General features: G+C 58.8%; 93 protein-coding genes and 3 pseudogenes (2 of these 96 running past the window's edge). 36 read left to right on the top strand and 60 right to left on the bottom strand.

The features are described 5' to 3' along the window. The 4 genes from ACZZ0G_RS00760 to ACZZ0G_RS00745 form a co-directional block, all read right to left on the bottom strand. On the bottom strand, nucleotides 1–2538 hold the 5' portion of the coding sequence (locus tag ACZZ0G_RS00760) for an RHS repeat domain-containing protein (RefSeq protein ID WP_463554950.1). The gene continues 75 nt to the left of window position 1, outside the view; 2538 of the gene's 2613 nt are visible here — the first part of the coding sequence; its start codon is at nucleotides 2536–2538; its stop codon lies off the left edge, out of view. A 167-nt stretch (nucleotides 2539–2705) separates the two neighbouring features. Then, on the bottom strand, nucleotides 2706–7328 hold the full coding sequence (locus ACZZ0G_RS00755; protein WP_463554949.1) for a SpvB/TcaC N-terminal domain-containing protein: 4623 nt from the start codon (nucleotides 7326–7328) through the stop codon (nucleotides 2706–2708). After that, nucleotides 7325–12166, bottom strand: coding sequence for a Tc toxin subunit A-related protein (locus ACZZ0G_RS00750; RefSeq protein ID WP_463554948.1), 4842 nt, complete (start codon nucleotides 12164–12166; stop codon nucleotides 7325–7327). The genes ACZZ0G_RS00755 and ACZZ0G_RS00750 overlap by 4 nt, the downstream gene beginning before the upstream one ends. Before the next feature lie 9 nt (nucleotides 12167–12175). Then, nucleotides 12176–15778, bottom strand: a complete 3603-nt coding sequence (locus ACZZ0G_RS00745) for a Tc toxin subunit A (RefSeq protein WP_463554947.1) — start codon at nucleotides 15776–15778, stop codon at nucleotides 12176–12178. Nucleotides 15779–16218: 440 nt separating this feature from the next. On the opposite strand from ACZZ0G_RS00745, the gene ACZZ0G_RS00740 reads away from it, so the two are divergent. Continuing rightward, on the top strand, nucleotides 16219–21447 hold the full coding sequence (locus ACZZ0G_RS00740) for a hypothetical protein (protein ID WP_463554946.1): 5229 nt from the start codon (nucleotides 16219–16221) through the stop codon (nucleotides 21445–21447). Nucleotides 21448–21533: 86 nt separating this feature from the next. On the opposite strand, the gene ACZZ0G_RS00735 is transcribed toward ACZZ0G_RS00740, so the two are convergent. The 24 genes from ACZZ0G_RS00735 to ACZZ0G_RS00620 all read right to left on the bottom strand — a co-directional run bounded on the left by ACZZ0G_RS00735 (nucleotide 21534) and on the right by ACZZ0G_RS00620 (nucleotide 48863). Further along, a complete protein-coding gene (locus tag ACZZ0G_RS00735; RefSeq protein ID WP_126364511.1) occupies nucleotides 21534–21848 on the bottom strand; it encodes a helix-turn-helix domain-containing protein in 315 nt (104 codons plus the stop codon). Continuing rightward, a complete protein-coding gene (locus tag ACZZ0G_RS00730; RefSeq protein ID WP_463554945.1) occupies nucleotides 21838–22188 on the bottom strand; it encodes a toxin in 351 nt (116 codons plus the stop codon). The genes ACZZ0G_RS00735 and ACZZ0G_RS00730 overlap by 11 nt, the downstream gene beginning before the upstream one ends. A gap of 447 nt (nucleotides 22189–22635) precedes the next feature. Then, the gene (gene nuoN, locus ACZZ0G_RS00725) at nucleotides 22636–24099 is read right to left on the bottom strand and encodes an NADH-quinone oxidoreductase subunit NuoN (RefSeq protein WP_007920173.1); all 1464 of its coding nucleotides are present in this window, start codon (nucleotides 24097–24099) and stop codon (nucleotides 22636–22638) included. 7 nt (nucleotides 24100–24106) lie between these two features. Next, nucleotides 24107–25639, bottom strand: coding sequence for an NADH-quinone oxidoreductase subunit M (gene nuoM, locus ACZZ0G_RS00720; RefSeq protein WP_064117787.1), 1533 nt, complete (start codon nucleotides 25637–25639; stop codon nucleotides 24107–24109). Between the two features lie 39 nt (nucleotides 25640–25678). Then, a complete protein-coding gene (gene nuoL, locus ACZZ0G_RS00715) occupies nucleotides 25679–27532 on the bottom strand; it encodes an NADH-quinone oxidoreductase subunit L (protein ID WP_007920175.1) in 1854 nt (617 codons plus the stop codon). After that, nucleotides 27529–27837: an NADH-quinone oxidoreductase subunit NuoK gene (nuoK, locus tag ACZZ0G_RS00710; protein ID WP_003223790.1), complete on the bottom strand. Its 309-nt coding sequence runs from the start codon at nucleotides 27835–27837 to the stop codon at nucleotides 27529–27531. The genes nuoL and nuoK overlap by 4 nt, the downstream gene beginning before the upstream one ends. Before the next feature lie 3 nt (nucleotides 27838–27840). Then, nucleotides 27841–28341: an NADH-quinone oxidoreductase subunit J gene (nuoJ, locus tag ACZZ0G_RS00705; protein ID WP_007920176.1), complete on the bottom strand. Its 501-nt coding sequence runs from the start codon at nucleotides 28339–28341 to the stop codon at nucleotides 27841–27843. A gap of 9 nt (nucleotides 28342–28350) precedes the next feature. Further along, complete coding sequence (gene nuoI, locus ACZZ0G_RS00700) at nucleotides 28351–28899, bottom strand: NADH-quinone oxidoreductase subunit NuoI (protein WP_016987418.1); 549 nt, start codon at nucleotides 28897–28899, stop codon at nucleotides 28351–28353. Nucleotides 28900–28910: 11 nt separating this feature from the next. After that, the gene (gene nuoH / locus ACZZ0G_RS00695; RefSeq protein WP_007920179.1) at nucleotides 28911–29918 is read right to left on the bottom strand and encodes an NADH-quinone oxidoreductase subunit NuoH; all 1008 of its coding nucleotides are present in this window, start codon (nucleotides 29916–29918) and stop codon (nucleotides 28911–28913) included. Then, the gene (nuoG, locus tag ACZZ0G_RS00690) at nucleotides 29915–32629 is read right to left on the bottom strand and encodes an NADH-quinone oxidoreductase subunit NuoG (protein WP_463554944.1); all 2715 of its coding nucleotides are present in this window, start codon (nucleotides 32627–32629) and stop codon (nucleotides 29915–29917) included. Before nuoG ends, nuoH begins: the two co-directional genes overlap by 4 nt. A 136-nt stretch (nucleotides 32630–32765) precedes the next feature. After that, the gene (gene nuoF / locus ACZZ0G_RS00685) at nucleotides 32766–34121 is read right to left on the bottom strand and encodes an NADH-quinone oxidoreductase subunit NuoF (RefSeq protein WP_463554943.1); all 1356 of its coding nucleotides are present in this window, start codon (nucleotides 34119–34121) and stop codon (nucleotides 32766–32768) included. After that, a complete protein-coding gene (gene nuoE / locus ACZZ0G_RS00680) occupies nucleotides 34118–34615 on the bottom strand; it encodes an NADH-quinone oxidoreductase subunit NuoE (protein ID WP_007920186.1) in 498 nt (165 codons plus the stop codon). Before nuoE ends, nuoF begins: the two co-directional genes overlap by 4 nt. A gap of 2 nt (nucleotides 34616–34617) precedes the next feature. Continuing rightward, the gene (gene nuoC / locus ACZZ0G_RS00675) at nucleotides 34618–36402 is read right to left on the bottom strand and encodes an NADH-quinone oxidoreductase subunit C/D (protein ID WP_007920189.1); all 1785 of its coding nucleotides are present in this window, start codon (nucleotides 36400–36402) and stop codon (nucleotides 34618–34620) included. Nucleotides 36403–36476: 74 nt separating this feature from the next. After that, nucleotides 36477–37151 carry a NuoB/complex I 20 kDa subunit family protein gene (locus tag ACZZ0G_RS00670; protein ID WP_003223809.1) on the bottom strand — a complete coding sequence of 225 codons (675 nt, stop codon included), beginning with the start codon at nucleotides 37149–37151 and terminating at the stop codon, nucleotides 36477–36479. A 10-nt stretch (nucleotides 37152–37161) separates the two neighbouring features. Continuing rightward, the gene (locus ACZZ0G_RS00665) at nucleotides 37162–37575 is read right to left on the bottom strand and encodes an NADH-quinone oxidoreductase subunit A (protein WP_003223812.1); all 414 of its coding nucleotides are present in this window, start codon (nucleotides 37573–37575) and stop codon (nucleotides 37162–37164) included. 643 nt (nucleotides 37576–38218) lie between these two features. Further along, nucleotides 38219–39544 carry an isocitrate lyase gene (gene aceA / locus ACZZ0G_RS00660; RefSeq protein ID WP_007920195.1) on the bottom strand — a complete coding sequence of 442 codons (1326 nt, stop codon included), beginning with the start codon at nucleotides 39542–39544 and terminating at the stop codon, nucleotides 38219–38221. 474 nt (nucleotides 39545–40018) lie between these two features. Then, nucleotides 40019–40780, bottom strand: a complete 762-nt coding sequence (locus ACZZ0G_RS00655; protein ID WP_463554942.1) for a secretin N-terminal domain-containing protein — start codon at nucleotides 40778–40780, stop codon at nucleotides 40019–40021. Between the two features lie 233 nt (nucleotides 40781–41013). Beyond that, a complete protein-coding gene (locus ACZZ0G_RS00650; protein WP_463395649.1) occupies nucleotides 41014–41439 on the bottom strand; it encodes a GNAT family N-acetyltransferase in 426 nt (141 codons plus the stop codon). Beyond that, nucleotides 41432–42601: a ribosomal protein uL16 3-hydroxylase gene (locus tag ACZZ0G_RS00645; RefSeq protein ID WP_463554941.1), complete on the bottom strand. Its 1170-nt coding sequence runs from the start codon at nucleotides 42599–42601 to the stop codon at nucleotides 41432–41434. The genes ACZZ0G_RS00650 and ACZZ0G_RS00645 overlap by 8 nt, the downstream gene beginning before the upstream one ends. An 86-nt stretch (nucleotides 42602–42687) precedes the next feature. Further along, entirely contained in the window at nucleotides 42688–44058 is a 1371-nt protein-coding gene (gene purB / locus ACZZ0G_RS00640; protein ID WP_003223822.1) for an adenylosuccinate lyase, read from the bottom strand. A gap of 127 nt (nucleotides 44059–44185) precedes the next feature. Then, nucleotides 44186–44809, bottom strand: coding sequence for a high frequency lysogenization protein HflD (gene hflD, locus ACZZ0G_RS00635; protein ID WP_122606186.1), 624 nt, complete (start codon nucleotides 44807–44809; stop codon nucleotides 44186–44188). After that, complete coding sequence (mnmA, locus tag ACZZ0G_RS00630; protein WP_122606188.1) at nucleotides 44806–45930, bottom strand: tRNA 2-thiouridine(34) synthase MnmA; 1125 nt, start codon at nucleotides 45928–45930, stop codon at nucleotides 44806–44808. The genes hflD and mnmA overlap by 4 nt, the downstream gene beginning before the upstream one ends. 59 nt (nucleotides 45931–45989) lie before the next feature. Beyond that, a complete protein-coding gene (locus ACZZ0G_RS00625; protein ID WP_463554940.1) occupies nucleotides 45990–46436 on the bottom strand; it encodes an NUDIX hydrolase in 447 nt (148 codons plus the stop codon). Nucleotides 46437–46637: 201 nt separating this feature from the next. Beyond that, nucleotides 46638–48863 (bottom strand): NADP-dependent isocitrate dehydrogenase, encoded by a 2226-nt coding sequence (locus tag ACZZ0G_RS00620; RefSeq protein WP_463554939.1) that lies wholly within the window; start codon nucleotides 48861–48863, stop codon nucleotides 46638–46640. A gap of 480 nt (nucleotides 48864–49343) precedes the next feature. Between ACZZ0G_RS00620 and icd the strand changes: the two genes are divergently transcribed. Then, nucleotides 49344–50600: an NADP-dependent isocitrate dehydrogenase gene (gene icd / locus ACZZ0G_RS00615; RefSeq protein WP_150597244.1), complete on the top strand. Its 1257-nt coding sequence runs from the start codon at nucleotides 49344–49346 to the stop codon at nucleotides 50598–50600. Between the two features lie 82 nt (nucleotides 50601–50682). On the opposite strand, the gene cspD is transcribed toward icd, so the two are convergent. Beyond that, nucleotides 50683–50964 (bottom strand): cold shock domain-containing protein CspD, encoded by a 282-nt coding sequence (cspD, locus tag ACZZ0G_RS00610; protein ID WP_463554938.1) that lies wholly within the window; start codon nucleotides 50962–50964, stop codon nucleotides 50683–50685. A 224-nt stretch (nucleotides 50965–51188) separates the two neighbouring features. Between cspD and clpS the strand changes: the two genes are divergently transcribed. Together clpS and clpA are read left to right on the top strand one after the other, a co-directional pair. Continuing rightward, nucleotides 51189–51572, top strand: coding sequence for an ATP-dependent Clp protease adapter ClpS (clpS, locus tag ACZZ0G_RS00605; protein ID WP_016987405.1), 384 nt, complete (start codon nucleotides 51189–51191; stop codon nucleotides 51570–51572). Nucleotides 51573–51602: 30 nt separating this feature from the next. Beyond that, entirely contained in the window at nucleotides 51603–53873 is a 2271-nt protein-coding gene (gene clpA / locus ACZZ0G_RS00600; protein WP_016987404.1) for an ATP-dependent Clp protease ATP-binding subunit ClpA, read from the top strand. 956 nt (nucleotides 53874–54829) lie between these two features. Here the strand turns inward: clpA and infA are convergent. The 4 genes from infA to trxB form a co-directional block, all read right to left on the bottom strand. Then, nucleotides 54830–55048 carry a translation initiation factor IF-1 gene (gene infA / locus ACZZ0G_RS00595; RefSeq protein ID WP_002553999.1) on the bottom strand — a complete coding sequence of 73 codons (219 nt, stop codon included), beginning with the start codon at nucleotides 55046–55048 and terminating at the stop codon, nucleotides 54830–54832. Between the two features lie 112 nt (nucleotides 55049–55160). Then, nucleotides 55161–55868 (bottom strand): arginyltransferase, encoded by a 708-nt coding sequence (locus ACZZ0G_RS00590; protein WP_463554937.1) that lies wholly within the window; start codon nucleotides 55866–55868, stop codon nucleotides 55161–55163. A 57-nt stretch (nucleotides 55869–55925) separates the two neighbouring features. Then, nucleotides 55926–56606, bottom strand: a complete 681-nt coding sequence (aat, locus tag ACZZ0G_RS00585; protein WP_463395656.1) for a leucyl/phenylalanyl-tRNA--protein transferase — start codon at nucleotides 56604–56606, stop codon at nucleotides 55926–55928. 63 nt (nucleotides 56607–56669) lie between these two features. Beyond that, nucleotides 56670–57629, bottom strand: a complete 960-nt coding sequence (trxB, locus tag ACZZ0G_RS00580) for a thioredoxin-disulfide reductase (protein ID WP_463554936.1) — start codon at nucleotides 57627–57629, stop codon at nucleotides 56670–56672. A 309-nt stretch (nucleotides 57630–57938) separates the two neighbouring features. On the opposite strand from trxB, the gene ACZZ0G_RS00575 reads away from it, so the two are divergent. The 6 genes from ACZZ0G_RS00575 (at nucleotide 57939) to cysG (ending at nucleotide 65569) form a co-directional block, all read left to right on the top strand. Then, complete coding sequence (locus tag ACZZ0G_RS00575; protein WP_034155142.1) at nucleotides 57939–60347, top strand: DNA translocase FtsK; 2409 nt, start codon at nucleotides 57939–57941, stop codon at nucleotides 60345–60347. A gap of 66 nt (nucleotides 60348–60413) precedes the next feature. After that, nucleotides 60414–61034: an outer membrane lipoprotein periplasmic chaperone LolA gene (gene lolA, locus ACZZ0G_RS00570; RefSeq protein ID WP_463554935.1), complete on the top strand. Its 621-nt coding sequence runs from the start codon at nucleotides 60414–60416 to the stop codon at nucleotides 61032–61034. A gap of 147 nt (nucleotides 61035–61181) precedes the next feature. Next, complete coding sequence (locus ACZZ0G_RS00565) at nucleotides 61182–62504, top strand: replication-associated recombination protein A (protein ID WP_064587012.1); 1323 nt, start codon at nucleotides 61182–61184, stop codon at nucleotides 62502–62504. Then, nucleotides 62504–62878: a fluoride efflux transporter CrcB gene (crcB, locus tag ACZZ0G_RS00560; RefSeq protein WP_463554934.1), complete on the top strand. Its 375-nt coding sequence runs from the start codon at nucleotides 62504–62506 to the stop codon at nucleotides 62876–62878. The genes ACZZ0G_RS00565 and crcB overlap by 1 nt, the downstream gene beginning before the upstream one ends. A gap of 15 nt (nucleotides 62879–62893) precedes the next feature. Beyond that, nucleotides 62894–64174: a serine--tRNA ligase gene (gene serS / locus ACZZ0G_RS00555; protein ID WP_463554933.1), complete on the top strand. Its 1281-nt coding sequence runs from the start codon at nucleotides 62894–62896 to the stop codon at nucleotides 64172–64174. Then, nucleotides 64175–65569 carry a siroheme synthase CysG gene (cysG, locus tag ACZZ0G_RS00550; RefSeq protein ID WP_463554932.1) on the top strand — a complete coding sequence of 465 codons (1395 nt, stop codon included), beginning with the start codon at nucleotides 64175–64177 and terminating at the stop codon, nucleotides 65567–65569. Nucleotides 65570–65686: 117 nt separating this feature from the next. On the opposite strand, the gene ACZZ0G_RS00545 is transcribed toward cysG, so the two are convergent. The 8 genes from ACZZ0G_RS00545 to ACZZ0G_RS00510 form a co-directional block, all read right to left on the bottom strand. After that, a complete protein-coding gene (locus ACZZ0G_RS00545) occupies nucleotides 65687–66688 on the bottom strand; it encodes a glutathione S-transferase family protein (RefSeq protein WP_463554931.1) in 1002 nt (333 codons plus the stop codon). Between the two features lie 91 nt (nucleotides 66689–66779). Continuing rightward, nucleotides 66780–67781, bottom strand: coding sequence for a glycosyl transferase family protein (locus ACZZ0G_RS00540; protein WP_463554930.1), 1002 nt, complete (start codon nucleotides 67779–67781; stop codon nucleotides 66780–66782). After that, nucleotides 67778–68113, bottom strand: coding sequence for a TusE/DsrC/DsvC family sulfur relay protein (locus ACZZ0G_RS00535; protein ID WP_463554929.1), 336 nt, complete (start codon nucleotides 68111–68113; stop codon nucleotides 67778–67780). The genes ACZZ0G_RS00540 and ACZZ0G_RS00535 overlap by 4 nt, the downstream gene beginning before the upstream one ends. Next, nucleotides 68110–68403, bottom strand: a complete 294-nt coding sequence (tusB, locus tag ACZZ0G_RS00530; RefSeq protein ID WP_463554928.1) for a sulfurtransferase complex subunit TusB — start codon at nucleotides 68401–68403, stop codon at nucleotides 68110–68112. Before tusB ends, ACZZ0G_RS00535 begins: the two co-directional genes overlap by 4 nt. Then, nucleotides 68403–68759, bottom strand: a complete 357-nt coding sequence (gene tusC / locus ACZZ0G_RS00525; protein ID WP_463554927.1) for a sulfurtransferase complex subunit TusC — start codon at nucleotides 68757–68759, stop codon at nucleotides 68403–68405. The genes tusB and tusC overlap by 1 nt, the downstream gene beginning before the upstream one ends. Nucleotide 68760: 1 nt before the next feature. Beyond that, the gene (gene tusD / locus ACZZ0G_RS00520) at nucleotides 68761–69153 is read right to left on the bottom strand and encodes a sulfurtransferase complex subunit TusD (RefSeq protein ID WP_463554926.1); all 393 of its coding nucleotides are present in this window, start codon (nucleotides 69151–69153) and stop codon (nucleotides 68761–68763) included. Between the two features lie 191 nt (nucleotides 69154–69344). After that, a complete protein-coding gene (locus tag ACZZ0G_RS00515; RefSeq protein ID WP_463554925.1) occupies nucleotides 69345–70049 on the bottom strand; it encodes a YoaK family protein in 705 nt (234 codons plus the stop codon). A 24-nt stretch (nucleotides 70050–70073) separates the two neighbouring features. Continuing rightward, on the bottom strand, nucleotides 70074–70403 hold the full coding sequence (locus ACZZ0G_RS00510) for a DUF6388 family protein (protein WP_463554924.1): 330 nt from the start codon (nucleotides 70401–70403) through the stop codon (nucleotides 70074–70076). Nucleotides 70404–70537: 134 nt separating this feature from the next. On the opposite strand from ACZZ0G_RS00510, the gene ACZZ0G_RS00505 reads away from it, so the two are divergent. Further along, the gene (locus ACZZ0G_RS00505) at nucleotides 70538–70888 is read left to right on the top strand and encodes a hypothetical protein (protein ID WP_463554923.1); all 351 of its coding nucleotides are present in this window, start codon (nucleotides 70538–70540) and stop codon (nucleotides 70886–70888) included. A 116-nt stretch (nucleotides 70889–71004) separates the two neighbouring features. Here the strand turns inward: ACZZ0G_RS00505 and ACZZ0G_RS00500 are convergent, their stop codons facing one another. Further along, nucleotides 71005–71430, bottom strand: coding sequence for a GNAT family N-acetyltransferase (locus ACZZ0G_RS00500; protein ID WP_463554922.1), 426 nt, complete (start codon nucleotides 71428–71430; stop codon nucleotides 71005–71007). Between the two features lie 148 nt (nucleotides 71431–71578). Here ACZZ0G_RS00500 and ACZZ0G_RS00495 point away from each other — a divergent pair, with 148 nt between their 5' ends. From ACZZ0G_RS00495 to ACZZ0G_RS00485, 3 genes and pseudogenes are all read left to right on the top strand, one after another. Continuing rightward, nucleotides 71579–72016 carry a hemerythrin domain-containing protein gene (locus tag ACZZ0G_RS00495; protein ID WP_463554921.1) on the top strand — a complete coding sequence of 146 codons (438 nt, stop codon included), beginning with the start codon at nucleotides 71579–71581 and terminating at the stop codon, nucleotides 72014–72016. A 221-nt stretch (nucleotides 72017–72237) separates the two neighbouring features. Then, nucleotides 72238–72879, top strand: coding sequence for a lytic polysaccharide monooxygenase auxiliary activity family 9 protein (locus ACZZ0G_RS00490; RefSeq protein WP_463554920.1), 642 nt, complete (start codon nucleotides 72238–72240; stop codon nucleotides 72877–72879). Nucleotides 72880–72922: 43 nt separating this feature from the next. Continuing rightward, nucleotides 72923–73924 (top strand): annotated as a pseudogene (locus ACZZ0G_RS00485) (chitinase); the annotation flags it as partial. A gap of 277 nt (nucleotides 73925–74201) precedes the next feature. Here ACZZ0G_RS00485 and ACZZ0G_RS00480 read toward each other — a convergent pair. Continuing rightward, nucleotides 74202–74630 (bottom strand): DUF6896 domain-containing protein, encoded by a 429-nt coding sequence (locus ACZZ0G_RS00480; protein ID WP_463554919.1) that lies wholly within the window; start codon nucleotides 74628–74630, stop codon nucleotides 74202–74204. Further along, on the bottom strand, nucleotides 74627–79435 hold the full coding sequence (locus ACZZ0G_RS00475; RefSeq protein ID WP_463554918.1) for an RHS repeat-associated core domain-containing protein: 4809 nt from the start codon (nucleotides 79433–79435) through the stop codon (nucleotides 74627–74629). Before ACZZ0G_RS00475 ends, ACZZ0G_RS00480 begins: the two co-directional genes overlap by 4 nt. A gap of 192 nt (nucleotides 79436–79627) precedes the next feature. Here ACZZ0G_RS00475 and ACZZ0G_RS00470 point away from each other — a divergent pair, with 192 nt between their 5' ends. Next, nucleotides 79628–80218 (top strand): NUDIX domain-containing protein, encoded by a 591-nt coding sequence (locus ACZZ0G_RS00470; RefSeq protein ID WP_038365153.1) that lies wholly within the window; start codon nucleotides 79628–79630, stop codon nucleotides 80216–80218. A gap of 1 nt (nucleotide 80219) precedes the next feature. Here the strand turns inward: ACZZ0G_RS00470 and ACZZ0G_RS00465 are convergent, their stop codons facing one another. Beyond that, nucleotides 80220–80735 carry a methylated-DNA--[protein]-cysteine S-methyltransferase gene (locus ACZZ0G_RS00465; protein WP_463558807.1) on the bottom strand — a complete coding sequence of 172 codons (516 nt, stop codon included), beginning with the start codon at nucleotides 80733–80735 and terminating at the stop codon, nucleotides 80220–80222. Between the two features lie 153 nt (nucleotides 80736–80888). Between ACZZ0G_RS00465 and ggt the strand changes: the two genes are divergently transcribed. From ggt to ACZZ0G_RS00450, 3 genes are all read left to right on the top strand, one after another. Continuing rightward, nucleotides 80889–82616, top strand: coding sequence for a gamma-glutamyltransferase (gene ggt / locus ACZZ0G_RS00460; protein WP_463554917.1), 1728 nt, complete (start codon nucleotides 80889–80891; stop codon nucleotides 82614–82616). Nucleotides 82617–82681: 65 nt separating this feature from the next. After that, nucleotides 82682–83215: a cysteine hydrolase family protein gene (locus ACZZ0G_RS00455; RefSeq protein ID WP_463554916.1), complete on the top strand. Its 534-nt coding sequence runs from the start codon at nucleotides 82682–82684 to the stop codon at nucleotides 83213–83215. A gap of 198 nt (nucleotides 83216–83413) precedes the next feature. Then, the gene (locus ACZZ0G_RS00450; protein ID WP_463554915.1) at nucleotides 83414–84427 is read left to right on the top strand and encodes a lysozyme inhibitor LprI family protein; all 1014 of its coding nucleotides are present in this window, start codon (nucleotides 83414–83416) and stop codon (nucleotides 84425–84427) included. Nucleotides 84428–84438: 11 nt separating this feature from the next. Here ACZZ0G_RS00450 and ACZZ0G_RS00445 read toward each other — a convergent pair whose 3' ends face one another. Continuing rightward, nucleotides 84439–85053: a TetR family transcriptional regulator C-terminal domain-containing protein gene (locus tag ACZZ0G_RS00445; protein WP_463554914.1), complete on the bottom strand. Its 615-nt coding sequence runs from the start codon at nucleotides 85051–85053 to the stop codon at nucleotides 84439–84441. A gap of 173 nt (nucleotides 85054–85226) precedes the next feature. Here ACZZ0G_RS00445 and ACZZ0G_RS00440 point away from each other — a divergent pair, with 173 nt between their 5' ends. Further along, entirely contained in the window at nucleotides 85227–85685 is a 459-nt protein-coding gene (locus tag ACZZ0G_RS00440) for a GNAT family N-acetyltransferase (RefSeq protein ID WP_463554913.1), read from the top strand. On the opposite strand, the gene ACZZ0G_RS00435 is transcribed toward ACZZ0G_RS00440, so the two are convergent. Next, nucleotides 85676–85984: a DUF7693 family protein gene (locus ACZZ0G_RS00435; RefSeq protein WP_463554912.1), complete on the bottom strand. Its 309-nt coding sequence runs from the start codon at nucleotides 85982–85984 to the stop codon at nucleotides 85676–85678. The genes ACZZ0G_RS00440 and ACZZ0G_RS00435 overlap by 10 nt on opposite strands. Before the next feature lie 157 nt (nucleotides 85985–86141). On the opposite strand from ACZZ0G_RS00435, the gene ACZZ0G_RS00430 reads away from it, so the two are divergent. After that, nucleotides 86142–87587: a SulP family inorganic anion transporter gene (locus ACZZ0G_RS00430; protein ID WP_463395679.1), complete on the top strand. Its 1446-nt coding sequence runs from the start codon at nucleotides 86142–86144 to the stop codon at nucleotides 87585–87587. 2 nt (nucleotides 87588–87589) lie between these two features. On the opposite strand, the gene ACZZ0G_RS00425 is transcribed toward ACZZ0G_RS00430, so the two are convergent. Together ACZZ0G_RS00425 and ACZZ0G_RS00420 are read right to left on the bottom strand one after the other, a co-directional pair. Continuing rightward, entirely contained in the window at nucleotides 87590–89782 is a 2193-nt protein-coding gene (locus ACZZ0G_RS00425) for a GAF domain-containing hybrid sensor histidine kinase/response regulator (protein WP_463554911.1), read from the bottom strand. Nucleotides 89783–90035: 253 nt separating this feature from the next. Next, nucleotides 90036–90554 carry a carboxymuconolactone decarboxylase family protein gene (locus ACZZ0G_RS00420; protein WP_463554910.1) on the bottom strand — a complete coding sequence of 173 codons (519 nt, stop codon included), beginning with the start codon at nucleotides 90552–90554 and terminating at the stop codon, nucleotides 90036–90038. Nucleotides 90555–90835: 281 nt separating this feature from the next. Between ACZZ0G_RS00420 and ACZZ0G_RS00415 the strand changes: the two genes are divergently transcribed. Then, nucleotides 90836–91651, top strand: coding sequence for a cupin domain-containing protein (locus tag ACZZ0G_RS00415; RefSeq protein WP_463554909.1), 816 nt, complete (start codon nucleotides 90836–90838; stop codon nucleotides 91649–91651). A gap of 3 nt (nucleotides 91652–91654) precedes the next feature. On the opposite strand, the gene ACZZ0G_RS00410 is transcribed toward ACZZ0G_RS00415, so the two are convergent. After that, a complete protein-coding gene (locus tag ACZZ0G_RS00410) occupies nucleotides 91655–92548 on the bottom strand; it encodes a DMT family transporter (protein WP_463554908.1) in 894 nt (297 codons plus the stop codon). An 89-nt stretch (nucleotides 92549–92637) separates the two neighbouring features. Between ACZZ0G_RS00410 and ACZZ0G_RS00405 the strand changes: the two genes are divergently transcribed. From ACZZ0G_RS00405 to ACZZ0G_RS00385, 5 genes and pseudogenes are all read left to right on the top strand, one after another. After that, a complete protein-coding gene (locus ACZZ0G_RS00405) occupies nucleotides 92638–93969 on the top strand; it encodes an aminotransferase-like domain-containing protein (RefSeq protein ID WP_463558806.1) in 1332 nt (443 codons plus the stop codon). A gap of 52 nt (nucleotides 93970–94021) precedes the next feature. Continuing rightward, nucleotides 94022–94411 (top strand): c-type cytochrome, encoded by a 390-nt coding sequence (locus ACZZ0G_RS00400; protein WP_463554907.1) that lies wholly within the window; start codon nucleotides 94022–94024, stop codon nucleotides 94409–94411. Nucleotides 94412–94609: 198 nt separating this feature from the next. Then, complete coding sequence (locus tag ACZZ0G_RS00395) at nucleotides 94610–96127, top strand: ATP-dependent nuclease (protein WP_463554906.1); 1518 nt, start codon at nucleotides 94610–94612, stop codon at nucleotides 96125–96127. A gap of 64 nt (nucleotides 96128–96191) precedes the next feature. Next, nucleotides 96192–96371: pseudogene (locus ACZZ0G_RS00390) on the top strand (spermidine/putrescine ABC transporter substrate-binding protein PotF); the annotation flags it as partial. A 112-nt stretch (nucleotides 96372–96483) separates the two neighbouring features. Continuing rightward, nucleotides 96484–97179 (top strand): hypothetical protein, encoded by a 696-nt coding sequence (locus ACZZ0G_RS00385; protein WP_463395685.1) that lies wholly within the window; start codon nucleotides 96484–96486, stop codon nucleotides 97177–97179. 8 nt (nucleotides 97180–97187) lie between these two features. Here ACZZ0G_RS00385 and ACZZ0G_RS00380 read toward each other — a convergent pair whose 3' ends face one another. The 3 genes from ACZZ0G_RS00380 to ACZZ0G_RS00370 all read right to left on the bottom strand — a co-directional run bounded on the left by ACZZ0G_RS00380 (nucleotide 97188) and on the right by ACZZ0G_RS00370 (nucleotide 100064). Continuing rightward, on the bottom strand, nucleotides 97188–98831 hold the full coding sequence (locus tag ACZZ0G_RS00380; RefSeq protein ID WP_463554905.1) for a sensor domain-containing diguanylate cyclase: 1644 nt from the start codon (nucleotides 98829–98831) through the stop codon (nucleotides 97188–97190). Between the two features lie 147 nt (nucleotides 98832–98978). Beyond that, entirely contained in the window at nucleotides 98979–99380 is a 402-nt protein-coding gene (locus tag ACZZ0G_RS00375) for a hypothetical protein (protein ID WP_463554904.1), read from the bottom strand. Between the two features lie 123 nt (nucleotides 99381–99503). Beyond that, the gene (locus ACZZ0G_RS00370; protein WP_463554903.1) at nucleotides 99504–100064 is read right to left on the bottom strand and encodes a chorismate mutase; all 561 of its coding nucleotides are present in this window, start codon (nucleotides 100062–100064) and stop codon (nucleotides 99504–99506) included. A 199-nt stretch (nucleotides 100065–100263) separates the two neighbouring features. Here ACZZ0G_RS00370 and ACZZ0G_RS00365 point away from each other — a divergent pair, with 199 nt between their 5' ends. The 3 genes from ACZZ0G_RS00365 (at nucleotide 100264) to ACZZ0G_RS00355 (ending at nucleotide 103102) form a co-directional block, all read left to right on the top strand. Beyond that, nucleotides 100264–101619: an MATE family efflux transporter gene (locus ACZZ0G_RS00365; RefSeq protein ID WP_463554902.1), complete on the top strand. Its 1356-nt coding sequence runs from the start codon at nucleotides 100264–100266 to the stop codon at nucleotides 101617–101619. A gap of 74 nt (nucleotides 101620–101693) precedes the next feature. Continuing rightward, nucleotides 101694–102251 carry a YceI family protein gene (locus ACZZ0G_RS00360; RefSeq protein WP_463554901.1) on the top strand — a complete coding sequence of 186 codons (558 nt, stop codon included), beginning with the start codon at nucleotides 101694–101696 and terminating at the stop codon, nucleotides 102249–102251. 164 nt (nucleotides 102252–102415) lie between these two features. Then, nucleotides 102416–103102: a GNAT family N-acetyltransferase gene (locus ACZZ0G_RS00355; protein ID WP_463554900.1), complete on the top strand. Its 687-nt coding sequence runs from the start codon at nucleotides 102416–102418 to the stop codon at nucleotides 103100–103102. A 64-nt stretch (nucleotides 103103–103166) separates the two neighbouring features. On the opposite strand, the gene ACZZ0G_RS00350 is transcribed toward ACZZ0G_RS00355, so the two are convergent. Next, nucleotides 103167–103607, bottom strand: a complete 441-nt coding sequence (locus ACZZ0G_RS00350; protein ID WP_463554899.1) for a hotdog fold domain-containing protein — start codon at nucleotides 103605–103607, stop codon at nucleotides 103167–103169. A gap of 163 nt (nucleotides 103608–103770) precedes the next feature. On the opposite strand from ACZZ0G_RS00350, the gene ACZZ0G_RS00345 reads away from it, so the two are divergent. Next, the gene (locus ACZZ0G_RS00345) at nucleotides 103771–104403 is read left to right on the top strand and encodes a TetR/AcrR family transcriptional regulator (RefSeq protein ID WP_463554898.1); all 633 of its coding nucleotides are present in this window, start codon (nucleotides 103771–103773) and stop codon (nucleotides 104401–104403) included. Nucleotides 104404–104754: 351 nt separating this feature from the next. On the opposite strand, the gene ACZZ0G_RS00340 is transcribed toward ACZZ0G_RS00345, so the two are convergent. Further along, nucleotides 104755–105873, bottom strand: a complete 1119-nt coding sequence (locus tag ACZZ0G_RS00340) for a DmpA family aminopeptidase (RefSeq protein ID WP_463554897.1) — start codon at nucleotides 105871–105873, stop codon at nucleotides 104755–104757. Nucleotides 105874–106033: 160 nt separating this feature from the next. Next, a complete protein-coding gene (locus ACZZ0G_RS00335; RefSeq protein WP_463554896.1) occupies nucleotides 106034–107149 on the bottom strand; it encodes an extracellular solute-binding protein in 1116 nt (371 codons plus the stop codon). 110 nt (nucleotides 107150–107259) lie between these two features. Here ACZZ0G_RS00335 and ACZZ0G_RS00330 point away from each other — a divergent pair, with 110 nt between their 5' ends. After that, on the top strand, nucleotides 107260–108033 hold the full coding sequence (locus ACZZ0G_RS00330) for a helix-turn-helix transcriptional regulator (RefSeq protein WP_463554895.1): 774 nt from the start codon (nucleotides 107260–107262) through the stop codon (nucleotides 108031–108033). A gap of 150 nt (nucleotides 108034–108183) precedes the next feature. Here ACZZ0G_RS00330 and ACZZ0G_RS00325 read toward each other — a convergent pair whose 3' ends face one another. Next, nucleotides 108184–109125 carry a class I SAM-dependent methyltransferase gene (locus ACZZ0G_RS00325; RefSeq protein WP_463554894.1) on the bottom strand — a complete coding sequence of 314 codons (942 nt, stop codon included), beginning with the start codon at nucleotides 109123–109125 and terminating at the stop codon, nucleotides 108184–108186. Nucleotides 109126–109324: 199 nt separating this feature from the next. On the opposite strand from ACZZ0G_RS00325, the gene ACZZ0G_RS00320 reads away from it, so the two are divergent. Next, a complete protein-coding gene (locus ACZZ0G_RS00320; protein WP_463554893.1) occupies nucleotides 109325–109738 on the top strand; it encodes a response regulator in 414 nt (137 codons plus the stop codon). A 56-nt stretch (nucleotides 109739–109794) separates the two neighbouring features. Beyond that, nucleotides 109795–110460 (top strand): HAD family hydrolase, encoded by a 666-nt coding sequence (locus ACZZ0G_RS00315; protein ID WP_463554892.1) that lies wholly within the window; start codon nucleotides 109795–109797, stop codon nucleotides 110458–110460. A 126-nt stretch (nucleotides 110461–110586) separates the two neighbouring features. On the opposite strand, the pseudogene ACZZ0G_RS00310 reads toward ACZZ0G_RS00315, so the two are convergent. Continuing rightward, nucleotides 110587–110751 (bottom strand): annotated as a pseudogene (locus ACZZ0G_RS00310) (methyltransferase family protein); the annotation flags it as partial. Between the two features lie 181 nt (nucleotides 110752–110932). Between ACZZ0G_RS00310 and ACZZ0G_RS00305 the strand changes: the two are divergent. Beyond that, nucleotides 110933–111532 (top strand): DinB family protein, encoded by a 600-nt coding sequence (locus tag ACZZ0G_RS00305; protein WP_463554891.1) that lies wholly within the window; start codon nucleotides 110933–110935, stop codon nucleotides 111530–111532. Here the strand turns inward: ACZZ0G_RS00305 and ACZZ0G_RS00300 are convergent. Next, a complete protein-coding gene (locus ACZZ0G_RS00300; RefSeq protein WP_463554890.1) occupies nucleotides 111447–112373 on the bottom strand; it encodes a LysR substrate-binding domain-containing protein in 927 nt (308 codons plus the stop codon). The two genes, ACZZ0G_RS00305 and ACZZ0G_RS00300, sit on opposite strands and share 86 nt — an antisense overlap. Nucleotides 112374–113291: 918 nt before the next feature. Then, nucleotides 113292–114188, bottom strand: coding sequence for a LysR substrate-binding domain-containing protein (locus ACZZ0G_RS00295; protein ID WP_463554889.1), 897 nt, complete (start codon nucleotides 114186–114188; stop codon nucleotides 113292–113294). Between the two features lie 113 nt (nucleotides 114189–114301). Here ACZZ0G_RS00295 and ACZZ0G_RS00290 point away from each other — a divergent pair, with 113 nt between their 5' ends. After that, nucleotides 114302–115324, top strand: a complete 1023-nt coding sequence (locus tag ACZZ0G_RS00290) for an aldo/keto reductase (protein WP_463554888.1) — start codon at nucleotides 114302–114304, stop codon at nucleotides 115322–115324. Further along, on the top strand, nucleotides 115321–115343 hold the beginning of the coding sequence (locus ACZZ0G_RS00285) for an SDR family NAD(P)-dependent oxidoreductase (protein WP_150650361.1). It continues 775 nt past the right edge of the window; the window shows 23 of its 798 coding nt (coding positions 1–23); its start codon is at nucleotides 115321–115323; the stop codon falls past the right edge of the window. Before ACZZ0G_RS00290 ends, ACZZ0G_RS00285 begins: the two co-directional genes overlap by 4 nt.

Genomic DNA, 115343 nt, shown 5'->3' with positions numbered 1-115343 from the left:
TGCCATATGGGCCTGTAGATGCCGACGCTCAGAATGCGTAATCGGGTTATAGGATTTTCCATAGACTGCTCCAGCCTCCTTGTAAGGTTTGGCCGTAAAGGTTTCTTGTGCAAACTCCTTGAACACGAAATCGGGGGATCGGGCAATGACATCCAAAAACACCACGCCCGAGTCTTCCCCTGTTTCGGAGGTGCCTGCCATCCAGTCCAATGCCAGTTTTGAAAATTGACGGAACTGCCAATTGATCACGGCATCTCCCGCTTTTATCGAACTTGCAGTTCGCAGGGAAAACAACGCCTCACTACTGTCTTGTAATGCCAACGTAGCATTCCGGACCTCATGCGCGGGCAGCGGCTCGCGCAGGTTTTTTTTCCAGAACTGTTCGACTTCTTTGGTCGATGTTTTTTCATAACTCTGGATTTTTCGGGTGATATCAAATGCCGCGGAGTGACTCTTTAAATAATCTGACCACCCTTGCAGCAAGTTGCGGGCCTCAGCAGGCGTCCCTTGGTAACTGGGGGTGGCCTGCATAAAGTAATCGACATTGTCTTCCTCTACTTCAATGCCTTCGCGGATCATTTCATTGAACCCTTCAAAGTCTGAAGAAGCGTTTTCCATATTGATTTGGAGAGCGTCATTGATTTCATCGATACGAACGAAGCTTTGCTGTGGCGACGCTGTGGCAAGGCCATTCAGGACACGTGACCTGACATGTTCAAACCCATATAAAAGCGTCACCGGCGCCAAGCCTTCGGCATCTACCCACAGGATCGGGTTATTGCGGACAAACCTATAATGGTTCAGGCCATCAATGTCCTCCGCTGGATCCGGATTCAACCACCGCTGCAACCACCCCACGTAATACCTGAACCCATAGTAATAAAGCCCCGTCGCATCCCGCTCCTTACCCGAATAGCGCAGCGTTTTATAACTCGCCTCGATTTCCCCACGCCCGGCAAACCATGCGGTAGTTCCAAACGGGTGATAACGCTCATGACTGATTACCTGGCCCGCGCTGTCGAGCTCCAGCGTGCAGGAACCCAAATGGTCGCTGAGGTTGTAACGCAGTTGATCGTTGTTGATGCCGTTGGGCGGTTCGGATTCCCAGTGCAACACTTGCACGCTGCTGCGTCCGGCCTGAACACTGATGACCTGCAACGTTTCGTCTGTGCCGCTGTGGGTGCGGATTTGCAGGTTCGGCAGGTAACGCACTTCAGCGATCAGCATCCGGGCGTTGGCCTGCGTCCGGCGAAGTTTGCGCAGGCGCATGCCGTCGGCGCCGTAAACATAGCGCTCGTTATCGTCAGCCGCGTCGTCACGTTCAACCGGCCGGACTTCGCGCAACTGGTTGCGCAGATCCCAATGCAAAGATTGCCCCGGTTGCAGGGCAAGCAGATTGCCATTGGCATCGAAGCCGTTGCGAAAATCTTCTTCGTCCGGTTCCTCGCCATTCAACACGGGCAGACAGCGGTTGCTTTGGGCGGCGGCGAGCAGGCGATGGCCGTGTCGTTGCGCACCTTCGTGGGTCAGTTCCAAGAGGTTGCCAGCGCGATCATAGCGGTAGGTCTGGGTGTATTGGGTGACTGCGGACGGATCGTCGAAAGAAGTCCATAGCGGGCCTTGATTGGCGCTGCCGGCCTCCCATCCCGTCGCGTTGACCAACTGATAGAGGCTGTCATACCCATAGCGATTGATCGGCTCGATGCGCTGGTTGGCGAAGTAACGGATCGGCAGCGCGGCGTCTTCGATGCTGAGCACATTGCCGACCGGGTCATAGGCATAGCGCAAGTCTTGCAGGCGTTCGTCGTTGCGCTTGGCGTGCAGTCGGGTCAGGCGACCATCCTCGGGCGCATAGTGCAGCGCGGTGATCACGTCGTTGCCGGCGGTTTCCTGCTCGGTCTGGCCTTGGGCGTTGTACTGGATGGCGCTGACCAGAGTTTTCGGCTTGGCTTGTTTATCCAGTTGCAGGCGTACTTCGCGCAACTGTCCAGCGAGGTTCTGCACGAAGAACTGGCGGTGTCCTTTGGCGTCGGTGTGTTCAATGGTTTCGCCCAGGGCATTGAACATCGAACGGCTCGTGGCCCCGGCGCCGGTTTCGATCAATACGTCGCGGTCGGGCAGCGGTTCGGGCCAATCGGGAAAGTCGAGGGCGCGCAAAAAATGTCGAGTCTGCTGCACGACGCCACCCGTCAATCCGAACTGTTCGAACAACTGTGTGCCGGCCGGATCATCGTGCCGTATCAGTTGCCCGCACTGGTTACGTGCGTCGAACGTCGGATCGCTGCCGCCATAAGCATAACGCTCCGCGCACAAAGGCTCGCCGTCGCGGGCGTGTTCGAACACTGCCAATGGCCGTATCTGTTCGTCATATTCGATTCTGCTTTGGCTACCTCGTCCGTCCCAACTGTGCAACGGTTGGCGCGCCTCGCCCCACAGATTGATGCGCCACCCGGCATCGACACTGAGCGTAGACAGTACCTGACTGCTCAGTGAGTACACAGTGGCGAGGCTGGCGGGCGCGGAGGCGTCGGCGAACAAGCGTGGATCTCGCTGCGCCACCAACCGCCCGGCAGCGTCATGGTGATGGGCGGTGATGCGCGCCTCAGGTGTGCCGTCGTCTTCGCGCCAATACGCGATCTGCCGCACCGGTATGCCACGGTTATCGATGACGCTCAGGTTCGGCGTCTGTGCATGGATGCCAGGATTCATGTCCACCAGTTCCGTCGCCGTTGTTCCGGTGGAGGCTCGAACAGGTCGTTCTCATCGAATGCCACGTTGCACCAGATCCAGTACCAGATTTCCCGGCGCAGGGGTTTCAGTTCTGCCGGGTTGCCTTGCAGCATTTTCTTGGCCAGCACCGTTTCGGTCGGGCGGCCCGCCGCGTCATAGAACTGCTGGTCGTGAAAGGCGTGTTGGCGCATCGAGTGGTCGTTGATGTAACGCGGTTGATCGGCGAAGTAGGGCCGGTAGATCCGCACTTTTTCGCCTTTGTTGTTATATTCCACCGGTTCACTGACGCGCCAGCGTCGCGGCACATCGGCTTCCAGCGGATGACCTTCGGCGTCGAGGCGCAGTTCGCCGTTTTCATCGACCTGCCAGGATTTTCCCGGTTCGACTTCCTGTTTGGTCTGCAAGGGGCGGCCGAAGCCATCCAGACACGCGATGCTGACCCGTACTTGCATTTCCGGGTCACCGGGATAGCGATCGGCAGTCAGCGCTACGGAGTACACCGGCTCACGTAGTGAAGCGTCGATCAGCTTCTTCAACTCGCTTTCGTTTGCGTCGGGATTTTCCAGATCCGCCACACGTTGCCGAGCCCGGTCGCACAGGTGCCCGCTGGGCAAGATGAAGCCTTCAGCCTCGGCCCACGCCAACCAGACAGGAGAGGGTGGTGACGTGCGGCTGATACGACCCATCCAGCTGAAAGTGTCCCAAAAACTGACGTTGGCGAAATTTCCGATGGCTTTTTTTGGATCGGCGATGGCGATGGCCGGGTCGCGGTCTGGAGGTGGCACATAAGTCTCCAGCGGGTCGAAGCCTACCGGTTCTCCCAGTTCGGTGCCGTGGAAGCTGATCACCAACGGTTCGCCGAACGCGTTGCAACGGGACTGCTGGATGTTGCGGTTGGCGTCTTCGATGGTCGCTGGCAGGAAAGTACGGTAATCGACGTCGAGGCTGCGGGTGGTGCAACCATCGGGCAAGGTCACCGCGGTGGTCAGGCACCAGTAGGCGTCGTAGGTGATCAGGGTTTCGCCGTGGCTTTGCGTCTCGCGGTATTTCTGCACGTTATGGAAACCGTCCAGCTTGTGGTATGTGGGGAAGCCCCGATGCACTGACCACAGGTAGTTTTTCGCGTCTTCGGGATCTGCCAGCGGCGCCTTTTCAGCGTCGGGCAAAAACAGATCCATGATGTGGTAACCGACTTCCGGCGATTGCAGTTTTTCCTTGAGGTTGAAGGGCATGTCGCCCTGCTCGTTTCTGAGTTTGTCGTAGGCACTGAGGGCGATGGCATCCAGTTCTGCCGTTTCCACATAAGCGGGCAAGCCTTCGAAGGTGGCCTTGCCCGGTGCGAGGGTCTGGCCGGTCTCGGGGTCGATATAGCACTGCATGGACAGGCCGGACAGCACTGCTTGTTTCGCCCATTGCCCGTCGTCCTTGCTCATTTGCACAACGTAATCGTGATCGATCCGGGCGGCGCTGAGGTCGTCCTTTTCCAGCACCAGGGCATTGCTGCGCTGCTGATACGGCAGCCCAAGGCGCCAGGCCTCTTCCTTCGCCAGGTGAATGGGCTTTGATCGGGTTTGCGTCAGGTACCACTTTTGTTGCGCTGGGTCATGGGCATCCTTCCACCATTTCTGATGGTGCTCATCAGTGAACGGCGGCGGATCATCAACGGTTCTGCGGCGCGCGTAGTGAACGGTAAACCCATGCAGACTTGTACCGTATTCGTCCCACTCAAGGTTGAGGTGGTGCTGGCACAACGGATCGTCCGCGACAGCAGTCTCGTACTGGTAGCTGATGGATTCCAGATCCAGAACTTGCAACACCGCGTAGGGCTGGTGCTGGCTTTTGGGGCGCAGCCTGCGCACCGCGTAACGGTGTTCCTGAACGGTGTAGGGCACGGCCGTAGCAGGGGTGTCATCCGCTGCGTAGATCTCCGAGCGCCGCGTGGTTCCGCTCAGGGCGCGGGCTATTTCTCGTGCGGTGTCTTCATCGAATGTGTTGAGCGGCTGCGTCACGCGATCGTTGAAGTGATAGTCCTGCACCAGGGTGGTTTTCAGGTCTACAGCATCTTTGTCGCGGTTGTAATAACCGTCTCTTGGCGGGTCGATGAACTCGCCGGTGTGGAACCAGGTTTTGCTCAGGATCGGCGCAGTGAAACCGGCACGTGCGCGCTCGGCCGCTGAGGCTTCGGTATCGCTTTGCAGGAGCAGGCGAAAACCGCGGAATTCGCGCTCGAAGCGGTCGTAATAACCGCCCCGGTAACTGAAAGTTTGCGTCAGTGTGTTGCCAGTGATTTCATCGCACTGGGTTTGCCGGCTCACCAAGTGCATGGCCATTGGCAGTGCGCACACCGGGTTCTCGATACCTGCGGTGTGCTGCTCGTGTTTCTCGTCCAGCCATTCCTGTGCGGAACTGCGGTAGGTCACACTGCTGACGGCGCCCATGTTGTTGCAGGTGCGGCTCATCAGATAGGGCTTGGCCTTGACGAAGTCATAGCGCCAGTGACGTGGCGTCATGTGCGGCACGGTGAGGATCAGGCTGGAGCACCCCAGCCCTTGCAGGTCGGCGGTGCTGACCTGGCAAAGTGGATCGTAATGCACACCTTCCGGCCACGGGAGGGGGATTGGAGTCTGTTCATAACCCTTGCCGCAGCGGTTCATGAACACCTGCAGGTTATCGGGCTGCAGATAGATCAGATCCACGGCCCCCGAGCCGTCAAGGTCGGCCAGCAGGACCTGTGCAGCGTTGAATTGCCTGTAGGCAAAGGGCAAGGCGCACAGCACAAAGCCTTTGCCGAAGCGACCACGCCCCAGATTCGGCCAGCATTTGACTTCGTTATGACGGATACGCACCAGATGCTGCTGACCGGTGCCGAGCACGTCGGCAAATGCCACCAGTTCCGCTGAGGTATTGCTCAGCACGGGCAATTGATCGTCATCGCCCTCAGCGGTTTTATACGCGTGGGGGACGTCGATGCCGTCGGCAAATCCCGCCATGCGCTGGTTAGCGTACAGGCGCACGCTGCGAGTGCCGATCAGCGCCAGATCGCTCAATCCATTACCCACCAGATCGGTCATCTTCGCCATCGGGTGAAAAAATTCGCCGGGAAACGCGTCGAAGGGCACGAACCCGGACCAGTTGCGATCCGGGTCGAGGGTGAAGCAGCCGGACATGCCCGGTGTCGCAACCACCCAGTCGAGCTTGCCGTCGCCGGTCAGGTCGGTGAGGGACTGATGAACCGGCTTGCTGCTGTCGGCCGTGGGCTGGTGGTCAAGGCGTTTCCAGTCGCTGTAGCTGACTTCGTCACCGCCGGCCGTAGCGCGTAACGGCTCGCGGTAATACCAGGCCTGGTCATACCGACACAGCACGCCTGCCATGCCTTCCCCGTACAGGTCCACGAGTTGATAGCGCTGCCCGTCGTTGAGGCCGGACATGTCGGGGAAGCGGACCCAGCCCGCAGGTTTGGCGTTCAGCTCGAAGGCGTTGTAACTGAACTCCATCGGCGGCCGGTTTTCCGTCTGGCCCAGGCCGTCGTAGGCCTGGAAATGTGCGGCCGTCAGATGGTTGTAGCCTAAAGGGCTGGTTCGGTGTTCCAGCAGCAGGCGCTGGACCAGTACGGGGTCATCTCCCAGTTCCTTGGGGAAATGATGAAACATCAACACCTGCCGACACAGGCGCCGGGTACCCAGTTCGAAACCGTAGGCGTAGATCCAGAACGGGTCGCTGCGTTCGGGCCATGGCTGTTGTTCCGTGAAGGTCGGTACTTGGGTCAGATCAGTGCTGCGTTCGCCATAATCGAACACCAGTTGAAAGTGCCACAGCTGGTTTTTCCAACTGCCGGGAACCCAAGAGTACAGATGTGGATGGGCCTTTTCGTTGCCGTAGCAGATGCGTTCAAGATAACGCTGAGCACTGTAGTCGCGAAATTGCGGCGCGATGGGCGAGCCTGTATCGGGCTTGTAGCGGTAGACAATGTGCTCACCCCGGGTGTTGAGGCTTTCGTCGATCATCCACACCCCGACGCGCTGCGGGTCGCTCGGGTCTGCGCGGCGCGAATCAGTGCTAATACCGTACACGTGCAGACTGCCGTCGGCACCGTGGATCAACCAGAAACCCGGCTTGTCCGCGCTGTTTGACCAGTGTTCGATCAGGGCAAAATCGCCCTCGACCCGTGGCCAGTGACGCACCACCTGGTACTCACTTTCCAAGGGCCATTTGTTGTAGAAGGACGCGTTGCGAGAGATCAGCTCACCGTTGTCATTGCGTTCGGGCATCCATACATCGCCACTTGGCCCGACCACCTGGTCGCTGCCATCGTAGGTCGGCACCCCTTTGGCGGTGCGCAGGGTGATGGCGTTGACGGTGAACTGCCAGCCGATCCCGCAAGGGCTGTTGCCGGTGTCGTTGCTGTAATTCAACGCTACGGCCGGGGCAAAACCGCGTCCGGGGGAAATCGGCAGGGGCACTGCCAGCGACGCCGTTCCTTTGGTGCCGATGCCGCCCCAGCCCTTGCCGATGCTTTGGATGGCGCCGCCCATTTTCGGCAGGGCGGGCGTGTTGATCTGCATCGTCGACTGTTGCTGCGGTGGCTGTTGTTCGTTCATAGCGAACCGCCTTCGCGTCTGGCCGTGTAGCTCACGTGCACGATGAGGTCGGTGAGGGATTTGAGCATGGCCTCCTGAGCTTTGTGATTGGGGAAGATCAGGTTCCAGCGTGATACGGCGCCGGTGTACTCGAATGGCAGGTAACGTTCGTCCTGAAAGTTGAGCTGGAACATGCCGTTATCTTCCAGCGAGGTGGAGAGCGCAATCTGCTGGCTGGCCCGCAGGTTTTCCTTGGCGTTACCCGCCGTGGCGGCCATTTCCACCTTGCTGTAGGTCTGTCTCAGTACGGCACGAATATCCTGATAGGGACCAAGGCAGGCCGGCAGGGTCACGCTGATAGTCTTGATTCGGCGCAGGTAGTGATTTTCACCGGCGTAATCATCGTCGAACATGGCCTGGGTCAGTTCGAATTCACAGGTGCCGTTGTCGACCAGTGATTTTTTGATCTCATCCCACGGTTTATTGATGGTTGAGCCTGCATCCTTGTCGTTCAGATCCTTCAGGGATACGGTTTTCCTGATCTCCAGATCTCGCCGGTTGTTCTGCAGATACTGGCTGTGCATCTGTTGCAGGCTCATTTTCAGTTCTTCGCCGGCACCGAGGCCGCGGTAGCTGGCGTTCCACGCGCCGGGGCGGATGAACGTCCGGTTGAAGTCCCCCATCTCGTATTGCCAGCAGGCTTCGGCGGCCTGACACAGAGATTGCGCGGTGGTATAGGCGGTGTGGTAGAAACTGGCGAATTTGCTGTTAAGCCAGTCATAGGTCTGCGAGCGACTGAAGCGGTTGCTGCTCAGCAGGAAATCATGGGTGGCTTTGGCCTGGTTGAGGGCGGTTTGCGCTTGGTGCAGTTGGAGTTGGGTGGCTTGGTGTTGCGCTTCCTGGACGGCGAGTTGGGCTTTGATTTGTTCTGCTTCGAGTTTTGATTGGTCGAGGGCTTGAGTCCATTCTTGGGCGCGGCGGCGGTATTGTTCGATGCGGTCCATGAGTTGGCCGCTACTGGTTAACAGTGCTGCAGCCGATTTTGCAAATGCCACGACGTTCATAGCTGGCGCCTCTAGACGGGCGCCCCCTACTGAAAAGCCGATAATGTTAGGTGGGAATTTTACTAATTCGCCCGCGGCCTCAGCTACATATCCTCCGGTTGCCGCCAAGCTGCTTAAAAAGTGAGCAGCCTGCGCACCCTTTTCGAGTGGGCTGACGCCTTCGTCAATCATTCTTTGATAAAAGTTGACTCTCCCCGCTATAGCGGCTTGACTGGCCAGCAACGCCTCCCTGTTCTTCTCATCGATCTTCCCGGTCTGAGCCTGAATATCCACCGCCATTTTCGCCAGGTTCCACGCCTGTTGCTGCTGCAACTCAAGGTACTGCGCTTGTTCCTTGCGCTCGATCAGCGACAACAGCGTCGAGCCGAACTGGATCACGCTGTCCACTGCGTTCTGCGCCAGAGCGAACATGAAGCTGAAACGGTAATGGGGAATCTGCGGACTCAACAGCCGGCTCAGCGCTGCCCCTGACAGACCCTGGCCCCAGGCAGCGAGCAGGGCGCGCGGATCCAGCGGTGCCGCGAACAACGGCAGATTCAAGGGATTGCCTGCCATGTCGAGGTTGTGGCGCAGGTTGTACAAGCGGCTTTCGGCCCGGTCCCAGCGCTTGATCAATTCCGGGTTGAACGGCCGGCGCAAATATGGATTGTCCACGGTGGGCAATGATGAATCGTCGCCGTAAGGCCGCAGACACAGCAATGGCGCGTCCTGCGATGCCGGGGCTTTGCCGATGCGCAGTGGCGGCTGTTCCTGAAGCTGGTGTTGAGTGTCGATCAGTAGCTGCTCGAAGGCACGCAGGTCGTCATTTTTCGCAGCGGCCAACTCATCCAGTTTGCGCGCTACATGGTCGTCGAACTGCCTGACATCCGGACGCGGCCCAAGCAAACCGAGAATATGGACATAGCGCAACTTGGCTTCCGCCAGACCGTCCGGTGTCAGTTCTCGGTAGTCCTGATCGGCCTGATTGCTTTCGATATCGATATAGAGTCCGTAAAGGGCCTTGCGAAAGTGCACTGGAAAACTCAGCGCAATCTGATGCGGATCGTCTGGATACAGAATGGCCTGGCTGGGGTCTGGTGCACCGGGCCAGACGGGCGACTCCAGAGGCACAGACTGCCAATAGCCGGGATGTCCCGGATCGGCGCTTTGCCGTGAAGGATCGAAGAGATACGCCAGCCAGTGTTTGGCTTCCTCGTACTGCTGTTCCTCGTTCAAGCGATAGGCCACCAGCCACGGCACGTACAGGAACAGTTCGAGGAAATACAGATAGTACCCACCGGAGAAGTCCATGGATTGCGCGCCTAGATCGTTGGGAATGGGCGGTTCCGTTTGTTGTGTCTGGGTTTCCCAACTCAGTAGCGGATCCATACCGCTCTCGGCGAGCTGGATCAGCTGTCGGGCGAAAGTGGTGTTCATACGGATAGGCGCCCGCGGAGGTGTTTCAGATTCATCTCCGTCACTTAAGCTGATGCTTGATCCGGTAAAGTCGATGTACTGGGCATTGCCCAGAGAGGGGCTGTCATGGTCGTTGATGCGCGGCGCTATTTGTTGTTCTGTTGCCAGAGCCTCCCCCCAAGTGATGGATATCGCTTTCAGCGCGCCGCCCACTAATGAATAGCCGAAGCGATCCTTGTTGTGGATAAGGACGCCATACACCAACGGGATTTTCAGCTCAGCGGGATTGTCAGGCCACTCAACCGGCCAGCCGACGGGTTGGTACGTAATCTTGTCGACGGGGACTGTGATTCCTCCTCCGCCTGAGAACTCGTGAAGTTTTTCGACGATCCCGGAGCTATACAGGGAACGCATATCTTCAAGTTTTGCAGGAAACCCGGGGGCCGTTACGTCCAGAGGATGCCCTATGAAAAGCTGGTAACCGTAAGCCTCGACGACATGATTTTTGACACGAGGAGCGACGGGCATCGTAGAACTCTCTACACCTTTGGGAGAGCGCCAGACATCAAGTAACTCAATCTGATCGGGATGATCCCGCAATAGGTCGAGGATGTCCGAACCCGCCAACTTCCCTGCGAGAGATGTGATTCCGCCCGGCGGTATGCGAGGAACAGAGAATTCGGTTCGGTTGTTACTGTCAGGGTCGGAAACAAGGCTTCTGATGCTGTCCGGGTTGCCTCTGAAGCAATACACCGTATCCTGGCTATTCATGAATTCGCCGAAGGACTTGATCTCTGAGCCTTCGAGCAGCGTGAGCCATTGACCTTTGTCGGTATGACTGAACACGAGTGTCAAGTGGAAGAGTTCCACGCTGGAAGAGCTAAAAACAGAGAATTTGATCGTGGTGATGTCCGCAAAACCGTCATCCAGTCTCAAGGTCAATCCGATACTTGAGCGGCCAGGATAGTAGACGAGATCGGCACCTTTTTCCCAGGTCTTGATGCGCGACTGCCAATTGTTGAAGTCCCACGTATCCTTTTCTGTTTCCGGAGTTTCGTGCTCGATAGCACCAAACACCGGGATGGTTGAGGGAAGCCAGTACTGAAAACGCCCGGCGTTTCTATTGGCGAAGATGTGACCGATCAGCAGCACATGCCCTGAGCCATCCTGGACAGCTGTGGCGGACGGAAGCGCAGCCGGTTTCTCATTGGGCACGACCCCATTTGACGGAAACAGCGGCGTGACATTGAAGTTCTTGTCGATCCGCACCGTTCTCAGAAAATTGTATTTTTCGGCATCGCCAGGATCGGAGGTTTTGGCCTGATAGTTCGAATACAACATGATCACCATCGACTCCGGCGACGTCGAATGGTCATACACCGCAATGGTCTGGGTTTCCTCTGCGATCTGTTCCAGGGGTTTGACGATAAGCTCTGCCGTCTTGCAATAGCTCTCGATATAAATCCGGGGTGTGCTCCAGCTGTCGTCGTATTTCTTGTAGCTGGCATACAAGCGAAACCGCGGATTGACCTTGACGCCGGCATCGGCTCTCCCTTCTACAGGGAGCTGCGTGGCGTCGGCATCCTGAAGTTCCAGTTCGGCCCAGACCACAAACAAGCGGTTGTTGAACCAGCATGGACGAATCGTGTGTTCAAGGGCCTTTTCCGAAATCGGCACATTGGCTCTCCGCCAGTCCGACCAGGCATTGGGCAGGGGCTTGTCGAATTTGTCTGGAACAATGCCGGGGCCGGCGGCGGGTTTTTTGACCGGGCGTTGGCTCATGTCCAAAGAGCGCCAGTAGTAGGCGTTTTCAGCGGGGGATTTACCGATAAAGTAGTAAGTACTGTTGGCGAAGTCTTCGCCATCGATGTAACCGTTGCAGATATTCAGGTTGGCGATTTCTTCGAATTTCGCCAGATAAGACAGCACCGCAGACTGTACCGTTTCGGGCTGAATCTGTGCCTGGTTGAGGTCGTTTTCCAGTTGCTCGAAGCTGTCGGTCTTGGTCAAGCGCATCGTGGGGTCGAGATAGATGTCCGGGGAGTAATGCAACTGCTGGATGGCGGACCAGATCGGGTAGCGATTGAGACCGTCGCGCCATGTCTTGATCTGCTGGGGCGTAAAGCTGACGTCGCTGTAACCCGGTTCCATGTTCAGCATCATGCTGTTGATCTGTTGTTGGTAACTGGCAATGGCGCAGGCCACCGGGCTGGTTGGCACATCCTGGCTGACCAGCACGTCCAGCAACCAGAATTCGTAGAGGTCGTTGGCAGTCTTGATTTGTTGGACCAGCCCCTGCTCGATCAGGTACGGATCTTTGGGCACGGCCTCATGCAGATACAGGGCGAGCATCGCATCACGAAATGCTTCATTGAGGGGGGCGTCGAAGGCAGTCGTCATGATCGTTCCTTAACCATTGGCCAGCGTTGAGTCAGAAGCAGGGGTGGCGGCCATCACCGCATCTCCAACTGCTTTCCAGTCGTCCAGCGCACTTGCATCTGTCAGCCCTGTGGCTTGCAGCAGTGCCTGGGCCGACAGCCCGCTGGCCTGGCAGGTGGCCTGACAACGACGCACCCAGTCGACATGGGCCATTGAACTGGCGCGCGTCTCGGGGAGGGTGCTGGTCAGCGCGGTAACTTCCGTTTCGGACCACTCCAGCAGACGAGCCAGTGCGGCGTTGGCCGTTTCGCTCGCGAGCTTGCGCAGGGCTTTGTTTTTCAATTGTGTCTTGGCCGGATTGGCGCAACTGAAGTAGCTCAGCACGCTGTCCTCTGATTGGCTCTGGCTGTGGAACCAGTGACTGAAACGTTCAAGCAAATAAAGGTCGGATAACAAAGGCTCGCTGTCGCTGCCCCCGTATTGCGAGCCTCCCAGCCATGTTGGATTGACCACAAACAAGCGCAAGGCGCTGTTGCTCAATCGCAGTTGCACAACGATTTCGGCGTGGCGTGAGACCCGCTGGTAATGCTCGATCAAGGCCGGTGTCAGTGTGTCCTTGAGCGCTTGCACCAGAATGCTGTAGACCGATGAATGCGCCCAGTGAATGACCGCATGACAGCGGTCCGGCGGCAGCTTGGCAGTTTCCTGGAACAGTCCTTCGAGCAACTGAACCTGGCGGTCATGTGCACCGAGCAACAGCTCAGTGAGTTTCTCGGCGCACATGTCTTTGACGGCCTGTTCCAGGCCCAGGTCCCTGAGTACTTTCGCGACGCCCGTCTGCAGCCAGGTGAGGGGTTCGTCCACGAGCGTGAGGTCAAGATCAAGGCCCAACAACAGGCCGTCTGCAGTGATCAGCCCATGGTCGACCAGCAGCCTGAACCATTGGATCTCTTGCCGTCGGTTTTTTACATTATTACGAAGTGGAAGACCCAATGCGGCGACTTGCGCTTCGGTCACCATGCTGCGGCGCGTATCTTCCTGCAGTTTGCTCAGGCGCTCACGCAGATCGTCGGGCAGGGGGGGCGGCTCCGCCATTTGGGTTTGTTGATTACTGTCCAGTATTTCGGCACGCAAAGGGACATAAGAACCCAGGCGCTGTTGCAATTGGAGAACGGTTTGTTGGCTGTCCTTGATCCACTCAAAGGCCCAGTCCAACTGCATCAGCACATCGAGAATGTCCGCTTTTGCTGTCGTCCTCCGCGCTCCCAAACTGCCGCCCGCCAATACGGTTTTATAAGCAGAACCTCCGAGCAGGCCAGCCAGCGTCAACAAGTCGGCGACCGAGTGGCCAAACAGTCGGGCAATCCGTGCCTGACGGTAGAGCGAGGAGACGGTGGGCAAATCGCGCTTGAGTGTGGTCAGGTGCTTCCTGGCTTGCTCGGCAATCAACAGAAAAGAATCTTCAGTCGGTTGCACACCGAGGCCAGCACACAGTTGCAACACGGTTTTCTGCGTGACGGGGTCGAGGACATTCAGGTCAATCGTCCCTTGATCGAGAATCAGAGGGCTGTCGAACAGTTGCACGCGATTGAACACTTGATCGAACAACGGCACTTGATCCTTGCCGCTGGCATAAGGCGTGAGGTCGTGCATCAGTGCGGCAAACTCCTCCGGATCAATGCCGTAGCGCCGGTCCAGATAGCGAAAGACGCCCAATGTGCGCAGGGTGTTTTCGTTGAGTTCCATCGCCAGGTTGTCTTCGCCCTCGGCACGGATCGCAGACATGATCAGCGTGTCCAGCTTGGCAAAGGGAATCTGCAGCCAGCGCTGCAGGCGAATCATGCGTTGCAGGCGGTCGAGACGATCAAGCGAAGTCTTGCTCAGATACCATTGCTTGCTATTACCGACAGTGCTTTGTTCCAGCCCCATGGCGTTGTCGAACTGATCGCGAATGACAGATTCGGCGTCGGGTTCCTGATCGCTGCCACTCAGGTTTGCGCCGGTGCCTGTGCCATTGACGTAGCAGGCGCCGTACTGATTCGGGTGTGGGAAGGGCAGGACTTTTACGGCAGTCTGCGGGAGCATCACGCCCTCGTGTTGCGGATTTTCGCTGGGGCAGTTGGGCGACAAACGCACCGCATGGGTTTGTCGGCACAGGAGCATCTCAACCTGTTCGGCGTTCAGGCCGGTGTGCGCCATGAAGTCTGTCAGACGCGTCAATTGCCATGGCGGCGAACTTTCCGAAACCTCGACACCGTAGGACTTCCTGAAAAATTCCATCTGCGCAGGTGTCAGGGTGTAGTGCTCATCGAGCGTGAGGGTGAAGCGCTGTCGGGCCAGCTTGACAGGCTCGGCGTCGACAGTGGTGGCGGTGGCCGTGACCAGATCGAAACTGGCGGTGTAGCCCTGTTCGCTGGGCGTGGGAAGGGAAGCGGCGCTCTTCAGGTATGAAATGACGGTGTTCGCTGACGCATTGTGCAGGCGATTGATCAGCCAGCCTGCTGAAAGGAGCGGAACGTTCGAGCTCAGATCGACATTGCCAGGCTGGGTCTGAGTGCCTTTGCAAAAGATCAGCGATACGTGTGTTTTGCTCCCTGCATTTTCTGTTGGCGTTTCTGCCTCCGGATCAATGGTCGCGACATCAGGCTGATCCGGCGGTAGCAAGTAGCAGCTCTTGTGGGCGGTATGTGGCAGCACATAGGTGGTGCCGGGGCCTCCCCAGCCGTTGATCAGATCATTTCGGGTCAGATAAAAGTTGCTGAACACCGGGGGTTCGATCAGCAGTTTCTGTTGTTCATAACTCAATCCGGACAATAACCGTTGTGCGTGCAGTGCCGGTTCTTGCACTTGACCATAGTCGTTGTCTGATTGCTGTTTGATCGGCAATGACAGACTGGCTCGATAATTCAGCTCCCCCAAGTGTGGCTTTTTATCGGCCAGCCCCAATTGGCATTGATGGTGATAGAAGTTATACGGCAATTCGAAGGGATAGCGTCGTACGGTCAATGCCTCATGAACGGATTTTTTATTGTCGGCCGGGTTTGTACTTAGAAATTCGTGCAAACGGTTTTCCAGTAGTTCAGTGACCAGGTTCAGCATCGGCCTGGGTGTAAAAGTACTTTCATGAGTGATCACAAGCTCTTTCAGGTCAGGACGGCGCATGTCCATCAAAATGCGCTTGGGGTCTTTACTGCTTTTTTCCAGTTGCTGGGCAAAAACCCTGAGGTTGATCAGGTAGGCCATCGACCTGTCAACGGCGTTAAGGGCATCGACCTTGCAGAATTCGTCCCAGCTTTCATTGAACAGGTTTTGGAACGTGGGCCCCAACGGAACCAATGCGCGAACGCCGCTCCGCTGAGAAACATGCTGAAACTTGCCGGAAGAGGTCTGGTGTTCCCGGTACAAACGCGAAATAAGCGCGGCATAACCCATGGCATTGTCATAGGCAAGTTCAGCGTTGGCATCGGTGAATTCAGCGAGCTGACGAGCGAATGCGGCTTTGGGTAAACGCACGATATCGAAGACGGAAGTGAAGCCCATTTTTTGCATGGCCGTTGTGAAGTCGGTACGGCCCTTGCGCAGCGAAGCGTCGGGCTTTACCAACGTCTGTAGCAACGAATTGTTGTCAGCCATGGTTTTGATTCTCCTACCTGCCAAGGGCGGCATTGATGCAATGCGCGATAGGAGCAAATTAACGATAAATGAGATGGGCGTAACCTGTCAGACCTGACAGGTTGAGGGTCATTTTTAAGAGCTAATCGAAATATAAAATTAGCTTTTAAGGTGATTTGTCTTTTTTTGGATCGATTATTTTTTGGTTTTAACGTCGTGCATATTGTATTTCTCGGTTTATTCGACCAGTTTTTATATTGAAAATTTAATTTTTTTAGTTGTTTTATTACCATTGGTTATTAAAACCTGTCAGAACTGACAGTTGCAAGTGATCTGCCTGACAAACTAATGTGAACTTTCAGTGCGATCCTGATAGGTATGCAAAATTTTTTATTTGTATTTTACATTATCGATGTTGGGCCTTTGTCTGATTTCAATCTGCAATAGTCAGGGAAACTGTCATGGAAACTGACGATAGTGAAAAAGAAGACAGATCTGTTGAAGTATCGGGAAATTCGTACGCTATTGGCAGCGGAAGAATTATTGACTACTCGGTAGGCAGCGTTCAGGGGGGCGGCGTTGAAGTAAATGATGTCAAACCGTTTTCAACAGTAATACTGCATGTTGAGTATCCGGATGTATTCATACCATGGGCGGCAGAACTTTTAGTCGAATATTCCTGGAATCCTTCTGGTACTTTGTTTTCTTGTCAGGCAAAGCGTTATGCCGCAACCGATAATGGCAGGAGCAAGGGTAATGTCTATTTGGGTTTTAGTTCGGCAGGGGATTGGTCGGAAAGGGAACTAACCAACGATAATGCGATCCAGGATGGTCAGTGGCATAACATCAGTGGTGGAGGTTCTATAACAGGTAACAAGCGCTCGGCAAATGTGAAATTCAAGTTTACGTATGATCATGGGTTTAGTAAGGATAAGTCGAAATCTCTCTCGGTAATTATTAGATTCGAAGTTGACTTCAGACCACCCATGATTACAAACCCTCAGGTTGTACATACGCCGCTACCGCAAATCAGTGGGATAGGTTATCCAGGCGCCCAGGTCAACCTGTATGAGTATGATCAGCGTGAGCGGGTAATCGGAACTGCAACAGTGGGGAGCGATGCCGAGTGGACGGCGCCCCTGACGAAGCCTCTGTCGATGACCGAGGGCTTTTCAATGACGGCGTCGCAGATCTATGAGGATGTTCCCTCTCGCTGGGCGGTCTATACCCGTTTTGCGGTCCTGTTCGCGCCGCAAATTATCGACGCAAGCGTTTACTCGAACCGTAAAATCAGCGTGAGCGGCGGGGGAGGACTCAAGGACGCCAGACTTGAGATCTGGCTTGAAGACAAGGGCAAGGGTATTCAGTTAACCACGACTGTTCGGCCGGATGGCAAGTGGGTGGTTATCAGCGGTGAAGCGTGGCCTCCTGGTAAACACTTGATCACTGCGAAGCAGGTCGGACCGGTCAGCGAACAGAGCTCTGCCTGGTCAGATGTCAAAATCGTCAGCGTAAAACCGCCTACACCGGAGATCGAATTGCCTCCCGAGTACGCCACAGTGAAACAGGTTCTCAAGATCAAGGGTGTCTGGCCTGAGAATGCCACTCTGCAAATGTTCACTGAAACAGACGTACCGGTTGCTGGCAGCTTCAATGGGTCCACCCGCACTTTCACACCGTCGGGAGAATGGGTCGTGGGCTCCACGAAGGTCAAGGCCGTGCAGACCGTGGGTGGTGTCGCGTCTGATTCAAGCAGAGGGGCATTTGTCAATGTTCGCCCCTCCAGTCCTATCATCGAGCCTCCCTCCGTTCCGATCGCAGCCAGGCAGACGTTGAGCATCAAATCCGTTTCCCCCGATGCTACCTTGCTGGAAATGTTCAACGAAGTTGACGCAAGGGTGTCTGGCGAATTTACGGGCAGCGGGACGTCCCGTACCTTTACTCCCGCGCAAGAGTGGTCTGTGTCCACTCAAGTCAAGATCGTACAGACCGTAGACCGTGTAGCCTCCAGGCCAAGCGAGCTGGTGTCCATTGTGGTGAAACTGTTCATTGCTCCGCCACTTGACCCGGCAGCAGAGAAAGAGGTACTGGCCATCAGTTACGCCTCATCCACCAATAACGACTTGCGAATGTTTACGCAGGGAGGCGAACGGGTTGAAGGCTCCTTCACGGACAGCAGCCCCGTCCGCTACTTCACCCCAGCGGCGGCCTGGAAGGTGGGAAGGACCACGGTCAAGGTCGTGCAGACCGTGGGAACCGTCGGCAATACGAGCAATCTGGTTACCGTTGCGGTGCCCCCCCCCAAACTATCGATTGCTGAGCCATCCAGCCCTGTGAGCGATAGATACGAGCTGATCCTAGTGAACGCTTCAACCGCCACTGGCCCATGCCAAATATTGACGGAGGCAGGCGCAACGGTGACTGGCGAATTCAGCACCGGAACCCCCCGCAAGTTCAGACCGTCGCCGCCGTGGCCAGCGGGCAAGAGTGCGGTCATGGCCGTGCAGACCGTGGATGGCGTGCCATCCGATCCAAGCAGGGTGGTTACCTTTTGGGTGCAGCCCCCCCAGCCGGAAATCGACCAGCCACCGAAACCGGCGGTGCCGAGACAGCGTCTGAACATTACCGGCGTCGTCCCCGGTGCGGTCACCTTGCAAATGTTTACCGAGGACGGCGCGGCGGTTGAAGGTGATTTTACTGGTGTCGATGCGTCTCGTACCTTCACACCGGCTAAGGAATGGATAGGCACCCAGAATGTCAAAGTGGTGCAGACCCTCGATGGTGCAACCTCGTTCCCAAGCATGCTGGTTACCGTGTACGCGCCCCCCCAAAAACCGGTGATAGAACAACCACCCATCCCGGTAGCATCGAAACAGGTGCTGACCATCAGGGATGTTGCACGCGACATTGTCACCTTGAGAATGTTCACGGAAGCAGGCACCCGCGTGAGTGGCGAATTCAGCTCAATCGGTAATATCGCCACCTTCACGCCATTGCCTGGGTGGGCACCCGGCAGGAGTTCGGTCAAGGTCGTGCAAACTGTGAGCAATGTGAATTCGGAGCCAAGTGATCTGGTTTGCGTTGTGATGCGCCCCTACAAACCGGTCATCCGACCGCCAGTGAACCCGGCCTCTTCGAAACAGCAACTGACCATTACCCGTGTAGTGGCCGGTGACGTCACCCTGCAAATGTTCACCGAGGACGGCGAAACGGTGCCGGGCTATTTCGACGGTACTGACGAATTTCGCACCTTCATACCAGCCATGGACTGGTCAGGAACCACCAAGGTCAAGGCAGTACAGGCCGTGGATGATGTGTTATCCGATCCAAGCGATCTGGTTACCGTTGTGGTGGTAGCGAAACTACCCAAGCCGGCGATCACCCACCCTTTACCGCAAACCAGTCATCTGGCCGATGTCAAGGTGGAAGGAACATGCATGGCCGGGGCGACAGTCTCCGTGCAAGACGAGACTGGCGAACCTGTACAGGGCACCGTGACCTACGACGCAACCACATGGTTTTTCGAATTCCCCTGGCAGCCCGGGCAACAACTCATCAAAGCGCAACAAAGCCTGAACGGGGAAACGTCCGACGTCACCGATGTACTTGAGTTCTACATCAAGCCTCCCAAACCGGCCATTGTTCCGCCGCCCGTCCCGGTCGAGCTGAAACAGCCGCTGAACATTACCGGCGTGGCATCCGGTGCGGTCACCCTGAAAATGCTCACCGACAACGATGGTCCGATAGCTGGAGATTTCACCGGCAGTGGAGCGGAACGTACCTTCACCCCGGCAGCAGAATGGTTGCCTGGAGAAAACACGGTCAAGGTCGTGCAGACGGTAAACGGCGTGGACTCCGACCCCAGCGACATGTGTACCTTCACCGTCGAGGTACCAGACAGGCCCGATCCCCCCCGGTTTCAACAACCGCAGAGGGGCGCCGGAACCTCGAGATACCCCACCATTGAGGTCGTCGGTCTGCCCGGTGCTCTGCACACCGTCCGCCTTGTCGGTGGTGATACGTTGTGCGAGGACGCAGCAGATGCCGATGGCATTCTGGAGTTCACAGTGGTGAATCCTTTAGTGCCTGGCCGCATCGAACTTCAAGCCAAGCAGGCAAGCAATGGCCTGGATTCCGCTTGGAGCACACCTCATGCGTTCACGGTACACGCACCACCAGCAACACCGGTTATTCGAGTGCCGGGAGCGAATGGCAATGCATCACGCCGTCCCAGAATTCAGGGCGGCGGTGAAACCGGTGGGCAGATCGTGCTGCGCCATGTGGCAGAACCCGAGCTCCCGTTTGCCTTTATCGACGGCTCTACCAATTGGCGCTGGAGCGCCGAGGATGAGTGGGATGTTGATACTTACGACATTCAGGCGCAGCAGGTTGCCGACGGAGACTGTTCCGAGTGGACTCAACCTCACCGTTTCCACGTGGTCGAGTCACTGTACGGAATCGGTGACGCCATTCCGGTACTTGGCACCCCGGTAGTCGGTACGGGGCAGAGCGTAGTGTTGCGTGTTCAGGTCATCTCATCTGATACCGGGGTGGCGGTCGAAGGTGTCAAAGTGCAGTGGCGCCTCAAAGGTGAGTTGGAGCCCGTGACGGAAACCACGACCGACTTCAAGGGCTGGACGCAATATGCCTATACCCCGGAAACAGTCGGCAAGCGTGAGATCCTGGCGGATATCACCCAAGCCAACGAGGGTGTCGTCATGACTGAAACTTACGAGGTGAACGCTGTTCAGCAGGATGAATGGGCGAAGGAAGCCGAGCTCTATCTGGATGGCCAGCGAGTTGATCTGGCCGTGAGCGATCTTTTGCTGTTGAGAAAAAGCTTTCCTTACAAGCTGGAACTCAAGGTCAACGACGGCAGTGTTCTGATCGACTCCACAATCACCTTGCAAAATTTCTGGGGCGCGGAGGAACGTGGCTTGACCTTCATTCCAGATCTGGGAACGCCACAGGTCATAAAAGAAGGAGTATCGGTGCATTGGTCTGTTTTTGCTGGGGAGAGCACTAGCGGAGTTTTCGGTTTGAGCCTGAGCAGTCCGGTGATGTCCGACTGGCAATTGCCAGCGCACGTGGAAGCGGGGGATTTGGCTGAGGCTGTTAAGGTTGATCTCGATACATTCCCACAGCTGTTTGGCGGCGGCCCGGCGTTCCCTTGTCTTGGGGCGAAACATACCGTAACCGTGCGACCTCAGGATCACAGCTTCTTGCTTGGCCACGACGTGGTGCTGGAGTTGAGTGCGCAAGCGGCTGAACTTGGCGTTACCGTGAGTCCGACCACCCCGCAGACACTTGGCGATGACGGTGTGAGCTGGTCATTGAACTGCGTCGACAGCGCCCAGGCTGGTAACTTTGCGGTGTGGTTGAAGGTGCCGGCCCGGGATTTCAATTCATTGGAGCTGCCGATGTCTCTAGGGCATAACAAGGTCAACATATCTGAAAAGTTCGGCCCTCAGGAAATGGGAGGCTCGGCGTCTTACTGGAGGTATGGCATTCGCGCGACTTCCACCTTTACGGGACAACCTGCGGGGAGGGTACCGGTGACTGTCGCGGTGACTGGCAAGCCAACGGTGGAAAGCCTGACTGATTCCAATGGCTGGAGATATATCAATTACTACGATGGCGAATCGGCAAGCTTGACCATTCGCAACCGCTACGACGGTAGTAATGGCTGACAAACGTTGGTGCGCCAGATGAAGTCAGCGCCTTTTCTCGCCAGAGGAAAGGCGTTTTCATTTTTGCAGGTGAAACATCCTGAATATCAGCTCAGAGCCGCCAATTGTTCGATCGTCTGTGGAAAACGTTCAACCAGACGAATCAGCGTTGTTGCCTGAGCATTGGGTGTGGCACGACCCTGTTCCCAGTTTTCGAGGGTGCGGGTGTTGGTGCGCAGATACATCGCAAACACCGAGCGAGAGAGATTGAGCTGTTGACGGATGGCGACCACTTCTTCAGCGGTGATCGGCACCAGTTTGGGTAACTGAACCTTATGGGTGCGCAGCGTGATCTTGCCCTGGCGCTCATCGGCCAAGGCGTCCAGGCCATCCATCAGTTCGGAGAAAATGTCACGTTTCATAATGGGTTCTCGCGTTGAGTTCTCTATCCAGTGTTTTTCTGAAAAGTTTTTTCTGGGCAAGTGTCAAATCGTCCTGCTCGTTTTTGTTGTAGACGCTAAAGAGCCAGAACTGATCGAAGCCTGACCACCAGTAGTAAATCACTCGTAATCCGCTGCGCTTGCCTTTCCCTCTGCGTTGGTCGCCAACGCGAATTTTACGAAGCCCGCCTGTGTCCTCGATGAGATCGCCCGCTTGCGGATTTTTCAGCAACTCCAGTTGAAAGCTGCGAAACAGATCGTCATCCAGATAGTCGTCCCGGTGCTTCTGAAACACAGGCAATTCGATAAATCGAGCATCCATGTTCTGTACGTTATCTACGTATAGTGTTGTCTCGAGCATCGAATCGGTCAAGGCCTCCTGGCCTTGCTTTTCGTCCCTTTTCAGCGGTAGACGCCGCTCGTAAAAACACCTGTAGGACGAATCGCCGCGTGTGGTGAGAACGTTCGATTGATCTATGAAGAGGCTTCGCCGCTGTCGTGTCGGAACAATCCCGCAGCAGTGTCCAGCGCCGAATGGCGACAGCAGCGGGGTGTCAGGCTAAGAAGAGGTTGAATGTCACAACGCCTTCGCGAGCAGGCTCGCTCCCACAGTGGTCCAGGGTGGGTACAGACTTTGTGAACACCATCGAAACCTGTGGGAGCCGGGCTTGCCCGCGATGAGGCCAGCGCAAGCGCTCGAGATTTTGAATCCCACAAAAACAAAAACGGCACCCGAAGGTGCCGTTTTCATTTCTAGCCAGCCGAGTAATCAGCCCGCCAGACCCGCCTGCTGAACCAGGGTCAGCAATGGCTGCGGGTACACACCCAGGAAGAATGCGACCAGGGCGATGGCCAGCAGCATCACGCCGCCTGCCTTCTGTTCCCAGTGCAGCTGGGCGTCGTGGCGACGCAGGTTTGGCTCGATCAGGTACAGGGTGACCATCACGCGCAGGTAGTAGAACACGCCGATGGCGCTGCCCAGTACCAAGGAGCCGACCAGCCACCATTGGTGCGATTCCACACCGGTAGCGATGATGTAGAACTTGCCGATGAAGCCAGCGGTCAGCGGGATACCCGCCAGCGACAGCATCATCACGGTCAGCACGGCGGTCAGGTACGGACGGCGCCAGAACAGGCCGCGGTATTCGTACAGGGCATCCGCGTCACGGCCGTTGTACGGCGAGGACATCAGGGTGATCACGCCGAAGGCGCCGAGGCTGGTGATTACATAAGTCACCAGGTACACGCCGATGGCTTCCACCGCCAGACCCTTGCTCGCCACCAGTGCGATCAGCAGGTAGCCGAAGTGCGCAATGGACGAGTAACCGAGCAGACGCTTGAGGTTGCTCTGGGTCAGGGCCAGCAAGTTACCGAACAGGATCGAGGCGATGGCGATAACGGTCAGCACGTCGCTCAGGACGCCACTGCTCGCAGCAGGGGAGATCTGGAACAGACGCACCATCACCGCAAACACTGCAACCTTGGAAGCGGTTGCGAGGAACGCAGCCACTGGCGCCGGAGCACCTTCGTAAACGTCCGGCGTCCACAGGTGGAACGGTACCAGCGACAGCTTGAACGCCAGACCGATCAGCATCATGCCCAGGCCCAGTTGTGCCAGCGAGCTAGGCAGGCCAGTCGCAGCCAGTGCCTGACCGATACCGACGAAGCTCAGCGAACCCGAGTCGGCGTACAGCAGCGCCATACCGAACAACAGGAACGCGGAACCGGCAGCCGACAACACCATGTACTTGATGCCGGCTTCCAGCGAACGCTTGTTGAAGAAGGCGTAAGCCACCAGACCGTAAACCGGTACCGAGAGCAGTTCCAGACCGATGAACAAACCGGCCAGGTGCTGCGCGCTGACCAGAACCAGACCACCGGCGGCGGCCATCAGGATCAGCAGGTACAGTTCTTCACGGTTGCCCGGGTAACCCGAACCGCCATCACCCAGATAGGCATGAGCGAGGGTTACACAGGCGAGGGTGGCGACCAGGATCAGCGCCATGTACAGGCAAGCGAAGGTGTCGATCTGCAGCAACGGGGTCACGGCCAGAGGCGCGACTTTCAGGGCTGGGAGGATCGACAGCAGGGCCAGGTTCAGACCGGCGACCGAGATCAGAAAGGTCTGCGAGTGGTTGCGGCGCCAGGCGATTGCCAGCATCACCACGATAATGGTGAGGCTGGTGATCAACAGTGGCGCAAGCGCAATAAAGTGTTGAATCGTGAATTCCATAGCGCTCTTACCGGGCCGAAGCGAGTTGAGTGAAGGCGGTGCCGAGCCACTGCTGTACGCCATGCATCGTGGCGGCAGACGTGTCGAGGAACGGTTGCGGGTAGACGCCGAGGTAAATCAGCAGCACCGCAAGGCCCAGCACCATGATCAGTTCGCGAGCGTCCATACCGTGCAGGATCGAATCCGATTTCGACGGACCGAAGTAGGCACGGTGGATCATGATCAGCGAGTAGACCGAACCGAACACCAGACCGGAGGTAGCAATCGCGGTAATCCATGGAGCGCTGGCGAAAGTACCGATCAGGATCAGGAACTCACCCACGAAGTTACCGGTACCCGGCAAGCCCAAGGATGCGGCAGCGAAGAACAGGCTGATCGCCGGCAGGTAAGCGATACGCGACCACAGACCGCCCATCTCACGCATGTCCCGAGTGTGCAGACGCTCGTACAACTGACCGCTGAGGATAAACAGTGCCGCCGCCGACACACCGTGCGCCAGCATCTGGATCACTGCACCTTGCAGCGCCAGTTGGCTGCCGGAGTAGATGCCGATCAACACGAAACCCATGTGGGAAACGGAAGAGAAGGCGATCAGACGCTTGATGTCGGTTTGTGCGAACGCGAGGAACGCACCGTAGAAGATCCCGATCAGACCGAGGGTCATGGCGATCGGCGCAAACTCGGCCGAAGCGTTCGGGAACAGCGGCAGAGCGAAACGCAGCAGACCGTAGGCAGCGGTTTTCAGCAAGATACCGGCGAGGTCGACGGAACCAGCAGTCGGTGCCTGGGCGTGAGCATCAGGCAACCAGGAGTGGAACGGAACGACTGGCAGCTTGACCGCGAAGGCGATGAAGAAGCCGAGCATCAGGATGTACTCGGTGGTCATCGACATCTTGGTTTTCAACAGATCGGCGTAGTTGAAAGTAATCACGCCAGTGTTGTTGAAGTTGACCAGCACCAGACCGAGGATCGCCACCAGCATGATCAGGCCGGACGCCTGAGTGAAGATGAAGAACTTGGTCGCTGCGTAGATCCGGGTTTTCTTGCCGTCCGAAGAACTGTGACCCCAGAGCGCGATGAGGAAGTACATCGGCACCAGCATCATTTCCCAGAAGAAGAAGAACATGAACAGGTCGAGGGCGAGGAACACGCCGACAACGCCACCCAGGATCCACATCAGGTTCAGGTGGAAGAAGCCAACGTGACGTTGAATCTCTTTCCACGAGCAGAGTACCGAGAGGATACCCAGCAGACCGGTCAGCAGGATCATCAACAGCGACAGGCCGTCGAGGGCCAGGTGCACGTTGATGCCGAAGCGCTGGATCCAGACATGCTTGAACTCAAGCGCCCAGGTCGGATCGGCGCCAGGCGCCGGTGCAAATGAATAGTCACCGTGGGCCCACAGCCAGAGGCCGAGGGCGAGTTCCAGGGTCATGGTCAACAGCGCAATCCAGCGGGGCAGGGTAGCGCCGAAGCGCTCACCCATCCAGCACAGCAGGCCGCCGATGAAGGGGATCAGGATTAGCCAAGGCAGAATCATGACGGGCTCGTTTCCTTTCGCAAATTCGCAAGGTTCATATCAGACCGCTACCAGCACGATGGCGCCAATGACCAGCACGGCACCAGCAGCCATCGAAGCAGCGTACCAACGCAGTTGACCGGTCTCGGTGCGGCTCAGGGCGGTGTGACCACCCTTGGCCATACGCGGGATCAGACCGATGGTCTGGTCGAGCGGGTCTTTGCGCAGTACGTGGCTGATCGCCAGGTAAGGCTTGACGAACAGTTTGTCGTAGATCCAGTCGAAGCCCCAGGCAGCGAACCACCAGGCCGAAAGGAAACGGCCGATGCCGCTGTTGGCGATGGCCGTGACGAAGCGACGCTTGCCGAGGAACAGCAGCGCTGCCAGCAGGATACCGGCCAGGGCGATGGCGCCCGAAGCGATTTCCAGACTGTGCTTGGCTTCGCCACCGGCATGGCCAACGCTTTCTGGCAGCACGCCGTGCAGCGGTGGCACGATCATGGCGCCGACAAAAGTCGACAGTACGATCAGCACCGAGAGTGGCAGCCAGTGCGAGATGCCGTGACCGGCGTGGGCTTCGGTCTTGGCTTCACCGTGGAACGTGATGAAGATCAGGCGGAAGGTGTACAGCGACGTCATGAACGCGCCGACCAGACCTGCGTAAAGCAGACCGTGGTTGCCGCTGGCGAACGCTTCCCAAAGGATTTCGTCCTTGGAGTAGAAGCCTGCGGTAACCAGTGGCAGAGCGGCCAGGGCAGCACCACCAACGATGAAGCTGGCGTAGGCCAGTGGCAGTTTTTTCCACAGACCGCCCATCTTGAAGATGTTCTGCTCGTGATGGCAGGCAACGATCACCGCACCGGAAGCAAGGAACAGCAGGGCCTTGAAGAAGGCGTGGGTCATCAGGTGGAAAATCGCGCCATCCCATGCGCCAACGCCCAGCGCCAGGAACATGTAGCCGATCTGGCTCATGGTCGAGTAGGCGAGGATACGTTTGATGTCGGTTTGTACCAGTGCAGCGAAGCCTGCGAGAACCAGAGTTACACCACCGACGATGCCCACCAGATGCAGAATTTCCGGCGCCAGGGTGAACAGACCGTGGGTACGGGCGATCAGGTAAACACCGGCAGTCACCATGGTGGCGGCGTGGATCAGTGCCGAAACCGGAGTCGGGCCGGCCATCGCGTCCGCGAGCCAGGTTTGCAGCGGCAGTTGTGCCGATTTACCGACCGCGCCACCCAGCAGCATCAGGGTTGCCAGGGTGATCCAGAAGTCGCCGACCTGGAATTTCTGCGGTGCCAGCACCAGCAGTTCCTGGATGTTCAGCGTGCCCACTTGCTGGAACAGGATGAACAGGCCGATGGCCATGAACACGTCGCCGATCCGGGTCACGATGAAGGCCTTGAGTGCGGCGTTACCGTTGTTGCGGTTGCTGTAGTAGAAACCGATCAACAGGTACGAACACAGGCCCACGCCTTCCCAGCCGAAGTACAGGAACAACAGGTTATCGCCGAGCACGAGGAACAGCATGCTGGCGATAAACAGGTTGGTGTACGAGAAGAAGCGCGAGTAACCCGCTTCGCCGCGCATGTACCAGGACGCGAACAGGTGGATCAGGAAACCCACGCCAACGACCACGCCGAGCATGGTGATCGACAGGCCATCGACGTAGAGGGCGAAGTCAGGCTTGAAGCCTTCGACCGCCATCCACTTCCACAGCACCAGGGTGTAATGACCACCCTCGGGAGGTGCGACGTTGAATTGCCAGATGACGTAAGCGGCGACAATCGCCGACAAGCCAATGGAACCCACGCCGATCAGCGCCGAGAGATTTTCCGACCAGCGTCCACGGGAGAACGACAGCAGCAGGAAACCGATCAGAGGGAATACGAAAGTCAGAAAGATCAGGTTCATCCGCGCATCTCACTGGCAGCGTCGATATCGAGCGTGTGGAAGCGGCGATACAGTTGCAGCAGGATCGCCAGACCAATACTGGCCTCGGCGGCTGCAAGGCTGATCACCAGGATGAACATGATCTGTCCATCCGGCTGGCCCCAACGGGCGCCTGCAACGATGAACGCCAGTGCAGAGGCGTTCATCATCACTTCCAGACTCATCAACACGAACAAAATGTTGCGGCGGACCATCAGGCCGACCAGACCAAGGCAGAACAGGATGCCGGCAACCGCCAGTCCATGTTCGAGAGGGATAGCAGGCATGTCTTACTCCTTCGCCTCGTTACGGCCCAAATGGAACGCCGTGACGGCTGCAGCAAGCAGCAGCATCGAGGCGAGTTCGACCACCAGCAGGTACGGGCCGAACAGGCTGATGCCCACGGCTTTCGCGTCTACGGTGGTGTGGCCGATGGCCTGACCGCTCTGGTGAGCGAACAGCACATACAGCAGTTCGGCCAGCAGCAGCGCGGCGAGAATCACCGGGCCGGCCCAGATGCCGGGCTTGAGCCAGACGCGTTCTTGCTGAACCGAGGCCGGGCCGAGGTTGAGCATCATCACCACGAACACGAACAGCACCATGATGGCGCCGGCGTAGGCGATCACTTCCAGCACGCCGGCGAACGGTGCGCCGAGTGCGAAGAAGGTCATGGCCACGGCGATCAACGAGATGATCAGGTAGAGCAGGGCGTGCACAGGGTTGGTGTTGGTGACTACGCGAAGCGTGGACACAACAGCGATACCCGATGCGAAATAGAAAGCGAATTCCATCGTTCTTCCTTAAGGCAGCAAGCTCTTCACGTTGATCGGTTCGGCTTCGTTCTGTGCGGCGCCTTTCGGCTTGCCAGCGATTGCCATACCTGCAACACGATAGAAGTTGTAATCAGGGTTTTTGCCGGGGCCGGAGATCAATAGATCTTCTTTCTCGTACACCAGGTCCTGACGTTTGAACTCGGCCATCTCGAAATCCGGTGTCAGCTGGATTGCGGTGGTCGGACAGGCTTCCTCGCAGAGACCGCAGAAAATGCAGCGCGAGAAGTTGATACGGAAGAAGTCCGGGTACCAGCGACCGTCTTCGGTTTCAGCTTTCTGCAGCGAGATGCAACCCACCGGGCAAGCCACGGCGCACAGGTTGCAGGCAACGCAACGCTCTTCGCCATCGGGGTCGCGGGTCAGGACGATGCGACCACGGTAGCGGGGTGGCAGGTAGACCGCTTCTTCCGGGTATTGCAGGGTGTCGCGCTTGCGGAAGCCATGGCCGAAGACCATGACCAGGCTGCGCAACTGGGTACCGGTACCCTTAACGATGTCGCCAATATATTTGAACATGGGTCAAATCCTCACTGAACCGCGACTGCAGGCGTGTTCCACAACACGACCGCAGCGGTCACCAGCAAATTGATCAGGGTCAGTGGCAGGCAGAATTTCCAGCTGAAATCCATCACCTGGTCATAACGCGGACGCGGAATGGAAGCGCGCAGCAGGATGAACAGCATGATGAAGAACGCGGTCTTCAGTGCGAACCAGACGAACGCCAGTTGCGGCAAGATGCCGAACGGACCGTGCCAGCCACCGAAGAACAGGGTGACCAACAGCGCCGAGATCAGGATGATGCCGATGTATTCACCGACGAAGAACATGCCCCATTTCATACCGGCGTATTCAATGTGGTAACCGTCGGCCAGTTCCTGTTCCGCTTCCGGCTGGTCGAACGGGTGACGGTGAGTCACGGCGACGCCAGCGATGAAGAAGGTACAGAAGCCGAAGAACTGCGGAATGATGAACCACAGGTTCTGCGCTTGGTACTCGACGATGTCGCGCATGTTGAACGAGCCGACCTGGACCACGATGCCCATCAGGGCCAGGCCCATGAACACTTCGTAGGACACGGTCTGCGCCGACGCACGCAAGCTGCCGAGCAGGGCGAACTTGTTGTTACTCGACCAACCGGCGAACAACACCGCGTAGACCGACAGACCGGCCATGGCGAAGAAGAACAGCAGGCCGATGTTCAGATCCGCGACGCCCCAGGTCGGGGTGATCGGGATGATCGCAAACGCGATCAGCAAGGCCGACATCGCCACCACCGGAGCCAAAGTGAAAATCACTTTATCGGCAAACGGCGGGGTCCAGTCTTCCTTGAAGAACATCTTCAGCATGTCGGCGGCGATCTGGAACATACCGAACGGGCCAACGCGGTTCGGACCGTAACGGTCCTGCCACCAGCCCAGCAGGCGACGTTCGACAAAGCTGAGCAACGCGCCCGCGACCACCACGGCCAGCAGAATCACGATGGCTTTGACGACCGAGAGGATCACATCGATCACTTCAGGGGTGAACCAGGTCATTGCGCTGCCTCCTGCAGACCGTCGACGGATACGCCGGCGAAGGCCGGTGGAATGCCGGCGATGCCCGCAGGCAATGCCACCAGACCGGCGCCCAGTTCTTCATTGATGCGCAGCGGCAGACGCAGGGTCTGACCGGCCACGTTCAGGCTCAGCAGAGCACCGTCGTTGACGCCCAGACGATCCGCTTCCGACTTGGCCAGAGCCACGTAAGCCGCCGGAATGCGTTCTTGAACCGGTGCGGCTTTCGAAGAGTTTTCTTCGCTGCCGAACAGGTGGAAGAACGGCACGGCTTGCCAGGTGCCCGGCGCCGGGTTGAATGCGCGCGGTGCAGCCGCGAACCAGTTCAGCGAATCACCAGTACTTTCGATCAGGCGGGTGCCCGGGTCGCCAGCGCGGATGTGACCACCGACTTCGTCCTGGAACTTGTTCCACGCTTGCGGCGAGTTCCAGCCCGGCGACCATGCAAATGGTACTTGCTGACGCGGTTCGGCAGAGCCCGAGTAACCTTCCATGGAGAAGGCAAACGCGGTGTCTTTGTCTTGCGGGGTGCGCGGTTCGTGAACGCTGATGTCGGCGCGCATCGCGGTGCGACCGGAATAACGCAGCGGCTCACGCGCCAGTTTCAGACCCTTGATGCGGAACGCGGCGGACGGTGCAGCGTCGACGATACGGGCCAACTGATCGGTGCTCGAAGCAACGGCAGCGGTGACGTGGTCGAGTTGCGTCCAGTCGATCGGCTGGTTCAGCAGGGTCGCGCGCAGGGCGTGCAGCCAGCGCCAGCCTTCGTGAACCAGGATGCTTGCGTCCATGTATTGCGGGTCGAAAACCTGGAAGAAGCGCTGGGCGCGACCTTCCTGGCTGACCAGCGTACCGTCGCCTTCAGCAAAGCTTGCGGCTGGCAGCACCAGGTGCGCGCGGTCGCTGGTAGCGGTTTTCTGATGGTCGGCAACGATCACTACTTGCGCAGCGCTCAGTGCAGCATCGACTTTCTCTTTGGCGGTGCGGGTGTACAGATCGTTTTCCAGCACAACGATCGCGTCAGCCTTACCGTCGATGACGGCTTGCAGCGCAGCATCAACAGACTCGCCACCGAGCATGGCCAGGCCGAGGCTGTTGGCTTCCGGCACGATCAGGCTGATCGAACCGTTCTTCTCGCGCAGCTTCAGGGCTTTGGCGATGTTCGCGGCGGCTTCGATCAAGGCTTTGGAACCCAGCGAAGTACCGGCGATGATCAGCGGACGTTTGGCCGCGAGCAGGGCATCAGCAATGCGCTGAGCCAGTTCCAGTGCTTCAGCGTCCAGACCTTCAACGGCCGGAGCGCTGGCATCCAATGCGTGGGCAACGGCGAAACCGATGCGCGCCAGATCGTCTGGAGCGGCGTGTACGCATTCTTCAGCGATGTCGTCGAGCTTGGTTTCAGCGAGGCTGGCGATGAACAGCGGGTTCAGCGCGTGCTGACCGATGTTCTTCACCGCAGCGTCGAGCCAAGGCTGAACGCGCATGGCTTCGGCCATGTCTTCAGCTTTGCCTTTGACCGATTGACGCAGCGACAGCGCCACACGGGCGGCGGTCTGGGTCAGGTCTTCACCGAGGACGAAAATGGCGTCGTGGTCTTCGATGTCGCGCATGTTCGGCACTGGCAGCGGGCTGTCTTTCAGCACTTGCAGGACCAGACGGATGCGCTCCAGTTCGGAGGCTTCGATACCCGAGTAGAAGTGCTCGGCGCCGACCAGTTCGCGCAACGCGTAGTTGCTTTCAAGGCTGGCGCGCGGCGAACCGATACCAACAATGTTGCGACCGCGCAGCAGGTCAGCGGCTTTATCCAGTGCCGCGTCGAGGCCCAGCTTGGTGCCGTCGGCCAGCAGTGGCTGGCGTGGACGGTCGGTGCGGTTGACGTAGCCATAACCGAAACGGCCACGGTCGCACAGGAAGTACTGGTTCACCGAACCGTTGAAACGGTTTTCGATGCGACGCAGTTCGCCGTAGCGCTCGCCGGGGGAGATGTTGCAACCGCTCGAGCAGCCATGGCAGATGCTCGGCGCGAACTGCATGTCCCATTTACGGTTGTAACGCTCGGAGTGCGTCTTGTCGGTGAACACACCGGTCGGGCAGACCTCGGTGAGGTTGCCGGAGAACTCGCTTTCGAGGGTGCCGTCTTCAACGCGACCGAAGTACACGTTGTCGTGGGCGCCGAATACACCGAGGTCGGTGCCGCCGGCGTAATCCTTGTAGAAACGCACGCAGCGGTAGCAAGCGATGCAGCGGTTCATTTCGTGGGAAATGAACGGGCCCAGTTGCTGGTTCTGGTGGGTGCGTTTGGTGAAGCGATAACGGCGCTCGTTGTGGCCGGTCATCACTGTCATGTCTTGCAGGTGGCAATGACCGCCTTCTTCGCACACAGGGCAGTCGTGCGGGTGGTTGGTCATCAGCCATTCAACAACACTGGCGCGGAACGCCTTGGATTCTTCATCTTCGATAGAGATCCAGGTGTTGTCGGTGGCAGGGGTCATGCAGGACATGACGATGCGACCACGGGTGTCGTTCTCGTCGGTGTACTGCTTGACCGCGCACTGGCGGCAAGCCCCGACGCTACCGAGCGCGGGGTGCCAGCAGAAATATGGAATGTCGAGGCCCAGCGACAGACATGCCTGTAACAGGTTGTCTGCCCCGTCGACTTCGAGCGCTTTGCCGTCTACGTGGATAGTGGCCATGGTTCAAAGGTCTTCGTTGGCCCGGTGTCAGCGGGCGTGGCTAATGGAATCTTGTTATCCGTCCGAATCCAGTCAGCCCCGAAAGGCGTCATCGGACGAAAGGCGAAGGGCACGGACCCTTCGCCTTTTTAAGCGTTTACGCGCCGATCACGATCGGCCTTGCCAGAGGCGGGACGGCGGCGCTGACTGGCGCGATACCGGCTTCGAACTCTGGACGGAAGTATTTGATGGCACTGCCCAACGGTTCCACGGCACCCGGTGCGTGAGCACAGAAGGTCTTGCCCGGGCCGAGGAAGTTGACCAGACCCAGCAGGGTCTCGATGTCGCCTGGCTGACCGCGGCCTTGTTCGATGGCCATCAAGAGCTTGACGCTCCATGGCAAACCATCGCGGCACGGGGTGCAGAAACCGCACGACTCGCGAGCGAAGAACTGCTCCATGTTGCGCAGCAATGAGACCATGTTGACGCTGTCATCCACCGCCATGGCCAGGCCGGTACCCATACGGGTGCCCACTTTGGCGATGCCGCCGGCGTACATTTGTGCGTCGAGGTGCTTAGGCAGAAGGAAACCGGTACCGGCGCCACCTGGCTGCCAGGCCTTGAGCTTGAAGCCGTCGCGCATGCCGCCGGCGTAGTCTTCGAACAACTCGCGACCGGTGACGCCGAATGGCAATTCCCACAGGCCAGGGTTTTTGACTTTGCCGGAGAAGCCCATGAGCTTGGTGCCCATGTCTTCGCTGCCTTCACGCGCCAACGATTTGTACCAGTCAACGCCGTCGGCAATGATCGCCGGCACGTTGCACAGAGTTTCAACGTTGTTCACGCAGGTCGGCTTGCCCCACACGCCGACGGCGGCAGGGAAGGGCGGCTTGGAGCGCGGGTTGGCGCGGCGGCCTTCGAGGGAGTTGATCAGTGCGGTTTCTTCACCGCAGATGTAACGCCCGGCGCCGGTGTGGACGAACAGCTCGAAATCGAAGCCGCTGCCCAGAATGTTCTTGCCCAGCAGGCCAGCAGCCTTGGCTTCTTCCACGGCACGGTTGAGGTGCTTGGCGGCGGTGGTGTACTCGCCACGCAGGAAGATGTAGCCACGGTAGGTTTTCAGCGCGCGAGCACTGATCAGCATGCCTTCGATCAGCAGATGGGGCAGTTGCTCCATCAGCATGCGGTCTTTCCAGGTGTTCGGCTCCATTTCATCCGCGTTGCACAGCAGGTAGCGGATGTTGATGGATTCGTCTTTGGGCATCAGGCCCCACTTCACGCCAGTGGGGAAGCCTGCACCGCCGCGACCTTTCAGGCCTGCGTCTTTCACGGTCTGGACGATGGCGTCCTGATCCATGTCGGCGAAGGCTTTGCGCGCAGCAGCGTAACCGTTCTTGGCCTGGTACTCGTCGAGCCACACGGCTTCGCCGTCATCGCGCAGACGCCAGGTCAGCGGGTGAGTCTCGGCCGAACGCTGAATGCGGTTGGCGGGACCGAAAGATGTCAGGGTCATACGTAGCCCTCGAGCAGTTTGGCGACGCCAGCAGGCTGCACATCACCAAAGGTGTCGTCGTCGATCATCAGCGCCGGTGCCTTGTCGCAGTTGCCGAGGCAGCAGACCGGCAGCAGGGTGAACCGACCGTCGGTGGTGGTCTGACCCAGGCCGATGCCCAGATTGTTCTGGATTTCGCTGACCACCGACTCGTGGCCACCGATGTAGCAGACCATGCTGTCGCAGACGCGAATGATGTGACGGCCGACCGGCTGACGGAAAATCTGGCTATAGAACGTCGCCACACCTTCAACGTCGCTGGCCGGGATGCCGAGGATCTCGCCGATCGCGTACAAGGCGCCATCCGGCACCCAGCCGCGTTCTTTCTGAACGATCTTCAAGGCTTCGATCGACGCCGCGCGCGGGTCTTCGTAGTGATGCAGCTCGTGCTCGATGGCCGAGCGCTCGGTTTCACTGAGGGTGAAACGGTCTGTCTGGATAAGCGTGCTGTTCATGCTTAGCGGTCCACGTCGGCCATAACGAAATCGATACTACCCAGGTACGCAATCATGTCCGCGACCATGCTGCCTTTGATCACCGAAGGGATCTGTTGCAGATGCGGGAAGCTTGGAGTGCGGATCCGGGTACGGTAGCTCATGGTGCCGCCGTCGCTCGTCAGGTAATAACTGTTGATGCCCTTGGTCGCTTCGATCATCTGGAAGGATTCGTTGGCCGGCATCACCGGGCCCCACGAAACTTGCAGGAAGTGCGTGATCAAGGTTTCGATGTGCTGCAGCGTGCGCTCTTTCGGCGGCGGCGTGGTCAGCGGGTGATCCGCCTTGTACGGGCCTTCCGGCATGTTGCGCATGCACTGGTCGATGATCTTGATGCTCTGGCGCATCTCTTCAACGCGAACCATGCAGCGGTCGTAGGCATCGCCATTGGCGGCCAGCGGTACTTCGAACTCGAAGTTCTCGTAGCCGGAGTACGGACGCGCTTTACGCAGGTCGAAATCGCAACCGGTCGAACGCAGGCCAGCACCGGTGACACCCCATTCCAGGGCTTCTTTGGTGTTGTACTGGGCAACGCCGATGGTACGACCCTTGAGGATGCTGTTCTGCAGGGCAGCCTTGGTGTATTCGTCGAGGCGTTTTGGCAGCCATTCAACGAAGTCTTTCACCAGTTTTTCCCAGCCGCGCGGCAGGTCGTGGGCAACACCACCGATGCGGTACCAGGCCGGGTGCAGACGGAAACCGGTGATGGCTTCGATCACCGTGTACGCCTTCTGGCGGTCGGTGAAGGTGAAGAACACCGGAGTCATGGCGCCGACGTCCTGGATGTAAGTACCCAGGAACAGCAGGTGGCTGGTGATCCGGAAGAACTCGGCCATCATGATGCGGATGACGTCGACCTTCTCAGGCACCTTGATGCCGGCCAGCTTCTCGACCGAGAGCACGTACGGCAGGTTGTTCATCACGCCGCCGAGGTAGTCGATACGGTCGGTGTACGGGATGAAACTGTGCCACGACTGACGCTCGGCCATCTTCTCGGCACCACGGTGGTGGTAACCGATGTCCGGCACGCAGTCGACGATCTCTTCACCGTCCAGTTGCAGAATGATGCGGAACGCACCGTGCGCCGAAGGGTGGTTCGGGCCGAGGTTGAGGAACATGTAGTCCTCGTTCGGGCCGGAGCGCTTCATGCCCCAGTCTTCAGGACGGAAGCGCGCGGCTTCTTCCTCAAGCTGTTGCTTGGCGAGGTTGAGGCTGTACGGATCGAATTCGGTGGCACGCGCCGGGAAGTCCTTGCGCAGCGGGTGACCTTCCCAGGTCGGCGGCATCATGATGCGCGACAGGTGCGGGTGACCTTTGAAGTCGATACCGAACATGTCCCAGACTTCACGCTCGTACCAGTTGGCGTTCGGCCAGATGCTGGTGACGGTCGGCAAGCTGAGGTCGCTCTCGGACAAGGCGACCTTGATCATCACGTCACTATTACGCTCCAGCGACATGAGGTGATAGAACACGGTGAACTCAGCGTCACTCGGCAGCCCTTGACGCTTGGTGCGCAGACGCTCGTCCACGCCGTGCAGGTCATAGAGCATGACGTACGGCTTGGGCAGGTTGCGCAGGAAAGTCAGGACTTCAACGAGCCTGGCGCGCGCGACCCACAGTACCGGCATGCCGGTACGGGTCGACTGAGCGGTGAACGCTTCGGCGCCAAAACGGTTGTTCAATTCAACGACCACATCCTGGTCGTCTGCCTTATAAGGCGGGATGTACAGAGCGCTGCCTGTAGTCATGGTTATTTTTTCGCTTTCGGTCAACGTAAAGAATGAAGCCAGCTTCTCGTTTCTTTTTCAGAACAGATTCTGGATCAGACTTCGTCAGGGCTGCGCAGGTTGGTGACTGCGATTCGCTGTTCGCGGCGCTGTTCCTTCTGCGAAGGCATGTCGGCGCGATAAACGCCTTGATCACCAACGACCCAGGAAAGCGGACGACGCTCCTGTCCAATCGATTCCTGCAACAGCATCAAGCCTTGCAAGAACGCTTCTGGACGGGGCGGGCAGCCAGGTACGTAGACGTCCACGGGCAGGAACTTGTCCACCCCTTGAACCACGGAGTAGATGTCGTACATGCCGCCAGAGTTGGCGCACGAACCCATGGAGATAACCCATTTCGGTTCGAGCATTTGCTCGTAGAGACGCTGAATGATCGGCGCCATCTTGATGAAGCAGGTTCCGGCGATAACCATGAAGTCGGCCTGACGCGGTGATGCCCGGATAACTTCGGCGCCAAAGCGCGCGATGTCGTGGGGCGCCGTGAAGGCGGTGGTCATTTCCACGTAGCAGCACGACAGGCCGAAGTTGTACGGCCACAGGGAGTTTTTACGTCCCCAGTTGACCGCGCCACTCAGCACGTCTTCCAGCTTGCCCATGAAAATGTTTTTGTGGACTTGATCTTCTAACGGATCGGAAACGGTTTCCCGTTCGCCAATCGGATATTGCTCGTTAGGAGCATCGGGGTCGATCCTGGTGAGATTGTATTGCATTGCCAAAGCCTCATTGTTTCAGCTTCGCCTGCCGCTTGCGACGAGCTTCCGGAGCCCAGTCAAGGGCGCCCACTCGGAACAGGTAGACAAGACCTGCCAACAGAATTGCTATGAAAACGAGAGCTTCGACGAATCCGGTCCAGCCGCTTTCGCGGACGGACACAGACCATGCAAAGAGAAAGAGGGCTTCGATATCGAAGATCACGAAGAGCATCGCGACCAGATAGAATTTGGCTGAGAGCCGCAAGCGGGCGCCACCGGTAGGTAGCATGCCGGACTCGAACGGTTCGTTTTTGCTGCGACCCCAGGCTTTTGACCCAAGGAGGCTGGAGACGCCAAGCATGAAGGCACACAGGCCGACGACACCCAGAAGGAAAATGGCAAAGCCCCAGTTGTGGGCCATGAGTCCTGTCGCTTCGGGCATGCTGGTAATCCTTAACAGAGAGCAAAGGTCTCTGAGCTTGATAAAGAAATAGGCAGTGACGATATGTCGCAGCAATCAATCGCGCTGATTTTATGGCTAAACACCCTGCAAGTAAAATTCCTATAGCGAAATTATTTATTGGAATAAGGACATAGCGCATCTCCAATGCCCTGCAGCCCATGCGTTGCGGGCATTAGGCGGGTTTATGCAAATAATGTTTTGTAGGGAATGTAACGAACATAGTTGCAGCTAAATGATAATTGATATCGTTTGGAGTGGTTTTGTAACTGTTTAACGGGATGGTAGTTGGGAAGTTGTCTTACTTGCACGTTACTGCAAGTAGCGACGGCGCCCGTTTTAGCGGATTTTTCTGACGGATGTAGCGCTCTGGATCAATGTTTTGTCTCGCGGTTGACGCTTTCCTGTGGGAGCGAGCTTGCTCGCGAATGCGGTTCATCATTCGACATGGATAGTGACTGGCAGGACGCCTTCGCGAGCAAGGTCGCTCCCACAGTGGTTTTGTGGTGTCTGGTAGATTATCTCGGGCAAAAAAACGCCCCGAACCAGTCGGGGCGCCAGTTTTGCGGCTCTGCGGTTAGCTTTCTATCCGATCCGCAAAGGCCGTTTGCTCAGCGAAGCCGAATCAGTGGAACTGTTCTTCTTCGGTCGAACCGGTCAGCGCGGTGACCGACGACGAGCCACCCTGAATCACGGTGGTCATGTCGTCGAAGTAGCCGGTGCCCACTTCCTGCTGGTGCGCCACGAAGGTGTAACCCTTGGCAGCGTCAGCGAATTCCTGCTCTTGCAGCTTCACGTAGGCAGTCATGTCGTTGCGGGCGTAGTCGTGCGCCAGGTTGAACATGCTGTGCCACATGTTGTGAATGCCGGCCAGGGTGATGAACTGGTGCTTGTAACCCATGGCGGACAGTTCGCGCTGGAACTTGGCGATGGTCGCGTCGTCCAGGTTTTTCTTCCAGTTGAAGGAAGGCGAGCAGTTGTACGACAGCAGTTGGTCCGGGTATTCCTTTTTGATCGCTTCGGCGAAACGACGAGCCTCGTCCAGATCCGGCTTGGCGGTTTCGCACCAGATCAGGTCGGCGTATGGCGCGTAAGCCAAGCCACGAGCGATGGCTTGATCCAGGCCGGCACGTACCTTGTAGAAACCTTCCTGAGTGCGCTCGCCAGTCACGAACGGCTGGTCGTACGGGTCGCAATCGGAGGTCAGCAGGTCAGCGGCGTTCGCGTCGGTACGGGCCAGAATGATGGTCGGGGTACCGGCAACGTCAGCAGCCAGACGCGCAGCGGTCAGCTTCTGTACGGCTTCCTGAGTTGGAACCAGTACTTTACCGCCCATGTGACCGCATTTTTTCACGGAAGCCAGTTGGTCTTCGAAGTGAACGCCGGCGGCGCCTGCTTCGATCATGCTCTTCATCAACTCGTAAGCGTTCAGTACGCCGCCGAAACCGGCTTCAGCGTCAGCCACAATCGGTGCGAAGTAGTCGATGTAGCCATCGTCGCCCGGGTTCTTGCCGGCTTTCCACTGGATCTGGTCAGCACGACGGAACGAGTTGTTGATGCGCTTGACCACGGTTGGAACCGAGTCCACCGGGTACAGCGACTGGTCCGGGTACATGGATTCTGCGGAGTTGTTGTCCGCAGCCACTTGCCAGCCCGACAGGTAGATTGCCTGGATACCGGCTTTAACCTGTTGAACAGCCTGGCCGCCGGTCAGGGCGCCCATGCAGTTGACGAAATCTTTCTCAGGACGGAAGGACGGCTTGGCACCCTGGGTGACCAGGTTCCACAGCTTGTCGGCGCCCATTTTTGCAAAGGTGTGCTCAGGTTGAACCGAGCCACGCAGACGGACGACGTCAGCAGCGGAGTAAGTGCGTGTCACGCCTTTCCAGCGCGGGTTTTCAGCCCAGTCTTTTTCGAGGGCTGCAATTTGCTGTTCGCGTGTCAGTGCCATGGAGATAAACCTCGTCGCGTCTTTTATGAAAAGTTGTTCTGCGGTGGAAAATTCCTGCGCTCGCTGACCAGAAGCTTAGGTGGTCAAGTCGGATTCGGCGGGGTAGGCGACGGGATGAACGATGGGCTCGAGGGGAAGTGAGCAGGTAGTGGCGGACTGTGGGCGCATGCGGGCGTCGTGGGCCTCTATACGGTCTACAGTGTGGAGCCGGGTTACCTAATTACGCTTCCGTCCCTCGGGACAACTTCGTTCCAGTCGGCAACCTCGTCAAACACACCTTGTGGGCGGTACAGACACGAAGCGGTTCGCGGGGTAGGTGCGAACATCGCTTCGAAGGCCCTTGCCAGGGCCTCTGATTAGCGGGAGCGAGGCCATCATGCCTTCGCTTTTTTGCCTCGTCAAACGTTTTGTAGTGCTTTTTTTCAAGCACTACATCTTTCGTCTAATACGACTAATCAGTCAGTTTTTGGTGCTTTAGTCCAGGGCGTCGACTTTCACCCGCAAGGTCATGTCATCCCGGCCTTGAGTCGAGTAGCTGCGGGTCAGGCCCTGTTTGTCGGCCTGAGTTTGGCGATTGACGCCGGCGAGGGTGATCCACTCGCCGAGACGTCCGCTGACAGTTGTGTCGGTGCTTTGCACGTTCACTACATCGGGACGTTCCTGGCTCATGCGGTCACGGTTGGTACTGATCGCCAGGTGAACGATGTCGCCAGTGACGCTGGCGGTGACGTAGAAACCCTGAGTGACGTTGCGGTATTGGGTCTGGCTGTTGTAACCGCCGTAGGAGTCACTTTGAACATTGGTGATCGGCACGCTCTGGCCGACCTGAATCAGCGCCGGCATGCCATCGGTGGCCTGCACCTGCTGCACGCCGCCGTCACGGCTGGTGGTGCTGCGGCTGATGATGCGGGTCTGGTTCGGCTTCGCGCCGTTGACCGAATAACCTTCGTCGCCACGGCCATTGTTTTCATTGGTGTCGACGGTGATCAGCAGGCGTTTTGGCGCCGTGTCGAGTTGCGTGATGAGCGCTTTGAGTTCCTGAATCTTGTCCGGTTCGGCCTTGATGATCAGTTGGTTGCCGTAGGCGCTGACCTGACCGTCCTTGCCGAGGAAGTCTTGCGCCATCGGCAGCATGTCAGTGCTGGTGCGGTAATTGAGAGGCACGATTTCTGTGGCTGCCATCACCGAAAAACTGCAGCCGAGCAGCAGGGTGGTGAGCAGGGTGCGTAGGGACATGTCCGTTATCTCCGCTTTCGAAAGGCTTGATATTGCCAGTTTGTCGGCCTTGGGTGGGGCAAGTTGAATCGTAGACAGCAAAACGCCCCGACATCGGTTGATGTCGGGGCGTGATCGTTCCCACGCTCTGCGTGGGAATGCAGCCAGTGACGCTCTGCGTCACATGCCGCAAGGGACGCGGAGCGTCACGAGAGGCATTCCCACACAGAGCGTGGGAACGATCAAGGCCGCGCTCAATCCGAATGCCGAACCATGTCGACATGCGGAATCCCGGCTTCGAGGAATTCCTCGCTGACCAAGCTGAAACCCAAGCGCTCATAGAACGCCGTGGCCTGAACCTGAGCACTGAGCATCTGCTGCTTCAGGCCACGCTCTTCGGCTTCAGCAATCACCGCTTGCATCAGCGCGTCACCGACCTTCATCCCGCGCCAGTCTTTCAGCACCGAAACCCGGCCAATGTGCCCATCAGGCAACAGGCGCGCAGTGCCAATCGGAAAGTCACCTTCAAACGCGAGGAAATGCACGGCGGTCGCGTCATCCGCGTCCCATTCCAGCTCAGGTGGCACCGATTGCTCGGCGATGAACACCGTTTCACGAATGCGCCGGATCTCGGCGATGTCCTTCTGCCAGTCTGCGACACGAACGCGAATCTTATTCATCGGCGAACCCCAGGCTCCCTTGCTTGACCAGTTGGCACAGCAAGCCGCAAGCGTCTTCGTCGTTCAGCCACTCACCGAGGTTGTCGGTGTGCAGGGCATCGGCGGCGCAGATCAGTTTCAGCAATTCGCGCAGTTTGCCCGGCAGGTAACGGCTCTGACCGCTGGCGAACAGCAGCAGGTCGTCATCGACTTCCGACCAGGCCAGACGCGCGCTCGGGTTGCGGATCAGAATGGCGCCATCCTGCAGGGCGGCGAGGAAGTCTTCTTCTTCGATTTCTTCCGGGCCGGCTACCAGTTCCGGGTAGCGCGGCTCGGTCATGTATTGGCCGAACCAGGTCAGCAGCAGGCGCTCGTCGCTCATGTGCTCGGCGAGCAGCGCTTTCAGGCGATCCAGTGCATCGTGTTGAATCTGGTGTGGATCGGCTGCTGGCTGTGCGTCGGCATCGGTGTAGCGCTCTTCGTCAGTCAGGAACTGGCTGAGGAAGTCGGTGAAGTGGGTCAGCACTTCGGATGCGCTTGGCGCACGGAAGCCGACCGAGTAGGTCATGCAGTTGTCGACAGCGACACCGCAATGGGCCAGGCGCGGCGGCAGGTAGAGCATGTCGCCCGGTTCCAGCGTCCACTCTTCGGTCTCGTGGAATTCAGCGAGGATGCGCAGATCCGCGTGTTGCAGCAGCGGGCTCTCGGAATCGCACATCTGGCCGATTTTCCAGTTGCGCTTGCCGTGACCTTGCAGCAGGAATACGTCGTAGTTGTCGAAGTGCGGGCCGACGCTGCCACCCGGGGCTGCGAAGCTGATCATCACATCGTCGACGCGCCAGCTCGGCAGGAAGCGGAAGTTTTCCAGCAACTCGCTGACTTCCGGGACGAATTGGTCGACCGCTTGCACCAGCAGGGTCCACTCTTTTTCCGGCAATTTGCTGAATTCATCTTCAGCGAACGGGCCGCGGCGCAGTTCCCAAGGGCGCTCGCCGTGCTCGATCACCAGGCGCGATTCGACTTCTTCTTCCAGGGCCAGGCCGGCCAGTTCGTCGGCGTCGATCGGGCTTTCGAAGTCAGGAATTGCCTGACGGATCAGCAGTGGCTTTTTCTGCCAGTAGTCGCGCAGGAACTCGCGTGCTGTGATGCCGCCCAGAAGTTGAAGAGGAATATCGGAATTCATATGTAACCTATTGAAAAAAAGCACTTTTCAGACGGGAATAAAAACGCCCGGCGCGGCCGGGCGTCTCAAACGGATCAAGCGGTCGATCAGATGCGTTTGGCTTGCGCTACGGCGTTGCCGATGTAGTTGGCCGGGGTCAGTTGCTTGAGCTCGGCTTTCGCTTCGGCAGGCATGTCCAGGCCATCGATGAAAGTCTGCAACGCTTCCGGGCTGATGCCCTTGCCGCGGGTCAGTTCTTTCAGCTTCTCGTACGGGTTTTCGATGTTGTAGCGGCGCATCACGGTCTGGATCGGCTCGGCCAACACTTCCCAGCAAGCGTCGAGGTCAGCGGCAATCTTCTGCTCGTTGAGCTCCAGTTTGCTGATGCCTTTGAGGCTGGCTTCGTAAGCGATCACGCTGTGGGCGAAGCCGACACCGAGGTTACGCAGTACGGTGGAGTCGGTCAGGTCGCGCTGCCAGCGGGAGATCGGCAGTTTGCTCGCCAGGTGCTGGAACAGTGCGTTGGCGATGCCCAAGTTGCCTTCGGAGTTTTCGAAGTCGATCGGGTTGACCTTGTGCGGCATGGTCGACGAGCCGATTTCGCCAGCGATGGTGCGCTGCTTGAAATAACCCAGGGAGATGTAGCCCCAGATGTCACGGTCGAAGTCGATCAGGATGGTGTTGAAACGCGCGATCGCGTCAAACAGCTCGGCGATGTAGTCGTGCGGTTCGATCTGCGTGGTGTACGGGTTGAAGCCCAGGCCCAGCTCGTCTTCGATGAAGGCGCGAGCGTTGGCTTCCCAGTCGATCTGCGGGTAGGCCGACAGGTGCGCGTTGTAGTTGCCGACAGCGCCGTTGATCTTGCCCAGCAGTGGCACGGCAGCGACCTGAGCAATTTGACGCTCGAGACGGTAAACCACGTTCGCCAGCTCTTTACCCAGAGTGGTCGGCGAAGCCGGCTGACCGTGGGTGCGCGACAGCATCGGCACGTCAGCGAAACGGATGGCCAGTTCGCGGATGGCGTTGGCGGTCTGGCGCATCAGCGGCAGCATCACGTCGTCACGGCCTTCGCGCAGCATCAGGGCGTGGGACAGGTTGTTGATGTCTTCGCTGGTGCAGGCAAAGTGGATGAACTCGCTGACCTTGGCCAGCTCCGGCAGCTTGGCCGCCTGCTCTTTGAGCAGGTATTCGATCGCTTTGACGTCATGGTTGGTGGTGCGCTCGATCTCTTTGACGCGCTCGGCGTGCTCCAGCGAGAAGTTTTCAGCCAGTTCATTGAGAACGGCGTTGGCCTCGGCGGAGAAGGCTGGCACTTCTGGGATACCAGCGTGGGCGGCCAGGCGCTGGAGCCAGCGCACTTCAACCAGAACGCGGGCACGGATCAAACCGTACTCGCTGAAAATCGGGCGCAGGGCCTGGGTTTTGCCGGCGTAGCGGCCGTCAACAGGGGAAACCGCAGTGAGCGAAGAAAGCTGCATGGGGTGTTCTCGGACAGTCGGGCAACGAAATGGGGCGCGTATCATACATGAAAAAATCCGCCGGTCCGTTGCCAACTGACCGGCGTATTACGCGTTACAGACTACAAAGCTTTTATTGCAGGGCGATTTACTCGCTGCGCATCAACGGATACAGCTCTTTGAGCAGCTTGCGCCGGCTGATCACCAACTGCCAGCGATGGCCGCCGAGCTGCCGCCACAGACGCGCCGAACGAATGCCGGCGAGCAACAGGGCGCGAATCTTCGAGGCATTGCTCGGTTGCTGCAGGTTGCGCATGTCGCCGTGCACCTGAATGCGTTGGCGCAGCGTGCTCAGGGTGTCCTGATACAGCGCGCCGCAAGCCGCCACCACGTTTTCGTGGGCCGGGCCGAAATGCTCGACCTGCGACTGAATCTGCGGCAAGCGTTTGCCGATGATGTCGAGCATGTCGTCACGCTTGGCCAGTTGCCGCTCAAGACCGAGCATCGACAGGGCGTAGCGCAGTGGCTCGCGTTGCAGCGTGCTCGGGTCGCGCTCGAGGGCGCCGATCAGTGCACGGTAGCCTTCGCGCAGATTGATGTCGTCGCCGCCGTACACGTCCAGCGTGTCCTTCGGATCGCGCACCAGCAGGCTGCCAAGCATGCAGCTCAGGCCGGCTTCGCTGGTCTGGCCGGTCTTGGCGATCCGGTCGACCAGCACGGCAGCGAGAAACACGCCGCCGAGTGCCGTCAGTTGCTCCTGAGTCGGGCTCATGCCTGGCCGCTCCACGGCTCGGCGACTTCGATCACGCCGCCACCGAGGCAGATTTCACCGTCATAGAACACCACGGACTGGCCCGGCGTCACCGCGCGTTGCGGTTCGTCGAACACGGCGCGGTAGCCGCTGGCGGTTTTTTCCAGTGTGCAGGCCTGGTCGCTCTGGCGATAACGCACTTTGGCGGTCAGGCGCAGCGGCTGGCTCAGGTCGATCGGGTTGACCCAATAGATTTCCGAAGCGAGCAGGGCGCCGGAGAACAGCCACGGATGGTTGTTGCCCTGGCCGACGATCAGCTCGTTGCTGTCGAGATCCTTGCGCAGCACGTACCACGGCTCATCGCCGGCGTCTTTCAAACCGCCGATGCCAAGGCCCTGGCGCTGACCGATGGTGTGGTACATCAAACCGTGGTGACGGCCGATGACTTCGCCTTCGGTGGTTTTGATTTCGCCCGGTTGCGCTGGCAGGTATTGCTTGAGGAAGTCGCTGAAACGACGCTCGCCGATGAAGCAGATTCCGGTGGAATCCTTCTTCTTGGCGGTCGCCAGCTCGTATTTCTCGGCAATTGCGCGCACTTCCGGCTTTTCCAGTTCGCCGACCGGGAACAGGGTCTTGGCGATCTGTTCGCCGCCAACGGCGTGCAGGAAGTAGCTCTGATCCTTGTTTGGATCGAGGCCTTTGAGCAGTTCGGTGCGGCCATCGATGTCGCGGCGGCGCACGTAGTGACCAGTGGCGATCAGGTCGGCGCCGAGCATCATGGCGTAGTCGAGGAACGCCTTGAACTTGATTTCGCGGTTACAGAGGATGTCCGGGTTCGGCGTGCGTCCGGCCTTGTATTCGGCCAGGAAGTGCTCGAACACGTTGTCCCAGTACTCGGCAGCGAAGTTCGCGGTGTGCAGCTTGATGCCAATCTTGTCGCAGACAGCCTGGGCATCCGCCAAGTCGTCCATGGCGGTGCAGTATTCCGTTCCGTCGTCTTCTTCCCAGTTCTTCATGAACAGGCCTTCCACTTCATAACCCTGCTCGATCAGCAGGAGAGCGGAAACGGAAGAGTCCACGCCGCCGGACATGCCGACAATGACGCGCTTCTTGGATGTGTCAGAAGGGGCTGGATCACGCATAGGGATTCAATGAGTGTCTTGAAAAAGGACGCGATTCTAGCAGGCTCGCGGCCTCAAGGCTAAAGAGAAGGGCGGATCAGTTCGAGGCTGAAGTGATGACCGGCCAGATAATCGTCGATGCAACGGATGATCAGCTCGCTGCGCCAGTTGTCGCGTTGGGCGATTAATTCGTCGCGGGTCAGCCACTTGGCGCCGACGATGCCGTCATCGAGCTGGTAATCCGCGTGGTGTTTGACGGCTTTGGCGCTGAAGCACACGCGCTGGTAGGTCACGCCGTTGCTCGGCGCGGTGTACAGGTAAATGCCGATGACGCCGGTGGGTTCGACGTCCCAGCCGGTTTCTTCGAGGGTTTCGCGCACGGCGGCATCGATCAGGGTTTCGTTCGGGTCGAGATGGCCGGCGGGCTGGTTGAGTACGTTACGCCCGGCCTTGTGTTCCTCGACCATCAGGAAACGACCGTTGTCCTCGACGATGGTGGCGACGGTGATGTGGGGGAGCCATTCCATAAAACCTTCCTCAATCTGTTGGTTGACCCCAAATCCCCTGTGGGAGCGAGCTTGCTCGCGAAGGCGGCGGGTCAGTCAATGAAAATGCTGAATGATAAACCGCATTCGCGAGCAAGCTCGCTCCCACATTGGATTGTGTGTTGTCAGCAGAAACACAAACCCCGGCACAAGGCCGGGGTTTGTGATGTTCCCTTTACAACCTTAAACCAGCGCAGCAATCGCCGCGTTGAGGGTTGCGCTTGGGCGCATGGCCTTGCTGATCAGCTCGGCATTGGCGTGGTAGTAACCGCCGATGTCGACTGGCTTGCCCTGAACGGCGTTGAGCTCGGCAACGATGGTTGCTTCGTTCTCGGTCAGAGTCTTGGCCAGCGTCGCGAACTGCGCTTGCAGTGCAGCGTCTTCAATCTGGGCAGCCAGGGCCTGAGCCCAGTACATCGCCAGGTAGAAGTGGCTGCCGCGGTTGTCGATGTTGCCGACTTTGCGCGATGGCGACTTGTTGTTGTCGAGGAACTGGCCAGTGGCCTGATCCAGAGTCTTCGACAGCACCAGTGCTTTCGGATTGTTGTAGTTCACGCCCAGATGCTCAAGGGACGCCGCCAGTGCGAGAAACTCGCCCAGCGAATCCCAGCGCAGGAAGTTCTCTTCAACCAGTTGCTGCACGTGCTTCGGCGCCGAACCGCCAGCGCCGGTTTCGAACAGGCCACCGCCGTTCATCAGCGGCACGATCGACAGCATCTTGGCGCTGGTGCCCAGTTCCATGATCGGGAACAGGTCGGTCAGGTAGTCGCGCAGGACGTTGCCGGTCACCGAAATGGTGTCCTTGCCTTCGCGGGTGCGCTGCAGGGTGAACTTCATCGCGTCGACCGGCGCCATGATCTGGATGTCCAGACCGGCCGTGTCGTGATCCTTCAGGTAAGCCTGAACTTTCTCGATCACTACGCCGTCGTGAGCGCGCATCGGGTCCAGCCAGAAGATCGCTGGGGTGCTGCTTGCGCGAGCACGGTTGACGGCCAGTTTGACCCAGTCCTGGATCGGCGCATCTTTGGTCTGGCACATGCGGAAGATGTCGCCGGCTTCAACAGCCTGTTCCATCAGCAGGTTGCCCTTGCTGTCGGTGACGCGAACCACGCCGTCAGCCTTGATCTGGAAAGTCTTGTCGTGCGAGCCGTACTCTTCGGCTTTCTTCGCCATCAGACCAACGTTTGGCACGCTGCCCATGGTGGTCGGGTCGAAAGCGCCATTGGCTTTGCAGTCTTCGATAACCGCCTGGTAGATGGTTGCGTAGCAACGATCCGGGATAACCGCCTTGGTGTCGTGCAGTTGACCGTCGGTGCCCCACATTTTGCCGGAGTCACGGATCATCGCTGGCATCGAGGCGTCGACGATAACGTCGCTCGGCACGTGCAGGTTGGTGATGCCTTTATCGGAGTTGACCATCGCCAGCGATGGACGAGCAGCGTAGACCGCAGCCATGTCTGCTTCGATCTGAGCCTGTTGCTCGGCCGGCAGGGCCTTGATGCGAGCGTACAGATCGCCGATGCCGTTGTTCAGGTTGAAGCCGATCTCGGCCAGCACGTCAGCGTGCTTGGTCAGTGCGTCTTTATAGAACTCGGCAACGATCTGGCCGAACATGATCGGGTCGGAGACCTTCATCATGGTCGCTTTCAGGTGAACCGAGAGCAGCACGCCTTGAGCCTTGGCGCTTTCGATTTCAGCAGCGATGAACGCGCGCAGAGCGTTTTTGCTCATCACGGCGCAGTCGAGGATCTCGCCGGCCTGAACGGTGGTTTTTTCTTTCAGGACGGTCGCGGTGTCGTCTTTGGCGATCAGCTCGATCTTCACAGCGTCAGCGGCGTCGATCAGGGCAGCTTTTTCGCTGCCGTAGAAATCGCCGGTGCTCATGTGAGCGACGTGGGACTTGGAGTCTTTGGCCCAGGCGCCCATTTTGTGCGGGTGCTTGCGTGCGTAGTTCTTCACCGACAGCGGAGCGCGACGGTCAGAGTTGCCTTCACGCAGAACCGGGTTCACGGCGCTGCCCTTGACCTTGTCGTAACGCGCCTTGGCGTCTTTGTCGGCGTCGCTGGTTACGGTTTCCGGGTAGTCCGGCAGGTTGTAACCCTGAGCTTGCAGCTCTTTGATCGCGGCTTGCAGCTGTGGCACCGAAGCGCTGATGTTCGGCAGCTTGATGATGTTGGCTTCAGGCGTAACGGCCAGGTCGCCCAGTTCGGCGAGGTGGTCGGCTACGGCTTTGTCGCCCAGTTGCTCGGGGAAGCTGGCCAGAATGCGCGCTGCAAGAGAGATATCGCGGGTTTCCACGGCGATATCGGCCGAGGCGGTGTAAGCCTCGATGATCGGCAGCAGGGAATAGGTGGCGAGGGCAGGAGCTTCGTCGGTGAAGGTATAGATGATCTTCGAGCGGGTGGGCATATTCGGATTAACTCTCTCTTCTTTGCTAAAGCGTGCGCAGAAACTCGAGGGGCGCCGGGTAAGCGCGTTCGTTCAAAGTCATCCATGAACCGAATGTCGAGATTCTTCGCGGTGATGTTGGGTGCATCAGTAGAGCGTCAAGCAGTCGGGCTGCGGTAACAGTCCGGCTATAAGGCGGAAAGTCTCGTTCTAGAGAGGCCAACCGTCGTGACCCTGTGGTCAGCGGGCGGCATTATACATAGGTAGCTGGCAATCTGCCGATGGTTCATATGCAACGATTCTCGTCCATTGGTCTAAAGGTCGCAGGGCAGGGTGGCGCGTAGAGTCGTTGCGAATGCTTGAGTTTGGCGCTTTTCCCTTTGCTTTCAGGCTTGTACGAAACGAGATGTAGGCGCGCCACGAACAGAGGGTTTGCGTGTTGATTTAACTGGGTTACGCTCGAAGCAAGCCAGATGTTCAATCCAAACAATGGAGTTCAGCATGGGTTACAAGAAGATTCAGGTTCCAGCCGTCGGCGACAAAATCTCCGTCAATGCAGACCATTCTCTCAATGTTCCTGATAACCCGATCATCCCCTTCATCGAAGGTGACGGCATTGGTGTCGACATCAGTCCGGTGATGATCAAGGTTGTCGATGCTGCAGTTCAAAAGGCATACGGCGGTAAACGCAAGATTTCCTGGATGGAAGTCTACGCCGGGGAAAAAGCCACTCAGGTTTACGATCAGGACACCTGGCTACCTCAGGAAACCCTCGACGCAGTCAAGGATTACGTGGTTTCCATCAAAGGCCCGCTGACCACGCCGGTCGGTGGCGGCATCCGCTCGCTGAACGTGGCTCTGCGTCAGCAACTCGACCTATACGTCTGCCTGCGCCCGGTGCGCTGGTTCGAAGGCGTGCCAAGCCCGGTGAAAAAGCCCGGCGACGTCGACATGACCATTTTCCGCGAGAACTCCGAAGACATCTACGCGGGTATTGAGTGGAAGGCCGGTTCGCCGGAAGCCACCAAAGTCATCAAATTCCTTAAAGAAGAAATGGGCGTCACCAAGATCCGTTTCGACGAAAACTGCGGCATCGGCGTCAAGCCGGTTTCGCTGGAAGGCACCAAGCGTCTGGCACGCAAGGCTCTGCAGTATGTGGTCGATAACGACCGTGATTCGCTGACCATCGTGCACAAAGGCAACATCATGAAGTTCACCGAAGGTGCCTTCAAAGAGTGGGCCTACGAAGTGGCAGCCGAAGAATTCGGTGCGACTCTGCTCGACGGCGGCCCGTGGATGCAGTTCAAAAACCCGAAAACCGGCAAGAACGTTGTGGTCAAGGATGCCATCGCTGACGCCATGCTCCAGCAGATCCTGCTGCGCCCGGCCGAATACGATGTGATCGCGACCCTCAACCTTAACGGCGACTACCTCTCTGACGCCCTGGCGGCGGAAGTGGGCGGTATCGGTATCGCGCCGGGCGCCAACCTGTCCGACACCGTGGCGATGTTCGAAGCCACCCACGGTACGGCGCCGAAGTACGCCGGCAAGGATCAGGTCAACCCGGGTTCGCTGATTCTGTCGGCCGAGATGATGCTGCGCCACATGGGCTGGACCGAAGCGGCGGATCTGATCATCAAGGGTACCAACGGCGCCATTAGTGCCAAGACCGTGACCTATGACTTCGAGCGTCTGATGGAGGGGGCCAAGCTGGTTTCGTCTTCGGGCTTCGGCGATGCGCTGATTTCGCATATGTAAAACGCGGGCACATAAAAACCGCCTGACTCGATGAATTGAGTCAGGCGGTTTTTTTAGGGCCGGGTGTCTTGGGCGAGGTTGCTCAGCTCACGACTGCATCGTGGTTGATGTCACTGGTTGCGGCGGCGGCTCCTGCTGCACCCACAGCTTCATCCACTGTGTTCTTGTCCTGAATCGCGATTGCGTGCAGGCCTTTGGGGCCTTGAAGGAGTTCGAAGTACACCTCTTGGCCTGCCTTCAGGGTTTTATAGCCTTCCATCTGGATAGCCGAGTAGTGGGCAAACAGATCCTCTGTCTGGCCGTTCTCGATAATGAATCCAAAACCCTTGGCATTGTTGAACCATTTCACCTTGCCGACAGCCATGCTCAAATCCCTCTGCAACAGACTCCATCGCTGGAGTATCATCCAGTTCATCCGCAATCTTATTCGTTAAAAGAATTGACTCCGCGGATCTTTTTTACCCACTGTGGGCTCTATTGGTTGTAACACCGTTTTCCCGATAGTCAAGGTGACCGGGCAGTCGGAGTTGAAAACGTGGACAACCGCCCCCACCACTGTATTTGCACAACTGACGAACCTTTCTTTCCATGCATGCAATCAGCCAGATTCGACTAACATTCAATCAGGATCGCCCGCTTCTCCAAAAGGATCTTCCAGAGGAGCACGACGACGATTCGGCAGGCGTTGCTGTTCAGGAAGCAAAGCCTGCGTTACAGGCGCCGCCGATGTACAAGGTGGTTTTGTTCAACGATGACTACACACCGATGGATTTCGTCGTCGAAGTGCTCGAGGTGTTTTTTAACCTGAATCGCGAGCTGGCGACCAAGGTCATGCTGGCCGTCCACACAGAAGGACGGGCAGTATGTGGAGTGTTTACCCGCGACATCGCCGAGACAAAGGCCATGCAGGTCAACCAGTACGCCAGGGAAAGCCAGCATCCGCTACTCTGTGAAATCGAGAAGGACGGTTAATCGCCGACCACTTGGGTATGAGGTGAAGCTATGTTAAACCGCGAGCTCGAAGTCACCCTCAATCTAGCCTTCAAAGAGGCTCGTTCGAAACGTCATGAATTCATGACCGTCGAACACCTTTTGCTGGCCCTATTGGACAATGAGGCTGCCGCCACCGTTTTGCGTGCATGCGGCGCAAACCTCGACAAACTCAAGCATGACCTGCAGGAGTTCATCGACTCCACCACGCCATTGATCCCCGTTCATGACGAAGATCGCGAAACCCAGCCAACCCTGGGCTTCCAGCGTGTACTGCAACGTGCTGTTTTCCACGTACAGAGCTCGGGCAAACGCGAAGTAACCGGCGCTAACGTGCTGGTTGCAATCTTCAGTGAGCAAGAGAGTCAGGCAGTGTTCCTGCTGAAACAGCAGAGCGTTGCGCGCATCGATGTCGTCAATTACATCGCACACGGCATTTCCAAAGTGCCGGGGCATGGCGATCACTCTGAAGGTGAACAAGATATGCAGGACGACGAGGGCGGTGAGTCTTCTTCTTCAGGCAATCCTCTGGATGCTTATGCCAGCAACCTCAACGAACTCGCGCGCCAGGGTCGTATCGATCCGCTGGTCGGCCGTGAATCGGAAGTCGAGCGTGTCGCGCAGATCCTCGCGCGTCGGCGCAAAAACAATCCTTTGCTGGTTGGCGAGGCGGGTGTGGGTAAAACCGCGATTGCTGAAGGTCTGGCCAAGCGCATTGTCGACAACCAGGTGCCGGACCTGCTGGCCAACAGCGTTGTTTACTCCCTCGACCTCGGTGCTCTGCTCGCGGGCACCAAGTATCGCGGTGATTTCGAGAAACGCTTCAAGGCGCTGCTCAATGAACTGAAAAAACGTCCGCAGGCAATCCTGTTCATCGACGAGATCCACACCATCATCGGTGCCGGCGCTGCGTCGGGCGGGGTCATGGACGCTTCGAATCTGCTCAAGCCGCTGCTGTCGTCTGGCGACATTCGCTGCATCGGTTCGACCACGTTCCAGGAATTCCGCGGCATTTTCGAGAAGGATCGTGCTTTGGCACGTCGCTTCCAGAAGGTCGATGTCGTCGAGCCGTCGGTGGAAGACACCATCGGCATCCTGCGCGGCCTGAAAGGGCGTTTCGAGCAGCACCACAACATCGAGTACAGCGATGAGTCGTTGCGCGCCGCTGCTGAACTGGCATCGCGCTACATCAATGACCGGCATATGCCGGACAAGGCCATCGACGTAATCGACGAGGCGGGCGCCTATCAGCGTCTGCAGCCGGTCGAAAAACGTGTCAAGCGCATTGAAGTGCCGCAGGTTGAAGACATCGTCGCGAAAATCGCGCGGATTCCGCCTAAGCACGTCACCAGTTCCGACAAGGAACTGCTGCGTAACCTGGAGCGTGACCTGAAGTTGACGGTGTTTGGTCAGGACGCAGCAATCGATTCGTTGTCGACGGCGATCAAACTGTCTCGCGCCGGGCTGAAATCACCTGACAAGCCAGTCGGTTCGTTCCTGTTCGCAGGCCCGACCGGTGTCGGTAAAACCGAGGCCGCGCGGCAATTGGCCAAGGCCTTGGGGATCGAACTGGTTCGCTTCGACATGTCCGAGTACATGGAGCGTCACACCGTATCGCGTCTGATCGGTGCACCTCCGGGCTATGTCGGTTTCGATCAGGGCGGTCTGTTGACCGAAGCGATCACCAAGCAGCCGCATTGCGTGTTGCTGCTCGATGAAATCGAGAAGGCGCATCCGGAAGTCTTCAACCTGCTGTTGCAAGTGATGGACCACGGCACGCTGACCGACAACAATGGGCGCAAGGCCGACTTCCGCAACGTGATCGTGATCATGACCACCAACGCCGGTGCCGAAACGGCCGCGCGGGCTTCGATCGGTTTCACACATCAGGACCACTCGTCTGATGCGATGGAAGTGATCAAGAAGAGCTTCACGCCGGAGTTCCGTAACCGTCTGGACACCATTATCCAGTTTGGTCGCCTCAGTCATGAGGTCATCAAAAGTGTGGTGGACAAGTTCCTTACCGAGCTTCAGGCGCAGCTGGAAGACAAGCGTGTGCTGCTTGAGGTCACTGATGCTGCGCGTAGCTGGCTGGCGGCAGGTGGTTATGACTCGGCGATGGGCGCGCGTCCGATGGCGCGTCTGATCCAGGACAAGATCAAGCGTCCGTTGGCGGAGGAGATTCTGTTTGGCGAGCTGGCCGAGCATGGCGGTGTGGTTCACATCGACATCAAGGATGGTGAGTTGACGTTTGACTTCGAGACTACCGCTGAGATGGCCTGATGGCTTGATGTAGATTGGAAAGGCGCCTTCGGGCGCCTTTTTGTTGTCTGGGTTTTTTGGTGAATATCCGTTGCTGCGGTGATGGCTTATTACGGTTTCGCCCTTACGGCGACTCACTTTTTTTCAAACGCCAAAAAAAGTAAGCAAAAAACGCTTGCTCCTACGTGCGGCCCGCTCGCTGGGGCTCGGGGTTCCTTCGCTGCGGGATCGATCCGGGCGCAGCGCCTACGGTTTGCTGCGCTGCACCTCCTCTCGCTGTGTTTGGCTGCGCCAAACGGTCGCTGCGCTCCCACGCCCGGATCAATCCCTCCACTCAGCCTTCCGATGTCGCCTTAAAGATCAAAAGCTGCAGCCGAGCTAACGCTCATCCTGTTGAGTGGTGAGGGGCACAGCGTGGTCGGCTTTGGATTTGCGTTGGAGCTGCCCCTGCCCCTCACCCCAGCCCTCTCCCGAGGGAGAGGGAGCCGATGGTGGGTATCTCAAAATTTGCGTTCAACTCGGTATTTCACGTCGGCGTACATCTCTCAAACACTTCGGTCAGTCCCCTCTCCCTCCGGGAGAGGGCTAGGGTGAGGGGCTCTTGATCTGGCTTGTGATCTGGCTTTGGCTTTTGATCTTTTGCCCCATCGGCAGGCCGAGCGGAGGTGTCCATCCGGGGGTAGGCGCGCAGCGCCGTGCGGCGTAGCCGCATACATCGAGAGGAGGTGCAGCGAAGCAAACCGTAGGCGATGCCCCCGGATGGACGCCGTAGCGAGGGAACACTGAGCCTCAGCGAAGTGCCGTACGCCAGGGGCAAAGCCTTTTGCTTACTTTTCGGCGTCTGGAAAAGTGAGTCGCTGTAAGAGCGAAACCGCCAGCGGCAGCACCCGCAAAAACGGATATGCCCCCAGCCCCAAAACCCCAGAACGCACAAACAAAAACGCCCGGCATAAACCGGGCGTTCTGTATTGACTTGATTAACGAGCGCGGTAAGTAATGCGCCCTTTGCTCAAGTCATAGGGCGTCAGCTCGACGCGCACTTTGTCACCGGTAAGAATACGAATGTAGTTCTTGCGCATCTTGCCGGAAATATGCGCGGTTACGACGTGCCCATTTTCCAACTCCACACGAAACATGGTGTTGGGCAGGGTGTCGACGACAGTGCCTTCCATTTCGAAGCTGTCTTCTTTCGACATGCAGTAAAGCCCTCGGTATCCAATGAATGGCCCGGTGCAACTGCGCCAGGCAAAAGCGGCGTGCATTGTGCCCGAAAAATGGGGTTTACGCCAAGGGGTTTACGGCTTGGGTTTAGTTGAGGATGACCCAGCGCTGATTAATCAGCAATTCGATAGGTCGATATTGCGTCTTGTAGTTCATCTTTTTGCAGTTCTTGATCCAGTAACCGAGGTACACCGCCTCAAGCCCGAGACGCTGTGCCTCAGCGATTTGCCAGAGGATGGCAAATCGGCCAAGGCTACGGCGCTCTTCAGCGGGTTCGTAGAAGGTGTACACCGCCGACAACCCGTTGGGCAGCAAATCGGTCACCGCCACGGCGAACAACCGTCCGTCGAGTCGGAACTCGTAAAACCTCGAGAAGGGCAGATCGCGTACCAGAAAGGTCGAGAATTGATCACGGCTCGGCGGGTACATATCGCCGTCGGCGTGACGCTGTTCGATGTAGCGCTGGTACAGATCGAAATATTCTTCGCTGAATTGCGGTTTGGCCGGGCGCACCTGTAAATCCGTGTTGCGTTTGAAAATCCGTTTCTGCTGGCGATTGGGCATGAACTGCGCCACTGGAATGCGCGCAGGCACGCACGCATTGCAGTTCTGGCAATGCGGACGGTACAGATGATCGCCGCTGCGACGAAAGCCCATTTCCGACAGGTCTGCGTAGACATGCACATCCATGGGCTGGCTCGGATCGAGAAACAGGGTCGTGGCCTGCTCCTCGGGCAGATAACTGCAAGAGTGAGGCTGAGTGGCATAGAACTTCAAACGCGCCAACTCGGTCATGATCAACCCTCGGGATAAGCTGGTGAATTAAGTGTAAGCCACGCGCGCAAAAGTCGCTCAGCAAACCCAGGTGGCACGATTGGGTTGATCCAGGTGATGTGCCAGATAATCGGCGAATTGCTGGCGGGGAATCGCCCGTGCGCCGAGGCTGTGCAGATGATCGGTCGGCATCTGGCAATCGATCAGCACGAATCCTGAGTCTTGCAGATGGCGCACCAGGGTGGCAAAGCCGAATTTCGAGGCGTTGTCGGCGCGGCTGAACATCGATTCGCCGAAAAACAGTTGGCCCATCGCCAGGCCGTACAGGCCGCCGACCAGTTCGCCCTGATCCCAGACCTCCACCGAATGTGCGAAGCCGCGACGATGCAGCTCAATGTAGGCGTCCTGCATGGCTTCGGTGATCCAGGTGCCGTCAGCGTAATCCCGTGGCGCGGCGCAGGCGCGGATCACGGCGTCGAAGTCCTGATCGAAGGTCACTTGATAGCGTTCCTGGCGCAGCAATTTGCCGAGGCTGCGCGAGACATGCAGTTCGTCGGGAAACAACACGGTGCGCGGATCCGGCGACCACCAGAGAATCGGCTGGCCCTCGGAAAACCACGGAAAGCAGCCGTGGCGGTAAGCCTGGATCAAGCGATCGGCCGACAGGTCGCCACCGGCGGCGAGCAATCCGTTAGGGTCGCGCATGGCTTTTTCCAGCGGCGGAAAAGTCAGGGAATTACGTTGTAACCAAGTCAGCATGGCATCCAGGCTTGCAGAAGGGGAGGGCGGTGCGGGCTGTCTGGCCCGCGCTAAAGTGTGCCGTTAAATGACAGGAATGTCGTCCAGATACTTCTCGGCATCGAGCGCGGCCATGCAGCCGGCGCCTGCCGACGTCACGGCCTGACGATAAACGTGGTCGGCAACGTCGCCGGCGGCAAACACTCCGGGAATCTCGGTGGACGTGGCGTCACCGTCGCTGCCACCCTTGACCAGCAAGTACCCGTCGCGCATCGGCAGCTGTCCTTGAAACAGATCAGTGTTGGGCTTGTGACCAATGGCAATGAATACGCCGGCCAGCGCCAGTTCACCGGTTTCTCCGGTATGGCTGTCACGCAGTCGCGCGCCGGTGACGCCGCTGGCATCGCCAAGCACTTCGTCGAGATTCTGGTTCCAGTGCAGGCGTACATTGCCGTTGGCGGCTTTCTCGAAAAGTTTGTCCTGAAGGATCTTCTCCGAGCGCAGTTTGTCGCGACGATGGATCAGGTGCACCTCCTTGGCGATGTTCGACAGATAAAGTGCTTCCTCAACCGCCGTATTGCCACCGCCGACCACGGCGACCACCTGATTGCGATAGAAAAAGCCGTCACAGGTCGCACACGCAGAAACACCGCGGCCGGCAAAGGCCTCTTCCGAGGGCAGTCCCAGATACTGCGCGGAGGCACCGGTGGCAATGATCAGGGCGTCGCAGGTGTAGGTGCCGCTATCGCCGACAAGCTCGAACGGGCGCTGCTGCAACTTGGCGGTGTGGATGTGGTCGTAAACGATCTCTGTGGCAAAGCGTTCGGCGTGTTTCTGCATGCGTTCCATCAGCACCGGGCCGGTCAGGCCTTCGACGTCGCCGGGCCAGTTGTCGACTTCAACGGTGGTGGTGAGCTGGCCACCGGCCTGCAGGCCGGTAATGACCACGGGGTTGAGGTTGGCGCGGGCGGCATACACGGCAGCGCTGTAACCGGCCGGACCTGAGCCGAGGATGATCAGGCGTGAATGCTTCGCTACGTTCATCAAATACACCTCATAAGCCTTTGTCACAAAAGGTAATGCATGCTCAAATTGAGTCGCGGCTTCTGTGTGCTTGACTATGCTCAATCCTGAGGTTTGAAGCATGGCATCGGACGCACAAACCCGTACAATGCCGGGCTGTTACAGAATATTCGCGGTGCGCTGTGTTCTTGGCTGTGTTTATAAAACCCACAGCACAGTGTTAAAAGTAGTCTCAGTTGCGCTCGTTCACTTTTTTACCTGCCTGGATTGGGCAGTTTTTTATCGTCATTCAATAGATGGACGCGCCTCGGGCGCAGGAAAAGAAGCGTTTTGAAGAAATCCACCGAAGCACCAAAAACAGTCGTTCCGCTCTGGCGCCAACAGTTGCACTACCGGCTCAAGGAAGGTGCATTGATCGCCATCGGTGCCTTGTGCCTGTTCCTGATGATGGCTTTGCTGACCTACGGCAAGGACGATCCGGGCTGGAGCCACAACAGCAAGATCGACGACGTACAGAATTTCGGCGGCCCGGCCGGCTCCTACAGCGCCGATATCCTGTTCATGGTGCTGGGTTACTTCGCCTACATCTTCCCGTTGCTGCTGGCGATCAAGGCCTACCAGATCTTCCGCCAGCGCCACGAGCCGTGGCAGTGGAGCGGCTGGCTGTTCTCCTGGCGCCTGATCGGTCTGGTGTTTCTGGTGCTGTCCGGCGCTGCGCTGGCGCATCTGCATTTCCACGCAGCGTCGGGTCTGCCGGCGGGTGCTGGCGGCGCGCTGGGCGAAAGCCTCGGCAATCTGGCAAAGAACGCGCTGAACATTCAGGGCAGCACGCTGCTGTTTATTGCTCTGTTCCTGTTCGGCCTGACGGTATTTACCGATCTGTCGTGGTTCAAGGTGATGGACATCACCGGCAAGATCACCCTCGACCTGTTCGAACTGTTCCAGGGCGCGCTCAACCGCTGGTGGTCGGCCCGTACCGAACGCAAACAACTGGTTGCGCAACTGCGTGAAGTCGACGATCGCGTCCACGACGTAGTCGCGCCGACGGTCACTGACAAGCGTGAACAGGCCAAAGTCAAAGAACGCCTGATCGAACGTGAGCAAGCCCTGAGCAAGCACATGTCCGATCGCGAGAAACAAGTTCCGCCGGTCATTGCGCCAGCTCCAGCCAAAGCGCCTGAGCCAAGCAAGCGCGTGCAGAAAGAAAAACAGGTGCCGTTGTTCGTCGACAGCGCCGTGGAAGGCACCTTGCCGCCGATCTCTATTCTCGATCCTGCGGAAAAGAAACAACTCAATTACTCACCGGAATCCCTGGCGGCGGTCGGCCACTTGCTGGAGATCAAACTCAAGGAATTCGGTGTCGAGGTCACGGTGGATTCGATCCATCCGGGCCCGGTGATTACCCGTTACGAAATCCAGCCTGCTGCCGGTGTGAAAGTCAGCCGCATCGCCAACCTCGCCAAAGACCTCGCGCGTTCCCTGGCCGTGACCAGTGTGCGGGTGGTCGAGGTCATTCCGGGCAAGACCACTGTCGGTATCGAGATTCCCAACGAAGACCGGCAGATCGTGCGTTTCTCCGAAGTGCTGTCGACGCCTGAATACGACAACTTTAAATCGCCGGTCACCCTGGCACTCGGTCATGACATCGGTGGCAAACCGGTCATCACCGACCTGGCGAAGATGCCGCACTTGCTGGTGGCCGGTACGACCGGTTCCGGTAAGTCGGTCGGTGTGAACGCGATGATTCTGTCGATCCTGTTCAAGTCCGGTCCGGAAGACGCCAAGCTGATCATGATCGACCCGAAGATGTTGGAACTGTCGATCTACGAAGGCATTCCGCACCTGCTGTGCCCGGTCGTCACTGACATGAAGGACGCCGCCAACGCCCTGCGCTGGAGCGTTGCCGAGATGGAGCGCCGCTACAAGCTGATGGCGAAAATGGGCGTGCGCAACCTGTCCGGCTTCAACGCCAAGGTCAAGGAAGCCCAGGACGCCGGCGAGCCGTTGAGCGATCCGCTGTACAAGCGCGAAAGCATCCACGACGAAGCACCGTTGCTGCAGAAATTGCCAACGATCGTCGTGGTGGTCGACGAATTCGCCGACATGATGATGATCGTCGGCAAGAAGGTTGAAGAACTGATCGCCCGTATTGCGCAGAAGGCCCGTGCGGCCGGTATTCACTTGATCCTCGCGACCCAGCGGCCGTCGGTGGATGTGATCACCGGTCTGATCAAGGCCAACATTCCGACGCGCATGGCGTTCCAGGTGTCGAGCAAGATCGACTCCCGCACCATCATCGATCAGGGTGGCGCCGAACAACTGCTTGGCCACGGTGACATGCTTTACATGCCGCCGGGCACCAGCCTGCCGATCCGGGTTCACGGTGCATTCGTATCCGACGATGAAGTACACCGTGTGGTCGAAGCGTGGAAACTGCGCGGCGCACCGGAATACAACGACGACATCCTCAACGGTGTCGAAGAAGCCGGCAGCGGTTTTGAAGGCAGCAGCGGTGGCGGCGACGGCGATGATCCGGAAGCCGACGCGCTGTATGACGAAGCGGTACAGTTCGTACTCGAAAGCCGTCGCGCCTCGATTTCCGCGGTACAGCGCAAGCTTAAGATCGGCTACAACCGCGCCGCACGGATGATCGAAGCCATGGAAATGGCCGGGGTCGTCACCTCGATGAACACCAACGGTTCCCGTGAAGTCCTGGCCCCTGGCCCGGTACGCGACTGATTCCAAAGCAAGAGGCGGGACAATGATGTGCCGCCACTCTCCCAACGAGTATTCAAGAGGACTCCCATGCGTCTTATCCGCATGTTGCTGCCAGTACTGGCGCTGACCACTCTCACGGCCCACGCCGATGACAAGGACGTGGCGCGTCTGACCCAATTGCTGGAAACATCCAAGACCCTGAGCGCGAACTTCTCGCAGCTGACCCTCGACGGCAGCGGCACGCAGTTGCAGGAAACCACCGGCGACATGACTCTGCAGCGTCCGGGGCTGTTCTACTGGCACACCAATGCGCCGGCCGAGCAGACCATGGTTTCCGACGGCAAGAAAGTCACCCTGTGGGATCCGGACCTGGAACAGGCCACCATCAAGAAGCTCGACGAGCGCCTGACCCAGACCCCGGCACTGCTGCTGTCCGGTGACGTGTCGAAGATCAGCCAGAGCTTTGATATTTCCGCGAAAGAGGCGGGCGGCGTGATCGACTTCACTCTCAAGCCGAAGACCAAGGACACCCTGTTCGACAACCTGCGTTTGTCGTTCCGCAACGGTCTGCTCAACGACATGCAGCTAATCGACAGCGTCGGCCAGCGCACCAACATCCTGTTTACCGGGGTCAAGGCCAACGAGCCAGTACCGGCATCGAAGTTCAGGTTCGACATCCCCAAGGGTGCCGACGTGATCCAGGAATAAACGCAAAACCCTGTGGGAGCGAGCCTGCTCGCGAAAGCGGTGTATCAGTCACCATTGATGTTGAGTGAACCATTGCATTCGCGAGCAGGCTCGCTCCCACAAGAGCAAATGATCGACCCGATCAAATAGAGGTTTCAACGCTACGTGATGGATCTGTTTCGCAGTGCACCGATTGCCCAGCCACTGGCCGCGCGTTTGCGTGCGACCAATCTGGATGAGTACGTCGGTCAGGAGCACGTGCTCGCTCGCGGCAAGCCTCTGCGTGAGGCGCTGGAGCAGGGTGCCCTGCATTCGATGATCTTCTGGGGGCCGCCGGGCGTGGGTAAAACCACCCTGGCGCGGTTGCTCGCGGAAGTCTCCGATGCGCACTTCGAAACGGTCTCGGCGGTGCTCGCCGGGGTCAAGGAGATCCGTCAGGCCGTTGAAATCGCCAAGCAGCAGGCCGGCCAGTACGGCAAGCGCACGATTCTGTTCGTCGATGAAGTGCACCGCTTCAACAAATCCCAGCAGGATGCGTTTCTGCCGTACGTTGAAGACGGCACGCTGATCTTTATCGGCGCTACCACCGAAAACCCTTCGTTCGAACTCAACAACGCTTTGTTGTCGCGGGCCCGCGTCTACGTGCTGAAAAGCCTCGACGAAGCGGCACTGCGCAAACTGGTGCACCGCGCGCTTACCGAAGAGCGCGGGCTGGGCAAGCGCAACCTGACGCTGAACGACGAAGGCTTCCAGATGTTGCTGTCGGCTGCCGATGGCGATGGCCGGCGTTTGCTCAATCTGCTGGAGAACGCCTCGGACCTGGCCGAAGACAATAGCGAGATCGGCACCGAGCTGCTGCAAAGCCTGCTCGGCGATACGCGTCGACGCTTCGACAAGGGCGGCGAAGCGTTCTACGACCAGATCTCGGCGCTGCATAAATCGGTGCGCGGCTCCAACCCCGACGGCGCGCTGTACTGGTTTGCGCGGATGATCGACGGTGGTTGTGATCCGCTGTACCTGGCCCGGCGCGTGGTGCGTATGGCCAGCGAAGACATCGGCAACGCCGATCCGCGCGCCCTGAGCCTGTGCCTTGCGGCGTGGGAAGTGCAGGAACGCCTCGGCAGCCCGGAAGGTGAGTTGGCCGTGGCCCAGGCGATCACCTATCTGGCTTGCGCGCCGAAAAGCAACGCGGTGTACATGGGTTTCAAAACCGCTCTGCGCGCCGCCGCCGAAAACGGCTCGCTGGAAGTGCCACTGCACCTGCGCAACGCGCCGACCAAACTGATGAAACAGTTGGGTTACGGCGACGAATACCGCTACGCCCACGATGAACCGGACGCTTACGCCGCCGGCGAAGATTATTTCCCGGAAGAACTCGAGCCGATTCCGTTCTACCAACCGGTGCCGCGTGGCCTGGAATTGAAGATCGGCGAGAAGCTCAACCATCTTGCTCAACTTGATCGTTTAAGCCCTCGGCAGCGGAGAAAATAGTGGTCCCACTGATTATTGCAGTCTCCGTCGGCGGCATGGCCGGCACCTTGTTGCGCTTCGCCACCGGTAATTGGATCAGCGCCAATTGGCCGCGGCACTTCTATACCGCGACGCTGGCCGTTAATATCGTGGGCTGTCTGTTGATTGGCCTGTTGTACGGCCTGTTTTTGATACGCCCGGAAGTGCCGATCGAGGTGCGCGCCGGGTTGATGGTCGGCTTCCTTGGGGGGCTGACGACTTTTTCATCCTTTTCACTGGATACGGTGCGCCTGCTGGAAAGCGGGCAAGTGCCGCTGGCCCTGGGCTATGCGGCACTCAGCGTATTCGGCGGGCTGCTCGCGACGTGGGCTGGCCTGTCTTTGACCAAACTTTGATAACGAGAAACCGACATGCTCGATTCCAAACTGTTACGTAGCAACCTCCAGGACGTAGCGGACCGCCTGGCTTCCCGTGGCTTCGCCCTGGATACCGCGCGCATCGAAGCGCTGGAAGAACAGCGCAAGACCGTCCAGACCCGCACCGAAGCACTGCAGGCTGAGCGTAACGCGCGTTCCAAATCCATCGGTCAGGCCAAACAGCGCGGCGAAGACATCGCGCCGTTGATGGCGGACGTCGAGCGCATGGCGGGCGAACTGAGCGCCGGTAAAGTCGAGCTGGACGCGATCCAGACCGAACTGGACTCGATCCTGCTCGGTATCCCGAACCTGCCACACGAATCCGTGCCGGTCGGCAAAGACGAAGACGACAACGTCGAAGTGCGCCGCTGGGGCACACCGACCGCTTTCGATTTCGAAGTGAAAGACCACGTGGCGCTGGGCGAGAAGTTCGGCTGGCTGGATTTCGAAACCGCCGCCAAGCTGTCCGGCGCCCGTTTCGCCCTGCTGCGTGGCCCGATCGCGCGTCTGCATCGCGCACTGGCGCAGTTCATGATCAACCTGCACGTCAACGAGCACGGCTACGAAGAGGCTTACACGCCTTATCTGGTTCAGGCCCCGGCACTGCAAGGCACCGGTCAACTGCCGAAGTTCGAAGAAGACCTGTTCAAGATCGCCCGCGAAGGCGAAGCCGATCTGTACCTGATCCCGACCGCCGAAGTGTCGCTGACCAACATCGTTGCTGGCGAAATCGTCGATTCGAAACTGCTGCCGATCAAGTTCGTTGCGCACACTCCGTGCTTCCGCAGTGAAGCCGGTGCGTCGGGCCGTGACACGCGCGGGATGATCCGTCAGCACCAGTTCGACAAAGTTGAAATGGTCCAGATCGTTGAGCCATCGACTTCGATGGAAGCGCTCGAAGGCCTGACCGCCAACGCTGAAAAAGTCCTGCAACTGCTCGGTCTGCCTTACCGTACTCTGGCGCTGTGCACCGGCGACATGGGCTTCAGCGCGGTCAAGACTTACGATCTGGAAGTGTGGATCCCGAGCCAGGACAAGTACCGCGAGATTTCGTCGTGCTCGAACTGCGGCGACTTCCAGGCCCGCCGCATGCAGGCGCGTTTCCGCAACCCGGAAACCGGCAAGCCTGAGCTGGTACACACCTTGAACGGTTCCGGTCTTGCCGTAGGTCGCACCCTGGTTGCCGTGTTGGAAAACTACCAGCAGGCCGACGGTTCGATCCGTGTTCCGGACGTACTGAAGCCGTACATGGGTGGCTTTGAGGTCATCGGCTAAATGAAATATCTGCCGCTGTTTCACAACCTGCGCGGCAGTCGTGTGTTGGTCGTCGGAGGGGGGGAAATTGCCTTGCGCAAATCCCGCCTGCTGGCCGATGCCGGTGCGCTGCTGCGGGTGGTCGCACCTGAAATCGAAACGCAACTGCGTGAGCTGGTTGCCGCTTCTGGCGGTGAATGCGTGTTGCGCGGTTACGTCGAGGCGGATCTGGACGGTTGCGGGCTGATCATCGCCGCCACCGACGATGAGACGCTGAATGCACAAGTCTCCACTGATGCTCACAAGCGCTGCGTACCGGTCAACGTGGTCGACGCGCCGGCCTTGTGCAGCGTGATTTTCCCGGCGATCGTCGATCGTTCGCCGCTGATCATTGCCGTATCCAGCGGCGGTGATGCGCCGGTGCTGGCGCGTTTGATCCGCGCCAAGATCGAAACCTGGATTCCTTCGACTTACGGTCAGTTGGCCGGACTCGCCGCGCGTTTCCGCAATGAGGTGAAAAGCCTGTTCCCGGATGTGCAGCAGCGTCGTGGTTTCTGGGAAGACGTGTTTCAGGGGCCGATTGCCGATCGGCAACTGGCCGGGCAGGGCGCGGAAGCCGAGCGTCTGCTGCAAGCCAAGATCGATGGCGAAGCCATGGTCACGACTGGTGAGGTTTATCTGGTCGGTGCGGGCCCGGGCGATCCGGATCTGCTGACCTTCAAGGCTTTGCGCCTGATGCAACAAGCCGACGTGGTGCTCTACGACCGTTTGGTTGCACCTGCGATTCTTGAACTGTGCCGTCGCGATGCCGAGCGGGTCTACGTTGGCAAGCGTCGGTCTGATCACGCCGTGCCGCAGGATCAGATCAACCAGCAACTGGTCGAACTGGCCAAGGCCGGCAAGCGCGTGGTGCGGTTGAAGGGCGGTGATCCGTTCATCTTCGGGCGGGGCGGCGAAGAGATCGAAGAGCTGGCCGCTCACGGTATCCCTTTCCAGGTCGTTCCGGGTATCACCGCAGCCAGCGGTTGCGCGGCATATGCCGGGATTCCGCTGACCCATCGTGATTACGCGCAGTCGGTGCGTTTTGTTACCGGGCATTTGAAGGACGGCTCCACCGATCTGCCTTGGGTCGACCTTGTCGCGCCGGCGCAGACGCTGGTGTTCTACATGGGCCTGGTCGGGTTGCCGGTCATCTGCGAACAACTGATCAAGCATGGTCGTTCAGCCGATACCCCGGCGGCGTTGATTCAGCAGGGGACCACGGTCAATCAGCGGGTTTTTACCGGCACGCTGGCTGATCTGCCGCGACTGGTGGCGGAGCATGAAGTGCATGCGCCGACACTGGTGATCGTTGGTGAAGTGGTGCAACTGCGCGAGAAACTGGCTTGGTTCGAAGGGGCTCAGGCGCAGGTCTGAAAAACCGAGTTGACCCATTCGCGAGCAAGCTCGCTCCCACAGGGGATTTGTGAGCGACACAGATCCAATGTGGGAGCGAGCTTGCTCGCGAAGAGGCCTTCCAAAACCCTATAAATGTCAACCCCGGCGCCAAACCCCTTTGCCATTCAGCCGCGCCCGATCATGGGCCACGGTGAAATCCTGCTCCGGTCCCTTCGGCACAACCCCTGTCGGGTTAATCGTCTTGTGACTGCCGTAGTAGTGATTCTTGATGTGCTGAAAATCCACCGTCTCGCCAACCCCCGGCAGCTGATACATCTCCCGCAGCCAGTTCGACAGGTTCGGATAATCGGCAATGCGCCGCAGGTTGCACTTGAAGTGCCCGTGATACACCGCATCAAACCGGATGATCGTAGTGAACAGGCGCACGTCAGCTTCAGTGAGGTATTCGCCGCTCAGATAGCGGTTTTCGCCTAAAACGCCTTCCAGGTGATCGAGTTCGGCAAACACCTCATCGAACGCTTCTTCATAAGCCTGTTGCGACGTCGCAAAGCCTGCGCGATACACGCCGTTGTTCACCGCCGGATAAATCCGCTCGTTCAGTGCATCGATTTCACCGCGCAGCGGCGCCGGGTAGAAGTCTAGATCGTTGCCCGTCAAACCATCGAACGCGCTGTTGAACATGCGGATGATCTCCGCCGATTCATTGCTGACGATGCGCTTGAGCTTCTTGTCCCATAGCACCGGCACGGTAACGCGGCCGGTGTAATCGGTAGTGTCGGCGGTATAGCGCTGGTGCATGAAGTCGAAGTTGTCGAGCTTGTCGCCGGTCGAGCCGAGCGCTTTGTCGAAGGTCCAGCCGTTTTCCAGCATCAGCCAACTGACCACCGAAACGTCGATCAGACTTTCCAGGCCCTTGAGCTTGCGCAGGATCAACGTGCGATGCGCCCACGGACAGGCAAGGGAAACGTAGAGGTGATAGCGCCCGGCCTCGGCAGCAAAACCGCCTTCACCGCTGGGGCCGGGTTCGCCGTTGGCGGTGACCCAGTTGCGGCGTTTTGCCTGTTCGCGCTGAAACGCGCCGTCCTTGCTGCTTTCGTACCACTTGTCCTGCCAGTGGCCATCGACGAGTAAACCCATGATCAAGACTCCGTAAACCAATAATCGTTGGAGTCGAGTCTATTCCGATGAGTTCGAACAAAAAGCGCAAAGATCGGGCGTGAATGATCGGTTAAATCGATGTGTTCCGTGCGGCCCAGTATTGCTCGGCGGTGGCGAAGGCCTGTTCACGGCTTTGACCGAGGCCGCGCAAGGCCAGGGCCATGGTCGCAATCAAGGCCATTTGCGGGTAACTGTCGACGATATCGCCGCGCCAGACAGCTTTCAGGTGTTCGACGTCCAGGGTTGAAGGTTTGACGTGGCGTTGCGCCGACAACTGCGGCCATTCCTCGTCCCAGCTTTCGCCGCCCGTGGTGCCGTAGAGATGGCTGTCAGCATCCGGGTTGATCTCGATTTCGCCGCCATCGCCCTTGACCACAATCGCCGTGTCGCCGAGCAGGCCGCTGGCATCGCGATGCACTGCCTGATAGCCAGGATGGAAAATACTTTGCAGCCCGCAACGCGCGCCCAGTGGATTGAGTATCCGCGCCAGCGAATGAATCGGAGAACGCAAGCCTAGGGTGTTGCGCAAATCGATCATCTTCTGCAGTTGCGGCGCCCAGTCCACCAGCGGCATGAAGGCCAGGCCACCGTTATCCAGCGCCGTGCCGACGTGCTGCCAGGTGCGGCACAACGGAATGTTCAGCTCGCCGAGTAACTGCTCGCTGTACAGACGCCCGGCCGTGTGTGCGCCGCCGCCGTGCATGAAAATGCGCACACCGTTCTGTGCCAGACACTTGGCCGCCAGCAGATACCACGGTAGATGGCGCTTCTTGCCGGCGTAGGTTGGCCAGTCCAGATCGACGTTCAACGCAGGTGCCTGCAAACGCTCGCGCAGGGCTTCGGTAAAACCGGCCATCTCCTCGGCGCTTTCTTCCTTGTGTCGCAACAACATGAGAAATGCGCCGAGCTGGGTGTCTTCGACCTTGTCGTCGAGCACCATGCCCATCGCTTCGCGGGCTTCCTCGCGAGTGAGGTCACGCGCACCACGTTTGCCCTTGCCGAGAATGCGCACGAATTGGGCGAACGGGTGCTCGGCAGGTGTTTCGAGGGTCAGCGCTGGAAAGTCGGTCATAAGCAATTCGTCGGTTTGGGCAGGCCCGCCAGTTTCGCGGCGAGTTTGGCGGGGGTGCCTTTGAACAGTCGGTTCAGGTGCAGGCTGTTGCCTTTGTCCGGGCCGAGTTTCAGTGCGGTGTACTTGATCAACGGCCGGGTGGCCGGAGACAACTGGAATTCGGCGTAGAAGCTGCGCAGCAGTTCGAGGATTTCCCAGTGTTCGGGCGTCAACTCGATATCTTCGACGGCGGCGAGGGCACTGGCGACCTCGGCCGACCAGTCGCTGAGGTCGACGAGAAATCCGTCCTTGTCCAGTTCGATGGCGCGGGCGCCGACGGTCATGGCATTCATAACCAACTGTTGACCTTGTCGTGGTGGATCGACAGCTCGACGAAGGCTGGGTAATCGATGGCTTCGGCCCAGTCCGGTACTTCGATGGCGCGAGCCTGTGCATCTTCTATCAGAACGAACAATTTGATCTGACGGCCTTGCAGCGCGGTAAACGGCGCGGTGCCCGGTTGCAATGCATAGACGGCATCGCCGGACAGCAGCAGGGCATCAGCGCTGCCGATCAGACGCAAGCAACTGGTCAGGCGATCGTCGCCGAAGGGGGAATGAGACAACACATGCAAAGTCGACATCAGAGGGTGATCACCTGGTCGTAGCGGTCAATAAGGGCGGTGATGTGTTCGGCGTCCAGCGGCGCGGCTTCGTCCAGCGACAGCTCGCTCAGACCGCGAAGGCTGGCGCTTTCGGCGCAATAAAACAGCTCTTCAACGCCAAACATCGGCAGCGCTTGCAGGTTGGCGCTGAGGTCTTTCTGCTGCAAAGCCTTGGCGTTTTGCCCGGCGGCGAGTTGCAGCACACCGTCATCAAGAAACAGCAAGCCGATGGGTAGATCGAAGGCGCCACCGGCCAACACGATGTCCAGCGCTTCACGGGCGCCGGGGCCAGACCATGGCGACTGACGGCTGATGATCAACAAGGATTTAGCCATTTCACGCACCTCCGAAGCAGATCAGGCGGTCAGCGTCTTGCACCGCGTCATGCAACTGACCGAGGCCGGACAATTCCCACGGCGCGCTGACCGAAATCGCTTCACGCTGGTAGCGCTTGGCTTCTTCAGAATTTAGCGCACCACGGCGCAGGGCGGCGGCGATGCACACCACGCCGTCCAGCTTTTGCTCGGTGATGAAAGCGCGCCATTGTTTGGGCAGGTCGAGTTCGTCCTGCGGGGTAACCACCGCATCCGAAGCGTTATAAACGCCGTCCTGATAGAAAAACAGCCGGACAATCTCATGCCCACCGGCCAGCGCAGCCTGTGCAAACAGCAGGGCGCGGCGCGAGGAGGGCGCATGGGCGGCGGAAAACAGCGCAATGGCGAACTTCATGACGGACTCGATCAGCAAAACTGCGGCCATGATAAAGCTTTATGGCGGTAGCCGCGAAACCCAAGTTGCATGCGCTTGAATGTCGGAGCGAGCCTGCTCGCGAAAGCGGTGGGTCAGGCGATAAAAAACATTGAATGTGCCGGCCTCTTCGCGAGCAGGCTCGCTCCCACAAGGATTTGTGTAAGCGTCCATTAGCGAGGCATATAGCCCAGCTGCCAGCGCCGCGGGATTTTCAGCGAGAGCAGCCCGATCATCGCCGCCAGCAAACCACTGACAAACATCGCCTTCAGTCCCAGATGATGTTCCAGCACCGCCCCCAGAATCGCGCCGATAAACATCCCGCTCCATGGCACCAGTTGCACCCGCCAGCCGCTGCGTCGCTCGCCGAGCATCCAGCGGCCCAATCCACGGCCGAAACGCGACAGAGCGCCGGTCACGTAGGTCAGCCCGACAGGCAAACCATTCACCTCTTCGACCGCCGCGTTGAGCATGCCCATCGCTATGATTGCCGCCAGCAGCGCTGGCAGTTGCGTTTCGAAAGGCCAGACTGCCGCAGCACAAAGCAGGGTGGCGATACACAGCAGCAGCGGCAGCGCCCGGCGTCCGCCCAAACGCGCGACAACAACACCCAAGGCATTACCGACGACGAAAGTTGCGACGAGAATCACCAGGCGCAAGGTCAATCCGATGTCGCCATCACTGATCGCCACGGCAAGTCGGGTGGTGTTGCCGCTCATGAACGAGACGAAGTCGCCGCTGGCCATAAAGCCGATGGCGTCGGTCATGCCGGCCAGTACCGAGAGGCTGGCCACCAGCGCCAGACCAATCCGCCCGCGCCACTTTTGTGTGTGCAGATGGCCGGGGCTGGCGCGGTGAGTCGAGGCGGATGGCAGCATGAGGGCGGTGTCCTGGGGCGACAGTTACGGTTCTATGCCATATAGATCGCAATATTCCCGCCAATCCATCCCGGCCATTTCCGCCACCTCACGGTGGACTTCCAGTCGCTGCGCTTGATACTCCTCTGGAGAATCAGCGGTCAGTTGCAAGGTCAACTCCCAAGCGAACAGGCCGAGACTTTCCGCTTCGGCTTCAAACGCTTCATGCAGTCGCTCTTCACGATACTGCGCCTGCGTTTCGCCCTTGGCCTGGGCCAGCAACGGGTTGAGGTGGTCGAGGGTTTCGCGCAGTTCGGGACGCGCGTCGAGAAATACTTTCAGGGCATGTTCATGTCGCTGGTCGGTAGGCGCCATGTGTTTTCCTTGTGAGGCTGATGACCTTAGGTTGCCGCAGCGGCCCGCGCGTGTCGCGCTATAAATGCAGTAAAGCAGAACGATTTCTGCTGCTGCGGTGATACAGTCCGCTTTTTTCTGAATGAGCGAATGCAATGCGAATTCTGATGGTAGCGCTGGCGGCGACGCTGCTGGCCGGTTGCGCAAGCTCGGTGATGGACGATGCTCGCACGAAAACCCCGTACAAGGTGTTGACGTCGGACAAAGCCGAGAAAGTCGTTGCCCAGTGTGTGCAGTTCGGCTGGCAAGACGAAGCAGTGTTCGGGGTGGACGCGGCGGCGTATCTGGAGCCGCGCAAGTCGGGCGGTACGACGGTGTATACCCGTTCCGCCGAGTCGTTTGTTGATGTGATTACCGAAGCATCGGGCACGACGTTGAATTACTACGCGCAGAAGGATGACTTTGTCGCCAAGCGCCGGTTGGCGGCGTTGGCGACCTGTCTCTGATCATGCGTTGACGCGGCTGTCGGCGTCGTCGGAACGCCGCCCGGAGCAGGCTCACTCCTACAGTGGAATGCATTCCAAATGTGGGAGCGAGCCTGCTCGCGAAGGGGCCAATACATTCAACCTACAAGTCGCTTCTGGAAGAAATGCCGCTTGTGCCCCGGCGGATAATCGACGATCTCACCAAACTGGCTATACCCCAGTTTCTTGTAAAACTCCGGTGCTTGAAAGTCGAACGTGTCGAGCCACGCGCCGATGCAGCCTTTCTCCCGCGCCAACTCTTCGGCCATGTGCATCAGCTTCGAGCCAATTCCCTGGCCCCGGCCTGCGTCAGGCACTGACAGCAAATCGATGAACAGCCACTGGCAGACCAGGCGGCCATAGAGTCCGCCCAGAATCTGATCCTGATCGTCACGCACCAGCAAGGTGAGTGGCTCAGAGACGGCAATTCCGGCCTTGGCCACGTTATAGGCATGCAAGGGGGCCAGAATGGCCTGGCGTTCTTCTTCGGTGGAATGCTGCGACAGCTCAATGCGCAAGTTCATGCATGACTTCCTTGTTGTTTGAGTTCGCAGCCTATCCTGCCGCGCGGCCATCTTCCAAGCCCCGCTTCAACCCTTTGGAACTGCCGCTCACGCGCCGGGGTCTAGCTGTTACAGCGTCATTCCAGCACGCGGTTGATGAGGACCCCCCATGAATATTTTCGAAGCCCTTCGCGAAAGCCATGACCGCCAGCGTACTTACGCCAAGACCTTGATCGAAACCAGCGGTGACACGCCTGAGCGGGTCGAAGCCTACAAACAGCTCAAGGCAGAACTCCAGGCCCATGAAACCGCCGAAGAGCGCCATTTCTACATTCCGTTGATGGAGCTTGATGACGGTGTCGATTTGAGCCGCCATGCCATCGCCGAACACCATGAAATGGACGAGATGATGGAAGAACTCGACGAGACCGAGATGTCCAGCCCGGCCTGGTTGGCGACCGCAAAGAAGCTGTCGGACAAGGTTCATCACCACTTGAAGGAAGAAGAGCAGAAATTCTTCCAGATGGCCGGCAAGTTGCTCAACGAAAAACAGAAAGTACAGCTCGCCGGGCAGTACGAAAAGGAGTTCAAGGCACAGTTGCCGTGAGTACTGAATGGCAGCTTTTGCAGCATTGGCATGTAATCCTTTGGCGTCATTTAGGGTGGGTGTTATCGCAAAAGGCTGTATATACATCCAGTATTTGCAGTGTTTTCAGGTTTTAAAGCAGTTGAATGCGACAAAACCGCCGATGGACAAAAAATCCGTCTCCGTTAGCTTGAAGGCCTCTCCTCGGAAAGGAGAGTTCTTAAATCAACGGAGTGAAAAACATGAATCAACCACAACCACAAGCACAAACTCAACTGCGACACGGTCGTGTCATTTCCCCTGTAAGCCGCGGTGCGGTAGCGATCGAGCAAGGATTGCTCGAAGCCTGGCAGGTCAACGAAATGGAAGGCGGCAAGAACTTCCCGGCGCTGGTGGCGGGGCCATTTCCGGCGCCTTACCAGAGCGACTCGGACAGTGTCACGCCACCGGCCGACGGCTACATTCTCAGCGGTGGCAAGACCGATGCCCGCGACTGTGTGAATTTCACCAATGACGAAATGAGCAAGAAGCTCGCCCGTCCATTCACCTGGCCGCTGCTCAATGTCACCCCGGGGCAGACCCTAGAAATCAAATGGGACTACACCGCGCCGCACACCACCCGTGGTTACCGCTGGCTGATCACCAAGGATGGCTGGGATCCGAAACAGCGCATCACTCGTGCGCAACTGGAAGCCCAACCGTTCTTCGAGGACTTCTACACTCAGGTGCCTTATTACAGCCACTCGGCGGAAATGAAGGCCAAGGTCAATCACGCGGTAGAACTGCCAGCCAACAAAAAAGGTCATCACGTCATCGTGCTGATGTGGATCGTCGCCAACACCGGCAACGCCTTCTATCAGGCCTTCGACGTCGACTTCAAATAACGGCGCTGCGTCGCCAAACCCACACGTTCTGAAGGATTAGAACATGTCAAAAATCGATTTCTCTTTAGTACAAAACGCTGCGAGCGATGCTGCCTCGCTGATGCCGAGTATTGCCGGTAAAAAGATCCTCATGGGCTTCTGGCACAACTGGCCGGCGGGCCCGAGCGACGGTTATCGCCAGGGCCGCTTCGCCAGCCTCACGCTGGAGGAGGTGCCCAAGGAGTACAACGTGGTTGCGGTGGCCTTCATGAAGGGCAGCGGCATTCCGACCTTCAAGCCATTCAACGTTTCCGATGCCGAGTTCCGCCGTCAGGTCGGCGTGCTCAACAGTCAGGGGCGGGCGGTGCTGATTTCCCTCGGCGGTGCCGATGCGCACATCGAGCTGCGCAGCGGTCAGGAACAACCGCTGGCCAATGAAATCATCCGACTGGTGGAAACTTACGGTTTCGACGGGCTGGACATCGATCTTGAACAGAGCGCGATTGATTTCGCTGCCAACAATACCGTCCTGCCGGCCGCACTGAAACTGGTCAAGGATCACTACGCAGGCCAGGGCAAGCATTTCATCATCAGCATGGCCCCAGAGTTTCCTTATCTGACCAGCACCGGCAAATACCTGAGCTACCTGCAGGCGCTGGAAGGCTACTACGACTTTATCGCCCCGCAGTTCTATAACCAGGGTGGCGACGGGGTCTGGGTACCGGAAGCCAACAACGGCGCGGGGGCGTGGATTGCGCAGAACAATGATGCGCTGAAGGAGGATTTCCTTTATTACCTGACCGAGAGTCTGGTGACCGGCACGCGTGGCTTCACCCGGATCCCTGCGGACAAGTTCGTCATCGGACTACCGGCCAACAACGATGCGGCGGCCACCGGTTATGTGATCGACAAAACCGTGGTCGGGAATGCCCTCAAGCGTCTGGCGATCAAGGGGCTGCCGATCAAAGGCTTGATGACCTGGTCGGTGAATTGGGACAACGGCAGCAGCAAGGATGGCGTGCCGTACAACTGGGAATTCAGCCGGCGTTATGGGCCGTTGATTCACGGGGTTCCTGCCGCAGGGCAGGTTGTCGATGACATGCAATCGCTTATCGCTCGCTAGGCGAAAAAGACACGAGTGAATTACCGTTCATCAATGACCCGGGGGGAATGAGGATCCGGCTCATTGATGGACGACGCGACGGTGCCGTTGAATGATGCGGATGAGGCAGATAAGAGTATGAGGGGCATGCGTATGAGCTGTGACGGTTTTTTGTAGTGAGTTGAGAGTATGTATTTGGTTTTTCAGGGCCTGACTCAACAGGCCCTTTTGGTGGTCGTTTTTAATCGGTTTCTTTTGAATCAGTCAATACATACAGGTTGCTTATGGCTGACATTTTTTTGATTTTTTTTAGCTCTATATATTCTTTGAGTTCTTTTTTAATGGTTTCTTCATCGCAATATTTTCTATGTTTAGAGGGTCTTTCACGGGCAAAGTAGTATAAGCGCCGAGTATCAAACCCGTTGATTTCACCGTTAGGGCCATAGTCAAAATCTACGCTTCCTGTCGATAAATTGATGAGGCAGCCAATACCATGCAATTCATATTTAACGCCTCGAGTGACTCTCCCGCGTCGCTTTATTACCTTGCTGTACCAAAGCCTTCGAATGTCTCGAGTGCCAAATTTGCGCTCAAATATCAGCGTGCTGGACTCCACCATGGAGATGAAGTCATTTATCAGGATATCCAAAGTTTCATTTTGATCGCTCATCTTCTTCTCCGGTGCTCCAGTCTGTCCAGGCCCACATTGTTTGCTGACTCTAATATATCTTCAATGCTTCTTAGCGCTCCGTTATACGCTTTGAGATCGGTTATGAGTTTGATTGTCACATTAGTCGAAGTTTGCCGTGCAGCTGCTGCGCGATGGTGTCCGTCCAGAATATATAGGTTGCCGTCATGTTCTATGACATCAATGGAATCTTCTGGATCGTATCCGTTGCGCATTTTATTTTTATAATCCTCGACTTTCTTGGTTGAGGTCTTTCCCTCTATTGTATGTATTCGCTTCAAGGTTTTTGGATCTATATTGTGAGCAATGTTTGGTAGTTTCGGCTCTCCTTCATCAACCGTAATCCCCTCACTTCCACCCGGCACCTCACACCCAGGCTTATTCGGCGGCGGGCAGTTGGAGTTCAGCCCCAACGGATCCACCCACCCCGTCGGATTCGGCACGTACTGGTACTGATTCAACCCACCGGTCAACTTGATCGGATCCGGTGTCAGATACCGCCCCAACCTCGGGTCGTAATACCGATGCCGGTTGTAATGCAGGCCACTCTCCGCATCGAAATACTGCCCTTGGAAACGCAGCGGCTGGTTCAGGTAGTCGTCGCCGGCCAGGGTCAGTGCGGCGACTTTGCCGTAGGCGTCGTATTGAGCGGACCAGACGATGTCGCCGCTGTAGTCGGTGAGTTCTTGCGGGGTGCCGAGGTGGTCGAGTTGGTAGTAGAACGGGCAGGCTTTTTTCGGGCCTTTGCCGTCGAGCAGCGCCAGCGGGCGGAAGGTGCCGGGTTCGTAGACGTAGCTGCGGTATTCGTGTTCGCTGCTTTCGGCGACGAGGTGATCGCCTTGCCAGAAGAATTCGGTGGTCTCGCCGTTGACGGTTTTGCTGATGCGTCGGCCGAAGGCGTCGTACTTGTAAGAGGCGGTCTGGCCGTCGGGGCGGGTCAGGCCGATCAGGCGGTGTTGGCAGTCGTAGCGGTATTCGGTGACGAGGGTTTGTGCGCGGCCGCGACGTTCGCGGATCAGGTTGCCGAAGGCGTCGTAGTCATAGTGGCGGTCGCCCTGCATCAGCAGGCGGTTGCCCTTGATCTGGCTCGGGCCGGGGCGGTCCTGCATCAGCAGGTTGCCGGCCGGGTCGTGGGCGAAGCTTTCCGGCAGTTCGTCGCGGGAGTGGCTTACGCGGATCAGCCGGTCGAGGGCGTCGTAGCCGTAAGTGCGCTGGCCGTGGCGGCTGTCGGCGATGTGGGCGAGATTGCCGTTTGCGCTGTAGGCGATGTGGGCGAGATTGCCGTTTGCGCTGTAGGCATAATCGCGGCGGTACAGCGAATCGCGCTGATGGCCTACGGCGTGGGCGAGTAATCGGCCTTGATCGTCGTAGGTATATTCGCTGAGCAGCAGACCTTGCTGGCGTTGCAACTCGCGACCGGACTGGTGGACGTGACGGGTCAGCGGCGTGCCGTTGAGGTCAATCCCGCTCAGCGCGCCACCCTTGGCGTGGTGATAATCGAGATGGCTGTTGTCCGGTAGGCGCAGGCGTTTGAGCTGGCCGCAGGCGTCGTAGCGGTAGCGCAGGGTGCCCCAACCTTGATGCTCGGTGATCAAGCGATCCTGGCGGTCGTATTCGAAGGCCAGCGGGTGTTGCTGGCCGTCATCGACACCGATCAGTCGGCCGAGGCGATCGTATTGGTAGGTGACCTTGATGCCGTCGGGCAGGGTTTTGACCAACAGGCGGCCAGCGGCATCGCGCTCATACGCGGTGAGCAAACAAGAGCCGTCACCCCCGAACTCGGTCTTTTCCAGCAGATGCCCGTTGAGGTCATAGGCGTATGCGGTGCGGCGGCCGTCAAAACCGCTTTCCTGACGAATCAGCCCGGTCGGCGTGTAATCGAGCCGGTACTTTTCCCCCGATTCGTTTTCGATCTCGGTAAGCAGCAGTTGCGCATGGTCGTAGCGGTACTGCACCCGCGTGCCATCAGGGTTGATCCGCCGCGAGACCAGGTGCAGGTCATCGTCGTATTCGTAGCGGGTGATGCGTCCCAGTTCATCGCGCTCGGCGGTGACCTGGCCGTAGGCGCCGTAGCTGTAGGCGCGGGTATTGCCGGTCGGAGATGTCGTCTGGATCAGTCGGCCAACGGCATCCCAATGCTGACGCGTGACTGCTCCGTGTTCGTCTGCAGTCGTCGTCCGCCGTCCCAGCGAGTCGTAGGAAAAGCGCCGCACGCCACCGTCGGGCAGCGTTTCCTCGGTCAACTGGCCAAGGGCATTCCAGACCAGCCGATGCCGACTGCTGTCCGGGTAGCGGATCGACAGCAACTGGCCCCGGGTGTCGTAGTAGTAATGGGTGACCTGTCCATCGGGGTCGACCGCTTCGGTGACATCACCCTCGGCATTGCGCCGGTAGATCCACACCGCGTCGCCGCGAGAACGTTTGTGCAGGAAACCGTTGCGATACTCGTAGGACGTGGGCGCATCAACAGCAGGAATCAGCGCGATCAGCCGTCCGACCTCGTCGTAGCGGTATTCGGTGACCGCGCCCAAGGCATGCTGCTCGGCGATCAAGCGCCCGGCATCGTCATACGCCTTGAGCTGCTCGCCACCGTCGGCCTCGACCTTGCGCACCAGCCGCGCACGCTCGTCGTGGACGTACGTTTCTTCGGTGCCATCGACGTAATGCACCGCCACGCTGCCGTCGTCATTCCAGACGTAGCGCGTGTCCATCTGCGAGAACGACGCCCAGTGGCGCACGCACCGCGCAGCCTTGCCTGTACGCTCCCACTCCCAGAAAAAACTCGCGCCGCCGGCCAGTTGCCGCTGCAGAATTACGTGGGCGTCGTCGTAGTCGTAACGCTCGCTGTCACCGACGGCGTTGGTGGCTTCGATCAGGTGCTGATAGGCGTCGTAGCGGTAACTGACCAGCGCTTGTTCGGTGCCCCAAGCCCCGTCGCGAAACACCTGGTAATCCACGCCGAGCAACTGCGCCCGGTCATAGCGCAACAACAACGAACGCCCGGCACCGTTGTCCAGTCGCTGCACCCGGTCAGACCGATCGCGCTGCACCGTCAGACGATTGCCATAGGCATCGCTGATCGCCGTCAGCCGTCCTGCACGAAAGTGATAAAAGCGCGCCGTTTCCCCGGCCAATGCGAGGATCAGCTCCTCCGGCTCGTCGCCCAGAAAGATCGCCGCCCGCGACAGGCTGTTGTGAATCGCGGGTCGTTCAACGCTCGGCAACGGAAACCGTGTTCGCCGGTTCTCGTGGTCAACCCAGACCACCTCGTCCCCGGCAAACTCCAGCCGATGCGCCAGCGAATGGCTCCAGCCAAACCCCAACCCAACATCAATCTCGACGGCGCTCGAGCGATACAACCGGGTGAACTCAAACGGCAACACCCCATCGAGCACGGCATCGCTCAGGGTCAGCAGTTCTTCACCGGTGACCATCGACACCGGGCAACCGTTGGTGCAGGTGCGCGGCACGCAATCGGCGCTCTCACCGTTGGGGTTTTTCGCCTGATCCGAGGCATCGTCATGCGGCTCATGCCGCTCGATCCGGCTCGAACCGCCAGACTTGTCCCGCACAACAGGCGCCGGATTCGTCACCGTCAACACCAACGAATCGGCCTGACGAATGTTCAGCGGTATCGACGGTGTCGGTTTCAACTCAACGTCACGCACATTGAGCATCAGCGGCTTCAAAACGCCGGCATGCCGCGTCAAATCCGCCGAGGACGTCAGCTCAGCCAGTCGCAACGCCGAAGCCGCCAACCACTCCCGAGCCCGCGGCGACTTGATCTTCGCCAGCACTTTGCTGCTCAAGCGCACCGGCACGCCGACGCCCCCCGACATCCCCATCAACAGAAAACTGATCAGCAGTTCGACCCGCACCTCGGCCACCACTTCGGCCAGGTATTGCGGCGGCAGCATCTTCAACCAACTGGTAAACGCGGCCAGATGAATGAACAGCAGCGGTTCGTCACTGAGGATCAGCAGACCGTTGGCAATGGCGTCGCTGGAAGCATTCAACAACGCCTCAAGCTCGGCCTCGCTGATGTATTCCAGCAATTTTTCACTGTTGGCCTGCAGGTCGGCGAGGAGGGCGAATACCTGTTTGATGTCATCCCAAACGCCATTCAGGGCTTTCTCGAATCCACGCCAGTCGGCCTGTTGCAACTGCCCGTAACGGTCAAGAAACCCGGCGCTGGAAAACTCCTTCCACTGTGGTTGAAACCCTGTCCACTCAGCGCGCAGCCAGCCTTCCAGGCCTGCAATGACACCCTCATAAGAGGCATACAAAGCACGCACATGGTCGGTGGACACATCGGGAAAGAAGGTGATGCGATAACGCTGGCCCCGATCGCAATCGGTCACCTGCAGAATGCCGCTGGGGCCGATGGTGTAATGCAGCGCTTCGCCGAAAGTCAGCTCACCGCCGACATCGGCAAGCACCGGTTCGAGGGTTACCGGGGTGTTGCCAATCGGCACAAACCGCGCGGCCTCGAACATATGCACCAGCGTCAGGGTCCCACTGGCCGAGCACATGACCACCGATGAGCTGAGCGGTTGGCGCGACTTGATCGGCGCGCTGAGGCGCACGTCGTTGCCGACGGTGAACACCTGTTCGACATCCAGCGCGGTGCCTGTCCAGAACTGCTCGGCCCAGGCGTCGTAGTGGTTCAGGCACAGGCGGAATTCGCGAATCAGATTTTCGAAGTCCGGCTCATCGGGATTCAAAGCAGCAACAACGAGCAGGCCGATGCTGTTGTTCAGGGCCAGCAGCTGATCGGTTGGAAGCATTCGCAGTTCTCGCGCACATCAAAAAGGTGCGGGGACTTTGCGGGGGATCAATCAGGAAAGAAGTCGGGCGAGTAGGCGATGTCTGTAGGATGTTTCGACATAGTTTGTGGGGCGGTATAGGGTTTCGTTTTTTCGTTCACAAAAAAGGGCTTTTACCTACCCAGGGGCCTTCAATGAAAAGGATCAAGCGTCATGTCCAACACAGCCGAGCGGGTCAACATCGTCGATACTCAAGTGTTGTCCCATGACTGGTATCTGCTGAAGAAAATCACTTTCGACTATCACCGCAACAACGGTGAGTGGCAGCGTCAGACCCGTGAGGTCTACGACCGCGGTAACGGTGCAGCGATTTTGTTGTTCAACCGTGAACAGCGCACGGTGGTACTGACCCGGCAGTTTCGTTTGCCGGTGTTCGTCAATGGCCATGATGGGTTGTTGATTGAAGTGGCTGCCGGCTTGCTCGAAGGCGCTGCGCCGGAACAGCGGATTCGCGATGAAGCCGAGGAAGAAACCGGTTATCGCGTGCACGATGTGAAGAAGGTGTTCGAGGCCTACATGAGTCCCGGCTCGGTGACCGAGAAGCTGCATTTTTTCATTGCCGAATACGACGCCGCATCGAAGGTTAGCGACGGTGGCGGTCTGGAAGAGGAGACCGAAGAACTGGAAGTGCTGGAGTGGCGATTCGATGACGCGTTGGCAGCGTTTCAGCGCGGTGAGATCTGTGACGCCAAGACCATCATGCTGTTGCAGTATGCGGCGATGAATAATCTGTTCGGCGCTTGAGTCAGAACAGCTCTCCGGTTTTACCAATCTGCGACCACTGACCACCCTCCAGCGTCAGCAAGCGTTCTTTCGCCTCAAGTCCTCCGGCAAAACCGGTCAGCTTTCCCGACGCGCCAATCACCCGATGGCACGGCGCGACGATGGAAATCGGGTTGCGTCCGTTCGCTGCGCCCACTGCCCGTACGGCGCTGGGATTGCCTATCTGCTCGGCAATCTGGCTGTAGGTGCGCGTCTCGCCAAATGGAATGGTCAGCAGCGCCGCCCAGACCTTTTTCTGAAAGTCGGTGCCAGTGAAATCCAGTTCCAGATCAAAACAGTCACGCGTCCCGGAAAAATATTCTTCAAGTTGTCGAGCGGTTCGAATCAGGATCGGATTGTCGGGTGCCTCACTCATCGTTCCGAGGCGAACGCGGTTCGGTTTGTCGTTTTCCCAGAGGATGGCCGCCAGTCGTGAGCCGTTCGCGACCAGCTTCAGCTCGCCGACGGGCGAGGGCAGGGTGATGAACGTGTAAGGCATGGCGGGCAGGCTCCTGATCAGGACGGCAACAGCGCCCAGCATACTGCCTGAGCGAGGAGGCGCAATACGCAAAGCCGACCATACTGCTTGTTGCTCCTGAAGCGTTCCCCTTCTGTTTTGCACAGACCCTAAAACAAAAAAAGAGATCGACTCATGAAGTACGAACCTTTGGCCAAATCGCTGATAGCGACCTCACTGGCACTCAGCTGTCTCATGGCACACGCGGCGTCAGTCGCACCGGTTGCCGCCGAAAACGGCATGGTGGTCACCGCGCAACATCTGGCGACCCATGTGGGCGTCGACGTATTGAAAAGTGGCGGTAACGCCGTCGATGCAGCGGTCGCCGTGGGTTATGCGCTGGCGGTGGTTTATCCCGCAGCAGGCAACCTCGGTGGTGGCGGCTTCATGACCATTCAACTGGCGGACGGGCGCAAGACCTTCCTCGATTTCCGTGAAAAAGCACCACTGGCGGCGACCGCCAACATGTACCTCGACAAGGAAGGCAACGTGATTCCCGACTTGAGTACGCGCGGTCACTTGGCAGTGGGTGTGCCCGGCACGGTCTCGGGCATGGAACTGGCGCTGAGCAAATACGGGACCAGGCCGCGCAAGGAGATGATAGCCCCGGCGATCAAACTGGCGGAAGACGGCTTCGCACTGGAGCAGGGTGACGTCGAGTTGCTGGAGTACGCCACCGACGTGTTCAAGAAGGACATGCGCGATTCCGGCTCGATTTTCCTGCACAACGGCGAGCCGATGCAGGTCGGGCAGAAACTGGTGCAGAAGGATCTCGGCAAAACCCTGCGGACCATTTCCGAAAAAGGCGCTGACGGCTTCTATAAAGGTTGGGTCGCGGATGCAATCGTCACCTCGAGTCAGGCCAATAAAGGCATCATCACCCAGGCCGACCTCGACAAATACAAGACCCGCGAACTGGCACCGGTAGAGTGCGATTACCGTGGTTACCACGTGGTCTCGGCGCCACCGCCCAGTTCAGGTGGTGTGGTGATCTGCCAGATCATGAACATCCTCGAAGGCTATCCGATGAAGGACCTGGGCTTCCATTCTGCCCAGGGCATGCACTACCAGATCGAAGCGATGCGCCATGCCTATGTCGATCGCAACAGCTACCTGGGCGATCCGGATTTCGTCAAAAACCCGATCGAGCACCTGCTGGACAAGAACTACGCGACCAAACTGCGCGACGCCATCCAGCCGCAAAAAGCTGGCGTGTCGGCTGAGCTGAAACCCGGCGTAGCGCCCCATGAAGGCAGCAACACCACCCACTATTCGATCGTCGACAAGTGGGGCAATGCGGTGTCGGTCACCTACACCCTCAACGACTGGTTCGGCGCGGGCGTGATGGCGAGCAAGACCGGGGTGATCCTCAACGATGAAATGGACGACTTCACCTCCAAGGTCGGCGTGCCGAACATGTACGGGCTGGTGCAGGGCGAAGCCAATGCCATTGCACCGGGCAAGGCACCGTTGTCGTCGATGAGCCCGACCATTGTCACCAAGGACGGCAAAGTGGTGATGGTGGTCGGCACACCGGGTGGCAGCCGCATTATCACGGCGACTTTGCTGACCATGCTTAACGTCATTGACTACGGCATGGGCCTGCAGGAAGCGGTCGATGCGCCACGTTTCCATCAGCAGTGGATGCCGGAGGAAACCAACCTCGAAGACTTCGCCGCCAGCCCTGACACGAAGAAAATTCTTGAGATCTGGGGGCACAAGTTCGCCGGGCCGCAGGACGCCAACCACATCGCCGCGATTCTGGTCGGCGCACCGTCGCTGGGCGGTAAGCCAGTTGGCAAAAACCGTTTCTACGGCGCCAACGATCCACGCCGCAACACGGGCTTGTCACTGGGTTACTGAGGGGCGTAAAAAGGGGGCGGGCTCAGGTCCGCCCCGTCTCAAGGACTGATCAAGGAAGGCTCATCATGACCACCGCATTACTGATCATCGACGTCCAGCGCGCCCTCTGCTCGGGCGAATATCAGTGTCATGACATTCATCGCGTAATTGAATCCATCAACGGTTTAAGCGCCCGCGCGCGCAAGGCTGGCGTGCCAGTGGTGCTGATTCAGCACGAAGAGAAGGACAGCCCGTTGGCTCATGGTGGCGAAGGCTGGCAACTGGCCGAAGGGCTTGCGACATCGCCGAAAGATCTGCGGGTGCGCAAAACCACCCCGGATTCGTTCTACCAGACAGACTTGCGCAAACTGCTGCCGAGCGAAGATTTCGAAAAACTGGTCATCTGCGGCCTGCAAACCGATTACTGCGTCAACGCCACCGTGCGTCAGGCCCATCAATTGGGATATGACGTAGTGCTTGTGGCCGACGCGCATTCCACTGTCGACAACGGCAACATGAGCGCCGAAGACATCATCGCCGAGCACAACAAGGATCTGGCGCATCTGACTGGCTCCGTGGCGCGCATCGACGTCAAACCCGCCGCTGACATCATGTTCTGACAACCCACACAAAACCCTGTGGGAGCGAGCCTGCTCGCGAAGGCAGTGTGTCAGTCGACATTGATAGTGGCTGATCCACCGCTTTCGCGAGCAGGCTCGCTCCCACAGTGATTGAAGAACCCTGATTGCTATGACCATCAGGGATTTCCGCTGGCAGCACTGGCATACTGCGCGCCATCCGAAGAATGGAATCTCTCGATGTTCGCGATCTCCCTGCGTCATGCCTTGCTGCTGATGTCCCTTGCAGTTGCCTCTGTTACCCACGCCAGCAGTTTCGATTGCGCCAGCGCTGCCAGCAAAACTGAAAAAGCCATTTGCGGTGATCCGCAGATTTCGCAGCTCGACGAGAAGCTAGGCAGGCTCTGGCTCTCGACGCTGGCCAATGTCCCCGATCCCAAAGCCCTCAAGACAGACCAGCGGCAATGGCTGAAAAATCGCAACGGATGTGGTGGCCTGACGCCTTGCTTGCGCCGCCAGTATCTGATGCGTCTGGCCGAACTTGAGCACGCTACCCAGCCCTTCAGTTGGGACGCCACCTGGCAGCTCATTCCGCCGAGTACTTCAACGGCCGCAACGGTGACAACGCATCGTCGCGATGCGGCGCACATCATTTTTGATATTGCAGCGGGAGAGGGCGCCAACTCGGGAAATCTTGAGGGTGTCGCCGTATTTGCAGGCAAAGAAGCGCACTACGCCGAAGGTGAGTGCGCGTTAACTTTCACCCCGATAAATGGTGTTCTGAATATCTCGCAAGTCGGCGCAGATGCCGATTGTGGTGGAGGGATGGGCGTGTATTACGCCGGCACTTTTGTTGCCTCGGAACAACCGTTGACACTTGATTACGACATGCTCAGCCTTGGCTTGGCGCGAACGCCTGAGGAGAACCAGGCCTTGCATGGATTGCTCAAGGACGATTATGAAAGACTCGTTGAGCTTTCGGGCACCTTGCAAGTCGGTGATCCTTCAGCCGACGTGCCGGGCAGTCAGGTGGTGGAAATGTGGATGCGTGGCCTGGGTGGCACGGGCATCATCATGAGCACAACCGACCAGCGTTTCTGGATCATCCTGCTGACCTACGATGAGCAAGGTCATCAGCGGGCGCGCTATTACACCAACGCAGCGAAATGGAAAGGGCGGCTGCCCGATGTTCTGCAAGCCTGGTACCAACGCACAAATGGAAATCGCTCGATCCCACTGGATTCCATGCCCTGATTGCAAATTCCTCACGTCGCAAACAAAACCCCACGAATCTCACCGAGCCGCGGCGCCACCACCACGCCCCCCAACACCATCCGCGTAATCGTCTGCGCCGCCGTTTGATAGTCCTCATCCTGCGGCACTTCGCGCCCCGTGATCCGACCCATCTGCCAGCCGATATTGGTGTACGTACGGGTCGCCGACCAAATGAACATCATCAAATGCTCCGGATCCACTGGTGCGAGCAAGCCGCGCTCGATCCAGCTGCGCAGGCATTCAACGTTACGCCGCGCTTCGGCCTGCAACAGATCGCGGCACTCGTCGGGCAACTGTCGACCGCCCAGCAGTAACTCGCCACTAAACACCTTGGCAATCGCCGGATGCTCGCGGGCAATACGAATCCGCGCGGCGACGTAGGCACGCAGTCCCGTCAGCGGATCATCACTTTCACGCAGCACCGCCGAAGCTTCCAGCAGCGGTTCGACAAACCCCAGCAGCACTTTGCTGTAGAGGTTTTCCTTGGTCTGGAAGTAGTAATACAGATTGGCCTTGGGCACCCCGGCACGCGCCGCGATGTCGCGGGTCTGGGTCGCGTCGAAGCCGTTGGCAGCGAATTCTTCGCTGGCGGCGGCAAGGATCAACTATTCGTTGCGTACGCGGATAGCACTCATGGCAATACAGGTTGGCTGAGCGGCATGGAAATATTCTGGCGATTTCGGTTTCGCAATATACAAAACTATATAGCGTTGAAGCCAGCACACTCGAAGGACAGCGCTATGCTGTTTCGATCAACGAGTGGAAACGGAGCGGGCACATGACCCTTCAGGCAGTGAGAGCCGACGCGACACATCTGGATGCGGTGGCGCCGTTGTTCGACGCTTACCGTGGTTTTTACCAACAGCCGTCGAACCTCGAGCAATCGCGAATTTTCATCGCCGAGCGCATGGCCAGCAACGAATCAGCGATTTTTCTCGCTCAGGATGAAAACGGGGAGGCGCTGGGATTCGTGCAACTGTATCCGACGTTTTCGTCCATCGATGCCCACCGTACCTGGCTGCTCAGCGACTTGTTCACCGCACCCGCCGCCCGAGGGCGCGGCGTTGGCCGATTGCTGATGAACACAGCGCGCGATTTTGCCCTGGCAACTGGCGCCAAAGGGTTGGTGCTGGAAACCGCCACCGACAACTTCACGGCGCAAGGCTTGTACGAATCCCTCGGCTACGTGCGTGACAGCGGTTATTACACCTACATCCTCGACTTGCGTCAGACCTGAACGGCTCCCGTCAGTAATCGCTCGATCTGCGCCAGTTCCCAAGTACTGAGCAGGCTCACCGGATCGGTGCCATAACGTTGCCAACTGTCCAACGCGCCTTTTTGTCCATCGCCGTTGCGGGCAAATTCACAGTGATGTAACCGACCAGCCTCAAAATCCAGCAGCAGGTGCCAGCCCTCGATATCGACCGCGACCCGTCCCGCCGCGTCAGGCAACTCGCAGACTCTGAAAACGAGCACACCCAGCGCCGCTTCACGCAAACGCTGGCATACCTCGCGGGCGCTCAGAAATGCAGACATATCGAACTCAATGACCAGAGGAGCGCGCCAGCATAAAGCCCGAGCCGACAAGTGTCAGCGTTCACTGGCCCGATCCGGAACAATTCCGTAACATCCGCAACCCTCTTTTTCACGAACACTCGCAGCCGCGCTCGGCGGCCGCTCAATCAGGTAAGCCATGAAACCGATTCGTCTGCGCGCCGATGTCCTGGCCGGACTCACCACCTCGTTTGCCCTGTTGCCCGAATGCATTGCGTTCGCACTGGTGGCGCACCTCAATCCGCTGATGGGGCTGTATGGCGCGTTCATCATTTGTACGCTGACGGCGTTGTTCGGCGGGCGGCCGGGGATGGTCTCCGGTGCGGCGGGTTCGATGGCCGTGGTCATCGTTGCGCTGGTGGTGCAGCACGGCGTGCAGTATTTGCTGGCGACGGTATTGCTCGGCGGTCTGATCATGATGGCGTTCGGGCTGCTGCGTCTGGGCAAACTGGTGCGCATGGTGCCGCATCCGGTGATGCTCGGCTTCGTCAACGGCCTGGCGATCATCATTGCGCTGGCGCAACTGGAACATTTCAAGAGCGGTGAAGACTGGCTCAGCGGCACGCCGTTGTACTTGATGACCGGGCTGGTGGCGCTGACCATGGCCATCGTTTATATCCTGCCGCGTCTGACGAAAGCGGTGCCGCCGGCACTGGTGGCGATCCTCGGTGTCGGCCTGCTGGTCTATCTATTCGGCCTGCCGACCCGCACCCTTGGCGACATGGCGCACATCGCCGGCGGCTTGCCGACCTTGGCCTTGCCGGACATCCCGTGGAATCTGGAAACCCTGCGCATCATCGCGCCTTACGCGATTCTGATGGCGCTGGTCGGCCTGCTGGAAACCCTGCTGACGTTGAACCTCACCGACGAAATCACCGAAACCCGTGGCTACCCGGACCGTGAGTGCGTGGCGCTCGGTGCGGCCAACATGGTCTCAGGTGCGTTCGGCGGCATGGGCGGTTGCGCGATGATCGGCCAGACCGTGATCAACCTCAGTTCCGGCGGGCGCGGGCGCTTGTCCGGCGTGGTCGCTGGCGTGCTGATTCTGTTGTTCATTCTGTTTCTGTCGCCGCTGATCGAGCGTATTCCGCTGGCGGCCCTGGTGGGTGTGATGTTTGTGGTGTCGCAGCAAACCTTCGCCTGGGCGTCGTTGCGGGTGGTGAACAAAGTGCCGCTCAACGATGTGCTGGTGATCATCGCTGTGACCACTATCACGGTGTTCACCGATCTGGCCACTGCGGTGCTGTGCGGCATTATCATCGCCGCGCTCAACTTTGCCTGGCAGCAGGCCCGCGAGTTGTACGCCGATGAACATCTGGAGGCCGACGGCAGCAAGCTCTATCGCCTGCATGGCACGCTGTTCTTTGCCTCGACCACGCCGTTTCTCAATCAGTTCGACCCGGCCAATGACCCGGCCCGGGTGACACTGGATTGCCGGCATCTGAGTTTTGTCGATTACTCGGCGATTGCGGCGTTGAAGACTTTGCGCGAGCGCTATGCCAAGGCGGGCAAGCATTTGCAGGTATTTCACCTGTCCGAGCGCTGCAAGAAATTACTCAAGCGCGCCGGTGTTGCTCACGACTGAATCTACGTGGCGTCCTTGAGCCAGGTCTTGCCGAGAATCCGCGAGACCTGCTCGGCGGAGTAGGGCTTGGCGAGGAACTCGAAACCTTCGTAACCGCTGCGTGCCAGTTCTTCGCTGTAACCTGAGGTCAGAATCACCGGCAGATCCGGGCGTCGGCGGCGCAGTTCTCTGGCGAGGGCGACCCCGGTGATGCCCGGCATGACCACATCGGAAAACACCGCGTCGAATGCCATGGCGTCGGCGCCTGCCAGTTGTAAGGCTTCCTCGGCGTTGGTCGCCCACGCCGTTTCATAGCCCAGATCCTGCAGGATCTGATTGGCAAAGCGGCCAACATCGAGATTGTCCTCGACCACCAGTATCCGGCGTTGCTCGTGCAGCGGATGCGCATCGTCGTCATCCGGCACCTCGTTTGGCTCCAGTTCAGCGGCCGTCACCTGTGGCAGGTACAGGGTGAATTCCGTGCCGTGGCCGATCACGCTGGCGACATCGACGTTGCCACCCGACTGCTTGGCGAAACCGAACACCTGCGATAACCCGAGCCCTGTGCCTTTGCCGACATCCTTGGTGGTGAAGAACGGCTCGAAAATATGCTCGAGGGTTTGCGCATCGATGCCGCCACCGGTGTCCGCCAGTGCGATGGACACAAACGGGCCGCTGGCGCCGGCGTGGCCGCGAATCGCCGGCAGTGCCTTGTCGCACTCAAGGCGCAGTTTCAGCAGGCCCTGGCCACTCATGGCGTCACGGGCGTTGAGCGCGATATTGATCACTGCGGTTTCGAACTGACTGAGATCGACGCGGATGTAGCAGGATTGAACCGGCCGTTCGACGCTGACATGTATTTGCGCACCCGTCACGGATTCGAGCATTTCGCCGATGTTGGCCAAGCGCTCGCCGGCATTGACCACCTGCGGATTGAGCGGCTGACGTCGGGCAAAGGCGAGCAACTGACTGGTCAGCTTGGAGGCACGCTCGACCGTATCGGAGACCGCACGCATGTAGCGCTGGCGGCGTTCTTCCGACAGATTCGGCTGGCGCAGGAAATCCACCGACGAGCGAATGATCGTCAGCAGGTTGTTGAAGTCATGCGCCACACCGCCGGTCAACTGGCCGATGGCCTCGAGCTTTTGCGACTGGCGCAACGCGGACTCGGCTTGAGCCAATCGGATACTGCGCTCCTCGACCCGCTGTTCCAGTGTGGCGTTCAATTCCGCCAGGGCGATCAAGCCTTCGCGCACGTTGGCATCGGCGCGGACCCGTTCGATGTGCGCCCAGCAACGCTCGGTGACTTCGCTCAGCAACGACTGTTCGAAGGGCGACCAGACTCGCGGCACATTGTCGTGCACCGCCATCAGCGCGGTCAGTCGTCCTTGCTTGATCAACGGCACGCAAATGGTTGCAGTGATGCCGATGGCCTGGAAGGTGGCCGATTCTTCAGGGGCGAGTTCGCTGCGGTTGTCATGGATGATCAGCGGCTCGCCGGCACGCAGCAAGGTCACGGCTTTCTCACCGAAGTCGCGCAATTGATAGTGGCCGACGATGCTTGGCGAGCCGGGCGCCGCCCAATCGCCGCGAATGGTGAAACCGTCCTCATCGGCGTCCATGTCGGCGTAGGCGCAGTTGGACAGCTGCAGATGCTCGACCATCAGACGCGTGGTGATGGCGAGAATGGCTTGCGCATCGGTCGCGTTGGCAACGGCGTTGCCGAGCGCCTCAAGCACGCCCAGGCGCTGGTTGAGAAAAACCGTTTGGGTGGTTTCCGTAACGGTGTCGAGCATGCCGACCACGTTGCCAAGCGAATCGCGGATCGGGCTGTAGCAGAAGGTAAAAAACGCCTGCTCCGGTCCGTTGCCTCGCTCGATGGTCAGCGCAAAGTTTTCGATGTAAGTGGCTTGCCCGGCGTACGCCGCATCGGCAATCGGGCTGACCTCGCTCCAGGCTTCTTCCCAGATCTTGCTGAAAGGTCTTCCCAGGGCGTTCGGTTTAGCGCCGAGAATCGGCAGGAAGGCGTCGTTGAACAGGGTGATCAGTTCTGGCCCCCAAACGATGGCTTGAGGAAAGTGCGAGGCAAGACTGAGCGACACCGTCGTCTTGAGCACATCGGGCCAGGATTGCAACGGACCAAGCGAGGTGCTTGCCCAATCATGTCGCCGAATCTGCTCGGCCATCGCGCCGTTGTCTTGCAACCAGTCTGTCATTGGGGTCGTGTCTTTCCGGGCGTCTGCATGTGAAGAAAGACCTTGCGTGCGGTGTTTGGTTTCAGCACTGCTGCTCGCAGTGAAACGGTTGTCCTCAGGTCTGTGCCCATCATTGCACGATGCGTGAAACAAAAACGATCAGAGACAAGGATGCCGGCCCCGCCGGAGGTGAAGCAACCAGAAAATATCGGGTGGCTGCTGCGCATTCCGGCGGGAGCAAGCTCCCTGATCACGGGTGTTTTTTGCCCTTTGATCAGGCATCGATGGCCGGGAAATCGATATCCGTCAGCGCCGCATTGTTCAGGTAGTTGGTCAGGCTCTGCACGGCCACCAGCGCAATCACTTCAATGATCTTCACGTCGTCGATACCGGCAGCGCGGGCGGCGCTGATCTGTTCATCAGTCAAATGGCCGCGACTTTCAGTCAACTGGTGGGCGAGGGTGGCGTAGGCGTTGAGTTCACCCTGGCGTGCGGCAACGATGTCCTGCGCCGAGAGCCCGGCCTTGCCAGCAAACAAGGTGTGCGCCGCCAGGCAATAATCGCAACCGTTGACCTGTGACGTGGCGAGATATACCGCTTCTTTCTCCTGGGCGCTCAGCGAAGTCTTGCCGAGGATCGCCGAGGCTTGCATGTAGGTTTCGAGGGCCACCGGCGCTTTGGCCAGGGTGGTGAAGACGTTGGGCAGGAAACCGATTTTCTTTTTCACGCCTTCCAGCACAGGGCGGCTGGCGTCGGCGGCGTTTTCGAGGCTGATAGCGTGGATGCGGCTCATGGTGATTCTCCGAAGACCGGTGCGAAGTGCGCCGGGGATGGAGCTCATGTTATTGAGTGAGGCTGGTGCATTGGCGGCAAATCGTCGAGGATATGCGGCAGATCGTCCAGATCTGGCGTTCGCTGATAGATTTTTGGTGATTGGACGGGCGTCTTCGCGAGCAAGCTCACTCCCACAGGGGAATGCATTTCAAATGTGGGAGCGAGCTTGCTCGCGAAGGTCGCGGCGCAGTCTCAGCGCTGAAAAGAATACAAGCCGCCCGATAACTGTTGGAGCCGTCCATGGATCGCCTGTCTACTTTGCTCAGCCATTTCGGCGTTACTGCCGGGACCTTTCACAGCGGCACGTTTTGCGGCCTCAGCGTTCATGACGGCGAGCCATGCGGCCATGTTCATTTGTTGCAGGCCGGTGAATTGCTGCTCAAGCCGGGCAGCGAACGTGAGATTCGCCTAAGTGAGCCGTCGCTGATCTTCTTCCCCAGACCCTACGCCCACCGCATGTTTGCCGACGAAGCCATGGACACCCAGGTAGTCTGCGCCACGCTGACGTTTGACGGCGGTTCCGGCAATGCGCTGGCGGCGGCGCTGCCGGATTATCTGGTGCTGAAACTGACGGACATCCCGGAGCTGGGCAACACCGTGGAGTGGCTGTTCAAGGAGGCTTTCGAGGGGCATTGCGGGCGCGTGGCGGTGATGGATCGCTTGTTCGAACTGCTGGTGATTCTGCTGTTACGGCACCTGATCAGCAGTCGCGAGCAACAACCGGGGATGATCGCCGGGCTGGCCGATCCGCGTCTGTCGCGCGCCTTGAATCTGATGCACGAGCAACCGCAAAAGCCATGGAGCGTGGCGGATCTGGCCGCTGTTGCCAACCTGTCCCGCGCCGGGTTTGCCGAGCAGTTTCGCCGGGTTGTCGGGCAGACACCGGCCGATTATCTGCTGAGCTGGCGGGTCAGTCTGGCGCAGAAACGCTTGCGCGAAGGCAAACCGATTGCGCTGATTGCCGAGGAGGTCGGTTACGAAAGTCCGTCGGCACTGGCCCGGGCGTTTCGGCGCAAGACCGGGCTCAGTCCGCGCGAGTGGAAGGCGGGTGCCTGAGGATCATTTGGCGAATTTCTTCGCCCCGGCCACACACAGGATCACGCCCAACGTCACCGCGAGCATGCCGAGGCTGACGTGTTCATGCAGCAGCGTCGCGGCCAGCGCCAGACCGAAAAACGGCTGGAGCAGTTGCAACTGACCCACTGCAGCAATCCCGCCCTGGGCCAGACCGCGATACCAGAAGACAAAACCGATCAACATGCTGAACAACGACACATAGCCCAGACACAGCCACGCCGACAGACTGACGGTGCTGAACGAGGCGGGCGCCAGCCACAGACTCAACAGCGCCATGAGCGGTAGCGACAGCACCAGTGCCCAGCAAATCACCTGCCAGCCACCGAGGGTGCGCGACAATTTGGCGCCTTCGGCATAGCCGAGACCGCAGGCCAGAATCGCGGCGAGCATCAACAGGTCGCCGGTGGGCGAGGCGCTCAGCCCTTGCGCGAGGGCGAAGCCTACCACCAGCGCACTACCGAGAATCGAGAACACCCAGAACACCGGTCGCGGCCGCTCTCCACCGCGCAGTACGGCAAAAATCGCTGTGGCCAGTGGTAGCAATCCTACAAACACAATCGAATGCGCCGACGTCACATGTTGCAGTGCCAGAGCGGTCAGCATCGGGAAGCCGAGCACTACGCCCATCGCGACAATCGACAGCGACAACCACTGGTTGCGCGCCGGCCGGCGTTGGCGAAACAGCCGCAACAGCGCCACTGCCAGCACCCCGGCGATGGCGGCGCGGACCACGGTGAGAAACACCGGATCGAACTCCAGCACCGCCAAACGCGTGGCCGGCAGCGAACCGCTGAAGATCACCACGCCAATAAAACCGTTGATCCAGCCGCTGGTTTTTTCCAGGGCCGGGGTCGTCAGATTCGAAGTCCTTTCCATACCAGATCACGCTCAGAGGTAGGTTGCATTGCGGTGATGCTAGAGCCGAGAATCAGCACAATCAAAGAATTGTCATGGATACATCCGGCATGCCACGTTCGCGCTACAAGACAATCGTCGATGCCTATGCGGCGGACATTCGCTCCGGCCAGTTGCCGCCGGGTACACGGTTGCCGACCCATCGGCAATTAGCGGCTCAGGAGGGATTGGCGCTGGTCACAGCCTCGCGGGTGTACGCGGAACTGGAGGCCATGGGCCTGGTCAGCGGCGAAACCGGGCGCGGCACGTTTGTCCGCGAAATCTCGTTGTCGCCGGGTCAGGGCGTCGATCAGAAACAGGTGGCGGTCGGCATGATCGATCTCAACTTCAATTACCCGTCATTGCCCGGTCAGGCCGATTTGTTGCGCAGCGCGTTGCGCCAATTAGCATTGTCCGGCGAGCTGGAAGCGTTGCTGCGTTATCAGCCGCACGCCGGTCGTGGCCACGAGCGCGCGTCGGTCGCGCGGCATCTGCTGACGCGCAGTGTGACGGTCGAGGCCGAGCAGGTATTGATCGTCAACGGCGCCCAGCAAGGCCTGGCGGTGACGCTGATGGCGCTGCTCAAACCCGGCGATGTGATTGCTGCCGACGCGCTGACCTATTCCGGCTTCAAGGTGCTGGCCGAAGCGTTGCATCTGGAGGTCGTGGCGATCCCGTTCAGCGATCAGGGGCCGGATCTCGCCGCGCTGGACAAACTCTGCCGCAGCCGCTCAGTGTGTGCCGTGTACAGCATGCCGACGCTGCACAACCCGCTGGGCTGGGTGATGCCGCTGGCGCAGCGCGAACAGTTGGTCGCAATCGCTCGTCGGCATGATCTGACCCTTATCGAGGACGCAGCCTACGCGTTTCTGGTGGACAACCCACCGCGTACGTTGATCGATCTGGCACCGGAGCGCACGGTCTACGTGTCGGGCCTGTCGAAAAACATCGCTACCGGCCTGCGCGTCGGTTTTATCGCCGCCCCGACCGAAATGGTGCCCGCACTTGAGCGCATCATCCGCGCCACGACCTGGAACACCCCGGGCGTCATGACCGCCATCGGCTGCGGCTGGCTCGACGACGGCACGGTGACACTGCTGGAGGAACAGAAACGCAACGACGCCAAGGCGCGGCAAGCGCTGGCGGCCGAGTTGCTCAAGGGACTACCGAGCATTGGCCATCCTGCTTCGTACTTCCTGTGGCTGCCGCTGCCGGAGGATGTGCGCGCCGATCAGATTGTCGTCGAGCTGATGCACAAGCAGATTTCCGTCACCACAGCCGAACCGTTTTCCGTGTCGGGCCATGTTCCGCATGCGATTCGCCTGGCGCTGGGCTCGGTGGACATGGAGGTATTGCGCCAGGCATTGATGACCGTCAGGAAGATCATTGGCGCTTACCTGTAAAAACAAAATGCTACCCTTGCGCCGCCCGATGCAGACCGATCCGGAACCCTCGATGAAAAACACCGCTGCACTGTCACTCGCCCTGATGCTCGGCACCAGTCTGCTGAGTACGTTCACCCTCGCCGCAGGCGACCCCGAAGCCGGCGCGAAAATCTTCCCGCGCCTGTGCGGCGGCTGCCATCAGGTCGGCGAATCGGCCCGCCCGGGATTCGGCCCGCAGCTCAATGGCATCATTGGCCGGGCTGCCGGGACGTCGGCCAACTACGTGTATTCCGATGCGATGAAGAACTCCGGGGTGACGTGGGATCGCGAAACGCTGATCGCCTATCTGAAGGATCCGAAAGGTGTGGTGCCGGGTACGCGGATGATTTTCTGGGGGCTGAGTGACGAAGAGAAACTCGAAAACTTATTGGCGTACTTGCAAACATTTCAAACTCTGTGACTCTTTGGCCAATGAGACGCAAGCTCTGCGCACTGCACAGTTAGCAGTTACGGTCTGATAAAGTGCATGTTTTTTGAACAGTTCAGGTAGCACTCAGAAATGCATGCTCGAAGCCTTCGATTTTCTTCCATACGCCAATTGAACACCCGGCCAATGCAACCTGTTGGGGATTGCGGTACTCAAGATCACATTGATGTTATGGCCGGGATCGACCTGACGGACATCAATGTTTTCATAGGCAGCAATGGCGCAGGTAAATCTACGATAATCGACATGGTCAGAGCGCTCATTGCTCCCGAGTTGTTGTCCAGTCTCGCTACCGAAAAAGCATATTCAGGTGTGTTTTGCGGATTTTCCGTCTGCTTCGACAGTATTGATTACGCTTACAAACTCGAGATCAAAGAGCCGTACACGTCGGTGTTGTGCCAAATGCTCAGTCGAGCAAAAGGTGAGAAATATCCGCAATCCATACAAAAAGAATACATTCCGCGGATTCTGCCCAAGGACTTCAATGCCAAAATCCCCCCGGCTGACGGTGTGGTCGTCAGGTATCTGCACTGCGGTGGAGCGATCCCTGTCGACGCCGATGCATTACTTGTCCTGAACAGGCTGGGACACAAGCTGACCGGTGCTGTCGACTGGGATGCTTACAACGGAAAAATATCCCAGCCTTTGGAAGGAGGGGCGCTGCAAAAGACAGACGATTACACTGTGTCGACCTGGCTGGCTGAAAGCGACGCCGATCATTTGCCGATTGCGCCGCAGAGCCTTCGGGTCGAATGCTTGCCTTCGGGCTGGAAGGCTTACGCGGCGGTGCTCAAGTGGCTTAATGAGATTCCATCAGGCGGAATTGCTTTGCTTGAGGAACCTGAATCACATTTGCATCCCCATTTGCAGCGTTCGCTTTTTGCTTCGATAGCGAAGCTGGTCAAAGACAATAATTTACAGTTGTTCATGACTACGCATTCTTCTGCGTTGATCAACGCTGCAGCGGAGCTGAGCGATGGGCCGCCTGTGAAAATATTCCAATTGCGTGATGGTCAGGTGCAATCGGCTGACATCGCCCAAGTACTTGATCAATTAGGTTATCGAGCCTCGGATCTGCTTCAGGCCAACAGCGTCATCTGGGTAGAAGGCCCCTCGGATCGAATCTACCTTAATTGGTGGATTCGCCAGAAACGCAAGGACTTTATTGAAGGCGTCCACTATTCAATCATGTTTTATGGCGGGCGCTTGTTCAGTCATCTCTCCGGTGAAACAGCCCCGCTGACTGACCTCATAAAGCTCAAAAAATTGAACCGTCATTCCGCCATCATGTTTGACAGCGATAAAGAAAATAGCAGTGCCGAACTTAATCCCACCAAAAAGCGACTGCAGATCGAATTTGAAGGGACATCTGAGGCGCCCGGTTTTGCCTGGGTAACTAAAGGTCGGGAGATCGAAAACTATTTGCATGAAGGTAATTTCAGGACGAGCCTGAAGCATGAACACAAAAATCTGGCCAGATATCTCGGCACTGGTCATTGGGATAACTGGCTCAAATTTGAAGTTGCGAAACCAGCCCGCAATGCTAAATCGGCAGACCTGCAACGGATCGGAAATAAAGTCGCTGTAGCGAGCCATTACGTTAAAACCTGGTCGGTGGATTTCGAGGTAATGGATCTCGGCAGTCAGATAACGCGGCTGTGTAAATTTATCGAAAGAGCGAACACTTGAAGTTAACGTCCATGGCAATTGCTCAGCGAGGCGATGCACATCAGCCTCGTTGAGAGCCTGGTACGTAAACCGCGCCAACCCGAATGCCGCCGCCAGTGATTTTCTCAATCCGCACGTGAAGCAGGATGCGGCGATCTACCCGCCGAAGAGCGTGATGGAGAAGTTGTTCACGGTGGAGGAATTGCCGGCGAAGATTGCGCGGCTGACGACGCGCTTGTGGACGAAGTTGAAGACCAATACCTGAGTTTTGATCATCAATACAAGGTCCGGCGTGAGCGCCTGGCCTTGATTGCGATTCAAGTATTAGCGTGTTCGGGCGATATGCCTGTCACCCTGGTCTCAGATTGAAAAACGACATGAAAAAGTTATTCGGCGTGGTTGCTGCCTTCGTTTTGCTAACGGGTTGCGTGACCAAAGATCTAACCGTTGAAGACCGCCAGCAGATCAAAACCCTGAAAGTGCTGCCGGTGTTTGTCGCCGTCGACAACTTTCAGTACACCAGCATGACGCAGGCCTGGGGAGCAGGTCTGGGCGCCGGAGCCGGTGCGGCGGCGGGCATGGCCTCCGGTGCGTCGACCATCGGCGCCGGTGCGTTGACGGGGACGGGCTCCGTCGCTGGGACGAAAGCGGCGGACGTCGTCACCGGAGATATTACGCTGGCGATTCGCAACAACATGAAGGCCCATGACATTGACCTGAGCAAGTTGATTCGGCAGAGCTTCGAAAAACGTGTGCAGCAGGAACATCTGTTTACCGTCGTGGGTGACGATGAGCGAGCCGATGCCGAGGTCGAAATCCTGGTATCGCAATGGGGGCTTTGCCTGAAGAACTACAGCACCGTTTTGTACCCGGTGATCGGCGCCACGGCCCAAATCAAACGCAACGGCTCGGCGGTATGGCGTAATTTCGACACCATTTCCGTGTCCAACGACGCCAACACCATCGCCTATACACCGGAGCAGTACGCCACGGATCCCGAAGCGTTGCGCAAGGCATTCAGTCATGTGTCTGATCTGGTGGTCGGTAAGCTGGTCGAACACTTGAAACAGTGAAGGGCTGATCACGCCACCTGATTACGGCCCGCCGCCTTGGCTTGATACAGTTGCTGGTCGGCGCGTTTGATCAGTGCGCTGTGGCTGTTGTCGGCCGGGTCTGCCAGACCGACACCGATGCTGACCGTCACCTGTTCGACAGCAGGGAAGTGCGCCTCGGCCACTGCCGCGCGGATCTTCTCGGCGACGACTTCCGGGGTGTCGGGTTTGGCGATTTCCGGCAACAGCACCGCGAACTCTTCACCGCCGTAGCGGGCGACGAAATCAGTGGTGCGCAAGCTGCTCTGGATCAGTTGCGCCAACTGTTGCAGCACATCATCACCCACCGCGTGACCGTGGCTGTCATTGATGCGCTTGAAGTGGTCGGCATCGATCAGCAGCAGCGCGAACGGGCGCCCGGTGCGGCGGAACAACAGGGTGTATTCGGTAAGTTTCTCGTCGAAGCGACGACGGTTGTAAACGCCGGTCAAGCCATCGTGAGTCGCCAGGCTCAGCAGTTCGGCGTTGGCCTGCGTCAGTGCCGCAGTGCGTTGTGCCACCGTGGCTTCCAGCGAGGCATTGGCCTCTTGCAGTTCGCGCTCTTTGCCGAGCAGTGATTGCGTCATGGCATCAATGGATCGTCCGAGCTGGGCAATTTCCCGTACCGGGTGTTGCAGCGGAAATTGCGCGCCGGGCTCTTTGTTCTGCACCTGCCGGGCAGAACGGGCGAGCTGTTCGATCGGGCGGCTCAGGTACAGCGCCAGATAGTAGGCCACCAGGCCGAACAGCACCGCTGCGACCACACCCAGTATCAGCAATTTGTACATCAGCAGGCGCGCCGGTTGCAGTGCGGTTTCCAATGGCTGGCGCACCGCGATCGACCACGACAGCGCGGTGCTCGACGGCGTCGGCACAGTGACCATGCTGGTGAGGAAGCCGTTACCCGCCGTCCAGCCCTGCAATTTCGAATCAGTCGCCGCCAGTTGCTGACCCATCAGCGCTTCGGGATAGAGAATCTTGCCATCGTGATCGATGATCAACGCTTCGATATCCGGCATTGAGTTTTTATACGCAAACGCCGCCGATTCAACAATGCGCGTCACCCAACTCCAGTGTGCGTGGGCGCCCAGGACACCAATCACCTGGCCGTCGGCGTTGCGGATCGGTGCGGCGAAATCGATGAAGCGTAGCGGTTCACCATTCGGCAGGGCCGGGAGCATTTTCGCCAGCAGCACCGCCTCATGAGGATCGCCGGTGTACTCACTGCGTAACCCGGCCTGGAACCACGGCCGTTGTTGCACCGACAGGCCGACCAGCAAGTCGTTCACCGCTTGATGCACCTTGCCCTCGGCGTCGGTGACGCCCATCCACGCGTACTCGGTGCGCGCCTGAGTGCGCAGTTGCATGGATTTCAGAATCGCCGGGTTATCCAGATCGCCACGCTCAAGATGCGGCGCGCGGCTGAGCAGATAAACCTCCAACTGGCGTTCGCGCAGTTGTTCACCCAGTAACGATGCCGCCGAACGCGCCGTGTTGAGTAGCGCATTGCCGCTGGCCTGCTTCATTTGTTCAGTGGCGATGTGACCCACATAGAAGCCCACGCTCAGCAGCGTCAACAAGGACAAACCGGCAAACCAAAGGGTGAGGTGGCTACGCAGACTGGCTTTGAGCATGGGCGGGCGAGGTCTGTTTTGGAGTTGTGGCCGCATGGTATGCGCAATGGGTGCTGGGTGACCAGTCAGGTAATGGATGATTGCGGACAAGCAAAAGCCCGGCTGATCAGGCCGGGCTTTTTAGGGGATTGCGGTGAAGCCAGTGATTTATGCGACGCGGCGTTCGATCAGACGATCGGAGCCACCTTCGGCAACGCGGCGTTCAAGCAGACGATCGGAACCACCTTCGGCAACGCGGCGTTCGAGCAGACGATCGGAGCCACCTTCGGCAACGCGGCGTTCAAGCAGACGATCGGAACCACCTTCGGCAACGCGGCGTTCGAGCAGACGATCGGAACCGCCCTCAGCGACGCGGCGCTCGAGCAGACGATCGGAACCACCTTCAGCGACGCGGCGTTCGATCAGACGATCGGAACCGCCCTCAGCAACACGACTTTCAATCAACTTGTCCGAGCCGCCTTCAGCGACCTGGATGTGTGCCGGGGTGGCGGCAAAAGCGTTAATGGCGAAAACCGAGAAAGCGATGCTGAGAAGGGTCTGGCGTTTCATGATCGTGTGCTCCGGGGTGTTGTTGGTTGGTATGGAGCTGATGTTACGCCGTGGATTTTTTATGAGAACTTCATTGCCGTGATGGTGACTATCGACGCCAGCAATGTATGCCCCAAGCCCCGTTTACGGGGTGGTCACCCGAATGCACAACTCACCGGTCGCCCTTGTCAGCGCCAGTTCATGCAGCGCGTCGTGGGTCAGGCCACTGCGCGCCTTGGCCAGCCACACCGGGCAATTGGCGTCATGGCGATACGGCAGGAACGCGGCGTATTGCTGCAGCAGACGGGTTTGCAGTTCATCCAGACGCGGGCGAATCTGTTTGCCCAAGTCGGGGCGAGGGGTGTCCGGCGCGGCACCGGCCGCCTGCCATTGTGCGAGCAAACCGTACTGCACCAGTTTGTTCGCCTCCATTTGCGCGGCAATCAGTTGCGCCACGTCATCCGGGTCAAGCTGGCGCTCGGTGGCCAGCGTTCGCGCGTTGGCGATGACCTGCGCCTCACGGGGGCTGTCCTGAATCGGCTTGCCGCTGTCCCATTTGGTCAACGCGACGAGGTCGCCGATGTTCAGGCGTTCGTTCAGCGTTTGCAGTAATGGCTTCAAGATTTCGCCGGGCGCGGTGGCGTGAGCGCTGGTGGCGAGCACGGCGAGGAGGGTGGCAGTCAGCAGATGGGCAAAGCGCAGCATGAACAGAGCCTCGATGAGAGAAGGGAAAGTGGCAGTTGTTTAACACAGCTCTGAACGGACACCTACAAAACCGTGCCCATTACACAGGCGCGGCCACCGGTCATAAACACCGATTTGAAATGTTAATTGCGCCCCGCGTGCAACTCGCCGAAGCTATCCTCCATCAGCCCTCCCGCCGTTCGAGATGGACCTCTATTCAATGCAAGCCGCCGCCCAACGCCCCCTCTGGCACACCTACCTGCTGTTCCTCGCGCCCATGGTGCTGTCGAATTTTCTGCAATCGATGTCGGGTACGGTCAACAGCATCTACATCGGCCAGATGCTCGGTACCCAGGCACTGGCGGCGGTGTCGGGGATGTTTCCCGTGGTGTTCTTTTTTATCGCCCTGGTGATCGGCCTCGGCGCGGGCGCCGGTGTGTTGATCGGTCAGGCCTGGGGCGCGCGTGAGCCGCACATGGTCAAGGCGATTGCCGGTGCGACGCTGTTGCTGGGCGTATTGATCGGGCTGGTGGCGGCGGTGTTGGGCAGCGTGTTTGCGCGGCAGGCATTGGCGGGGCTGGGGACGCCGGCGGATGTGCTCGACGATGCGGTGGCGTATGCCCATGTGATGATGTGGATCTTGCCGTCGCTGCTGGTGTTTGTGTTGTTCACGCAACTGTTGCGCGGGGTCAGCGATACGCTGTCGCCGTTGCTGGCGCTGGTGGTGTCGACCTGTGTCGGGCTGGCCCTGACGCCGGCGCTGATTCGCGGCTGGTTCGGTTTGCCGCAGCTGGGCATTCAGAGCGCGGCATACGCCGGGCTGGCCGGTAACCTGGCGGCGATGGCGTGGTTGGCGTGGCGTCTGATTCGCAAGGGTCATCCACTGGCGCCGGACCGCGAGTTCTTCTCCGCGTTGCGGCTCGACGGGGCGATTCTCGGCAAGGTCTTGCGCATCGGTCTGCCGACCGGCGTGCAGATGATTGTGCTGTCGCTGTCGGAGCTGGTGATTCTGGCGCTGGTCAACCAGCACGGCTCGCAAGCGACGGCGGCGTATGGCGCGGTGACGCAGATCGTCAACTATGTGCAGTTTCCGGCGTTGTCGATTGCGATCACCGCGTCGATTCTTGGCGCGCAGGCTATCGGCGCCGGACGGCTGGAGCGCATGGGGCCGATTCTGCGCACCGGGCTGTTGATCAACGTGTGCCTGACCGGCGGTTTGATTGTGCTCGGCTACCTGTTGTCGCACTGGTTGCTGGGCCTGTTCCTGACCGAGGACTCGACCCGGGCGATGGCTGAGCATCTGCTGCACATCATGTTGTGGAGCCTGTTGGTATTCGGCTTCCAGGCGATTATCGGCGGGATCATGCGCGCCAGCGGCACGGTGCTGGTGCCGGTGGCGATCGCGATCATTTGTGTAGTCGGTGTGCAACTGCCGGCGGCGTACTGGCTGGACGGGCAATATGGTTTGCAGGGCGTATGGATGGCGTTTCCGGTGGCGTATCTGGGCATGCTGGTGTTGCAGACCCTGTATTACAAACTGATCTGGCAGCATCAGAAGATCGAGCGGTTGGTGTAGGCGCTGGCGTAACGCGCGGATGTTTGCTTAAGTCAATCGAGGCCCTCGACGGCCAGCCCCGCCTGGAGAGTCCCATGTCGATCCGATTGCTGCTGGCTGCCGCGTGTTCGCTGTGCGTCGCCTGTGCCGCGCAGGCTGTCGAATATACGCGGGTCAATACCAACGCGAGTCAGATCAGTTTCACCTACAACCAGATGGGCTCGCCGATGTACGGCACCTTCGGCAAGTTCGAGGCAACGCTGGAATTCGACACTGACGATATCGACAACGCCCGTACCACGCTGCACATTGAGCTCAACAGCATCGATGCCGGCAGCGAAGACGCCAACACCGAGCTGGTGAAACCGGCGTGGTTCGACACCGAAAAATTCCCCGTGGCGGTTTTCGAATCCCGGCGTTTCACCCAAGTGGCCGAGCGCCGCTACCTGATAGACGGACAACTTACCCTCAAGGGCATTACCCGCGAAGTGCAAGTGCCGGTGGAACTGAAGCCGGGCAGCGACATTGGCATTTTCGACGGTGAGCTGATACTTAAGCGTGACGAGTTCGGCCTCGGCGCGGGGGAGTGGGCGGACACCGTGGTGTCCAAGGACATCGCCATCAAATTCAAAGTGGTGGCGCCACAGCAGTGACCTCGCCAGTCAATAAAACCGGTCCTGTTCTTTCATCGCTTGGATCTGCCAGAACGTTCTCCCGGAGAGGAACTTTAGACGTCCGCCGGGCCGGTCACGGTATGATGTCGCGGCTCGTCGACCGCTGCGGCGGTCGACAACGCTTTTTACCGTCGGAGTTCGTCATGCCACGCATCACCCATTTCAAATCCCCATGCCCCGAGGGCGTCAACAGCCAGATCCTGCAGATGGTCGTCGACTACCTGAGCGACATCAGCGCGGTCGGCCTTGGCCCGAGCAATCTGCTGTACAACGTCTATCAGTACGCAGTTGGCTATGAGGTGCATCTGTATCTGGAAGCGTTGAATGGCGAGAAGGGCACCGACGTCGAGTTGCTGGTCGCCACCGACGAAGATGATCCAGAGCAAGTGATCGGCTTTCTGTTGTACCTGCCGGTGCAGGGCGATTGGGAAGCGTGCAGCGTCGCCTATATGGCGGTGCGTGAAGGGCATCGGCGTCAAGGCGTGGCGCGGGCAATGATCGGCGAAATGGTCGGGCGTTATCCTCACGCGGAACTGGCCTGCACGGTCGGCAAAGTCCCGTACTTCGAAGCGCTGGGCTTTGAGGTGATTGGCCAGCGTGAAACCCAGGTGTTGATGAGTACCCGGCATTACCGCAGCAACGGCTTGCGCGGGTTTATCGATACCACGCCGATTTACCGGTCGCTGGAAGTGCAGCAGATCCACACCTATCTGCTGCAGAAAAACAGCAAGCGGGCGATGCTCGACGCCGAGAAGCAGCGCGATCGACACCTCGACCAGACCACCCGCCACACCGAAGAATTTGTCCGCCAGCGCCTGACCGTGCACTGATCCCGCCTCGGCGAAACAGCCCTTGCTGTGAATCCCGCAGCAAGGGCTTTTTTCTGCCCGACATTCAGCCGAGTTTGACGTTCATGGTGATCCGCGCCGTGAACACGTGCTTGCCCTCGGTATCGCGAATATCCACGGTGACGATCTTGTCCCCCGCGCTTTGCCAATCCACGCCCTCACCGCTGGCCACTGCCGTCACATCGGTTTTCGCCTTGGCCAGATATTCCACGCTCATGCCTTTGGGGATCCAGCGTGCGCCGGCCGGGATCGACACATCGGTCATCATCCCGGCGGCGAGTTCTGCGGCGTTGCACATGGCAATCGCATGCACAGTGCCGAGGTGATTGGTGATCTCGCGACGAAACGGCACCTGCACCGTCGCCGCGTTGGGGCGCAACTCGGTGACCAACGGGTTGATAGTGCTGAAGTACGGCGCGACCTGGCAGGCCATCTGACTGAACGCTTGCGGACCTGCGCTGTTGAACACGCTGAGAAACTGACTCATGGAAACGCCTCGCGGAAAGTGATTTTGCAGAATGATGTTCCGTTACAGAATAATATTCTGTAACGGAACGGTATTCGGTCTGCGGGAAATCTGTCAACCTGTGCGTGTTTTTTTCATGGGCACGACGGTGCCTTTCCCTCCCGATTTTCAGGCAGTGAGCCGCATGGACACCGCAGATCTACTTGAACGCAGCTACCCCGGCCGCCGCGCCGAGCTCAAACGCGACATCTTTCGCAAGGCGCTAAGCCTGTTCAACGAACAGGGGATCGAGGCCACCACCATCGAGATGATTCGCGCCGAGTGCGACACCAGTGTCGGGGCGATCTATCACCATTTCGGCAACAAGGAGGGCTTGGTAGCGGCGTTGTTTTTCACCGCGCTGGAGGATCAGGCACGGCTGCGCGACACCTATCTGGACGCGGCGCAAACCACCGAGGAGGGTGTGCAGGCGCTGGTGTTCAGTTATGTCGATTGGGTTGAACGTCAACCGGAGTGGGCGCGCTTTCAGTACCACGCGCGATTTGCCGTGACCAAAGGGCCGTTCAAGGATGAACTGGCGCAGAGCAACAAGATTCGCAATGTGCGTCTGCGCGACTGGCTGGCCGAATCGGGCCGCGCTGCCGAACTCCAGGCGATGCCCGCCGAGCTGTTGCCGTCGTTGATCATTGGCCAGGCCGACAGTTACTGCCGCGCCTGGTTGGCGGGGCGGGTGAAGGGCAGCCCGACGGATTATCGCGAGTTGCTGGCGCAAGCGGCCTGGCGCTCGATTCGCGCTGATTCGTTGCCGGACAGCTGATTTTTCGCAGACAAAAAAAGAGCCTCAAAGCTCTTTGATGGGGAGGAAGTAGAGCCCTCGAGGCTCAAGAGGCGCATGAAGCAAGGCACGGGCTTGATTGGGGTTCAGAGCACCCGTGCCTACGCAGCGCTCGAAGAGCGGAGCCACTGCGTGATTCCATCCTAGGAGTGTGCAAGTGGCGGCTCAAGTACCGCCAGTCGTCCGGGCAGCGGCGTGAACCTGGTACCCAGTTACCGACGTAATCCTTTGTGGGAGCGAGCCTGCTCGCGAAGGCGCTGTGTCAGGGCAATATTGAGTCGACTGACACTCCGTCTTCGCGAGCAGGCTCGCTCCCACAGGGAAACTCGGATGTTATCGCGATCCAGGCCAGCCTGATTTTTCGAGGGCAGCGAGCAGGGTGTCGGCATCGAGTCCCGGCACGGAGTGCCCGTTGCCCTCTGTGCTGTCACTCGCCACCAGGGCATTGATGATCGCTTCTTCAACCGCCTCGGTCGCGGCCAGAAACAGCTCGCTGATGTGGTCATTGTTGACCATGCGCAAACCGTCGCAGGTTGGCGCGCCTTTGCCTTCGTAGGCCGCCGGCGGGACGTGAGCGTTGCCGGTGGCGAAGGCGATGAAGATGTCGCCGCTGTGATCCTCGTTGCCACCGCCGGTACGCGCCAGCCCTAGACTCGCGCGCTGTGCCAGACGTGTGCATTGATGGGGCAACAGCGGCGCATCGGTGGCTAGGCAGACGACGATCGAGCCCATGCCCGGATGCGGCAACGATGCCCGCAAGAACGGCGAATCTTTCTGTTCCATATATCGCCCGACCGGATAGCCATCGACCCGCAACTCACTGCGAATACCGTGATTAGCCTGCACGATCGCACCGACGGTCCAGCCACCCTGGGCACTGCTCAAACGGCGCGACGAAGTGCCGATGCCACCCTTGAATTCGTGGCAGATCATACCGCTGCCACCGCCGACGGCACCTTCCATGACGGGACCGTCAACGGCTGCGGCCAGCGCTTCGGCCACATGTTCGGGCTGGACGTGAAAGCCGTTGATGTCGTTGAGCAAACCGTCAAAGGTTTCCAGCACCACCGGCATGTTCCAGTAGAGGCGACCGTCGTCGGGTTGCTGCTGGCGATCCAGTGCAATCAACGCATCGCGCACCACGCCGAGGCTGTGGGTGTTGGTGAACGCAATCGGGCTGGTCAGCAGACCCGCCTCGCGAATCCACTCAAGCCCGGTGGCGTCACCGTTGCCATTGAGCACATGCACCCCGGCAAAACACGGTTGCTGATTGGTCGAACCCCGGCGCGGTTCGATCAGCGTGACGCCGGTGCAAATGTCCCGCCCGGCGCTGCTGCGGCCGCGCACATTGCTATGGCCGACGCGTACGCCGGGAACGTCGGTGATGGCGTTGAGCGGGCCGGGATGCAATTGGCCGATGCGGATGTTGAGGTCACGGGCACGAGGTTTCATTGATTGTTGTCTCTCTAAAAAATGCAGGGTTATTCGCCGACCCCTGTGGGAGCGAGCTTGCTCGCGAAGGCAGTCGGACATTCAACATTGATGTCGACTGAGCCACCGCATTCGCGAGCAAGCTCGCTCCCACAGGGTTTTGTGAAATGTTCAAAAGGTCTTACTGGCCGTTCTTGACCTTGCTCCACACCCGCGTACGCACGCGCTCGGTGGCTTTCGGCAAAGGCTCAAGCGTGTACAGCGTGGCCATCGCCGTGGCAGACGGATAAACCGCCGGGTTGTCCCGCGTGGCTTCGGCCACCAGCGCTGTCGCCGCGCGGTTGCCATTGGGGTACGACAGATGATCACTGACCGGCGCGATCACTTCGGGGCGCAGCAGATAGTCGATAAAGGCCAGACCTTGAGGACGATTCGGCGCGTCCTTGAGCAGCACCAGCGTGTCGAACCACACCGGCGCGCCTTCCTTGGGCAGGCTGTAGGCGATCTTCACGCCGTTGTTGGCCTGCTCGGCATTGGTCTTGGCTTCGAGCATCGCTCCCGACCAACCGACCGCCACGCAAATGTTGCCGTTGGACAGGTCACTGATGAATTTCGACGAGTTGAAGTAAGCGATGTGCGGGCGCAGTTTGAGCAGCAACGCTTCGGCTTTTTTATAGTCCTCGGGATCGGTACTGTTCGGCGGCAGACCGAGATAGTGCAGGGCGACCGGCAACATCTCCGACGGCGAATCCAGCATCGCCACACCGCACTGGCCGAGTTTGGCGAGGTTGGCTTCGTTGAACACCAGATCCCAGGAGTCCACCGGCGCTTTGTCGCCTAGCGCTGCGCGCACCTTGTCGACGTTGTAACCGATGCCATTGGTGCCCCACAGATACGGCACGGCGTATTGATTGCCGGGATCGTTGTTGGCCAGTTTCGCCAGCAAATCGGCATCGAGATTCTTCCAGCCCGGCAGTTGCTCGCGTGGCAGCGGGGCGAGGGCACCGGCCTTGATCAGCGTCGGCAGGCTGAAGTTGCTGGCTACCACCACGTCGTAGCCGCTGCGGCTGGTCATCAGTTTGCCTTCGAGGACTTCGGCACTGTCGAAGGTGTCGTAGACCGGCTGGATACCGCTGTCGCGCTGGAAATCGTGGAGGGTGTTCGGGCCGATGTAGTCGTACCAGTTGTAAACGTGCACGCTCGGCGCGTCGGCAGCCATGGCGATTGAGCCGGCGCCAATACCGGCGAGCAGGCCCAGTTTTATGCCGAGGTTGATACAGCCACGGTGACGACGCATGATGCGGCACTCCTGGCCTGTGCAGGCCGGTGATGAACAAGAGTGGTCAGCCTATCGGGCCGGCCAGGCCTGACCCATTCCCATCATGGGTTACTCAAAAGGGGTAGTGCGTGGACGCGTTGCTGCAGGAGTTGCCAGTGCATCAAAGCCTGGCGCGGGTGTTTGCCCGTGTCGGTCAGGACGGTTTCTGGCGTGCGCTGGTGGACACGTTGCGGCTGCTGGTGCCGCTGGACAATGCGCTGGTGGCGCTGATGAAAGCCGGGCAGGCGCCGCAATTGCTGATCGACTTCGACAGCAAGGGCCGTCCCGACGAGCAGGAAGAACTGGCCGGTTACAGCGCCGGGATGTACCTGCTCGATCCGTTTTACCAGACCGCGTCGACCGGTATTGCCGACGGCTTGCACAGCCTGGCCTCGGTGGCGCCGGACCAGTTTCTGCACAGCGAGTATTACCAGAGCTACTTTCGCTCGGTGGTGGGCGAAGACGAGTTGCAGTTCATGATCAACGTCGAGGACGGCGTGCTCGGTTTGTCATTGGGGCGTGCGACGCCGTTCGACATGGCCGAGCAAGGCAGGCTGTTGTGCGTACGCGATTGGGTGCTGGCGGCGATGCGTCGGCATGTGCAGTTGCTGCCGCCGCAGGGCGCGGTGGCGCAAACGCTGGTCGGTGATCTGGCAACGTTGCTTGATCGTTTCGATGCGCGGCTGACGGTGCGTGAGGTCGATACCGCGCGGCTGATCCTGCAGGGTTTTTCCAGCAAGGCGATGGCCCAGCAGATGGGCATCTCGCCGGAGACGGTCAAGGTGCATCGGCGCAATCTGTATCACAAGCTCAATGTTACCGGGCATGGGGAGTTGTTTGCCTTGGTGCTGCGCCCTCACTAAAGATCATCAGCTGTACACATAAACCTGTGGGAGCGAGCTTGCTCGCGAATGCGGTAGATCAGTCAACCTCACTGGCGACTGACAAAACGCTTTCGCGAGCAAGCTCGCTCCCACAGGGGGATGTGCGTTGTTCAGGGGATCTTCTGGGTGTCAGATAGTGCGCTGGAAGACTAAAGCCTTGAGGCCGCTTTCAGGATCAATATCCGGAAACTCCGGCGGATTTTCCAAACGCTCTACAAAGCGCAGACTCGGCGCTTCCTGCGTCACGCCCTCAATCAAAAAATCCGAACCGAACGCCGGATCGTTCATGCACGCCAGCACTGTGCCTTGCGCCGTAAGCAATTCCGGCAGACGACGCAGTACGCGCTGGTAGTCCTTGGTCAGCAGGAAACTGCCTTTCTGGAACGATGGCGGATCAATGATCACCAGATCGTAAGGGCCGCTGTTGATCACCTTGCCCCAGGACTTGAACAGGTCGTGGCCGAGGAAACTGACTTTGCTCAGGTCATGGCCGTTCAAGCGATGATTGTCGCGGCCACGGCTCAGTGCCGCGCGGGACATGTCCAGATTGACCACATGGCTGGCGCCGCCCTCGATGGCTGCCACGGAAAAGCCGCAGGTGTAGGCAAACAGATTCAACACGCGTTTGCCGCTGGCCTGTGCGCGCACCCAATTGCGCCCGTAACGCATGTCGAGAAACAGCCCGGCGTTCTGTTTGCGTCCCAGGTCGACGCGGTACTGCAAACCGCCCTCGACGATGCTCATTTCATCAATCTCTTTACCCAGCAGCCATTCGGCGGTGCTCTGCGGCAAGTAGCGATGCTGGATCAGCAAGGTGTGCGCGCCAGACTGTTTCCATTCGACGGACTCCGTGAGCTCCAGCAGCAGCGCCTTGAGGTTTTCCAGTTGCTCAGGCGCCGGTTCCTTGAACAACGACACCAGCACCACACCTTGTAGCCAGTCCACGGTCAACTGCTCCAGCCCGGCCCAGCAGCGTCCGCGCCCGTGAAACAGGCGACGGGTTTCGCTCGGTGCGGCCGCGAGGGCCGGCAGCAGATGGGCGTGGAGGGTGGCGAGGGCTTCAGGGTTCATCGGTCAGGATCGGCAAGCAAAAGGGCCGGCATTTTAACCACAAATACGCCGTCACGAACGATTGCCGCTGACGGGCAAAAACGACGTTTCGCAAAAGACCTGTATCAAAAGTGAATTTCTGCAGAGCCCGCTGCTCATACCAGTTAAGCAGCGGATTCAAGCCGCTAAATCGTTAATGCAATTCAGGGAGTGCAGTTTCATGTGCCCAACACCGACGGCGGACGCGCACCTTCCTGGCGGGTTGATTCTGGTAGTCGAGGACGATCCGTTGATTCTGGAGTTTCTTTGCGAAATTCTTCAGGAGGAAGGTTTTAAGGTCGAGCCACATACCAGCGCCGACGCGGCTTCGCTATATCTGGAGCAACATGCGCAGCAAGTGGCGTTGTTGCTGACCGATATCACCATGCCCGGCACCCTCAATGGCGCTGATCTGGCCAACCTGGTCGGCGACCGCTGGCCGGACAAGCCGGTGATGGTCATGTCCGGCTATGAAACGCCCGAGACCTCCGGGGTCAAGCATTCGGTGGCGTTCATCAAGAAGCCCTGGGCCATCGGTCAATTGCTCGACTGCGTCGACAGCGCCTTCAAGTCCAAGGCTCTGCGCCTGCACTGACAAGTGCTACATTGCCGGGCACATTTGCCCGGCCCCTTGCCAGAGGAAGCGAACTTTTGTCTGCTCACGACACCCTTTTCAATCGCGCATTCGGCGCGTTTTTGTTCGACATGGACGGCACCGTCCTCAATTCCATCGCTGCCGCCGAGCGGATCTGGTCGGCTTGGGCCGTGCGCCATGGCGTCGATGTGGAAAGCTTTTTGCCGACCATTCATGGCGCGCGCGCAATCGATACCATCACCCGTCTGAACCTGCCGGGGGTGGATGCCGAGGCGCAAGCGGCGTTCATCACCGAGGCGGAAATCGGCGACGTTGAAGGCATTGTCGAGATTCCCGGCGCGGCGGCATTTCTCAACAGCCTGCCGAAAGATCGCTGGGCAATGGTGACATCGGCGCCACGGGGTCTGGCCTTGCGGCGGATGGCGGCAGCGGGGATTCCAGAGCCTGCGGTGATGATCACCGCTGAGGATGTGAAGGCCGGCAAACCCGATCCGGCCGGCTACTTACTGGCTGCCCAACGTCTTGGCCTGGAACCGCGTGATTGCCTGATATTCGAAGACGCCACGGTCGGCATTCAGGCTGCCGAAGCCGCCGGTGCGCCGTTGATGATCATCACCACCACACATCAGCATGCGCTGGAAACGGCCCATGCGACGCTGGCCAGTTACGCTGACATCCGCGTCGCAGTCGACAGCAACGGCCTGCACCTGCAACGCAACTGACACCCCCCAATCCCTGTGGGAGCGAGCCTGCTCGCGAAAGCATTGTCATAGCCACTATTGATCTTGGCTGACCCACCGCTTTCGCGAGCAGGCTCGCTCCCACATTTGTCCAGTGTCGATTGGAGGTCAGTAAACCCCCGGCACCCAACGCCAACTGCGCGCGCAATAGACGTCGTACTCCGCCCCAAAGTGTGCACGCAGCAGAGCTTCTTCCGAATGAATCCGGGCAATCAACGGGATCAACGTCAGCGCCGCCAGCATCAGTCCGACCACCGAGCGAAACGCCAGACCCAGCCAGGCGAGGGTGGCCAGCATCGCGACAACGGTCATTTGCGCAGACATTTTCATGGTCACCTCAACGAAGTCGCTGATGTTTGCAGTGTAGTGCGTGACCGACGATCAGGCGCCGCGCCGCCGGGGCCAACCCGATCTATGCTATCCGGAGCCTTTTTTGTGCGTGCGGGGTTTCGCGATGATCAACCTGGCCACTGCCCAGCTGTTTGCGGACTACAAGGTCTGGGCCAATCAACGCCTGTTCGACAGCCTTGAAGCGTTGCCAGCGGAGGAAATCACCCGCGAGCGCAAAACGATCTTCAAGAACATGCTCGGCACCTTGAACCACATTTATGTAGTCGATCGTATCTGGCAGGCTCACCTTGAAGGGCGCGAACATGGCTTCCAGTCCTCCCATGATCTGGTACACGCCAGGCTTGGCGACTTGCGTACAGCGCAGGCGGAAGTCGATGGCTGGTACAAAACCTGGAGCGCGCAGCAGACCGAAGCAGCGCTGAATCGCGACATCGATTTCAGATTCGTTTCCGGCGACGGCGGTACCATGAACGCCGGGGCAATTTTTCTGCATGTGATCAACCACAACAGCTATCACCGGGGCTGGGTGATCCAGATGTACTTCGAGATTCCACAGATGCCGCCGATGACAGATCTGCCGGTGTACCTGCGCGAAGTCGATGCGAACTTCAAAGCGTTCAGTGCGCCCCCGGTGGCAGCGGCGCCGACATGTGATGGGCAATCAACGAACGCAACCAGCGTTCCGCCGGATCGTTGTCGTTAACGCCGTTCCAGACCATCGACAATTCCGAAGGCACGATAGCAAATGGCGGGTCATCGGCGCGTAATGCGCTGCTGCCCTCGACCAGTGCACACGCGGCGAAATCCGGCACCGTGGCGAGCATGTCGGTGCCGGCCAGAATCGCCCGTAATCCGGCAAATTGCGGCACTGCCAGCACCACGCGGCGAGTGCGATTGACCCGCGCCAGATCGTTATCGATAGCCCCGCCCAGGTCCCCGGAAAACGACACCAGCGCATGCGGGCGTTCGCAGTAGTCGTCGAGTGTCAGTGCACCGGGACGGTCGTCGGCACGCAGGATCTTGCAGCGCAGATCGCGCAGTTTCTTGCGCTTGGCGTTGGCCGGCAGTTCGGTGGTGTAGCTGACGCCGACGGAGATTTCACCGCTCGCCAGCATCGACGACATCAACAGGAAGTTGACCCGGCGAATCACCACCACCACGTTCGGCGCTTCTTCGCGCAGTTGCTTGAGCAGCGGCGGCAGCAGGCCGAATTCGGCGTCGTCGGAGAGGCCGATACGGAACACGTCGCGGCTGGCCAACGGGTCGAAATCCTTGGCCCGGCTGACTGCTCCGGAGATGGTGTCCATCGCCGGTTGCAGTTCCTTGAGGATGGCCAGTGCCCGTTGTGTCGGTTCCAGTGTGCGGCCATTGCGCACCAACAGCGGATCATCGAACAGGTCGCGCAGACGGGCGAGTGCGGCGCTGACGGCGGGCTGGCCGAGGAACAGCTTTTCCCCGGCACGGGTCAGGTTCTTTTCGAACATCAGGGTTTCGAAAATCACCAGCAGGTTCATGTCAACGCGGCGCAGGTCGTTGCGGTTCATGCCGGAAGGCTCGTTTGGCGGCGGAGTCTTCTCAGTAAAGCAGCAATGGTTGTGGGCGTTGGGTCATTGGGCGGCTTCTGGATTTGCGCCCGCCTCAGGATTGCCCCTCACCCTAACCCTCTCCCGGAGGGAGAGGGGACTGACCGCGGTGTGCTGCAACAGACGTCGACCTGAAAGATCGCTGTCGATTATGGATTCACAGCGAATCCCTCGCCCTTGAAAGAGGGGGCTGACCGGGTTGTGCGGCAACAGACGTCGACCTGAAAGATCGCTGTCGATTATGGATTCACAGCGAATCCCTCGCCCTTGAAAGAGGGACTGACCGGGGTGTGCTGCAACAGACGTCGACCTGAAAGATTGCTGTCGATTATGGATTCACAGCGAAACCCACGCCCTCGAAAGAGGGGGCTGACCGGGGTGCGCTGCATCAAACGTGACCTGAAAGATCGCTATCGATTATGGATTCACAGCGAAACCCACGCCCTTGAAAGAGGGACTGACTGGGGTGTGCTGCAATAGACGTCGACCTGAAAGATTGCTGTCGATTCTGGATTCACAGAGAATCCCACGCCCTTGAAAGAGGGGACTGACCGGGGTGTGCGGCAACAGACGTCGACCTGAAAGATTGCTGTCGATTATGGATACACAGCGAAACCCACGCCCTTGAAAGAGGGGACTGACCGGGGTGTGCTGTATCAGACGTCGACCTTAAAGATTGCTATCGATTATGGATTCACAGCGAATCCCTCGCCCTTGAAAGAGGGGACTGACCGGGGTGTGCTGCAATAGACGTCGACCTGAAAGATTGCTGTCGATTCTGGATTCACAGCGAATCCGGCAAGTCGGCGCACTTCTCCAATTTCCCCCAATCGGTTCCCTCTCCCTTGGGAGAGGGCTAGGGTGAGGGGCCACAGACTGTCAGGCGCCGGTGATATCCGAGCCAGTCAGCACTTTCCTGAACGTCTCCACCAACGGCCGCAAATTGATGCGGTGCCACGCCGCCCACAAAGGCGTGGTCAGCGTCAACCACGGCAGCTCCCGCAACACCACCCCCGGCGGTGCGTTATGGCTCAAACCCTTCTGAATCATCGCAATCCCCAACCCCGACGCCACCAGCCCCAGCGCAGTAAAAGGCTCGGTCGCCTGCATGCGCACATCCGGGGTGAAGCCGGCGCGGATGCAGGCGCTGACGAACTCATCGTTGGCATCCTGGCGCGGTTGCACGCCGATCCATTCCTGAGCGGCCAGATCCTCCGGCTTTAACGAAACGAGTTGCGCCAGCGGATGATGTTCCGGCAACGCCAGCAGCATCGGCTCATCCAGCACCTGAAAGCCCACCAAATCAGGATCGTCATCGGTCGGCGGCTCACTCACCAAGGCAATATCGAGACTACGCTGACGCAGGCCCTCCAATTGCTCGGCGGAACTGAGGTTATACAGCGCGACATGCACATTGGGTCGATCCACGCGCAACACACGCAAGGCATTGGGCAGCACGCCGGCGTGCATGGCGTTCTCGATATAGCCGATGCACAAGCCACCTTCTTCGCCGCGACCGAGACGCTTGCCGAGGGATTCCAGACGATTGGCGTGGGTCAGCAGGGCGCGGGTTTCGGCAAGAAAAGTCTGGCCGTCGCGGGTCAGGCGAATGCGTTGCTGGCTGCGTTCGAACAGTGTCAGGCCCAGGCGCTCTTCGAGCTGGGCGATCTGTCGGCTCAGGGGCGACTGGGAAATATGCAGCCGTTCGGCGGCGCGGCCGACGTGTTCTTCCTCGGCGACTACAACGAAGTAGCGCAATTGGCGAATATCGATCATGTCAGACCTATAGGGACTCAAGTGCTGCGCATTATGTCTTGGACGGTCTCGGTGTCGCAATCTAGGATCTGCTCAACGGTCACACAGACCCAGAACCTATCGAGGAAAAACCAATGAGCTTGAAAGACAAACTGCCCGGCCAACTGGGCTTCGGCACCGCCCCCCTGGGCAATATGTTCCGCGCCATCCCCGAAGACGAAGCGCAAGCCACCGTGCATGCCGCGTGGGATGCCGGTGTGCGTTACTTCGACACCGCGCCGTTCTACGGCTCCGGCCTGTCGGAGATCCGCCTCGGCGAAGCACTGAAGCAATACAACCGCGCCGACTACGTGCTCAGCAGCAAGGTCGGCCGGGTGATTCTCGATGAAGTCGAAGACGCCGCCGCCCGCGATCTCGGCGAAAAAAGTGGTGTGTTCGAACACGGTCGCCCGAACAAGATCGTCAACGACTACAGTGCCGACGCGACCCTGCGCTCGATCGAGGACAGCCTCAAGCGCCTGCAAACCGATCGCCTCGACATCGTCTGGGTACACGACATCGCGCAGGACTTCTACGGTGATCAATGGCTGGAATACTTCAACCAGGCGCGCACCGGCGCGTTCAAAGTCCTCACCCGGTTGCGCGAAGAAGGCGTGATCAAGGGCTGGGGCCTGGGCGTGAACAAGGTCGAGCCGTGTGAACTCACCCTCGACCTCAGCGAAGCGCAACCGGATGGCTTCCTGTTGGCCGGTCGCTACACGCTGCTTGATCACGAACGCCCATTGCAACGGTTGATGGATTCGGCCCGAGCGCAGAACGTTGAAATCGTCGTCGGCGGTCCTTATAGCTCTGGGATTCTGGCGGGTGGCGCGCACTTCGAATACCAGCAGGCCAGCCCTGAAGTCATCGCCAAGGTTGAACAGATCAAACGCATCGCCGCTGCTTACAACGTCGATGTGAAAGCCGCTGCGCTACAGTTTTCGCTGGCCAATCCAGCGGTTGCTGCGGTGATTCCCGGCGCGAGTAAACCCGGTCGAATCGCTGAAGATGTCGCGGCGCTGTCGGCGATCATTCCTGCCGGTTTCTGGCAGGCCATGCGCGACGCCAAGCTGGTTTCCGAACGTGCACCATTGCCCATCGATGAGGTGAAAGCATGAAGATTGATCTGAGTGGAAA

It is taken from the genome of Pseudomonas sp. AC169 (genome assembly GCF_979258515.1).
The sequence above is the reverse complement of the archived record's forward strand: the minus strand, read 5'-3'. Positions and strand labels throughout refer to the sequence as shown.

Excerpts from the sequence above, each read along its gene's own strand:
- ACZZ0G_RS00755 (WP_463554949.1), bottom strand. The coding sequence starts at position 7,328 with ATGAACGAACAACAGCCACCGCAGCAACAGTCGACGATGCAGATCAAC.
- ACZZ0G_RS00750 (WP_463554948.1), bottom strand. The coding sequence starts at position 12,166 with ATGACGACTGCCTTCGACGCCCCCCTCAATGAAGCATTTCGTGATGCG.
- ACZZ0G_RS00745 (WP_463554947.1), bottom strand. The coding sequence starts at position 15,778 with ATGGCTGACAACAATTCGTTGCTACAGACGTTGGTAAAGCCCGACGCT.
- ACZZ0G_RS00740 (WP_463554946.1), top strand. The coding sequence starts at position 16,219 with ATGGAAACTGACGATAGTGAAAAAGAAGACAGATCTGTTGAAGTATCG.
- ACZZ0G_RS00735 (WP_126364511.1), bottom strand. The coding sequence starts at position 21,848 with ATGAAACGTGACATTTTCTCCGAACTGATGGATGGCCTGGACGCCTTG.
- ACZZ0G_RS00730 (WP_463554945.1), bottom strand. The coding sequence starts at position 22,188 with ATGGATGCTCGATTTATCGAATTGCCTGTGTTTCAGAAGCACCGGGAC.
- nuoN (WP_007920173.1), bottom strand. The coding sequence starts at position 24,099 with ATGGAATTCACGATTCAACACTTTATTGCGCTTGCGCCACTGTTGATC.
- nuoM (WP_064117787.1), bottom strand. The coding sequence starts at position 25,639 with ATGATTCTGCCTTGGCTAATCCTGATCCCCTTCATCGGCGGCCTGCTG.
- nuoL (WP_007920175.1), bottom strand. The coding sequence starts at position 27,532 with ATGAACCTGATCTTTCTGACTTTCGTATTCCCTCTGATCGGTTTCCTG.
- nuoK (WP_003223790.1), bottom strand. The coding sequence starts at position 27,837 with ATGCCTGCTATCCCTCTCGAACATGGACTGGCGGTTGCCGGCATCCTG.
- nuoJ (WP_007920176.1), bottom strand. The coding sequence starts at position 28,341 with ATGGAATTCGCTTTCTATTTCGCATCGGGTATCGCTGTTGTGTCCACG.
- nuoI (WP_016987418.1), bottom strand. The coding sequence starts at position 28,899 with ATGTTCAAATATATTGGCGACATCGTTAAGGGTACCGGTACCCAGTTG.
- nuoH (WP_007920179.1), bottom strand. The coding sequence starts at position 29,918 with ATGACCTGGTTCACCCCTGAAGTGATCGATGTGATCCTCTCGGTCGTC.
- nuoG (WP_463554944.1), bottom strand. The coding sequence starts at position 32,629 with ATGGCCACTATCCACGTAGACGGCAAAGCGCTCGAAGTCGACGGGGCA.
- nuoF (WP_463554943.1), bottom strand. The coding sequence starts at position 34,121 with ATGACCCTGACATCTTTCGGTCCCGCCAACCGCATTCAGCGTTCGGCC.
- nuoE (WP_007920186.1), bottom strand. The coding sequence starts at position 34,615 with ATGAACAGCACGCTTATCCAGACAGACCGTTTCACCCTCAGTGAAACC.
- nuoC (WP_007920189.1), bottom strand. The coding sequence starts at position 36,402 with ATGACTACAGGCAGCGCTCTGTACATCCCGCCTTATAAGGCAGACGAC.
- ACZZ0G_RS00670 (WP_003223809.1), bottom strand. The coding sequence starts at position 37,151 with ATGCAATACAATCTCACCAGGATCGACCCCGATGCTCCTAACGAGCAA.
- ACZZ0G_RS00665 (WP_003223812.1), bottom strand. The coding sequence starts at position 37,575 with ATGCCCGAAGCGACAGGACTCATGGCCCACAACTGGGGCTTTGCCATT.
- aceA (WP_007920195.1), bottom strand. The coding sequence starts at position 39,544 with ATGGCACTGACACGCGAACAGCAAATTGCAGCCCTCGAAAAAGACTGG.
- ACZZ0G_RS00655 (WP_463554942.1), bottom strand. The coding sequence starts at position 40,780 with ATGTCCCTACGCACCCTGCTCACCACCCTGCTGCTCGGCTGCAGTTTT.
- ACZZ0G_RS00650 (WP_463395649.1), bottom strand. The coding sequence starts at position 41,439 with ATGAATAAGATTCGCGTTCGTGTCGCAGACTGGCAGAAGGACATCGCC.
- ACZZ0G_RS00645 (WP_463554941.1), bottom strand. The coding sequence starts at position 42,601 with ATGAATTCCGATATTCCTCTTCAACTTCTGGGCGGCATCACAGCACGC.
- purB (WP_003223822.1), bottom strand. The coding sequence starts at position 44,058 with ATGCAGCTTTCTTCGCTCACTGCGGTTTCCCCTGTTGACGGCCGCTAC.
- hflD (WP_122606186.1), bottom strand. The coding sequence starts at position 44,809 with ATGAGCCCGACTCAGGAGCAACTGACGGCACTCGGCGGCGTGTTTCTC.
- mnmA (WP_122606188.1), bottom strand. The coding sequence starts at position 45,930 with ATGCGTGATCCAGCCCCTTCTGACACATCCAAGAAGCGCGTCATTGTC.
- ACZZ0G_RS00625 (WP_463554940.1), bottom strand. The coding sequence starts at position 46,436 with ATGGAATGGCTCCCCCACATCACCGTCGCCACCATCGTCGAGGACAAC.
- ACZZ0G_RS00620 (WP_463554939.1), bottom strand. The coding sequence starts at position 48,863 with ATGCCCACCCGCTCGAAGATCATCTATACCTTCACCGACGAAGCTCCT.
- icd (WP_150597244.1), top strand. The coding sequence starts at position 49,344 with ATGGGTTACAAGAAGATTCAGGTTCCAGCCGTCGGCGACAAAATCTCC.
- cspD (WP_463554938.1), bottom strand. The coding sequence starts at position 50,964 with ATGGCTGTCGGCAAGGTGAAATGGTTCAACAATGCCAAGGGTTTTGGA.
- clpS (WP_016987405.1), top strand. The coding sequence starts at position 51,189 with ATGCATGCAATCAGCCAGATTCGACTAACATTCAATCAGGATCGCCCG.
- clpA (WP_016987404.1), top strand. The coding sequence starts at position 51,603 with ATGTTAAACCGCGAGCTCGAAGTCACCCTCAATCTAGCCTTCAAAGAG.
- infA (WP_002553999.1), bottom strand. The coding sequence starts at position 55,048 with ATGTCGAAAGAAGACAGCTTCGAAATGGAAGGCACTGTCGTCGACACC.
- ACZZ0G_RS00590 (WP_463554937.1), bottom strand. The coding sequence starts at position 55,868 with ATGACCGAGTTGGCGCGTTTGAAGTTCTATGCCACTCAGCCTCACTCT.
- aat (WP_463395656.1), bottom strand. The coding sequence starts at position 56,606 with ATGCTGACTTGGTTACAACGTAATTCCCTGACTTTTCCGCCGCTGGAA.
- trxB (WP_463554936.1), bottom strand. The coding sequence starts at position 57,629 with ATGAACGTAGCGAAGCATTCACGCCTGATCATCCTCGGCTCAGGTCCG.
- lolA (WP_463554935.1), top strand. The coding sequence starts at position 60,414 with ATGCGTCTTATCCGCATGTTGCTGCCAGTACTGGCGCTGACCACTCTC.
- ACZZ0G_RS00565 (WP_064587012.1), top strand. The coding sequence starts at position 61,182 with ATGGATCTGTTTCGCAGTGCACCGATTGCCCAGCCACTGGCCGCGCGT.
- serS (WP_463554933.1), top strand. The coding sequence starts at position 62,894 with ATGCTCGATTCCAAACTGTTACGTAGCAACCTCCAGGACGTAGCGGAC.
- cysG (WP_463554932.1), top strand. The coding sequence starts at position 64,175 with ATGAAATATCTGCCGCTGTTTCACAACCTGCGCGGCAGTCGTGTGTTG.
- ACZZ0G_RS00545 (WP_463554931.1), bottom strand. The coding sequence starts at position 66,688 with ATGGGTTTACTCGTCGATGGCCACTGGCAGGACAAGTGGTACGAAAGC.
- ACZZ0G_RS00540 (WP_463554930.1), bottom strand. The coding sequence starts at position 67,781 with ATGACCGACTTTCCAGCGCTGACCCTCGAAACACCTGCCGAGCACCCG.
- ACZZ0G_RS00535 (WP_463554929.1), bottom strand. The coding sequence starts at position 68,113 with ATGAATGCCATGACCGTCGGCGCCCGCGCCATCGAACTGGACAAGGAC.
- tusB (WP_463554928.1), bottom strand. The coding sequence starts at position 68,403 with ATGTCGACTTTGCATGTGTTGTCTCATTCCCCCTTCGGCGACGATCGC.
- tusC (WP_463554927.1), bottom strand. The coding sequence starts at position 68,759 with ATGGCTAAATCCTTGTTGATCATCAGCCGTCAGTCGCCATGGTCTGGC.
- tusD (WP_463554926.1), bottom strand. The coding sequence starts at position 69,153 with ATGAAGTTCGCCATTGCGCTGTTTTCCGCCGCCCATGCGCCCTCCTCG.
- ACZZ0G_RS00515 (WP_463554925.1), bottom strand. The coding sequence starts at position 70,049 with ATGCTGCCATCCGCCTCGACTCACCGCGCCAGCCCCGGCCATCTGCAC.
- ACZZ0G_RS00510 (WP_463554924.1), bottom strand. The coding sequence starts at position 70,403 with ATGGCGCCTACCGACCAGCGACATGAACATGCCCTGAAAGTATTTCTC.
- ACZZ0G_RS00505 (WP_463554923.1), top strand. The coding sequence starts at position 70,538 with ATGCGAATTCTGATGGTAGCGCTGGCGGCGACGCTGCTGGCCGGTTGC.
- ACZZ0G_RS00500 (WP_463554922.1), bottom strand. The coding sequence starts at position 71,430 with ATGAACTTGCGCATTGAGCTGTCGCAGCATTCCACCGAAGAAGAACGC.
- ACZZ0G_RS00495 (WP_463554921.1), top strand. The coding sequence starts at position 71,579 with ATGAATATTTTCGAAGCCCTTCGCGAAAGCCATGACCGCCAGCGTACT.
- ACZZ0G_RS00490 (WP_463554920.1), top strand. The coding sequence starts at position 72,238 with ATGAATCAACCACAACCACAAGCACAAACTCAACTGCGACACGGTCGT.
- ACZZ0G_RS00480 (WP_463554919.1), bottom strand. The coding sequence starts at position 74,630 with ATGAGCGATCAAAATGAAACTTTGGATATCCTGATAAATGACTTCATC.
- ACZZ0G_RS00475 (WP_463554918.1), bottom strand. The coding sequence starts at position 79,435 with ATGCTTCCAACCGATCAGCTGCTGGCCCTGAACAACAGCATCGGCCTG.
- ACZZ0G_RS00470 (WP_038365153.1), top strand. The coding sequence starts at position 79,628 with ATGTCCAACACAGCCGAGCGGGTCAACATCGTCGATACTCAAGTGTTG.
- ACZZ0G_RS00465 (WP_463558807.1), bottom strand. The coding sequence starts at position 80,735 with ATGCCTTACACGTTCATCACCCTGCCCTCGCCCGTCGGCGAGCTGAAG.
- ggt (WP_463554917.1), top strand. The coding sequence starts at position 80,889 with ATGAAGTACGAACCTTTGGCCAAATCGCTGATAGCGACCTCACTGGCA.
- ACZZ0G_RS00455 (WP_463554916.1), top strand. The coding sequence starts at position 82,682 with ATGACCACCGCATTACTGATCATCGACGTCCAGCGCGCCCTCTGCTCG.
- ACZZ0G_RS00450 (WP_463554915.1), top strand. The coding sequence starts at position 83,414 with ATGTTCGCGATCTCCCTGCGTCATGCCTTGCTGCTGATGTCCCTTGCA.
- ACZZ0G_RS00440 (WP_463554913.1), top strand. The coding sequence starts at position 85,227 with ATGACCCTTCAGGCAGTGAGAGCCGACGCGACACATCTGGATGCGGTG.
- ACZZ0G_RS00435 (WP_463554912.1), bottom strand. The coding sequence starts at position 85,984 with ATGTCTGCATTTCTGAGCGCCCGCGAGGTATGCCAGCGTTTGCGTGAA.
- ACZZ0G_RS00430 (WP_463395679.1), top strand. The coding sequence starts at position 86,142 with ATGAAACCGATTCGTCTGCGCGCCGATGTCCTGGCCGGACTCACCACC.
- ACZZ0G_RS00425 (WP_463554911.1), bottom strand. The coding sequence starts at position 89,782 with ATGACAGACTGGTTGCAAGACAACGGCGCGATGGCCGAGCAGATTCGG.
- ACZZ0G_RS00420 (WP_463554910.1), bottom strand. The coding sequence starts at position 90,554 with ATGAGCCGCATCCACGCTATCAGCCTCGAAAACGCCGCCGACGCCAGC.
- ACZZ0G_RS00415 (WP_463554909.1), top strand. The coding sequence starts at position 90,836 with ATGGATCGCCTGTCTACTTTGCTCAGCCATTTCGGCGTTACTGCCGGG.
- ACZZ0G_RS00410 (WP_463554908.1), bottom strand. The coding sequence starts at position 92,548 with ATGGAAAGGACTTCGAATCTGACGACCCCGGCCCTGGAAAAAACCAGC.
- ACZZ0G_RS00405 (WP_463558806.1), top strand. The coding sequence starts at position 92,638 with ATGCCACGTTCGCGCTACAAGACAATCGTCGATGCCTATGCGGCGGAC.
- ACZZ0G_RS00400 (WP_463554907.1), top strand. The coding sequence starts at position 94,022 with ATGAAAAACACCGCTGCACTGTCACTCGCCCTGATGCTCGGCACCAGT.
- ACZZ0G_RS00395 (WP_463554906.1), top strand. The coding sequence starts at position 94,610 with ATGGCCGGGATCGACCTGACGGACATCAATGTTTTCATAGGCAGCAAT.
- ACZZ0G_RS00385 (WP_463395685.1), top strand. The coding sequence starts at position 96,484 with ATGAAAAAGTTATTCGGCGTGGTTGCTGCCTTCGTTTTGCTAACGGGT.
- ACZZ0G_RS00380 (WP_463554905.1), bottom strand. The coding sequence starts at position 98,831 with ATGCTCAAAGCCAGTCTGCGTAGCCACCTCACCCTTTGGTTTGCCGGT.
- ACZZ0G_RS00375 (WP_463554904.1), bottom strand. The coding sequence starts at position 99,380 with ATGAAACGCCAGACCCTTCTCAGCATCGCTTTCTCGGTTTTCGCCATT.
- ACZZ0G_RS00370 (WP_463554903.1), bottom strand. The coding sequence starts at position 100,064 with ATGCTGCGCTTTGCCCATCTGCTGACTGCCACCCTCCTCGCCGTGCTC.
- ACZZ0G_RS00365 (WP_463554902.1), top strand. The coding sequence starts at position 100,264 with ATGCAAGCCGCCGCCCAACGCCCCCTCTGGCACACCTACCTGCTGTTC.
- ACZZ0G_RS00360 (WP_463554901.1), top strand. The coding sequence starts at position 101,694 with ATGTCGATCCGATTGCTGCTGGCTGCCGCGTGTTCGCTGTGCGTCGCC.
- ACZZ0G_RS00355 (WP_463554900.1), top strand. The coding sequence starts at position 102,416 with ATGCCACGCATCACCCATTTCAAATCCCCATGCCCCGAGGGCGTCAAC.
- ACZZ0G_RS00350 (WP_463554899.1), bottom strand. The coding sequence starts at position 103,607 with ATGAGTCAGTTTCTCAGCGTGTTCAACAGCGCAGGTCCGCAAGCGTTC.
- ACZZ0G_RS00345 (WP_463554898.1), top strand. The coding sequence starts at position 103,771 with ATGGACACCGCAGATCTACTTGAACGCAGCTACCCCGGCCGCCGCGCC.
- ACZZ0G_RS00340 (WP_463554897.1), bottom strand. The coding sequence starts at position 105,873 with ATGAAACCTCGTGCCCGTGACCTCAACATCCGCATCGGCCAATTGCAT.
- ACZZ0G_RS00335 (WP_463554896.1), bottom strand. The coding sequence starts at position 107,149 with ATGCGTCGTCACCGTGGCTGTATCAACCTCGGCATAAAACTGGGCCTG.
- ACZZ0G_RS00325 (WP_463554894.1), bottom strand. The coding sequence starts at position 109,125 with ATGAACCCTGAAGCCCTCGCCACCCTCCACGCCCATCTGCTGCCGGCC.
- ACZZ0G_RS00320 (WP_463554893.1), top strand. The coding sequence starts at position 109,325 with ATGTGCCCAACACCGACGGCGGACGCGCACCTTCCTGGCGGGTTGATT.
- ACZZ0G_RS00305 (WP_463554891.1), top strand. The coding sequence starts at position 110,933 with ATGATCAACCTGGCCACTGCCCAGCTGTTTGCGGACTACAAGGTCTGG.
- ACZZ0G_RS00300 (WP_463554890.1), bottom strand. The coding sequence starts at position 112,373 with ATGAACCGCAACGACCTGCGCCGCGTTGACATGAACCTGCTGGTGATT.
- ACZZ0G_RS00295 (WP_463554889.1), bottom strand. The coding sequence starts at position 114,188 with ATGATCGATATTCGCCAATTGCGCTACTTCGTTGTAGTCGCCGAGGAA.
- ACZZ0G_RS00290 (WP_463554888.1), top strand. The coding sequence starts at position 114,302 with ATGAGCTTGAAAGACAAACTGCCCGGCCAACTGGGCTTCGGCACCGCC.